Origin of the sequence: Cronobacter sp. EKM101R (genome assembly GCF_963888145.1) — a bacterium.
Taxonomy (GTDB): domain Bacteria; phylum Pseudomonadota; class Gammaproteobacteria; order Enterobacterales; family Enterobacteriaceae; genus Cronobacter; species Cronobacter turicensis.
The window spans coordinates 354,835-468,836 of the sequence record NZ_CAWPHW010000012.1; the positions used below are offsets into that span (position 1 = coordinate 354,835).

Annotated in this window: 102 protein-coding genes and 2 pseudogenes (1 of these 104 running past the window's edge); 48 read left to right on the plus strand and 56 right to left on the minus strand. The window is 58.8% G+C overall.

The window, feature by feature from the left end:
* From AACV31_RS10205 to AACV31_RS10220, 4 genes are all read left to right on the plus strand, one after another.
* Positions 1 to 513 (plus strand): FCD domain-containing protein (locus AACV31_RS10205; protein ID WP_166337083.1); only part of this gene is annotated, 513 nt, incomplete at its 5' end.
* A gap of 108 nt (positions 514 to 621) precedes the next feature.
* Complete coding sequence (locus tag AACV31_RS10210; protein ID WP_007761080.1) at positions 622 to 801, plus strand: hypothetical protein; 180 nt, start codon at positions 622 to 624, stop codon at positions 799 to 801.
* Positions 802 to 1,012: 211 nt separating this feature from the next.
* The gene (locus AACV31_RS10215; RefSeq protein ID WP_165153914.1) at positions 1,013 to 2,947 is read left to right on the plus strand and encodes a methyl-accepting chemotaxis protein; all 1,935 of its coding nucleotides are present in this window, start codon (positions 1,013 to 1,015) and stop codon (positions 2,945 to 2,947) included.
* 113 nt (positions 2,948 to 3,060) lie between these two features.
* Positions 3,061 to 4,047, plus strand: coding sequence for an SDR family oxidoreductase (locus AACV31_RS10220; RefSeq protein WP_041923531.1), 987 nt, complete (start codon positions 3,061 to 3,063; stop codon positions 4,045 to 4,047).
* A gap of 1 nt (position 4,048) precedes the next feature.
* Here the strand turns inward: AACV31_RS10220 and AACV31_RS10225 are convergent, their stop codons facing one another.
* Positions 4,049 to 5,656 carry an alpha-amylase family protein gene (locus tag AACV31_RS10225; protein ID WP_165153915.1) on the minus strand — a complete coding sequence of 536 codons (1,608 nt, stop codon included), beginning with the start codon at positions 5,654 to 5,656 and terminating at the stop codon, positions 4,049 to 4,051.
* Between the two features lie 236 nt (positions 5,657 to 5,892).
* On the opposite strand from AACV31_RS10225, the pseudogene AACV31_RS23175 reads away from it, so the two are divergent.
* Together AACV31_RS23175 and AACV31_RS10235 are read left to right on the plus strand one after the other, a co-directional pair.
* Positions 5,893 to 6,030: pseudogene (locus AACV31_RS23175) on the plus strand (type II toxin-antitoxin system RelE/ParE family toxin); the annotation flags it as partial.
* Positions 6,030 to 6,317 carry a HigA family addiction module antitoxin gene (locus AACV31_RS10235; RefSeq protein WP_015741227.1) on the plus strand — a complete coding sequence of 96 codons (288 nt, stop codon included), beginning with the start codon at positions 6,030 to 6,032 and terminating at the stop codon, positions 6,315 to 6,317. The pseudogene AACV31_RS23175 and the gene AACV31_RS10235, both read left to right, overlap by 1 nt.
* A 60-nt stretch (positions 6,318 to 6,377) precedes the next feature.
* Here the strand turns inward: AACV31_RS10235 and pqqU are convergent, their stop codons facing one another.
* On the minus strand, positions 6,378 to 8,495 hold the full coding sequence (pqqU, locus tag AACV31_RS10240; RefSeq protein ID WP_165153917.1) for a TonB-dependent receptor PqqU: 2,118 nt from the start codon (positions 8,493 to 8,495) through the stop codon (positions 6,378 to 6,380).
* Between the two features lie 276 nt (positions 8,496 to 8,771).
* On the opposite strand from pqqU, the gene yncE reads away from it, so the two are divergent.
* Positions 8,772 to 9,830, plus strand: a complete 1,059-nt coding sequence (gene yncE, locus AACV31_RS10245; RefSeq protein ID WP_165153919.1) for a 7-bladed beta-propeller protein YncE — start codon at positions 8,772 to 8,774, stop codon at positions 9,828 to 9,830.
* Positions 9,831 to 9,861: 31 nt separating this feature from the next.
* Here the strand turns inward: yncE and AACV31_RS10250 are convergent, their stop codons facing one another.
* The 6 genes from AACV31_RS10250 to ansP all read right to left on the minus strand — a co-directional run bounded on the left by AACV31_RS10250 (position 9,862) and on the right by ansP (position 16,255).
* Positions 9,862 to 10,728, minus strand: coding sequence for an ABC transporter permease (locus AACV31_RS10250; protein WP_105538852.1), 867 nt, complete (start codon positions 10,726 to 10,728; stop codon positions 9,862 to 9,864).
* Complete coding sequence (locus tag AACV31_RS10255) at positions 10,688 to 11,530, minus strand: ABC transporter ATP-binding protein (RefSeq protein ID WP_165153921.1); 843 nt, start codon at positions 11,528 to 11,530, stop codon at positions 10,688 to 10,690. Before AACV31_RS10255 ends, AACV31_RS10250 begins: the two co-directional genes overlap by 41 nt.
* Positions 11,531 to 11,541: 11 nt before the next feature.
* A complete protein-coding gene (locus tag AACV31_RS10260) occupies positions 11,542 to 12,426 on the minus strand; it encodes a TauD/TfdA dioxygenase family protein (RefSeq protein ID WP_165153924.1) in 885 nt (294 codons plus the stop codon).
* Between the two features lie 28 nt (positions 12,427 to 12,454).
* Entirely contained in the window at positions 12,455 to 13,453 is a 999-nt protein-coding gene (locus AACV31_RS10265; RefSeq protein ID WP_165153926.1) for an ABC transporter substrate-binding protein, read from the minus strand.
* Positions 13,454 to 13,627: 174 nt separating this feature from the next.
* A complete protein-coding gene (locus AACV31_RS10270; RefSeq protein ID WP_075198335.1) occupies positions 13,628 to 14,674 on the minus strand; it encodes a DUF1176 domain-containing protein in 1,047 nt (348 codons plus the stop codon).
* A gap of 123 nt (positions 14,675 to 14,797) precedes the next feature.
* A complete protein-coding gene (gene ansP, locus AACV31_RS10275) occupies positions 14,798 to 16,255 on the minus strand; it encodes an L-asparagine permease (RefSeq protein ID WP_105538857.1) in 1,458 nt (485 codons plus the stop codon).
* Positions 16,256 to 16,610: 355 nt separating this feature from the next.
* Between ansP and ampC the strand changes: the two genes are divergently transcribed.
* A complete protein-coding gene (ampC, locus tag AACV31_RS10280) occupies positions 16,611 to 17,738 on the plus strand; it encodes a class C beta-lactamase (RefSeq protein WP_165153928.1) in 1,128 nt (375 codons plus the stop codon).
* Between the two features lie 51 nt (positions 17,739 to 17,789).
* Here ampC and nfsB read toward each other — a convergent pair whose 3' ends face one another.
* Positions 17,790 to 18,434, minus strand: a complete 645-nt coding sequence (gene nfsB / locus AACV31_RS10285; protein ID WP_165153930.1) for an oxygen-insensitive NAD(P)H nitroreductase — start codon at positions 18,432 to 18,434, stop codon at positions 17,790 to 17,792.
* 258 nt (positions 18,435 to 18,692) lie between these two features.
* Here nfsB and pptA point away from each other — a divergent pair, with 258 nt between their 5' ends.
* Positions 18,693 to 18,923 carry a tautomerase PptA gene (gene pptA, locus AACV31_RS10290; protein ID WP_075198331.1) on the plus strand — a complete coding sequence of 77 codons (231 nt, stop codon included), beginning with the start codon at positions 18,693 to 18,695 and terminating at the stop codon, positions 18,921 to 18,923.
* A 46-nt stretch (positions 18,924 to 18,969) separates the two neighbouring features.
* Here the strand turns inward: pptA and AACV31_RS10295 are convergent, their stop codons facing one another.
* Both AACV31_RS10295 and AACV31_RS10300 read right to left on the minus strand, forming a co-directional pair.
* On the minus strand, positions 18,970 to 19,875 hold the full coding sequence (locus AACV31_RS10295) for a manganese catalase family protein (protein WP_041923542.1): 906 nt from the start codon (positions 19,873 to 19,875) through the stop codon (positions 18,970 to 18,972).
* 74 nt (positions 19,876 to 19,949) lie between these two features.
* The gene (locus tag AACV31_RS10300) at positions 19,950 to 20,459 is read right to left on the minus strand and encodes a ferritin-like domain-containing protein (RefSeq protein ID WP_015741240.1); all 510 of its coding nucleotides are present in this window, start codon (positions 20,457 to 20,459) and stop codon (positions 19,950 to 19,952) included.
* 483 nt (positions 20,460 to 20,942) lie between these two features.
* Between AACV31_RS10300 and AACV31_RS10305 the strand changes: the two genes are divergently transcribed.
* Positions 20,943 to 21,764: an arylamine N-acetyltransferase family protein gene (locus tag AACV31_RS10305; RefSeq protein ID WP_165153932.1), complete on the plus strand. Its 822-nt coding sequence runs from the start codon at positions 20,943 to 20,945 to the stop codon at positions 21,762 to 21,764.
* Here AACV31_RS10305 and AACV31_RS10310 read toward each other — a convergent pair.
* Positions 21,761 to 22,675 carry an AraC family transcriptional regulator gene (locus tag AACV31_RS10310; protein WP_165153934.1) on the minus strand — a complete coding sequence of 305 codons (915 nt, stop codon included), beginning with the start codon at positions 22,673 to 22,675 and terminating at the stop codon, positions 21,761 to 21,763. The two genes, AACV31_RS10305 and AACV31_RS10310, sit on opposite strands and share 4 nt — an antisense overlap.
* A 119-nt stretch (positions 22,676 to 22,794) precedes the next feature.
* Between AACV31_RS10310 and AACV31_RS10315 the strand changes: the two genes are divergently transcribed.
* On the plus strand, positions 22,795 to 23,331 hold the full coding sequence (locus tag AACV31_RS10315) for a carboxymuconolactone decarboxylase family protein (RefSeq protein WP_165153936.1): 537 nt from the start codon (positions 22,795 to 22,797) through the stop codon (positions 23,329 to 23,331).
* 161 nt (positions 23,332 to 23,492) lie between these two features.
* On the plus strand, positions 23,493 to 24,578 hold the full coding sequence (locus tag AACV31_RS10320) for an NAD(P)-dependent alcohol dehydrogenase (protein ID WP_075197893.1): 1,086 nt from the start codon (positions 23,493 to 23,495) through the stop codon (positions 24,576 to 24,578).
* A 50-nt stretch (positions 24,579 to 24,628) separates the two neighbouring features.
* Here AACV31_RS10320 and AACV31_RS10325 read toward each other — a convergent pair whose 3' ends face one another.
* Complete coding sequence (locus AACV31_RS10325) at positions 24,629 to 25,393, minus strand: SDR family NAD(P)-dependent oxidoreductase (protein ID WP_165153938.1); 765 nt, start codon at positions 25,391 to 25,393, stop codon at positions 24,629 to 24,631.
* Positions 25,394 to 25,850: 457 nt separating this feature from the next.
* On the opposite strand from AACV31_RS10325, the gene AACV31_RS10330 reads away from it, so the two are divergent.
* On the plus strand, positions 25,851 to 26,225 hold the full coding sequence (locus AACV31_RS10330) for a TfoX/Sxy family protein (protein WP_165153941.1): 375 nt from the start codon (positions 25,851 to 25,853) through the stop codon (positions 26,223 to 26,225).
* Between the two features lie 201 nt (positions 26,226 to 26,426).
* On the opposite strand, the gene AACV31_RS10335 is transcribed toward AACV31_RS10330, so the two are convergent.
* From AACV31_RS10335 to AACV31_RS10355, 5 genes are all read right to left on the minus strand, one after another.
* A complete protein-coding gene (locus AACV31_RS10335; RefSeq protein ID WP_165153943.1) occupies positions 26,427 to 27,020 on the minus strand; it encodes a flavin reductase family protein in 594 nt (197 codons plus the stop codon).
* Positions 27,021 to 27,083: 63 nt separating this feature from the next.
* On the minus strand, positions 27,084 to 27,848 hold the full coding sequence (locus AACV31_RS10340) for a hypothetical protein (protein ID WP_075197889.1): 765 nt from the start codon (positions 27,846 to 27,848) through the stop codon (positions 27,084 to 27,086).
* 1 nt (position 27,849) lies between these two features.
* A complete protein-coding gene (locus AACV31_RS10345; protein WP_007761142.1) occupies positions 27,850 to 28,047 on the minus strand; it encodes a hypothetical protein in 198 nt (65 codons plus the stop codon).
* Positions 28,048 to 28,157: 110 nt separating this feature from the next.
* Positions 28,158 to 29,159 carry an alpha/beta fold hydrolase gene (locus AACV31_RS10350; protein WP_165153946.1) on the minus strand — a complete coding sequence of 334 codons (1,002 nt, stop codon included), beginning with the start codon at positions 29,157 to 29,159 and terminating at the stop codon, positions 28,158 to 28,160.
* Positions 29,160 to 29,300: 141 nt separating this feature from the next.
* A complete protein-coding gene (locus AACV31_RS10355) occupies positions 29,301 to 30,038 on the minus strand; it encodes an SDR family oxidoreductase (protein ID WP_105538868.1) in 738 nt (245 codons plus the stop codon).
* A 185-nt stretch (positions 30,039 to 30,223) separates the two neighbouring features.
* Between AACV31_RS10355 and AACV31_RS10360 the strand changes: the two genes are divergently transcribed.
* The 6 genes from AACV31_RS10360 (at position 30,224) to AACV31_RS10385 (ending at position 40,609) form a co-directional block, all read left to right on the plus strand.
* Entirely contained in the window at positions 30,224 to 31,159 is a 936-nt protein-coding gene (locus AACV31_RS10360; RefSeq protein WP_161588808.1) for an AraC family transcriptional regulator, read from the plus strand.
* A gap of 424 nt (positions 31,160 to 31,583) precedes the next feature.
* Positions 31,584 to 33,800 (plus strand): type VI secretion system Vgr family protein, encoded by a 2,217-nt coding sequence (locus AACV31_RS10365; RefSeq protein ID WP_165153948.1) that lies wholly within the window; start codon positions 31,584 to 31,586, stop codon positions 33,798 to 33,800.
* 12 nt (positions 33,801 to 33,812) lie between these two features.
* A complete protein-coding gene (locus tag AACV31_RS10370) occupies positions 33,813 to 35,372 on the plus strand; it encodes a hypothetical protein (protein ID WP_165153951.1) in 1,560 nt (519 codons plus the stop codon).
* The gene (locus tag AACV31_RS10375; protein ID WP_165153954.1) at positions 35,369 to 35,536 is read left to right on the plus strand and encodes a hypothetical protein; all 168 of its coding nucleotides are present in this window, start codon (positions 35,369 to 35,371) and stop codon (positions 35,534 to 35,536) included. Before AACV31_RS10370 ends, AACV31_RS10375 begins: the two co-directional genes overlap by 4 nt.
* 10 nt (positions 35,537 to 35,546) lie before the next feature.
* Entirely contained in the window at positions 35,547 to 39,677 is a 4,131-nt protein-coding gene (locus AACV31_RS10380; protein WP_165153956.1) for an RHS repeat-associated core domain-containing protein, read from the plus strand.
* A 14-nt stretch (positions 39,678 to 39,691) separates the two neighbouring features.
* Positions 39,692 to 40,609 (plus strand): hypothetical protein, encoded by a 918-nt coding sequence (locus AACV31_RS10385; protein ID WP_165153958.1) that lies wholly within the window; start codon positions 39,692 to 39,694, stop codon positions 40,607 to 40,609.
* A 295-nt stretch (positions 40,610 to 40,904) separates the two neighbouring features.
* Here AACV31_RS10385 and AACV31_RS10390 read toward each other — a convergent pair whose 3' ends face one another.
* Positions 40,905 to 41,876, minus strand: a complete 972-nt coding sequence (locus AACV31_RS10390; RefSeq protein WP_165153960.1) for a UV damage endonuclease UvsE — start codon at positions 41,874 to 41,876, stop codon at positions 40,905 to 40,907.
* Positions 41,877 to 42,023: 147 nt separating this feature from the next.
* On the opposite strand from AACV31_RS10390, the gene AACV31_RS10395 reads away from it, so the two are divergent.
* From AACV31_RS10395 to AACV31_RS10420, 6 genes are all read left to right on the plus strand, one after another.
* A complete protein-coding gene (locus AACV31_RS10395; RefSeq protein WP_165153962.1) occupies positions 42,024 to 42,365 on the plus strand; it encodes a hypothetical protein in 342 nt (113 codons plus the stop codon).
* Positions 42,366 to 42,392: 27 nt separating this feature from the next.
* Positions 42,393 to 43,604 (plus strand): MFS transporter, encoded by a 1,212-nt coding sequence (locus AACV31_RS10400; RefSeq protein WP_165153964.1) that lies wholly within the window; start codon positions 42,393 to 42,395, stop codon positions 43,602 to 43,604.
* A gap of 184 nt (positions 43,605 to 43,788) precedes the next feature.
* Entirely contained in the window at positions 43,789 to 45,003 is a 1,215-nt protein-coding gene (locus tag AACV31_RS10405) for an EAL and HDOD domain-containing protein (protein WP_075197897.1), read from the plus strand.
* Positions 45,004 to 45,173: 170 nt separating this feature from the next.
* Positions 45,174 to 45,599 carry a DUF2231 domain-containing protein gene (locus AACV31_RS10410; protein WP_165153966.1) on the plus strand — a complete coding sequence of 142 codons (426 nt, stop codon included), beginning with the start codon at positions 45,174 to 45,176 and terminating at the stop codon, positions 45,597 to 45,599.
* Between the two features lie 12 nt (positions 45,600 to 45,611).
* Positions 45,612 to 46,913 (plus strand): PQQ-dependent sugar dehydrogenase, encoded by a 1,302-nt coding sequence (locus AACV31_RS10415; protein ID WP_165153967.1) that lies wholly within the window; start codon positions 45,612 to 45,614, stop codon positions 46,911 to 46,913.
* Positions 46,914 to 47,007: 94 nt separating this feature from the next.
* Positions 47,008 to 47,367: a hypothetical protein gene (locus AACV31_RS10420; RefSeq protein ID WP_007761198.1), complete on the plus strand. Its 360-nt coding sequence runs from the start codon at positions 47,008 to 47,010 to the stop codon at positions 47,365 to 47,367.
* 52 nt (positions 47,368 to 47,419) lie between these two features.
* On the opposite strand, the gene AACV31_RS10425 is transcribed toward AACV31_RS10420, so the two are convergent.
* Positions 47,420 to 47,989, minus strand: a complete 570-nt coding sequence (locus AACV31_RS10425; RefSeq protein WP_165153968.1) for a C40 family peptidase — start codon at positions 47,987 to 47,989, stop codon at positions 47,420 to 47,422.
* Between the two features lie 355 nt (positions 47,990 to 48,344).
* Here AACV31_RS10425 and AACV31_RS23180 point away from each other — a divergent pair.
* Positions 48,345 to 48,512: pseudogene (locus AACV31_RS23180) on the plus strand (alpha/beta fold hydrolase); the annotation flags it as partial.
* A 493-nt stretch (positions 48,513 to 49,005) separates the two neighbouring features.
* Here the strand turns inward: AACV31_RS23180 and AACV31_RS10430 are convergent.
* A complete protein-coding gene (locus tag AACV31_RS10430; protein ID WP_165153969.1) occupies positions 49,006 to 49,908 on the minus strand; it encodes a LysR family transcriptional regulator in 903 nt (300 codons plus the stop codon).
* Positions 49,909 to 50,011: 103 nt separating this feature from the next.
* On the opposite strand from AACV31_RS10430, the gene AACV31_RS10435 reads away from it, so the two are divergent.
* On the plus strand, positions 50,012 to 51,232 hold the full coding sequence (locus AACV31_RS10435) for an MFS transporter (protein WP_165153970.1): 1,221 nt from the start codon (positions 50,012 to 50,014) through the stop codon (positions 51,230 to 51,232).
* Here AACV31_RS10435 and AACV31_RS10440 read toward each other — a convergent pair.
* From AACV31_RS10440 to AACV31_RS10450, 3 genes are read right to left on the minus strand one after another with little or no spacing between them, the layout of a single operon-like run.
* Positions 51,192 to 51,524, minus strand: a complete 333-nt coding sequence (locus AACV31_RS10440; protein ID WP_007761205.1) for a DUF1493 family protein — start codon at positions 51,522 to 51,524, stop codon at positions 51,192 to 51,194. The two genes, AACV31_RS10435 and AACV31_RS10440, sit on opposite strands and share 41 nt — an antisense overlap.
* Positions 51,525 to 51,538: 14 nt before the next feature.
* Complete coding sequence (locus AACV31_RS10445) at positions 51,539 to 52,051, minus strand: GrpB family protein (RefSeq protein WP_165153971.1); 513 nt, start codon at positions 52,049 to 52,051, stop codon at positions 51,539 to 51,541.
* A gap of 19 nt (positions 52,052 to 52,070) precedes the next feature.
* Positions 52,071 to 52,760, minus strand: coding sequence for a B3/B4 domain-containing protein (locus AACV31_RS10450; protein ID WP_165153972.1), 690 nt, complete (start codon positions 52,758 to 52,760; stop codon positions 52,071 to 52,073).
* A gap of 43 nt (positions 52,761 to 52,803) precedes the next feature.
* On the opposite strand from AACV31_RS10450, the gene AACV31_RS10455 reads away from it, so the two are divergent.
* Positions 52,804 to 53,403 carry an XRE family transcriptional regulator gene (locus tag AACV31_RS10455; protein ID WP_165153974.1) on the plus strand — a complete coding sequence of 200 codons (600 nt, stop codon included), beginning with the start codon at positions 52,804 to 52,806 and terminating at the stop codon, positions 53,401 to 53,403.
* A gap of 26 nt (positions 53,404 to 53,429) precedes the next feature.
* On the opposite strand, the gene AACV31_RS10460 is transcribed toward AACV31_RS10455, so the two are convergent.
* From AACV31_RS10460 to opgC, 5 genes are read right to left on the minus strand one after another with little or no spacing between them, the layout of a single operon-like run.
* Positions 53,430 to 53,843 carry an ATP-binding protein gene (locus AACV31_RS10460; protein WP_165153976.1) on the minus strand — a complete coding sequence of 138 codons (414 nt, stop codon included), beginning with the start codon at positions 53,841 to 53,843 and terminating at the stop codon, positions 53,430 to 53,432.
* 4 nt (positions 53,844 to 53,847) lie between these two features.
* Positions 53,848 to 54,189, minus strand: a complete 342-nt coding sequence (locus AACV31_RS10465) for an STAS domain-containing protein (RefSeq protein ID WP_007761229.1) — start codon at positions 54,187 to 54,189, stop codon at positions 53,848 to 53,850.
* Positions 54,179 to 55,399: a PP2C family protein-serine/threonine phosphatase gene (locus AACV31_RS10470; RefSeq protein ID WP_165153978.1), complete on the minus strand. Its 1,221-nt coding sequence runs from the start codon at positions 55,397 to 55,399 to the stop codon at positions 54,179 to 54,181. Before AACV31_RS10470 ends, AACV31_RS10465 begins: the two co-directional genes overlap by 11 nt.
* Positions 55,400 to 55,408: 9 nt before the next feature.
* The gene (locus AACV31_RS10475; RefSeq protein WP_165153980.1) at positions 55,409 to 56,323 is read right to left on the minus strand and encodes a hypothetical protein; all 915 of its coding nucleotides are present in this window, start codon (positions 56,321 to 56,323) and stop codon (positions 55,409 to 55,411) included.
* A gap of 14 nt (positions 56,324 to 56,337) precedes the next feature.
* Positions 56,338 to 57,558 carry an OpgC domain-containing protein gene (opgC, locus tag AACV31_RS10480; protein ID WP_165153982.1) on the minus strand — a complete coding sequence of 407 codons (1,221 nt, stop codon included), beginning with the start codon at positions 57,556 to 57,558 and terminating at the stop codon, positions 56,338 to 56,340.
* 327 nt (positions 57,559 to 57,885) lie between these two features.
* On the opposite strand from opgC, the gene AACV31_RS10485 reads away from it, so the two are divergent.
* From AACV31_RS10485 to AACV31_RS10520, 8 genes are all read left to right on the plus strand, one after another.
* Positions 57,886 to 59,700: a glycosyltransferase family 2 protein gene (locus AACV31_RS10485; protein WP_015741274.1), complete on the plus strand. Its 1,815-nt coding sequence runs from the start codon at positions 57,886 to 57,888 to the stop codon at positions 59,698 to 59,700.
* Complete coding sequence (locus AACV31_RS10490; protein WP_165153984.1) at positions 59,697 to 61,037, plus strand: DUF3131 domain-containing protein; 1,341 nt, start codon at positions 59,697 to 59,699, stop codon at positions 61,035 to 61,037. The genes AACV31_RS10485 and AACV31_RS10490 overlap by 4 nt, the downstream gene beginning before the upstream one ends.
* Positions 61,034 to 62,584 carry a DUF3131 domain-containing protein gene (locus AACV31_RS10495; RefSeq protein ID WP_165153986.1) on the plus strand — a complete coding sequence of 517 codons (1,551 nt, stop codon included), beginning with the start codon at positions 61,034 to 61,036 and terminating at the stop codon, positions 62,582 to 62,584. The genes AACV31_RS10490 and AACV31_RS10495 overlap by 4 nt, the downstream gene beginning before the upstream one ends.
* Positions 62,569 to 63,966: a DUF3131 domain-containing protein gene (locus tag AACV31_RS10500; protein WP_007761256.1), complete on the plus strand. Its 1,398-nt coding sequence runs from the start codon at positions 62,569 to 62,571 to the stop codon at positions 63,964 to 63,966. The genes AACV31_RS10495 and AACV31_RS10500 overlap by 16 nt, the downstream gene beginning before the upstream one ends.
* Positions 63,963 to 64,400 (plus strand): globin, encoded by a 438-nt coding sequence (locus AACV31_RS10505; RefSeq protein WP_015741278.1) that lies wholly within the window; start codon positions 63,963 to 63,965, stop codon positions 64,398 to 64,400. The genes AACV31_RS10500 and AACV31_RS10505 overlap by 4 nt, the downstream gene beginning before the upstream one ends.
* Positions 64,397 to 67,081 (plus strand): hybrid sensor histidine kinase/response regulator, encoded by a 2,685-nt coding sequence (locus AACV31_RS10510; RefSeq protein ID WP_165153988.1) that lies wholly within the window; start codon positions 64,397 to 64,399, stop codon positions 67,079 to 67,081. The genes AACV31_RS10505 and AACV31_RS10510 overlap by 4 nt, the downstream gene beginning before the upstream one ends.
* A complete protein-coding gene (locus AACV31_RS10515; protein WP_165153990.1) occupies positions 67,078 to 69,285 on the plus strand; it encodes a glycoside hydrolase family 2 protein in 2,208 nt (735 codons plus the stop codon). Before AACV31_RS10510 ends, AACV31_RS10515 begins: the two co-directional genes overlap by 4 nt.
* 145 nt (positions 69,286 to 69,430) lie before the next feature.
* Complete coding sequence (locus AACV31_RS10520) at positions 69,431 to 71,071, plus strand: alpha,alpha-trehalase (RefSeq protein WP_032806507.1); 1,641 nt, start codon at positions 69,431 to 69,433, stop codon at positions 71,069 to 71,071.
* 65 nt (positions 71,072 to 71,136) lie between these two features.
* On the opposite strand, the gene AACV31_RS10525 is transcribed toward AACV31_RS10520, so the two are convergent.
* The 10 genes from AACV31_RS10525 to sad all read right to left on the minus strand — a co-directional run bounded on the left by AACV31_RS10525 (position 71,137) and on the right by sad (position 84,011).
* On the minus strand, positions 71,137 to 73,116 hold the full coding sequence (locus AACV31_RS10525; protein ID WP_165153992.1) for an autotransporter outer membrane beta-barrel domain-containing protein: 1,980 nt from the start codon (positions 73,114 to 73,116) through the stop codon (positions 71,137 to 71,139).
* 269 nt (positions 73,117 to 73,385) lie between these two features.
* Entirely contained in the window at positions 73,386 to 74,837 is a 1,452-nt protein-coding gene (locus tag AACV31_RS10530; protein WP_165153994.1) for a tagaturonate reductase, read from the minus strand.
* Positions 74,838 to 74,954: 117 nt separating this feature from the next.
* The gene (locus tag AACV31_RS10535) at positions 74,955 to 75,482 is read right to left on the minus strand and encodes a GNAT family N-acetyltransferase (protein ID WP_165153996.1); all 528 of its coding nucleotides are present in this window, start codon (positions 75,480 to 75,482) and stop codon (positions 74,955 to 74,957) included.
* Positions 75,483 to 75,569: 87 nt separating this feature from the next.
* Positions 75,570 to 76,541, minus strand: coding sequence for a sensor domain-containing diguanylate cyclase (locus AACV31_RS10540; RefSeq protein WP_165153998.1), 972 nt, complete (start codon positions 76,539 to 76,541; stop codon positions 75,570 to 75,572).
* A 69-nt stretch (positions 76,542 to 76,610) separates the two neighbouring features.
* Positions 76,611 to 77,603, minus strand: a complete 993-nt coding sequence (locus AACV31_RS10545) for a GGDEF domain-containing protein (RefSeq protein ID WP_165154336.1) — start codon at positions 77,601 to 77,603, stop codon at positions 76,611 to 76,613.
* A gap of 224 nt (positions 77,604 to 77,827) precedes the next feature.
* Positions 77,828 to 79,270 carry a GGDEF domain-containing protein gene (locus AACV31_RS10550; RefSeq protein ID WP_165154000.1) on the minus strand — a complete coding sequence of 481 codons (1,443 nt, stop codon included), beginning with the start codon at positions 79,268 to 79,270 and terminating at the stop codon, positions 77,828 to 77,830.
* A gap of 131 nt (positions 79,271 to 79,401) precedes the next feature.
* Positions 79,402 to 79,749 (minus strand): DUF4186 domain-containing protein, encoded by a 348-nt coding sequence (locus AACV31_RS10555; protein WP_007761281.1) that lies wholly within the window; start codon positions 79,747 to 79,749, stop codon positions 79,402 to 79,404.
* Positions 79,750 to 79,758: 9 nt separating this feature from the next.
* Positions 79,759 to 80,685, minus strand: coding sequence for a glutaminase B (gene glsB, locus AACV31_RS10560; protein WP_105538347.1), 927 nt, complete (start codon positions 80,683 to 80,685; stop codon positions 79,759 to 79,761).
* Between the two features lie 51 nt (positions 80,686 to 80,736).
* Entirely contained in the window at positions 80,737 to 82,326 is a 1,590-nt protein-coding gene (locus tag AACV31_RS10565; RefSeq protein WP_165154002.1) for a methyl-accepting chemotaxis protein, read from the minus strand.
* 296 nt (positions 82,327 to 82,622) lie between these two features.
* The gene (sad, locus tag AACV31_RS10570; RefSeq protein ID WP_165154004.1) at positions 82,623 to 84,011 is read right to left on the minus strand and encodes a succinate-semialdehyde dehydrogenase; all 1,389 of its coding nucleotides are present in this window, start codon (positions 84,009 to 84,011) and stop codon (positions 82,623 to 82,625) included.
* 141 nt (positions 84,012 to 84,152) lie between these two features.
* On the opposite strand from sad, the gene ptrR reads away from it, so the two are divergent.
* Complete coding sequence (gene ptrR / locus AACV31_RS10575; protein ID WP_165154006.1) at positions 84,153 to 85,028, plus strand: putrescine utilization regulator PtrR; 876 nt, start codon at positions 84,153 to 84,155, stop codon at positions 85,026 to 85,028.
* Here ptrR and AACV31_RS10580 read toward each other — a convergent pair.
* Positions 84,985 to 85,461, minus strand: coding sequence for a GNAT family N-acetyltransferase (locus AACV31_RS10580; RefSeq protein ID WP_165154008.1), 477 nt, complete (start codon positions 85,459 to 85,461; stop codon positions 84,985 to 84,987). The genes ptrR and AACV31_RS10580 overlap by 44 nt on opposite strands.
* A gap of 169 nt (positions 85,462 to 85,630) precedes the next feature.
* On the opposite strand from AACV31_RS10580, the gene AACV31_RS10585 reads away from it, so the two are divergent.
* Positions 85,631 to 86,575, plus strand: coding sequence for an L-lactate dehydrogenase (locus AACV31_RS10585; RefSeq protein ID WP_007761316.1), 945 nt, complete (start codon positions 85,631 to 85,633; stop codon positions 86,573 to 86,575).
* Positions 86,576 to 86,610: 35 nt separating this feature from the next.
* Here the strand turns inward: AACV31_RS10585 and AACV31_RS10590 are convergent, their stop codons facing one another.
* Positions 86,611 to 87,408 (minus strand): PhzF family phenazine biosynthesis protein, encoded by a 798-nt coding sequence (locus tag AACV31_RS10590; protein ID WP_165154010.1) that lies wholly within the window; start codon positions 87,406 to 87,408, stop codon positions 86,611 to 86,613.
* 209 nt (positions 87,409 to 87,617) lie between these two features.
* On the opposite strand from AACV31_RS10590, the gene AACV31_RS10595 reads away from it, so the two are divergent.
* From AACV31_RS10595 to marB, 4 genes are all read left to right on the plus strand, one after another.
* Positions 87,618 to 88,817, plus strand: coding sequence for a sugar transporter (locus AACV31_RS10595; protein WP_007761325.1), 1,200 nt, complete (start codon positions 87,618 to 87,620; stop codon positions 88,815 to 88,817).
* A 245-nt stretch (positions 88,818 to 89,062) separates the two neighbouring features.
* A complete protein-coding gene (marR, locus tag AACV31_RS10600) occupies positions 89,063 to 89,497 on the plus strand; it encodes a multiple antibiotic resistance transcriptional regulator MarR (protein WP_032807371.1) in 435 nt (144 codons plus the stop codon).
* A gap of 18 nt (positions 89,498 to 89,515) precedes the next feature.
* Complete coding sequence (gene marA / locus AACV31_RS10605; RefSeq protein ID WP_004384918.1) at positions 89,516 to 89,890, plus strand: MDR efflux pump AcrAB transcriptional activator MarA; 375 nt, start codon at positions 89,516 to 89,518, stop codon at positions 89,888 to 89,890.
* Positions 89,891 to 89,958: 68 nt separating this feature from the next.
* The gene (gene marB / locus AACV31_RS10610; protein ID WP_165154012.1) at positions 89,959 to 90,171 is read left to right on the plus strand and encodes a multiple antibiotic resistance protein MarB; all 213 of its coding nucleotides are present in this window, start codon (positions 89,959 to 89,961) and stop codon (positions 90,169 to 90,171) included.
* Positions 90,172 to 90,196: 25 nt separating this feature from the next.
* Here marB and eamA read toward each other — a convergent pair whose 3' ends face one another.
* Positions 90,197 to 91,093, minus strand: coding sequence for an O-acetylserine/cysteine exporter (gene eamA / locus AACV31_RS10615; RefSeq protein ID WP_007761335.1), 897 nt, complete (start codon positions 91,091 to 91,093; stop codon positions 90,197 to 90,199).
* Between the two features lie 208 nt (positions 91,094 to 91,301).
* Here eamA and ydeE point away from each other — a divergent pair, with 208 nt between their 5' ends.
* Positions 91,302 to 92,495, plus strand: coding sequence for an efflux MFS transporter YdeE (gene ydeE / locus AACV31_RS10620; RefSeq protein WP_165154014.1), 1,194 nt, complete (start codon positions 91,302 to 91,304; stop codon positions 92,493 to 92,495).
* A 38-nt stretch (positions 92,496 to 92,533) separates the two neighbouring features.
* Here the strand turns inward: ydeE and AACV31_RS10625 are convergent, their stop codons facing one another.
* The 13 genes from AACV31_RS10625 to AACV31_RS10685 all read right to left on the minus strand — a co-directional run bounded on the left by AACV31_RS10625 (position 92,534) and on the right by AACV31_RS10685 (position 108,684).
* Positions 92,534 to 92,944 (minus strand): hypothetical protein, encoded by a 411-nt coding sequence (locus tag AACV31_RS10625; protein ID WP_185155276.1) that lies wholly within the window; start codon positions 92,942 to 92,944, stop codon positions 92,534 to 92,536.
* A 6-nt stretch (positions 92,945 to 92,950) separates the two neighbouring features.
* Positions 92,951 to 93,742 carry a hypothetical protein gene (locus tag AACV31_RS10630; RefSeq protein WP_165154016.1) on the minus strand — a complete coding sequence of 264 codons (792 nt, stop codon included), beginning with the start codon at positions 93,740 to 93,742 and terminating at the stop codon, positions 92,951 to 92,953.
* Between the two features lie 149 nt (positions 93,743 to 93,891).
* A complete protein-coding gene (gene urtE / locus AACV31_RS10635; RefSeq protein WP_165154018.1) occupies positions 93,892 to 94,590 on the minus strand; it encodes an urea ABC transporter ATP-binding subunit UrtE in 699 nt (232 codons plus the stop codon).
* Positions 94,591 to 94,599: 9 nt separating this feature from the next.
* On the minus strand, positions 94,600 to 95,397 hold the full coding sequence (gene urtD, locus AACV31_RS10640) for an urea ABC transporter ATP-binding protein UrtD (RefSeq protein WP_165154020.1): 798 nt from the start codon (positions 95,395 to 95,397) through the stop codon (positions 94,600 to 94,602).
* Positions 95,397 to 96,470: an urea ABC transporter permease subunit UrtC gene (gene urtC / locus AACV31_RS10645; RefSeq protein WP_165154022.1), complete on the minus strand. Its 1,074-nt coding sequence runs from the start codon at positions 96,468 to 96,470 to the stop codon at positions 95,397 to 95,399. Before urtC ends, urtD begins: the two co-directional genes overlap by 1 nt.
* Entirely contained in the window at positions 96,467 to 98,032 is a 1,566-nt protein-coding gene (urtB, locus tag AACV31_RS10650; RefSeq protein WP_165154024.1) for an urea ABC transporter permease subunit UrtB, read from the minus strand. The genes urtC and urtB overlap by 4 nt, the downstream gene beginning before the upstream one ends.
* Before the next feature lie 236 nt (positions 98,033 to 98,268).
* The gene (gene urtA, locus AACV31_RS10655; protein WP_007761357.1) at positions 98,269 to 99,540 is read right to left on the minus strand and encodes an urea ABC transporter substrate-binding protein; all 1,272 of its coding nucleotides are present in this window, start codon (positions 99,538 to 99,540) and stop codon (positions 98,269 to 98,271) included.
* 36 nt (positions 99,541 to 99,576) lie between these two features.
* Complete coding sequence (locus AACV31_RS10660) at positions 99,577 to 100,278, minus strand: GntR family transcriptional regulator (RefSeq protein WP_165154026.1); 702 nt, start codon at positions 100,276 to 100,278, stop codon at positions 99,577 to 99,579.
* Positions 100,279 to 100,416: 138 nt separating this feature from the next.
* The gene (gene uca / locus AACV31_RS10665) at positions 100,417 to 104,025 is read right to left on the minus strand and encodes an urea carboxylase (RefSeq protein WP_165154028.1); all 3,609 of its coding nucleotides are present in this window, start codon (positions 104,023 to 104,025) and stop codon (positions 100,417 to 100,419) included.
* Positions 104,026 to 104,035: 10 nt separating this feature from the next.
* On the minus strand, positions 104,036 to 105,850 hold the full coding sequence (gene atzF, locus AACV31_RS10670; protein ID WP_165154030.1) for an allophanate hydrolase: 1,815 nt from the start codon (positions 105,848 to 105,850) through the stop codon (positions 104,036 to 104,038).
* A gap of 467 nt (positions 105,851 to 106,317) precedes the next feature.
* A complete protein-coding gene (locus AACV31_RS10675; protein ID WP_032806515.1) occupies positions 106,318 to 107,421 on the minus strand; it encodes a cobalamin-independent methionine synthase II family protein in 1,104 nt (367 codons plus the stop codon).
* A gap of 207 nt (positions 107,422 to 107,628) precedes the next feature.
* Positions 107,629 to 108,402, minus strand: coding sequence for an OBAP family protein (locus tag AACV31_RS10680; RefSeq protein ID WP_165154032.1), 774 nt, complete (start codon positions 108,400 to 108,402; stop codon positions 107,629 to 107,631).
* Between the two features lie 111 nt (positions 108,403 to 108,513).
* Entirely contained in the window at positions 108,514 to 108,684 is a 171-nt protein-coding gene (locus AACV31_RS10685) for a general stress protein (protein WP_004386224.1), read from the minus strand.
* A gap of 313 nt (positions 108,685 to 108,997) precedes the next feature.
* Between AACV31_RS10685 and AACV31_RS10690 the strand changes: the two genes are divergently transcribed.
* From AACV31_RS10690 to mgtS, 4 genes are all read left to right on the plus strand, one after another.
* The gene (locus AACV31_RS10690) at positions 108,998 to 109,162 is read left to right on the plus strand and encodes a hypothetical protein (RefSeq protein ID WP_007671379.1); all 165 of its coding nucleotides are present in this window, start codon (positions 108,998 to 109,000) and stop codon (positions 109,160 to 109,162) included.
* A gap of 80 nt (positions 109,163 to 109,242) precedes the next feature.
* Positions 109,243 to 110,154, plus strand: coding sequence for a bestrophin family protein (locus AACV31_RS10695; RefSeq protein WP_161577801.1), 912 nt, complete (start codon positions 109,243 to 109,245; stop codon positions 110,152 to 110,154).
* A gap of 166 nt (positions 110,155 to 110,320) precedes the next feature.
* Positions 110,321 to 111,124 carry a MerR family transcriptional regulator gene (locus AACV31_RS10700; protein WP_075199456.1) on the plus strand — a complete coding sequence of 268 codons (804 nt, stop codon included), beginning with the start codon at positions 110,321 to 110,323 and terminating at the stop codon, positions 111,122 to 111,124.
* Between the two features lie 95 nt (positions 111,125 to 111,219).
* The gene (gene mgtS, locus AACV31_RS10705; protein ID WP_146378559.1) at positions 111,220 to 111,315 is read left to right on the plus strand and encodes a protein MgtS; all 96 of its coding nucleotides are present in this window, start codon (positions 111,220 to 111,222) and stop codon (positions 111,313 to 111,315) included.
* A 131-nt stretch (positions 111,316 to 111,446) separates the two neighbouring features.
* Here mgtS and dcp read toward each other — a convergent pair whose 3' ends face one another.
* Positions 111,447 to 113,492, minus strand: coding sequence for a peptidyl-dipeptidase Dcp (gene dcp, locus AACV31_RS10710; RefSeq protein WP_165154034.1), 2,046 nt, complete (start codon positions 113,490 to 113,492; stop codon positions 111,447 to 111,449).
* A gap of 159 nt (positions 113,493 to 113,651) precedes the next feature.
* Here dcp and ydfG point away from each other — a divergent pair, with 159 nt between their 5' ends.
* On the plus strand, positions 113,652 to 114,002 hold the 5' portion of the coding sequence (gene ydfG, locus AACV31_RS10715) for a bifunctional NADP-dependent 3-hydroxy acid dehydrogenase/3-hydroxypropionate dehydrogenase YdfG (RefSeq protein WP_007761382.1). It continues 396 nt past the right edge of the window; 351 of the gene's 747 nt are visible here — the first part of the coding sequence; it begins with the start codon at positions 113,652 to 113,654; its stop codon lies off the right edge, out of view.

Genomic DNA, 114,002 nt, shown 5'->3' on the forward strand with positions numbered 1-114,002 from the left:
GCGGTACGCGAAGCGCTGCTGCGACTGGTCTCTTCCGGCGCGCTGAACGCCACCCCGGCGCAGGCCTTTCTGGTGCCGGAAATCAGCGAGGCGCGTTACGACGAAGTCACGAAGATCCGCAAAAATCTGGAGGGGATGGCGGCGGAAGCGGCGGCGCAGAATATCACCCCGGCGCGTATGGCTCATCTGCGTGAACTGTGCGACGCGTTTCGCGAAGCCAAAATGTCCGGCAGCGTCGAGCAGGCCTTGCAGGCCAACCGGGCGTTTCGTTTTCAGCTCTACAGCTGGGCAGAGATGCCGACGCTGGTGTCGCTGATTGAGCAACTCTGGATGCGCATTGGTCCATGCTTTAACTATCTCTATCCGCAGTCAGACGATTTTGTGCGCGGACATCATAATTATGACGATCTGCTGGAAGCGCTTGAGGCAGGCGATGGCGCAGCAGCCGCCCGCGCGATACACAAAGCGATTAATGACGGCGCGTTGATACTGAAGAAACAATATTTCGGCTAAACCGCACACCGGCAAAACATTGCCGGAATGCGTATTTCCTTTTTCGTCTCCCCTGCGCTTTACTGACAGGGCAGCACAACGCTGCGCACCGCCGAGGAGGCGATCATCATGCAGAACCCTGTACGCCGTCATGCGTCGCGCTCACGCATTCGTCGCATACTCCGCACCTGGCTCCAGCCGCAGCCGCCCGAGGCGCGCGCGCTGATGCTGGAATCCTTTATCCCTTACGGACATCTCTATGGTCTCGATTTCGGCAATGTCGATCCGGGCCTGCATCGCCCGCGCTAACCGATACCGGCGCGGTATCCGGCTGCGTTACTGGAATGAGTTATGCACGCGCCTGATGGCCTTTGTCACGACAGCTTCCCGCGAGGCTGTCGGGTAAAAGGCCATTTTTATTGCCGTTTTTTTCCACATTTTGCTAAAAAAATCGACGGGTTAGCCGATAACCTCCTGGGGCTTTTTAACAAGGCCCGATTATCGTAAAACAGGAGGCAGGATGGCTGTACTGGTAAACCGATTACGGAACGTTCGCATAACCCGCAAGCTCGCCGCCGGATTTGGCGTGGTGCTGCTGCTGGTGGCGCTGGCGACAGCGCTTTCTGTGGCGCGTTTTATGGCCATCCACGACGTTTCCGTCAAAAGCAATCTTATCTACGACATCAATATCGATGTCTTTCAGGCCAAAATTAACCGGCTCAAATATTTCTATACCGGCGATGACGACGCCCGCGTGCTGATGAGTCGCTATGTCGATGACGCGCTCGCGAAAACCGGTGAAGCCAGCGCGCTCGACTGGCCGGCTAACGAACGCGCGATCGTCGCCGATATCCAGCGTTATCTGGAAAGTTTTCGGGGCAGCGTAACCACCATGAGCGACGCCACGGCAACGCTCAGCCAGCTTCGCAGCCAGCTCGACGCGCTGGCAGGCCAGGATGAAACCGCGCGCTATACCCAGCTTATCCGCACGCCGGTGGCCGACACCGAACTCTCCTTTGCGATTTACGATCTCCTGTTCGCCATCAGCGACCTTCGCGATTACGCTTATGCGCTGCGCTTTACCGGCACAGCGCAGGCAAGCGAGGCGCTCCAGCGCCGTTTCAGCGCGGTGGAAGGGCAATATCAGGCGCTCGTAAGCCGTCTTTCGCCGGAGCTGTTGCCGCCGTTCGCGGGCCTCTGGCAGGACACGGTGCGCTATCAGACGCTGAGCCGTGACTACTACACCGCCTGGGAATCGCTCAAAGGCGCGGAAAACGCGGTGAAAACCGCAGGCGATCGCAGCAGCAGCGCGATTAAACAGATGGTGGCGTTCACCAAAGCGCAGAATGACGACCTGGCGTCAGGCTCCTCAACGCTTGCCCTGATCCTGGGAACGCTTGCGATTTTACTGGGCGTTATCGTCGCCTGGGCCATCAGCCGTCAGATAATCCGCCCGTTGATGATGAACCTGGCGTTCGCCGAGCGTATCGCCGACGGCGATTTAACCGCGCAGATTGAAACCGATCGCCATGACGAGTTCGGCAGGCTTACCGGCGCGATGGCGCGCGTGAACGCCAGGCTTCGTGAGATGACCGGCGAGCTGCGCGTAAGCGTCGGGCGTCTGACCCATACGGCGGGCGAAATTGCCTCCGGCAACAGCGCGCTGTCGGCGCGTACCGAACAGCAGACCACGGCGGTAGTGCAGACGGCGGCCAGCATGGATCAGCTCACCGCGACCGTGAAAAACAATGCCGATAACGCCCGCCACGCCAGCCAGATCGCCGCGCAGGCGTCGCAGACTGCCGAACGTGGCGGCGAGGTGGTGCGCGACGTTGTGCAAACCATGCAGGATATCTCCGCCAGCTCGCGCAAAATCGCCGACATTACCGAGGTGATTAACAGTATTTCATTCCAGACCAATATCCTCGCGCTGAACGCGGCGGTGGAAGCGGCGCGCGCGGGCGAACACGGCCGCGGCTTCGCGGTGGTCGCCTCGGAAGTGCGCAGTCTGTCCCAGCGCAGCGCGCAGGCGGCGAAAGATATCGCGGTCTTGATTGATGACTCGGTTAATCGCATCAAAACCGGCAGCACGCTGGCGACCCGCGCCGGTGAGACGATGAATGACGTAGTGAGTTCGGTCACCCGCGTGAACGATATTATGGAAGAGATTTCGTCGGCCTCGCAGGAGCAGAGCCGCGGCATTGAGCAAATCGCCCGCGCGGTCGGCGAGCTGGACGCCACCACGCAGCAGAACGCCGCGCTGGTCAGCGCGTCTTCCACCGCCGCAAGCGATCTTGACGCCCAGGCGGCGCGTCTGCGCCAGCTGGCGGGCGCGTTTCGCCTGAATGCGCAGCCCGCTGCGCTGCGCCCGAACGTCGCGCCAGGCCGTCCGGCAGCGCCGGCGCCAGCCGCCGCGCGTAAACCCGTCACGGAAGAGGGCTGGACGACCTTCTGACGTTTCGCCTTCGCCTTTCGCACTTTCTTCTCTCGCGCCCGGCTTGCCGGGCGCCCACTTTTCCCGCGCTGTACTAAGCTTTCGTTACCCTTAACGCAAATCAGGATAACGACATGACAAAAAACGCCTTTGTTGCTGTCGTGACCGGCGGCAGTTCAGGAGTCGGGCGCGCGACAGCCAGTTACTTTGCGGCCTCTGGCTATGATGTGGCGATCATTGCCCGTGGAGAGCAGGGCGTGGCGGAGGCCACGGAAGATTTAAAGCGTTACGGCGGGCGGGTGCTTGGCATCTGTGCCGACGTGGCGGACCCGCAGCAGGTCAGTAATGCGGCGCAACGTATTGAAGAAGAGCTGGGGCCGATGTCGGTCTGGGTGAACTGCGCCATGACGACCGTGCTCGCGCCCGTAGAGGATATCAGTTTTGACGAATTCCGCCGCGTCACGGAAGTCACTTATCTCGGCGCGGTGAACGGCACCCGCAGCGCGCTGCGCTATATGCAGCTGCGCGACAGCGGCACCATCATCCAGGTGGGTTCAGCGCTCGCGTGGCGCTCTATCCCGTTGCAGTCGGCCTATTGCGGCGCGAAAGCGGCGATCCGCGCGTTTACCGATTCCCTGCGCTGCGAACTGCTGCATCAGAAAAGCGGCGTGCGGGTCTCAATGGTGCAGTTACCCGCCATTAACACCACGCAGTTCAACTGGGCGCGCAATAAGTTTCATCACCGGATGCAGCCGATTGAGCCTATCTACCAGCCGGAAGTCGCCGCCAAAGCCATTTATGACGCCGCCGTGGCGCGCCGTCCGCCGCGCGAAGTGTGGCTGGGCAAAAATACGGTGATGTCGATTATCGGCAATATGTTTTTCCCGGGGCTGCTGGACCGCTACGTAACGAAAACCTGGGAAGGGCAGCTGACCGACGAAGCTGAACCAACACAACGCCCCGATTACCTGTTTCAGCCGCTGGAGAACGGCCATCAGGCGCATGGACGCTTCGACAGCCACGCGAAGAACAAGGCGGTGGCCGTCGATTCACGTGTGATGGGCGTGGCGGCGGTGGCGGTGGCCGGGCTGCTGTTAAAAAGCCTGTTCCGCCGCCGATAACTTACCGTACCCGCAGCCAGCGGTAGCCGTAACCGTTGATGCGAAGCTCGCAGGCGACTGGCGGATAATCATCATCATCCGCCAGTATTTCGCGGGCGTCCTCCAGATCCAGTTCGCCTAAATCCACCGTCACCGCCTCATGGCTCAGGTTCGTCAGCATCAGCGTGGCGACGTTATGGTTCTGATAGCGCACCGCGAACACGCTCTTTTCCCGCACCGTGAACGGGTGAAAATGCTGATAGCAGATTTCCGGCAGGGTGCGCCAGACCGCGATAATCTGCCGGATGCGGTGGAGCAGCGAGCCGTCGCGCGCCTCCTGTTCTTCCACGTTAATTGCCTGATAGCGAAACGGACCGTCGGCAATGAGCGGCTCTACAAATCGTGCCGGATCGCAGGCGGAAAACCCCGCGCCCGGCCCCGCGTGCCACTGCATCGGCGTGCGCACCGATTCGCGCTCCGGTTGTGAGAGCAGATCCCCCATGCCGATCTCCGCGCCATAACGCACCACCGGCGTGCCGGGCAGCGAAAAGAGCAGGGCATGCGCCATCGCCTGCTGGCGCTCGTTGCCGTCGAGCATCGGCGCCAGACGGCGGCGAATGCCGCGCCCGTAAATCCGCATGTCCGGATCGGGGGCGTATTTCTCCATCACGAAGTCGTAATCTTCCGGCTCCAGATCTTCAAGGTCCAGCTCGTCATGGTTGCGCAGCCAGAAACAGTACCCACCGTTCGCGGGCGGCATCGGCAGTTCGTTAAGCGCTTTGACCAGCGGCGCCGCCTCTTCGCGCGCCAGCGCCAGAATCGTGTTTTTGTTGATCCAGAAATTCAGCAGCGTGGTCAGGCGCTCGCCGCCGCCGAAGAAATCCTGAAATTCCGAGACGTTTACGTCCACTTCGCCGAGCAGGATCATATCCGGGTGATCTTCCGTCAGCAGGTCATAGAAGTGGTTAAACAGCCGGTAGCCGCTCTCCCGGTCGCCCGGCAGGCTGGCCTGCTCCACCATGTGCGAAGCGGCGTCGACGCGAAAGCCCGCGACGCCTTTCTCCGCCCAGAAGCGCAACACGCGATCTACAGCCCCAATGACATCCGGATGACGCAGATTGAGATCCGGCTCGTGATGGTAGAAAAGGTGGCGATAGTAGCGCTGCGCCTTGTCATCCCGTCGCCAGATGTGCGGCTCAACGGTCGGAAACATCGGCGCGGGCTCGTCCGGCCCTGGCGTGTCGCGCCACAGATAGTAATCGTGAAACGGGTTGTCGCGCCCTTTGCGCGCCTCCTGAAACCAGTCGTGCGTATCGGAGGTGTGCTGCGCCACCAGTTCGATGATCACCCGGATATCGCGGTTGCCCGCTTCGGCTATCAGCCACTCCACGTCCTCCAGTGTGCCAATCCGCGGATCCGGTTCGGTGTGATTCTCGACGTCATAACCATTATCGCGTCGCGGTGAAAGATAAAACGGGGTCAGCCAGATGGCGGTCGCGCCAAGCGATTCAACATAGTCGAGTTTTTCAACAATGCCGCGCAGGTCTCCCCAGCCGTCGGCGTTGCTGTCAAAAAAGCGGGTGGGATCAATCTGGTAAATGACGGCGTTCTGGTGCCACAGACGGCTCATAAGCGGATTCCTTTTGGCGGTTAAACGGAATTCGTCGAGTGTTAAGTATAGGCGCGACGGCATGGCTTGTGCCCGGCATCGTGCCCGAACCTTCACGCACCGGAAAATGACTGAGCGGAAGTAAGAATAACCCTATGAAAATGCGAACGATACCGAAGCATTTAACCGCCATCTACGATCAGGCTTCTGATGTAAGCTCGTACTGATATGTGCTGCGCAGTGGAAAAACGTAAGCCGTGCCGGGCTTTTTCCTGCACCCCCTGACGGGGAACCGCAAAGGCATATGGGCTGTGACCGTCAGCGGAAACTGGCGCATCACGTTTGAGTTTCGGGATGGCGATGTCTTTATCGTGAATTATGAGGACTACCACTGATGGCAACGATGTTTAACCCACCACACCCTGGCAGGCTGGTGCAGGAGTCAATGGAAGCGCTCGGCCTCAGCGCCCGCGCGCTGGCCAAAGCGCTGGACGTCGCGCCGTCGACGGTGCAGCGGCTGCTGGTCGGTAAATCTGACGTTTCGCCGGAAATGGCGCTGCGTCTCTCTGCGGTACTCGGCAGCTCGGCGCATGTCTGGCTGGGGTTGCAGAACGAATACGATCTCTGGCAGGCGCGCCAGTCTGTTGATTTCTCGCATCTGCAACGGTTGCAGAGGGCATAAAAAAACGGGCTGTGAAGCCCGTTTTTTGCATTACGCCATCGCTGAAAGCTCGCGCCAGCGTTACTCGAAGCGGTAGCTGAGGCTTGCGCCGACGCCGTAATTACGGCCCGGCGCCGGTTCGTAGTAGCGGCCGTTGGATTCGTTAACGATGACCGATCCGACATACGATTTATCGAACAGGTTATCGACGCGGCCAAATACATCCAGCAGCCAGTTGCCGCGCTGGAATTTATAGCCGGTGTTTAGGCCAACGGTGGTATACGACGGCGCTTTGGCGCTGTTGGCGTCATCGGCCATGATGCTGCCCATATAACGCACATCGCCGCCCGCGTACCAGCCGGTTTCCGGCTCGTAACCGAGCGAGGTATACAGCATATTGCGCGCGATGCCGGGCATCCGGTTGCCGTTGCAGTCGCCGGTGCGGCAGACGTTGGTGCGGTAGGTGGCGTCAAGGTATGTCCATGCCGCTTTCACTTTCCACGCGTCGCCGAACTGCTGGTCAAGCGCCAGTTCGACGCCCTGACGACGGGTTTTTCCGGCGTTTTTATAGCTGCTGCGCCCGCTGCCGACGCTCTGATCCACCACGATTTCGTTATCGGTATCGGTCTGGAACAGCGCGGCGGTCAGCAGACCATTGCCGATACGCGTTTTGCTGCCGATCTCGACCGTATCGCTGGTGGAAGGTTTGAGCGCAAAGTTCAGGCCGCTCTGACCACCAGAACGGTAAGAGAGCTCGTTGATGGTCGGCGTTTCAAAGCCGCGGCCATAGGAGGCATACACATTCCAGGCGTCGGTCAGCGCATATTTCAGCGATCCTGCTGGCAGCCACTTGTGATAATTCGCCTCGCCGCTGTCGTCGCCATTGCCTGGCACTACGTAAAAATCGTTCGAATCGAACCAGATATTGCTGTAGCGCACGCCCGCGTCGAGGCTCAGTCTGTCGGTAAGCTGCCACGAGGTTTGCAGGTACGGATCGACGTTCCACATCAGGTTGCGCTCGTTGCGGCGCAGATTGCCTTTCTCGCCATACTGCGGCGCGCCGTTCACCAGCCGGAAGTTTTCATAGCCCTTGCGGTCTTCGCTCATATTTTCGTAATCAAGACCGAGCGTAAAGCTCACCGGCAGGCTGAGCAGCGCGTCGCGGTGCGTCCAGCGGCTGTCGATGCCCTGATAGTGGCGGGTGAGGTCGATAACGCCGCCAGGGTTGGTAGGGGCGGTCTGGAAGCCCTGTTTGAACGACTGAAACTGCGTGGTTTCGCGCTCGCCCGCGTACGCCATGACGCTGATGTCGTCATTTGCCGTGAGCGCGCGCTCGTAGCGCAGTCCCGCCTGGGTCTGTTTCGTGGTTTTACGGGTGTTGAATTCATCGCCGCGCGGCGACTGGCGCGGGTTTTCACGCCATTCGTCGCGGGTCAGACCGCCCGGATCGTTGGCTTTGATGTCGACGCTGTTAAAGAGCAGCGTCAGTTTGCTGGCCTCGTCGAGGCGCACGCCGAGCTTCGCATTGGCGAGATTTTTACGCGCGCCGCTGTGATCACGATAGCCGTGGGTGGTAAAGCGGGTGGTGGAGACGGTGTAATCGACATCGCCCGCTTGGGTGCCGTCGCCGGTCGCGCCCGACGCTTTCAGGCCGTAGCGCACGCTGCCATAGCTGCCGTAATACGTGCCCGCTTCAATCTTCGGCGGTTGCGCGCCGGTTTCGGTTTTAACATTTATCACGCCGCCGGAGGCGTTGCCGTAAAGCGCCGAGAATGGGCCGCGCAGCACGTCGATACTCTCAACGCTATTAAGATCGAAATTCGAGGTGTAGCCCTGGCCGTCCGGCATCGTCGCCGGAATACCATCAACATACATCCGGATGCCGCGCACGCCGTAGGTGGAACGCGAGCCGAAACCGCGCATGGAGAGCTGTAAATCCTGGGCGAAGTTCTGCCGGTTCTGGATTTGCAGGCCCGGCACGCTGCCCAGGTTTTCAGAGAGGTTAACCTGCGGCGCGGCGTGGCGCAGATCGTCGCCGTTCACGACGCTGACAGACGCGGGCGTATCGAGCTCAGAGATCCCGCCGGGGGCGGCGGTGACTAACATGGTTTGTTCATCGGCAGCGGCGGCCTGGGCGTGTGTGAACGCGACCGGCAGCAAAAAAGCGAAGGGCGCATAGACAGCGCGGGAGATTTTCATGCGGTATACAAAGTCCCGGAAGTAACAAAAATAATAAATTCTGTGACGTAATCTTAAACGTTATGTAAATTTTTGAAAAATTTAACGGCACGTTGCGTTAACTCTGGCAAGTGTAGCGGCCTCCTGTCATTTCGCGAGCCGTAAAAAGGCTTCCCTTCGCGAAAATAATGATTATTATTCTCATCCATAATAAAACGCCACGGCCAGACCGGGCGACGTTTTGCTTTTGGTTCCAGTGTGATGCAACCCATTCTGTATGTTTAAAAGGGAGTTCTTATGCCGTTACGTCACCTTTCCATGCCGCGCGCCCTGCTTGGCGCGCTGTTCATCGCCGGTACCTTTGCGACCTTCACGACAGAGGCGGCTGATGAGATGCTGCGCAAGCCGGTCGGCAAAGGCGCGTATGAAATGGCTTACAGCCCGGCGGAGCAGGCGCTGTTTGTCGCCACTTCCCAGAGCCGCAAGCTGGATAAAGGCGGCGTGATTTACCGCCTCGACCCGACGACGCTTGATGTCACTCAGGTGATTCATAACGATCTCAAACCGTTCGGCGCCGCTATCAATACCAAAACCAACACGCTGTGGTTCGGCAATACCGTTAATGGCGCGGTGACGGCGGTAGATGCGAAAACGGGCGACGTGAAAGGGCGCCTGGTGCTTGACGGGCGCGTGCGTTCAGAAAGCGTGAAGCCGTTGCAGCCGCGTGAGCTGGTGGTCGATGAAAACACTAATACCGTGTATATCGGCGGCATTGGCGACGAGAGCGAGATCTGGGTGGTGGATGGCGAGACGGTGAAACCGCGCGCCAGCATTACGGGGCTCGGTAAATACAGCGCGGGGCTGGCGCTCGACGCCGCCGCGAAACGTCTGTATACCACTAACGCCGACGGCGAATTTATTACCATCGATACCGCGACCCAGAAAATCCTGTCGCGCAAGAAACTGGCCGACGACGGTAAAGAGCACTTCTTTATCAACCTGAGCCTGGATACCGCTAACCATCGCGCGTTTGTGGCGGATTCGAAGCAGCCGCAGCTGCGTATTGTTGACACCCGTACCGGCGAGGTTATCAAAACTGTTGAAGCGCCGAAGGCGCTCGCCGTATTGTTTAACCCGGCGCGCAACGAAGTCTATCTGACGCACCGCGAGGCGGGCAGCGTGAGTGTGATTGACGCGAAAGGTTACACTGTCACCAAAACCTTCCAGACGCCCGTTCACCCGAACAGCCTGGCACTCTCGGCGGACGGCAAAACGCTGTTTGTTACCGTGAAGCAGGCTTCCAGCCGCCAGCAGGAAGCCACCAGTCCGGATGACGTCATCCGCATCGCGCTGTAAAAAAAGCCCCGCGTCTGCGGGGCTTCTTTTTTTAACGTTGCATGCCCCAGCGCCGCACGGTCGCTTTTTCCAGCGTGGTGAACACCAGTCCCTCCACCAGCAGCCCGATGATAATGACGGTTGCCAGACCGGCGAACACCCTGTCCGTAAACAACTCGTTGCGGTTCTGGAAAATATACCAGCCCAGCCCGCCGTCGCCGCTCGACGCGCCAAACACCAGTTCGGCGGCGATGAGCGTGCGCCAGGCGAACGCCCAGCCGATTTTCAGCCCGGAGATAATGGACGGCAGCGCCGCCGGGATCAAAATGTTGAGCACCAGACGCGGGCCGCTCAGCCCGTAGTTTCGCCCGGCCATCCGTAAGGTTTCCGGCACGCTCTGAAACCCCGACCAGGTATTGAGCGCAATCGGCCACATCACCGAGTGGACCAGCACAAAAATCAGGCTTCCCTGACCGAGCCCGAACCAGAGCAGCGCCAGCGGCAGCAGAGCAATCGCGGGCAGCGGGTTGAGCATCGCGGTCAGTGTGCTGAGCAGATCCCGCCCGAGCCGTGTTGAAATCGCCAGCGCACTGAACACCAGCGCCAGCACACTGCCAATGGCGTAGCCTTTTAACAGCGTGCCGAGCGAGTTGAGGATTTTCGCCGGCAACTCGCCGCTGTGCATGTCTTCGCTGAAGGCGCGCAGCGTTTGCAGAAACCCCGGCAGCATCAGATCGTTATTCTGGATACGCGCCACACCTTCCCAGAGGGCGAGCAGCAAAATGACCAGCAGCGTTTTGCGTACCCAGGCCTGGTTCCACAGTCGGGTGTTTAGCGGCAGCGGCGTGTCCAGCGGCAGCGCGCCGGGCAGCGCGGTTTCACGCTGATACTCGGGACGGACGGGGGGCAGTGGCGCCATAGCGGGTCTCCTTCACCGGTTGACTGGTATGAACGGGGAACAGCAGGTCGTGAATGTGGCGTGCGGCCTGCGCAAACGCCGGGCTGGCGGCGTCATCCATCCCAAACTGATGACAGTTGATCTCCGCGCGTACCTGGCCCGGATGCGGTGAAAGCACCAGAATGCGGCTGCCGACCATCAGCGCTTCTTCAATGGAATGGGTCACGAACAGCAAGGTAAAACCGGCGTCCTCCCAGAGTTCCAGCAGCTCTTCCTGCATGTGCCGGCGCGTGAGCGCATCCAGCGCCGCGAACGGTTCATCCATCAGCAGGATTTTCGGCTTCATCGCCAGCGCGCGGGCAATCGCCACGCGCTGTTTCATGCCGCCGGAGAGCATGTGCGGCAGCGCGTCGGCAAAGGCGGCAAGCCCCACTTTGTCGAGAAAGTGCAACGCCCGCTCGCGCGCGTCGGCTTTGCTGGCCTGACGGCTCGCCATCAGCGGGAACATGACGTTTTCCAGCACAGTTTTCCAGGGCGGCAGCTGGTCAAATTCCTGAAACACCATCATGCGCTCCGGGCCAGGCTTCGTGACAACGTCACCTTCAAGGCGAATGGTGCCGCTGACGGGCGTCAGAAAGCCGCCAATGGCTTTCAGCAGGCTCGATTTGCCGCAGCCCGACGGGCCAAGCAAGATAAACCGGTCGCCGCGCCAGACGTCAAAAGAGACCTCATGCGCCGCGCGTACTCGGCTGTCACGGGTGCGGTACTCCAGGCTCAGCGCGTCGAGACGCAGCAGCGGGCCGTCGGTCTGTACATTCAGCATGGCTGTCTCCGTTAAAAGGGCGCATCGCCTTCGATAGTGGTGCGGTACAGCTTGCGGCGCAGGTGCGCCGGGCAGCCGGTCGCGAGATGAATCAGCGAACGGTTATCCCAGAACACCATATCGCCGGGTTGCCACTGATGGCGGTAGATATGTTCCGGGCGCACACTATGGGCCCAGAGCGCCTCCAGAATGTCGCGACTCTCCGTCTCCGGCAGCCCTTCGATATGCGTGGTGAATCCTTCGCTGACGAACAACGCCTTGCGCCCGGTTTCGGGGTGGGTACGCACCACCGGATGCGACACCGCCTGCACCTCGGCAAGCTGCTGTTCCGTCAGTTGCGGTCGCCAGTGGCTGCCGAATTTGGGGCGGCTGTAAGTGGCCGTGTAAGAGTGCACCGCTTTTTTGCCCTCTATAGCGCGCCGCAGTTCGGCGGGCAGCGTTTCATACGCCAGTTCCATATCGGCGAACAGCGTGTCGCCGCCTTCCTCCGGCAGCTCCTGCGCATAGAGCATGGAGCCGAGACTTGGCAGCGTTTTATAGGAGAGATCGGAGTGCCAGAATTTACCGGCGTCGCCAAGACCAATTGGCTGACCGTTCTCAATAATGTTTGAAACGATGAGAATTTCCGGGTGGTCAGGCAACAGGAACTGCTTCAGCACATGGATTTGCAGCGGCCCGAAGCGGCGGCTGAAATCGATCTGCTGACGCGGCGTGAGCTTCTGGTCGCGAAAGACCACCACGTGATGGTCGAGGTGCGCCTGATGAATGCGCGCGAAGTCGGCGTTATTAACGGGCTGGCGCAGATCCAGCCCGGTGATTTCCGCGCCGAGACGCGCGAAGGGCGTAAGGGTAAAAGGCTGCGCGGCAACCGGCGTGGCGTTGAGGGTCGTGGTCATCTGTTTTTCCTTTATCGTCGCAGGTGAATTAACTGCCGGGATTTTCCCAGGCCTCGTTAAAGAAATAATCTTTCCAGCTGTCGGCTTTATTTTTTAATACGCCAAGCTCATGCAGCTTTTCGGCATAAATAAAGGTGCGTTGCGGCGAGACGGTGAATTCAATTTCCGGGTCATTCACGATTTTTTCGACCAGCGCTTGCGGCAGGCGTGATTTTTCGGTGCGGATATAGGCCGCGGCGGCCGCTTTTTTATCGGCGTTAATTATTTTCGCCGCTTCGCTTAAGGCGCGGTAAAACGCACGGTAGGTTTTCGGGTTGTCGTCGTGAAATTTCTGGGTGGTGTAGAGCACGTTGAAAGTGGCAGGGCCGCCCAGCACGTCGTAGGAGCTCAGGATCTTGTGGACATTGCTGTGCTCCAGCGCCTGGTACTGAAACGGCGGGCTGGAGAAGTGCGCGGTGATTTCCGACTTCCCGGCGATAAGCGCCGCGCTGGCGTCCGGGTGCGGCAGGCTCACGCTGAGTTTATCAAAGCGCTTATAGTCGCCGTTGCCGTAAAGCCGCGCGGTTTCGATTTGCAGCGTGCGGGACTGAAAGCCCACGCCCGCCGCCGGTACGGCGATGCGGTCTTTATCGGTGAGATCGCGAACGCTTTTTACGGCGGGATTGTTGCTCAGCAGATAATTAGGCATCGAGCCGAGCGACGCGATGGCTTTGACGTTCTGGCGGCCTTTGGTGCGATCCCAGAGCGTAAGGAGCGGCGGCACGCCCGCCGAGGCGACGTCCAGCGCGCCGGAGAGCAGCGCCTCGTTCATGGCGGTGGCGCCGGAGAGTGTGCGCCACTCCACCTTAATATCGAGCCCCTCTTTTTTGCCTTCTTTTTCGATAAGCTGCTGGTCGCGCACCACATCCAGCAGTAAATAACCGATGCCGAACTGCTGCGCGATACTGATATTGCCTTCAGCCTGCGCCAGTCCGGCAGCCGTCATTAACGTCAGGCCCAGCCAGGCGCGCCCGGTAAATTTTTTCATGACTATCCCGCTAAAAATAAAAGTGAAGGGTGATATATCGTTCTGGCTTTTATCGTGCAGGGGCGGGATTAAAAATGAAAAGTGTTTATTGGAATAACTTAGCGCGAATAAATAAATGCTTTTTTTAGCGAAGCTTTGCCGGAAATAAAAAAAGCGGGCCGCAGCCCGCTCTGATTATTTCGCCGGAATAACCTCGGTGACCAGCGTTGGCATCTCCCAGGCGCCGCCTGAATGCACCAGCCGGCACTCGCCGGTATTCTCGTCGTTGCTCTGTACGAACGCTTCGCCGTTCCAGGTCCAGCTGGCGATGCTCATGCAGTCGCCGATGCCGCGCCCGCGCTGTACGGAGGTGATAACGCCTTTGTCATAATCGCTGCCGATAAGCGTCACCAGCGTCGGCTTGCCTTTCAGCGATTCATCAATGACCCAGTAGCCATTGCCTTCGTTATAGGCGGCGCGCCAGCAGGTGGCGGAAACCAGCGCTTTGCCGTTGCCGAGCGGCGTGACGGTAACCGGCTCATTACGCAGCATTTCATCGGTGAGCCCGTCGCAGCTGTCGCCGTCGAGTTTCGTGGCTTCCAGGCGCGGCAGCAGCGTGGCGAGCGCCGCGCCGGTGAGCGTGGTGGGTTGCGCGTCGCTGACGGCGGCGGCATGGATAACCGGGGCGGGGACCGGCGCCGGTACGGAGCTTTCAGCTTTATCGCCCTTTTTTATGATGGCGCCGGGCGTACCGATACGTCCCTGAACGTCGTCCATTTTCAGCAGCACGGCGCTGGCGCCCGCTGCGGAGAGCGCAAAGCGGCGATTGTCAGAGTGAAACACCACGCCGCCTTTACCTTTCACGGCTTTCAGTACGGCGGCGGTCTGCGCCTCATCAAGCTGCCAGGTTTCTTCTTTGCGGTTTTCGGTCAGCGTGCCGAGAGTTTTACCATCGATTTCAAGGCGCATCGGCCCCTGCGACGGTTTGTCGTCGTCATTCATATCGCCAAGGCGGATCTGGCCGGTGACCGGCGCGTCCGGCCCGGCCTTGCGCGTCAGCAGCAGCGAGCCGCCGGTGCCTTCATCCGCTTCATACGCATCCACGCGGCAGGTGCCGGTGTTATCGCAGACCATGCTCCAGTCTTTATGGTTGAAGTAAGGCGGCTTTGGCGTCGCGGCGGCGACGCTTAGCGCGACGCAGAGCGGCGCCAGGGCCAGCGCCCGGAGAGTTGCAGATTTCATAACGGTTCCTTGTAGACGTAGTGCAGCGCCATAGCGTGAAGGGCGGCGGCGTTTCGGACAAGCTACCAGTAATAGTACGCATAAAAAAAGGAGCCTTTCGGCTCCTTTTTCACAGCAAAGCGATTACTCCTGATGCGGTTGCGGCGCGGTGCTGTGGATCTCCGCCACGCGCTTACGCACGCCAAACCAGCCCGCAATGAGCAGGAGCGCGAGAACCGGGATGGAGGCCACGGTAAAGGTGCCGTTCGGGTAGTCGAACGCCATCAGTACGACGACGGCGGCCAGGAACAGCAGCGTCAGCCAGGAGGTGAACGGCGCGCCCGGCAGCTTGAAGGAGACATCGTCCGCTTTGCCTTCTTTGATGGCTTTACGCAGACGCATCTGGCAGACCACGATAAACGCCCATGAAGAGATGATGCCGATAGATGCAACGTTGAGGACAATCTCAAACACTTGCGACGGCACCAGATAGTTCAGGAACACGCCGACGATATAGACGCACACGGTCACCAGAATGCCCGCGAACGGCACCTGGGATTTGCTCATCTTCGACATAAACTTCGGCGCGGAGCCGCCCATCGACATGGAGCGCAGGATACGGCCGGTGGAATAGAGGCCGGAGTTCAGGCTGGAGAGCGCCGCGGTCAGCACCACCATGTTCATGATGTCGCCGATATACGGCACGCCAAGCTTCGAGAAGAAGGTAACGAACGGGCTCTGGCCCGCCTGGTAGGCGTTCCACGGCAGCAGCAATACCAGCAGCACCACGGAACCGACGTAGAACAAACCGATACGCCAGATAACGCTGTTAATCGCCTTCGGCACCATCGTCTGGGGGTCTTTACATTCACCCGCGGCGGTACCGACCAGCTCGATAGACGCAAAGGCGAAGATCACGCCCTGAACCAGCACCAGCGCAGGCAGCAGGCCATGCGGGAACAGGCCGCCGTTATCGGTTATCAGATGGAAACCGGTGGCGTTGCCGTCCAGCGGTTTACCGGTGCCGAGAAACACCACGCCGACCACCAGAAACACCACGATGGCCAGCACTTTGATAAGCGCAAACCAGAACTCCATTTCGGCGAACCATTTCACGCCAATCAGGTTCATGGTGCCGACAATCGCCAGCGCGCCCAGCGCGAAGACCCACTGCGGCACATCGCCGAACGCGCCCCAGTAGTGCATATAGAGCGCCACGGCGGTGATATCGACAATACCGGTCATCGCCCAGTTAACGAAATACATCCAGCCTGCCACGTAGGAGGCTTTCTCGCCGAGAAACTCACGGGCGTAAGAAACAAAATTGCCGCTCGACGGGCGGTGGAGAACCAGCTCGCCCAACGCACGAAGGATAAAGAACGAGAAAATACCGCACACCAGATAGACCAGCGCCAGCGACGGTCCGGCCGCCTGAAGACGCGCGCCCGCGCCTAAAAACAGACCGGTGCCGATAGCGCCGCCGATGGCTATCATCTGCACCTGGCGGTTGCCCATCGCTTTGTGATAACCCTCTTCATGAGAGTTCAACCAGCGTCGTTTCGCGGCGCGATGCTCAGCCGCGTTTTGCTTCGTTGTTTTCATTGGTTTTCCTGTAATCCTGTCTGAACCTGAACGAGCCAAAATAACCGACCGCCGTAAACCAACCAAACGTTTGCCTGTGCTGGTTTTTTGTACGGTAAATGTTCATCTTTCCTGTGATTATGTTGTACGGATAAGACAAAACATGGCGCAGCATCCTAACCTCAAACTTCGGGCTACGCAAAGCCTACCAGTGAGGGTGTGAGCCAGAACGGATTAGCCCGCAAAACACTCAGGGTTGTTGTCTATAACGCGCGCAAAATCCAACGCTTTACATGCGGCGGCCTGGCGCCTTGTCTTGTCATCCGAAACCCTGATAATGACCTTTTTCTGTGCAAGCATGTGGCGAGGAGAGCCGATGAAACGCAAAGTCAGCGTGCTGTTAATGATGATAGTGCTCGGGAGCGCCGCGCAGGCCGCGCCCGTTTCGCGCCCGGATGCGGTGGTTAACCCGCTGATGGCGCGCTACCAGATCCCGGGTATGGCGGTGGCGGTTTCGGTGAATGGCGAGACCCATCTCTGGCATTACGGCGTGGCGTCGAAAGCGACGCGCAAACCGGTGGATGAAAAGACGCTTTTTGAAATCGGCTCGCTCAGTAAGACCTTTACCGCGACGCTGGCAAGCGCGGCGCAACAGGAGGGCAAACTCGATTTCAGCGCGCCCGCCAGCCAGTATCTGCCAGCACTCCGCGGCAGCGCGTTCGACCGCGTGACGCTGCGTAATCTCGCCACGCACACCTCGGGGATGCCGCTGTTTGTACCGGATGACGTGAAAAACACCGCGCAGCTGATGGCGTGGTATCGCGCCTGGCAGCCCGCGCAGCCGGTGGGGACTGAGCGCGTCTACTCGAATCTCGGGATTGGGATGCTCGGGATGATCACCGCGAAGGCGCTCGATAAGCCGTTCAGCGAGGCGATGGAGCAGGGGCTGCTCGCGGATTTCGGCATGACGCACACCTTTATCAACGTGCCGGCTGCCGCGATGAACGACTACGCGCAGGGCTACAATAAAGACGATAAACCGGTGCGGGTCACGCCCGGCCCGCTGGATGCCGAATCCTACGGGCTGAAATCCAGTAGCGCCGATCTGCTGCGGTATCTGCAAATTCAGCTTGGCGAACATGATGTTGCTCCGCGCTGGCGGCAGGCGATTAACGCCACGCACAACGGCTACTACCGCACCGGCGAATTCACGCAGGGGATGATGTGGGAATATTATCCGTGGCCGTCGCCGCTCTCACGACTTGTGGAAGGCAACAGCAGCCAGCGCATCATGAAAGGGCTGACGGCGACCGCTATCGTGCCGCCGGAGCCTGCGCCGCAGGCGGCGTGGTATAACAAAACCGGCTCGACGAATGGGTTTTCCACCTACGCGGTGTTTATTCCGGAAAAACGCATCGCGCTGATTATGCTCGCCAACAAGTGGTTCCCGAATGACGACCGCGTCAAAGCGGCATATGACATTATTCAGGAACTCGATAAGTAGCGCCGTATAAAAAAGGCCGCCCGTGGGCGGCCTGTTCATGAAATCACGCTGTCAGAGCTGCGTGATCACCACATCCTGATCCAGACGGGATTTCGGCAGGGTGGCGTTGAAATCCGCATCGCTGCGATAACCAACTGTCGCCACCACCACGCTGCGCAAACCTTTTTCTTTCAGGCCCAGCAGCTCGTCCATTTTCTCCGGATGGAAGCCTTCGATAGGGGTCGCGTCAAGGCCCATCGCGGCCGCGCCCAGCAGCAGGAAACCAAGCGCCAGATAAGCCTGACGGGTCATCCATTCGCGCTGTTGTTCAGGCGTCTGGCTGTTCAGGCCCACAAAAAAGCGGCGGCCTTTGTCATTACCGGCGCGCGCTTCGTCGCTGTCGTAACGGCCATCCTGCTGCTCTTTTTCCAGCAGTTGCAGCAGATGCGCTTCGTTCAGCTCTTCTTTAATGGTGAAGACCACGGTCATGGCGGCGTTCTTCGCCTTCACCTGGTTGGCGTCCATCAGGGCCGGCAGGATCTGCTGTTTGCCTTCCTCGGTGGTGACGGCAAAGAAGTGCCACGGCTGGGAGTTGACGGAAGAGGGGCTAAAGCGCAGCAGATCCAGCAGTTCCTGTTGTTGTTCGGCCGTCAGCTTGCGGCTGTGGTCATAGGCTTTGCTGGTATGGCGCGTACGGATAATCTCATTAAGGTTCATAAACGTTTTCCCGGTTGAATGCCGCGCCGTTCGTGACGGTCGCGGGCAGGTTACACCATTGTTATCTTCATTAAGGGCAGGATAGTAGCCTAAACCAGACGGCAGAAAAACCTGCCGCCAGCGGCAAGCCGCGTTGAGGGCAAAAAATGCAAAAATCGTGACAATGTCACGTAAGGGACATTTTGCAGCGTTAAAAAACGTGAAGTCCGCGAGGGGATTCAGGCATGATGAAAGGCCGTTCACGTTTAAGGAACCGTTATGCCGCATATTGATGTGAAGTTCTTTCCGCGCGATCTCAGCGATGCGCAACAGCAGGCCCTTGCCGACGAGCTGACCGAGGTCATCGTAAAGCATCTGCAAAGCAAAGAGAGTTCGGTGTCGGTGGCGCTTAATGAAGTGCAGCCGGAGCAGTGGAAAAGCGACGTGTGGGACAGAGAGATAGCGCCGCAGCTCGACACGCTGGCGCGCAAGCCTGGCTATGAGATGTAAGCCATAAAAAAACCCTGCCGTAGCAGGGTTTGTTGTTTAAGCGCGGTTATTTTTTCTCAACCGGCTTTTTCGACTGGCGTTCTACCGGGGGCACGGATGCGCCCATTTCCGCGCCGGTCACCGGGTTGATGCCCGGATCGGACTGTAAACGCTGTGCCATGGTCAGTACGCTCGCCTGCTGTTCCGGCGAAAGCTGGATATCAATCATACCGTCGCCTCCATTGACTGCTGGCTGCGGATCGGCGACGTACTCGAAGTTCTCGTCGCTGTTCCAGCTACCGCGCAGGTCGTCACCTTTGGACATGTTGTAATAAACATTCGCATATTGTTCCACCGGCGGCAGTTTGCCCGGCGGGAAGTTATTACGAATAGAGTAGAGCGCTTTTTCAAACGACAGCATATGCGCGACTTCACGGGTCATCAGGAAGCCCAGCGCATCTTTCACGCCCGGATCGTCCGTCAGGTTAATCAGTCGCTCATAGATGATCTTGGCGCGCGCTTCGGCGGCGATGTTTGAGCGCAGATCCGCCGTCACTTCGCCGATTGTATCAATGTACGCCGCAGTCCATGGTACGCCTGCGGAGTTAGTCAGCGGCGGCCCGCCTCCGTAGAGGACCTGGGTCAGATGGCTGTCATTGCCCGCGCCGGTAATAGAGCGGTAAATTTCGCCTTCGGCTTCAGTGGCTTCCGCCAGGTCGCCTTTTGCGCCTTTGTTGAGCATCCCCACAAGGGAACCGATAATTTCCAGATGGCTCAGTTCTTCTGTGGCGATGTCCATCAGCATTTCTTTACGTGCCGGATCTTCATCACCCAGGCCTTGGGTGAAGTAGCGGGTGGCGGCGGCAAGTTCGCCCTGCGGCCCACCAAATTGCTCCAGCAATAAATTTGCCAGGCCCGGATTCGGTGCCGCGACGCGGACCGTATATTGCAATTGTTTTACATGTCGGAACATCAGGTTCTCCTGTTTTACACGACAACGCTCAATTTGTGCCTGCCAGCAAAAAGACAGGCAAATTAATCAAGAATTTATTTTTTCGCTTCAACGCCAGGGGCGGCGGCGCGATTAAGGAATTGCTGAGTGACATCCGGTAAATGGTTCAGACACCATTCGGCCATCGCAATTTCCTGCTCAAGGATTTGTTTAAATACCACTACGCCCTGTTCGTCACCCACGGCTTTTGCCGCAGCAATCAGCGAGGTGTAGCAGGCAATTTCAAACTGTTCGAAGACATAGCCGCTGATAGCGCCTTTAACCACTTCGTCAGAGGCAAACATGCCGCCAACGGCCTGGCCCATCGCGGACATCTTGCTCATGGTGTCTTTTACAACAGAGGTCGATACGTTATTTCTTTCAATAACAGAATTAATCAGTTGTTGCTGGTGGCGCGTCTCTTCCAGATGCTGCTCAAGACGGGATTTCAGGTCAGGATAGTGCTCAATACGGGAGGCCATTGACTCCAGCATCTGTTCCGCTTGTTTCTCCATCGCATGAGCGTCACGCAGCCAGTCATGATAATTTTCTTCGTATGTCGTCATAAATCACCTCTTCCGAAATATACAGTTACCTGTAAAGAAATATTTATGCGTCCTCTACAGAATTTATAAATTTGATACGCACTAAAAAGCGTAGCAGATATTTTCGAAAGGGGGCGGCAATCCGGGATATTCTGTTTTTTGAGAGTAATCCTAAGTTAAATTAACTGGATAATAATTATTCACTTGCATCGTAAATATGTACGCCCAGCCGCGTGTTGTATAACTTCAACAAATAAATAATTGCAATTGAATTTTATTTTTACATTGCCTTTACATAAAGGGAAATAAAGGAAAATCATTCCACTAAGCGAAGCGGTAAAAAGCGCTGCGGGTTTTATCGTTGACGTGGTAATAGCCTCAACGTGCGGGAATAGCTCTCGCGCATACGGTTATGATTCAACGACCTGAACACGCCGTGCCACATCGCTTCATGGTAAAGCAGCTATTATCAGACAGGCTAAGGACGCAGAATAAGGAACCCTCATGGCATTCAGACGACAGGATTATTACAGCCGTATCGGCTACACCGGCGAGTCGCGCCCGACGCTTGAGACGCTGAACGCGCTACACAGGCATCACACCTCCGCCATTCCCTTTGAAAATCTCGATGTGCTGTTAGGGCGTGAGATCCTGCTCGATGACGACGCGATTTTCATCAAGCTGGTGGAGGCGGGGCGCGGTGGCTACTGTTTTGAGCAAAATGCGCTCTTCGCCCGGGCGCTGGCGGAATGCGGGTTTGCCGTGGAGGCGCTTGCCGCGCGGGTATTGATAGCCGATCCCAATGACATGCCGCCGCGCACCCACCGGCTGGTGCAGGTCATGCTTGATGATGAACCGTGGATTGCCGATGTCGGCTTTGGCGGCGCGACGCTCAGCGCGCCGATCCCGCTCGCGCATGGCGCTGAGATAACCGGCCCCGAAGGACGGTTTCGTATTGAGAGCCAGCAGAGCGAATTCTTGCTGTTGAAAGAAGAGGGCGACGACTGGCACGCGCTTTACCGCTTTGACCAGGCGCGTCAGTACCCCGCAGATTACCTGATGGCCAATCACTTTATCGCCCACTGGCCCGATTCCCATTTCCGCCATCATCTGCTGGCGGCACTGCATCCGCCAGGCCAGAAACCGTTAAAACTGCTCAATCAATATCTTACTGTGGATGGCGATCGCCAGACGCTGGCGGATGATGACGCGGTGTATGACTGCCTGCAACGGGATTTCGGGATGCGCTTCGACCACCCGAAACACGGCGTCACCCGCGAGGCATTCTGCGCGATGATGGCGCGGCTGCGTCGCGATAACCCCTAAATGCGGGCGTGCTGCTGGCGAAACTGACCGGGCGTAACGCCCCAGGCGCTTTTAAACGCTTTGCTGAACGCGGCCTGGGTCAGATAGCCGCACGCCTCGGCCACCCGCCCGATAGCGCGTTGTTCGCGCTCCAGCAGCCGGGCCGCGCGCGCCATGCGCACCTGGTTCAGCCAGCTTTGCGGGGTAAGCGGGTAACGGCTTGCGAAGTGTCTCGCAAAGGTGGACCGGGAGAGAAAGCAGCGCGCCGCCATGCTCTCCAGCGTCCACGGCTGCTCGGGGTTCGCCAGCACCGCGCTGACGGCGGGCGCCAGCCGTTGATCCGCAAGCAGCGGCAGCATGCCCGGCGCGCCGTTCTCCTCGCTTAACAGCGCGCGCAGCACCAGTGTCAGTAAGGTTGAGGAAAGTTCGCGCACGATTGCCGCCGCGCCCGGGCGCTCGCTCAGGCTCTCATCCGACAACATCGTTAACAACGCCGCCAGCGAGCGGCAGTCATCCCGCGCACCTGTGGCGATCCGTTGCACCGCAGGCTGCCCGCTGAACAGCAGCGCGCCGCTGACGCCGGTACGAAATTCACCGCACAGCATGACCAGCGGCGCATCGTCGCCTTCGGTGACGACCTCGGTGATGACCGCATTCTCGTGCCGCTGCACGGGCGCGCTGGCGCCGTCCTGCTTATGGCTTTCCAGACGGTGCGGCGCGCCATGCGGCAGCAGAAAAATATCGCCCGCCTGCGCAGTGATAGCCTCGCCATTGAGCACCAGACGCGCGTTGCCGGAGAGGATCGCATGCCACGGGATATGACCAGCCGGGCTTTGCGCATGATCCGACGCCCAGCGCCCGGCGAAACGGCAGTGTAAATCAATGGAGCTTTCCGGCGCGAGGAGGGCGATAAGCTGGCTGAGGCTGTCCATAGAACTCCTGAGACGATAAGACAAAAATCCGGGACGCCGGACGGCAGATAACGCCGGGCGTCATGCGTACTATGCACGGAACGCCCGCAGACGGGCATTCATTCATGAAGGAGTGCATTATGAGCCGTTTACAGACCATTGCGACAGACACCGCCACCGGTAAAACCGCCCAGCTGTTTGATACGCTGAAAAGCGCGATGGGTAAAGTCCCGAATGCGTATGCCACGATTGGCAGCAACGCCCCGGAGATGCTCTCACAGGCGCTGCAACATAATATGGCGCTGAAAAAAGGCGCGCTGAGCGCCCGCGAGCTGGAAGCCATTAATCTGGTGGTGAGCGAGACCACTGGCTGTGATTACTGCCTTGCCGCGCATACTCTGATGGCGAAAAAAGCGGGCTACAGCGCCGAAGAGACGCGAGCGTTGCGTGCCGGACAATTCGCGCAGGATTCGCATATCGACGCGCTGCTGCGCTTTGTGAAAACCGTCATCACGACCCGCGGCACGCTGCCGGAAAGCGACGTGACTGCGCTGCGCGCTGCCGGTTTCGACGACCGTCAGGTCATTGAGATCCTGAGCGCCATCAGCGCCATCCTGTTTACCAATATGGTGAACCGGGTGAATGACACCGTGGTGGATTTTCCGAAAGCAGAATAATCCGCAGACGGCGGGGGAGGGGAGCGGTAATAACGATATCAATGCGTTAGCGCGTCGCTCTCCCGCAATGCTCTAAACCGTCTTTGCCCGGCGCCTGGCAAAAGTCACCGATGCGCAGTATAAGAAGTAAACACCGCTGATACGCGTAACCGGAGATGATAATGACTATGAAAGTGCTGGGCTATGCCGCGCAGAGCGCCGAAGCGCCGCTGGCTCCCTTTGAGTTTACCCGCCGCGCCCCGCGCCCTGATGATGTGGTGCTGGAGATTCTCTACTGCGGCGTTTGCCATTCCGATCTCCATCAGGCGCGCAACGACTGGGGCTTTAGCCAGTATCCCATCGTGCCGGGCCATGAAATCATTGGCCGCGTCACGGCGGTCGGCAGCGACGTGAAAAAATTCAAACCCGGCGATCTCGCGGGCATCGGCTGTATGGTCGATTCGTGTCGCAGTTGTCCTCCCTGTCGCGAAGGGCTTGAACAATACTGTCTCGAAGGCTGCATCCAGACCTATAACGGCATTGATCGTCACGACGGCGAACTGACGTTCGGCGGCTATTCGCAAATCATCCTCGCCTCGCAGGATTTCGTGCTGCGTCTCCCGGAAGGGTTAGATCTCAAAGGCGCCGCGCCGCTGCTCTGCGCCGGGATCACCACCTGGTCGCCGCTGCGCCACTGGAATGTCGGCAAAGGCAGCCGTGTCGCGGTGGTTGGTCTTGGCGGTCTCGGGCATATGGCTATCAAGCTTGCCCATGCGCTCGGTGCGGATGTCACGCTGTTCACCCGCTCACCGGGTAAAGAAGAGGACGCCCGCCGCCTCGGCGCGCATCATGTGGTGCTCTCTGAAGAACAAAGTCAGATGCAGCAGGTCGCCGGACATTTCGATTTGATCATCGACACGGTGCCTTATGCGCATGATATCAACCCGTATCTGTCCACGCTTAAAATCGACGGCACATTGGTCTTTGTCGGCCTGCTCGGAGAAGTGCAGCCCGCAGTCAATACGGTACCGATGATTATGGGGCGGCGCAGCGTGGCGGGTTCATGCATTGGCGGGATCGCGGAGACGCAGGAGATGCTCGACTTCTGCGCGAAACACAATATTTCCGCCGATGTGGAAGTTATCAACATTCAGGAAATCAATGAAGCGTGGGAAAGGATGCTGAAAAGCGACGTGAAATATCGCTTTGTCATCGATATGGCGTCGCTCCAGCAGGGCGCGCGTCTGGCGCCAGTGACGGCCGCTTAACGTTACTGCTGTAATACAAAAGCAACAGCGGGCCTGATGGCCCGCTTTTTTTACGCCTGTTTCGGCTGGCCGTTCGACGCCGTCAGGCCGCCATCCACCGGCAGATTCACGCCAGTGATATAACGGGCATCGTCGCTCGCGAGAAACGCAATCGCATCGGCGATATCTTCCGGCTCGCCCGCGCGTTGCAGCGGGATACGCTCGTAGAACTTTTGCAGCAGCGCTTCATCCTGCTTCATATCTTCCGTGAGCTCGGTAAAGGTAAAGCCCGGACAGATAGCATTCACGCGCACGCCGTCAGCGCCGTAATCCATCGCCAGCGATCGGGTAAAGTTCGTGACCGCGCCTTTCGCCGCGTTATAGACGCTCATCCCCCAGTCGCCGCCAAGCCCCGAGACGGAAGAAATATTAATCACGTTGCCTTTGGTCTTCAGCAGGCCCGGCATAAATGCGTGCAGACAATAGAAAACGCCGTTGAGATCGGTGCCCATCAGCGTTTCCCAGTCCTCAAGCGAAATCTCATGAATTTTGCCCTGCACAATCACGCCGGCGTTATTCACTAACACATCAACGCGACCAAACTCATCCGCGACGCGCTGAGCAAGCGCCTGCACCTGTGCCGCATCGGAGACGTCGCAGGGCACTACCAGATGTTTGCCTTGCGCAAGCGTCGCCGCCACTTTATCGAGTTTCTCTTTGGTCCGGCCAACCAGCACGACGCTTGCGCCTTCACGGGCAAAACGACGTGCCGCCGCCGCGCCAATCCCTGATCCTGCACCCGTCACGACCACGACTTTTTCTTGAAAACGGTTCATACATCCTCCTTTCCAGTGTCTGGCACAATGCTGTGCTTAATCATCAAGTCCTTGTTAACTCTGGCATTCATTGCGCGCTTCGCAAGTCGATGCTGTCAGAATCCACGTAACTGCCTGTTTTCGTTCAAATAAAAAGTCATTAAAAAATGTGACGTAACCCAAACTTTCGCGCTGCAAATTAACCGGGGTCAGAAGAGTGGGGCTTTAGCTTTGCGTATCAAAGGCTTACTCATTTATCATAAAGATATTATTGTGCGGCTCCGCTTACCTGTGGATAACATGTGCAAAGTGAACAAAAAATATCCTGAGTGGTGATCCCATTCGATCCCGCTGCATGCAGAGCCATCAACCCTGTCACTTTTAAGGATCCTTTTGAGATTAAGTTGATCTTAATTTCGATCCCGACCTTTTTAAGCTGGCGTTAATTTCCATGCCCTGAGCCGGGCGGAGGAGAGCAATGAGCGTTTCCCGTGAATATGTGACTTTCCTGTTAGATCAGCTGGCGCCCCTCGGTGCGGTTGACACCCGCCGCATGTTTGGCTGTGTGGCGCTGTTTCAGGCGGGGCTGATGTTTGCGCTGGTGGACGGCGATGCGCAGGTGTATATCAAAGCGGACGCGCAGAACCGCGAGCTGTTTATCGCGCAGGGGTTCCTTCCTTTTACCTATCTCACTACGCGCCGTAGCGGCGGCCAAAAGGCAGTGGCGCTTGGTTATTACCACATATCAGAGGAGCTGGTGGAGGATAGCGCGGAATTATTACGCTGGGCGCGCGAAGGGCTTGCCGCCGCGAGGCGTGCGCCAGAGAAAAAACCGCGTAAAACTTCGCGATAAAATGGCGTACCGCCCTAAGCGAACGATAATTGGCTACTTTAGTTACAACATACTTAAAACGATCCAAATATTGTGCTGTAACGTCAGCGCCGCCTCAATAGCTTCGCAAGGTAAAAAAGGCAGCAAACAGCAGGGGCGGCGCGTGGAAAACAGGCATAAAAAAAGCCAGACACGCTGGCTTTAAAGGGGAAAGAAGGGCGTTTAAATCTCGCTGCCGGGGCGGGCGAACGCCTCGCCGATGGCGTAGAAATGCCCGCCCGCCACGTGATGAAGACTACGCAGCTCCGGCGGCGCCTCTTCGAAATGCCAGCGGCCATCGTGAAATACGCGGGTATCGGCCCAGGCGGCAGTCACCTGGCCGATAAACAAATCATATCGCTGCTGATTATGCGGCTCGGGAATCAGTTCGCAGGCGAGCCACGCCGAACAGCCCGCTACGAGCGGCGCCTCAACGCCCTCCATCCGAAACAGCGCCGCACCGGCGAGTTTCAGTTTTTCAGGTTCGTTATGCAGGCTCAGCGTGCCTAACTCATACGTCATTTCACGCTGCGCGACGGTCGGCACCTGCAACACAAAAGTGCCGCTGCGCTCCAGCAATTCACGGGTGCGGGCGATTTTATCGATAACCACCGTCACTTTCGGCGGCGAGAAATCGAGCCCGCAGGCCCAGGCCGCCGCCATGACGTTTTCCACGCCGTCATGGCGGGCAGAAACCAGCACCGTCGGTCCGTGGTTGATTAACCGGTACGCTTTATCGAGCGGCACCGGTGCCATAAAGGAGTGACTGTCATTCATACGCATAACCCTGTGTTGACGTAAGCGGGCAGGGTAACACACCCGCCCGCAAGGCGTTTTGCGCTACGTGTCGCGCATACCGAGCGCGAGAGACTGCGCCGGATCGAACAGCGACAGGCTCTCAATCTGGTTCAGCAGAATGACTTTGCGATAAGCGAGCGCCGATTTCTCCCCGGCCTGAAGGGTGATGTCGTGGCTGTCATACCAGGCGCTGTAGTTATGCTCGACGCGCAAATCCAGCGTTTCACGGTCGCGGTAGCCGCTCAGCATCGGGATTAAGACCAGATTGCTGATGTCGCTGCGGGTGCTGTCGAAGGTCGCGCTGTGGATCATCCCGATGTAAACGCGCTGGGATTTCATCGTTATCCAGATGAGTTCGCCCTCTTCCATACATTCATAAAGCAGCCCTTCGATGCCGTTCGCGCGCGACAGCGTGCGGTAGAGCGAGCGACGCCCGCTGTTGTCGAGCTTTGCCGTCGGCGACCAGTTCGCGCGGTAGAGACAAAAGAGAATGGCAAAACCCAGCATCAGCACAACCGGCGCCTGGATGCCGAGAAAGCTCCAGTTCATAAACGCCATCTGGTAGTGATAGTCGTCGCTGCCGGACCATGCCGGGAACGCGTTCAGCAGCGTGGAGACTCCAAGCAGCCCCAGCCATAACAGACCGGTCGCGATAATGCCCTGCAACACGAAAATACAGCCGTAGAGTGCCACCAGGAAATAGACATCCCACCCTGAGGTGCGCATAAATTTAAAACGGGTGGAGAGGTCGCGGCTGGTATACCAGTAGCCGCACACCATCAGCACCATAAATATCGCCGTTCCCATCTTAAGCCCTCTTCAGCATTTCAACATGACGGGCGAAATCTTCCTGTACGGCGAGACACGCAACGTTAACCGAGGCGTTGCCGTCCTCATCGATGATAATGCGTTCTCCTTCGTCAATGGCGTCCTGGATATGCGCCGGATGAACGGCATGAACCAGCTTTTCCGGGCTGGTAAAAAGCGAGCGTAATATTCTTAGCATGTAAAACCTCCCGGCCAACAGTATAGAAAGCCTGGTGGATGCAGGGAGAAAGAAAGGGGTTTTACGGTTTTATCTGATGAAAAAGGCCCGCCTGCGCAGCGGGCAGTTGATTATTTCAGCGTATTCAGACCCTCCAGCAGCGCTTTATGGAGTCGCTCCGGCGCCTGGATTTGCGGGGCATGGCCGAGATCGTCAAAGGTCACGAGCGTCGCGCGTGGAATGGCGCGCGCCGCCGCTTTGCCAAGCGCCGGATAGTCGCCAAGCGTCTTTTGCACCTCTGGCGGCGCGGCGTCTTTGCCCGGCGCGGTCGTGTCTTGATTGCCAATCAACAGCAGCGTCGGCATTTTCAGCTGCCCGAATTCATAGACCACCGGCTGGGTGTAGATCATGTCGTAGAGCAGCGCGGAGTTCCACGCCACTTTCTCTTTGCCCGCGCCCTGATACATGCCAGCCAGCATCGTGACCCAGCGATCATATTCCGGTTTCCACTGCCCGGCGTAATAGGTGCTCTGTTCATAGTGCCGAATACTCTGCGCGCTGGTTTTCAGCTCGCGCTGATACCACGCCTCCACCGACTGCGCCGGCACGCCTTTGGCTTTCCAGTCCTCAAGGCCTATCGGGTTAATCATCACCAGCTGTTCTGTTTCATCCGGGTACATGAGCGCGTAGCGCGCAGCCAGCATCCCGCCGGTTGAGTGGCCAATAAGGGTTGCCTTTTTCACGCCGAGTTTTTGCAGCAGCGCGTGGGTATTCTGCGCCAGTTGCTGAAAGCTGTACTGGTAGCGCTCGGGTTTAGTGGATTTACAAAAGCCAATCTGATCCGGCGCGATAACGCGATACCCGGCGTCGCGCAGCGTGCGAAGCGTCGTATCCCAGGTCCCGGCGCAGAAATTTTTGCCGTGCATCAGCACCACGGTGCGGCCGTTGGGTTTATCCGGTTTAACGTCGATATACGCCATCTGCATCGGCTGGCGCTGGGAGTCAAAATTAAAGCGCGCGACCGGCCAGCCGTAATCGAAACCTTCAAGTTCCGGGCCATAAGCGGGCGTTTCAGCAAGCGCAGGGACGGCGAGGGCGCAAAGCAGCGCCGCGCAGGAAAGGCGTAAAGACACAGGCGGTTCTCCGTAACGGTTTTATCAGCACTCGTTTTTGACTATAGCCAACGGGCGCGCCGCGCCGGGTAAACGGGCCTGTAAAAAAACGCAAAGAACGTGCGCAGGCAAAAAGCCGGGGCGAACCCCGGCCTGAAACGATTAATACGGGCTGGCGGTCGGACGCACCACGATTTCGCTCACGTCGACGTTATCGGGCTGTTCGATGGCGTAGGCAATGGCGCGCGCAATGGCATCGGCGGGCAGCGCGATGCGGCGAAAATCGTCCATCGCCACACGGGCGGTTTCATCGGTGATATGCGTCGCCAGTTCAGATTCCACCACGCCGGGGCTGATTAACGTCACGCGGATCGTTTCATTCTCCTGGCGCAGCCCGTCGGTAATGGCGCGCACCGCATATTTGGTGGCGCAGTAAACGGCGGCCGTCGGGGAAACACGATACGCGCCGATGGAGGCGATATTAATAATCTGCCCACGGTTTCGTGCCTGCATCACCGGCAACACGGCGGCGATGCCGTGCAGCACGCCGCGCACGTTGACATCGAGCATCTGATTCCACTCGTCCACTTTAAGAGAGGCCAGCGGCGAGAGCGGCATCACGCCCGCGTTATTGATAAAGGCGTCAATCTGGCCATATTTATCCAGCCCGGCCTGCACAAAGGCCTCCATGCTGTCGAGTTTCGTCACGTCCAGCGCCGCGTAATCTATCTGCGCGCCGTTAAAGCGCAATTCTTCGCACAGCGCCGCGAGGCGGTCAGTGCGGCGCGCGCCAATCAGTAAACGGTAGCCTTGGGCGGCCAGCAGGCGCGCCGTCGCTTCGCCGATACCGCTGCTGGCGCCGGTGAGCAGGATAACTTTGCGTTCTTCGGTCATCGTCATGGTGCTTACTCCTTCACAGGAAGGCCCGGCGGGCTGCCGGTGCCGTATGTCTAAAGCCTACGCCCGTGAGGCATCCTTCAGTAGCGCCATTCCTCTCGCTGTATTGCCTGATCCTATTAACCCTGGTGAAGCTTTGCGCGCAACGTGCCACAATCATTGCTGGAAAATATAACGGAGATGCCGCGATGACGATGCCGCCCGTCCAGCGTGAAACGATAGCGCTGCTGGAACAGCTGGCCCCGCAGGAGGGCTATACCCGATCACAGCTCGATGCCGTGCGTTTTATGCGCTCCAACCGCGCGCTGGCACGTACGCCGGTGCTGTATGAGCCATGTATTGTTATCGTCTGCCAGGGCTGCAAGCGCGGTTATCTCGCCGATAAGATCTACACCTACAATGCCAGTCACTATCTGGTGCTCTCGGTGCCGTTGCCGTTCTCAACCGAAACCGACGCCACACCGCAGGAGCCGCTGCTGGCCGTGGCGGTGCGGCTGGAGATGACCGTGATTGCCGAACTGGTGCTGGCGCTTGATGGCGAACGGGGGGCGGACGCCGCGCCGCCGGAAGGTATTCTCTCAACGCCGCTGGACGCGCCGCTTGCCGATACCACGCTGCGGCTGCTGCGCGCGTTAAGCCACCCGCAGGAGGCGCAGATCCTGGGCCCGGCCATTGTCAAAGAGCTCTACTACCGCGTCCTGATTGGCGAGCAGGGCGGCGCCATCCGCGCGGCGCTGGCGAGTTTTGGCAAGTTCAGCCGCATCTCCCGCGTGCTGCAACGCATTCACGCCGACTACGCCGGGCGGCTGGATGTCGCGACGCTTGCCGCCGAAGCGGGCATGAGCGCGCCTGCTTTCCATGCGCATTTCAAAGCGGTGACCCGCAATTCGCCGGTGCAGTACATCAAAGCCGTGCGGCTACACCAGGCGCGTCTGCTGATGATCCGCGATAATCTCAGCGCCGCCACGGCGGCGCTGCGCGTCGGCTATGAAAGTCCGTCGCAGTTTAACCGGGAGTTTCGCCGTCTGTTTGGTCGCACGCCGGGGGCGGAAACCCGTGAAATGAAACAGTCTTTTGCGCTGCTGCCGCCGACCCAGTTCGAGGCGATGACGGCGAATCATTAACGGCCAATGGATATTTCCGCCGGTATTTTCAGACGCGGGTTTTTGACGGAAATATTTCATTTAAGGCCAGCGCCAGTCGCAGAATATATTTAGCGCGCCGGTTTAAAAGACGCGAAATGCATTAATTACTCGCGTTACCGGTTTTATTCTTTTGGCTTTCATTTAATCCGCCGCACCCTGTGACGCGCCTCTCGCTTTGCGCGCAGGCCGCGCCGAATGGGAATATTCCCACTTGGCGACGGCGCGCTTGCCGATAATATGAGGATATCTTCTTCGCCCGATATCGATTATTCCATGCAAGTTCTCTCCTTTTTTCTTTTGAAAAGAGGAGACGCGCTGGCGTGCCATTACGGGAATATCACCATGCGATTAACCAAATTTTGTCATGCGGACATTCTGATGGATAACATCAAGGGGCGTCGTCATGGTTAACCGTATTACCGCGACATCACCGGGCGCGCCCGGCTCGCTGTTATTCTGGGCGCTGAAAGGCGAAGAAAAACTCTCAACGCCGTTTCGCTTTGACGTCGATCTGCTAAGCGACGATTTCACGATTAACCGCCAGCAACTGCTCGGCCAGCCGATGACCGTCACGATCCCGACCCAGACGCTGAACCCGCGCTATCTGACCGGCAACATTACCTGCGTCACGGTGCGCAGCGAGGAGCTCGACAGCAAGCGCTATGCCGTTTATCAGCTGACGCTGGAGCCCGATTTCTGGCCGATGACGCGCGATCGTAATTTCCGCATTTTCCAGCAGCAGCGCGTGCCGGATATCGTCAAGACCCTCTTTTCTGAACACAACGTCAACGTCGAAGACCAGCTTACCCGCAACTATCGCCAGTGGGATTACTGCGTGCAGTACGCCGAAAGCAGCTTCGATTTCATCAGCCGCCTGCTGGAGCTTGAAGGCATCAGCTATCTGTTTCGCCACGACAAAGAAGGCCACACTCTGGTGCTCATGGACGACTACACCCGCGCCAAACCGTTCCCCGGTTACGACGTTATCGCCTGGCACGCCACCAGCGGCGGCGGCGTGGTGAAAGAAGAGGGCGTCAGCCAGCTCACCGCAAGCCATGTGGTGACGCCTGGTCTCTACAGCACCGACGACTACGATTTCCGCAAACCGCACGCCTGGATGTTGCAGACGATGCAAAACCCGGTGTCGCCCAGCCCCGGCAAAATAGACGTGTACGACTGGCCGGGGCGTTTTGTAGAGCACGGCGACGGCGAAGCCTACGCGCGCATCCGCCAGCAGGCCTGGCAGGCGCAGCAGCAGCAAACCCGCGGCTCCGGCACCGCCAGCGGCATCGCGCCGGGGCATACCTTTCGGCTTATCAAAGCGCCGCATGTGGCGGATAACGCCGACTGGCTGGTTGTCGGCGCGCAGTATGAATTTGAAGAAAACCCCTATACCTCCGGCGGGCTGGGCGAAGGCCGCCAGCGGATCGATTTCACGGTGATCCCGGCGCAAACGCCGTTTCGCCCGGCGCTCGTCACGCCATGGCCGCGCACCTATGGCCCGCAAACCGCCCGCGTGGTGGGGCCGAAGGGGGAATCTATCTGGACCGATCGCTATGGCCGCGTGAAGGTAAAATTCCACTGGGACCGGTTCAGCCAGGGCGATGAAAACAGCTCCTGCTGGGTACGCGTCTCCAGCGCCTGGGCAGGCCAGGGCTTTGGCGGCATACAGATCCCGCGCGTGGGCGATGAAGTGGTGGTCGATTTCATCAACGGCGAGCCGGACCGGCCGATTATCATCGGGCGCGTCTATAACGAGGCGCGGATGCCGCCGTGGGAGCTGCCCGCCGCCGCCACGCAGATGGGTTTTATGAGCCGATCCAAAGACGGATCGCCCGACAACGCCAACGCCCTGCGTTTTGAGGATAAACCGGGCCAGGAGCAGTTCTGGCTGCACGCCGAGCGCAATATGGATACCGAAGTGGAGCAGGATGAAAGCCACTCGGTCGGCAGCAACCGCACCAAAACCGTCGGTAAAGATGAAACCAGCCATATTAAGCAAAACCGTACCCGCACCGTGGATGGCAACGAAACGGTGACGGTAGGCCAGAATCGCACCAAAACCATTCAGGGCAGTGAAACCACGACGGTCAACCAGCACCGCACCGAAACCGTCAAAGGCAATGAAACCCTGAGCGTTGAACAGAACCGCGATGAAACCATCACCGGCAACCACACGGCGACGGTGAAAAGCAACCAGACCGGCATTGTCGACGGCAATCAGATACTGACGGTGAATCAGGATCGCACGCGCACCGTCAACGGCAATGAAAAGGTGCAGGTGCAGCAGAACCGCACCGTCGCGGTCACGGGCAACCAGACGCTGAACGTCACCGGCAACCGCGACGTGACGGTCAGCAGCAATGAAAACCGCGTGGTCAGCCAGAAACAGGTGGTATCCATTGGTGCCGGACGCACGCTGACCATCACCGGCGGCGATACGCGATTTACCGAAGGCAGCGTGGCCGACAGCGCCACCACCACCTTTCAGATAAACGTCGGCGAGAGCGGCATTCTTATCAGCAACGGCAGCATCGAAATAACCGCAGGCGGCGCCAGCATTACCATTAATGCCGCAGGCGTCATGGTCAACGGTAAGAAAATCGAACTTAACGCCTGACAGGACGCCCCCATGACTGCAAAAAACCCGACCGAACACGCCATCAGCAAACTGGAGCTTAGCTGGCTCGATCAGACGGAAGATCCCGGTATAAAACTGATCGTCTGGCGGGTGCCGGCGAACGGCGAACGTTTACTGAACGCATTTTTCGCGCTGCAACAGCACCCGGAGGGGCGGAGCGTGCCGGATCTCTTCGTGACGCTCGATACGCCTTTCGATACCGGCTATGGCTACAGCCAGGCGCTGGCGCGCGATTTTCTCGAAAGCCTGGAGGCGACGCCGGACGCGCGGCCCTGGGACGGCGAGCATTTTTTGCCGTGTTACCACGCCGGGGCGCTCTGCGCGCTGCTGGAAGATTTCGCGCGCGCGCATCAGGACGACTTTCGCCATGCGGTTGTGATCCTTAACCCCTGCGCGGTGAGCGATATCGCCGCGTTCAACCGCTGGCTGACGCAGTGGCTTGCCGCGCCAGCGCAGCGTGTGCGTCTGCTGCTCACCGACACCACCGAACAGCCGCTCTGGCAGCCGCTGGTTAAGGCACATGCGTCACAGGTGCGGCTACTGGTCGATGAGCCCGACGGGATGCAGGTAATGCAGCAGACCGCCCGCCAGCAGAGCGATCCGGACATCGATCGCCTGCTGTTTCGGCGTTATCTCGCCGACGCCATGCTATTGCTCGAAAGAGGCAGCGCCGCGCAGGTGGCGAGCCGGGTGGCCCTTGCCATGCCCATCGCGCAGCGTCGCGGCTGGGCCGATCAGGAGGCCGTGCTGCATCACCTGACGGCGGGCGCCTGGCTTAAAGAGAAAAACACGCCGCAGGCCGTCGCGCATTACCAACAGGCGCAGACCGCCGCGACCCGCGTCGCCGATAACCCGGCGCGCGGCCAGCTCGCCGTACAGGGGGCGTTTGGCGAGGCGGGCGCGTGGTTTGCCGATAAAAACTATACCGAGGCGGCGAAACATTACCGCCGTGCCGCCACGCTGGCGCGCGCGATCCCTCACCCGCTGTTTGAGCTGGAAGGCCATCGGATGGCCGGTTTCGCGCTCTGGCAGGCGGGGCATCGCACCGTGGCGATGGACGATTACGCCGCGGCGCTGCGTGCCGCGAAGGCCATAGCGCCCGAAGAGAGGGCGCAGACCACGCTGCCGCTGGTTTTCGGCGATCTGCTGCGTATGCACGATAAACGCCGCAGCGAGGCGCTGGAGACCGCCGCCACGCGTTACCAGCAGACGTGTCAGCAGTTAATTCTGGAAGCGGAAGCGGCCGTCAGCCAGCACGCCGCGCCTGGCGCGGAGGCGGTTAACGCGGCGGACCGCCGCCTGCAACTGCGTCTCGAAGCCGCGTTTCTGGCGCTGCGCCAGCAGCGTGAAGCGCTGATAGAACAGGGCGACGACAGCGTTCGCCAGACGGTTCGCCTCGCCCGCGACATGCTCCACCCTCACTGGAACGGCCTGCCGGATGTCGCGCACCCGTTCGACGCCCCGCCGGGCGAGTGGCAGTCCCTTCCCGCCTGGAGCGAAAACGCGCCCGCGGCCCCGATATCTGAATCAGCAGGAAGCGCCAACGCATGAGACAACGCAACGATCGTTCAAAAAACAACAGCCATTTTGCGATGAAAGCGGGCATCATCGTCGCCGTGACGCTGCTCGCCATCCTGTTTTTAAGCGTCTCTGACAGCGCGCTCGCGACAGAGATCCGGACCTTCCTGCGTGCCCTGCTGCGCGCGCTGTTCTGACGCTAACCCGATGCACTCCGGCGCCCACTTCGACCCGCAGCTCGGCCTGGATATTCATCTTTATCCGTGGCCGTTGCCGACGCCGCATATCGGCCTGGTGTTTGACGTGTTCGACTACCTGCCGTTTATCGGCACGACGGTACATGTGAACGGCATCCGTCGCGCCAGCGCAGGCACCGGGGGCATCGCTATCCATATCCCTACCGGCGGGGCGTGGGTGCCGCCGCTGCGCATGCCAGGTGGCCCGCAGCTTGATGATGAGCTCTTTATGGGCAGTAAAACCGTGGCGGTGGACGGCGAGCCGTTCTCGCGCATCGGGATGCCGGTACTGAGCTGCAATATTGTCGGCATGATGCCGCCGTTCCGGCCAAAGCGCGCCGCCAAACCGAAGCTGCCATCGCTGACGCTGCCGCTCACATTCAACCTGGCGCTGCCGAATAATGTCATCGTCGGCGGGCCGCCGACCGTTAACCTGATGGCGCTGCTGATGCGCGCGGGCTTAAGCGGGCTCGGCAAAGGGCTTAAGAAGCTGAAGGCGACGCCGCAGTGGCGGCTCTTTATGCGCCGCTTTGCGACGTTTCGCCAGAAACTGTTTCGCAATATGGATCCCGGTTTTCTCAAATGCCGGGTACTGCGCGCCGAGCCGGTAGATATCCGCGACGGCAGCGTGCATCTGGAGCATCGCGATTTCCTGTTGCCGGGGCGGCTGCCGCTCGACTGGGGGCGTTTCTACTCCTCGGCGGATATCGACCAGGAAGGGTTGTGCGGCTTCGGTTGGCTGACGCCTGCCGATACCACGCTTGAGGTACTGCGCGACGAAGGCGTGGCGCTGCTCACCCAGCCGGAAGGCGTAACGCTGTTCGCCGGGCTGCCTGCGTCGCCGGGCCGCGAACACGCGGTGTTCGGCCTGCCTGACGGCAGCCGTCTCTGGTATGAGGAACAGGGCGGCGAGCGCTGCTGGCAGGTCTCTCAGGAGAGCGCGCTTATCTGGCGTTTTGCCGGCGGGCGCGACGGCCTGCTCAACGTGACCGCTATCGCCGATCGCCACCACAACCGCTGGCAGTTTGAGCGCGACGGCGGGCAGTTAACGCGCCTGTGTGAACACAGCGCCGACGGCGCCACGGGCCGCGAAATCCTGGTGACCTGCCATCACGGCAGGTTGCAGACGATGCAGTTGCGCATCGCGCAAGGCGGCGAAGTCACGCCGCTCACCCGCTATGAGTATGACGACACGGGCCAGCTCTGCGCGGAGATCGACGCGCTGTCGCATCCGCGCCGTTTTCATTACCGGCAACGGCGGATGGTCAGCCACGTCGATCGCAACGGGCAGGGGTTTCATTACGCGTATGACGACGCCTGGCGCGTGGTGCACGCGTGGGGCGACGGCGGCGTCTGGGATTATCATTTCGAGTATCACACGCTGCTAAATGAAGTGGCGGTCACCGATTCGCTCGGCCATGTGTCGCGCATTACCTTTGATGAGAACGGCCTGCCGGTGTCGGAGATTGACCCCCTCGGCGGCAACACCGTGTTTCGCTATGACGATGTGGGCCGCACGGTGGAAGTGACGGAGCCCGACGGCCGCCAGCATCGCTGGGAGTATGACGAGCAGGGGCGTATGACGGCGGAGCATTTGCCAGGCGGCGGCGTGGTGCGCGCCACGTTTAACGACGATGGCCAGCCGCTGTGCGTCACGGATGAAAGCGGGGCGCAGTGGGTCTCTTCGTATGACGCGGCGGGCAACCTCACCGAAGGGTGCGACCCGACCGGCGTTTGTGCGCATTACATTTACGATACGCTCGGGCAACTGCGCGAAGCCGACGTGCCGGGCCGCGGGCTCACGCGCTACGACTATGACCATTACGGGTTTCTTGCGGTCATCCAGGAAGCGGGCGCGGGCGAGACCCGGCTGCACCATTCGCCGCGCGGCACGCTTCTCGACAAACGCGACGCCAGCGGCGACATCACCCGGTATTTCTGGGATATGAAAGACCGCCTTGCCGCCATGCAGACCTCCGTCGGCCAGGAGATCCGCATCGAGTACAATCGCGAAGATGAGCCGGTGCGTTATACCGATGAAGCGGGCCGGGAAACGCGCTTTGACTATAACGCCACGGGAATGGTCACCGCCTGCCACACGGCGGACGGCGCGCAGACGGGCTATGAATACGATCCCGAAGACCGCCTTCATGCCGTTATCAACCAGAACGGCGAACGCTGGACGCTTTCGCGCGACGCGCTGGGGCGCGTGGTGACAGAAACCGACTACTGGGGCCAGGCGACGCGCTACCAGTGGGATAGAGGCGACCAGCTGGTCAGCCGCCTTGATCCGCTGGGGCGTGAAGTGCGCTACGGCTATGACCGCGCGGGCCGCGTGCGTGAGCGGCGCTCAGGCGACACCTTAACCGCCCGCTACCATTATGACGACGGCGGCCGCCTGACACTCTGCGAAAACCCCTGGCGGCGTCTCGCCTGGCGCTATGACCGCGCAGGCCGTGTGTTGTGCGAAGATCAGGACGGTTTCCAGCTCCGTTACGGCTATACCGCGCGCGGCCTGCCGGATTATCGCGAGAGCGACGCCGGGCACCGTGTGGGTTATGCGTGGAACGAAAATGACCGGCTCATTCGGGTGCAGCTCAACGACGACGCGCCCATTGAGCTGCGTTATGACGAGACGGGCAGACTCGCGAACGAGCAGCTCTCGCCGTCCATCCTGCGCGCAATGCAGTATGACGCGCAGGGACGGCTGACGGCGCAGGAAGTGACCCAGGGCGATCTGCCGCTCTTCGCGAGCGGTTTCGCCTACGATCGTGCCGGTAACATGACGCTGCGCCAGGACAGTCAGTGGGGCGATGACCGCTACCGTTACGATCCGGTGGGCCGCCTGGTCGCGCACAGCGAACCCGACGGCGCGCTGCGTCAGTTTGTGCATGATGCCGCAGGCAACCATCTGCCAACACGCATTCAGGCGGTGGATGATTCACCGGGCGGCTGGTTTCGTGAAGGCGTTCACGAGGGCGTGCGTTACGTCTTCGACCGCGCAGGCGAACTGCGCCAGCGCCGTCATCTGCAAACCGGCGAGGCGAAAGAGGATTTTCTGTGGGATGAGAACCGCCAGCTTATCGCGGTGCGTAAGGGCGAACGTCAGGTGCGCTACGGCTATGACGCGCTCGGGCGGCGCGTTTTCAAAGAGACGCCGGAAGAGACGCGCTGGTTTTACTGGCAGGGCGACGCGCTGGCTGGCGAAACGGTCACACGCACGGCCGCGCCGCTTGCCCCATTAAGCCTCTTCGACACCGGCGGGCGCATCAAACGCGAGCAGGCGCAGGCAACGCTTTTTCATCAGATGCGTGAATATGTCTATTACCCCGGCACCTTCCGCCCGCTGGCGCTCCTGACGCAGGAGGCAGGCGTGCGCGAGAGCTGGCACTATCACTGCGATCCGAACGGCGCGCCGGTGCGCATCACGTCGGTTGAGGGGGAGATAGTCTGGTCAGAACGCGCCGGCGCATGGGGTGAAAAAGGCCCGGTTTACGCCAGCCGCATCGATAACCCGCTGCGCTTCCAGGGCCAGTATTTCGACCCCGAAACGGGTTTACATTACAACCGCTATCGTTACTATGATCCGGCTATCGCGGCCTATATCAGCCAGGACCCGATAGGGATGCTGGGCGGGGGCAATCCTTATCGCTACGCACCTAATGCGTTGATGTGGATTGATCCGTTGGGGTTGATTCGCGGTCCGGTTTCCTTACCCGACGAACCAGGTATTTATATCATTCATGCCGGCGGAAAATCTTATGTAGGCTCGGCAGGCATTAAACAACAAGGTATGCTTTCACGTGTATCAAGCCCTGAACACGCCCACGCGCAAAGGTTGCTTTCTCAACCTGATGTTAAGATTCAGTATGTTCGTGTTCGCCTCAGTGATTCTCTCACTGAAAGTGAAAGGAATAATATTTTACGATATTTTGAACAGCGTGAGTTTGATAAAGAAGTCAAGCGAGTAGGGATAACCAATATGCTTAATGATCCTCATTCGAGGATTCAGGCTGAAGGAAAAAGATCTTATGCGCTGTCATTAATTTCGAAAAATAAAGTTCGTGCTTCAAGCAGACGTACCACTTGTAAAAAAAGTTAGGACGAGGGAGCAAAATGCAACAGAGTAAACTTAGCGCTATCACGTATTATTATTTACCCGATAAGAATGAGGGGTATTATTGCGTGGGGAATAAAGGCGCCTGCCAGCATTTCGCTGAAGAGGGCGCAAAAATTATTCCCTGGTCTAAAGACCCTGAATTTGATGATGGCGTCGTCTCTCTTCGTCTGGTGCTTACCGACAAAAATGTGAAATCGCTGAAGGGTAAGCCACCTCAGTGGCTGTCAGGCTTATCTAATCTGACGTTTCTACAAATGCCGCTTGAATTAATGGTGAATATAGAGCCGGGTGATCTTCCCGTCGGGCTTAAAAGTTTAATGTTAGTTCACTCTGAAACAAGTGTTTATTCCGGTCCCATTGCATGGCGTGTGCTTGCTGAATCGACTGCATTAGAGGCGTTAACATTACAAAATGATTTCGGTTCAGAATCGTGCGCTGCTTTTACTTATGCCAGTGACTTTCAGATGCTGAATTTATCGTTACTGTCTTATGATTCTGCTAAAAACGGGAAGCTTGTCACGCTGATTGATAACAATAAATGTTTCGAGTTAATCAGTATTGATAACATAACCACAGATGAAATAAGTTCAAACGCGGTAAGGAATGCCACCGGGCTAAGTTTGATCGGCGTAGATAAATCCATAGATCTTCATTCACTCGAAGGCCTGAGCAATCTGGAAGCTATTTTCATCAATGGCGCAAAATGCGAAATTGATTGTAGCGTTTTTGATAAAATGCCAAAAATCAAAGAAGTGGAAGTTATTAATAGCAAGAAAATGGCGAATCCCGCTGCGCTGTTAGCTAACCGAAACATTAAAAACCTCGTGGTGGTGAATTGTGGAAATCCTTTTAAAAAGGCCAGGAGCGAGGTGAACCCTTCTGACTACGACATTCTTGATATATATTTTTCATGAATTTTTTGTAGGGTGATTGCTTATCGTACAATTATCCTTCATTGAGAATTTGCCCTCCGCGGGTGCGCTTCGCTTACCCGCGCTACACGGTATATTTGTTATGTCATTTCCGTAGGGTGGGTAAGCGAAGCGCACCCACCGATCAGGTTAAAACCGCGGGTGCACTTCGCTTACCCGCGCTACACGGTATATTTGTTATGTCGTTTCCGTAGGGTGGGTAAGCCTGCGCACCCACCATCAGGCCAAACCGGCGGGTGCGCTTCGCTGACCCGCCCTACAAATACACCGGCCAGGTTTAATCCCATACCACCCCTTTTAAAAGCGCATAATCATAAAGCCGGTCGCGGGCGATATTTTTCATCTTCACTTCGCACATAATGTCGAAATCGGTAAACGAGAGCGCCCAGTCGTTCAGCGTGCTGTTGAAATAATAATCGGAATGCGCGCGCAGTTTGGTTTTCGGGACGCCGAGTTGCGACTGCTCAGGAAATCCCTGTTCAGGGATAAGCCCTTCCTGAGAGATGGAATAATGCAGAACCGGCCGCACGCCGCGCCATGAGGCTTTTATTTGCGCGATGCGCGGATCGTCCGGTGTAATAAACGCATTCTCTTTTACCCAGTAGTGGTGAATATCCAGCACTATCGGGCACAGCGCCTGCGCCTGGAGTACATCATCCAGCGAGCAGGATATTTCGTCGTTTTCCACCGTCAGCATCCGCTGCGCCTGCGGGCTTAACCGGCTAAACGCCTCATGAAAACCCGCGAAACCGCGTTTGCCGTTCATATGAATATTGATTTTAAAATCCTGAAACTGCTGGCCGTACCCCATCATTACCGCGCAGAGGGCGTGATATTCCACATCCTCAAGCGCGCGATCGACAACGTCAGGATTATCTGACGCTAAAACCGAATACTGGCCGGGATGAAAGGAGAGGCGAATATCATGCGCGCGCGCAAATTCACCACAGCGGGTAAATAACGGCGCCAGCTCGGTGAAAAATTCCTGATAGACCGGGCCTGCCTCCGGCACGGTATAGAGCGGCAGGAGATCGCTGCCGATGCGCATCATCCTTAAAGCGGGGGGTAGCTGCGCAAGCTGCTCCAGCGTCAGATAAAGGTTATTGAGATTCGTCTGCGCGAGCTGAGATAACAGCGCCAGACGCGGCGCATGATCGAGACTTAAAAAGCGGGTGCGGGTGGTCGATTTAAACGGGAATTCCTGTTTGAGCCCTGAATCTAAAAACTTACATGCGAAACCTAATTTCATGCACCCTCCGGTTGTCTGTGATTTCAGTGTAGCAGGCTGTAAACCGGGCGTTTCGTCAGGCTGTAGAGCCTGAGTTTAAGCAAAACCGTTATACTGTCCGTTTGCGGCGGACATGCCGCGTTTTCACGGACTTATCAGAAACGACTTATGAAATTACTTTCCTGGCGCGTTGTTCTTCCGGTTATCGCCTGCGCGGCGCTGGCGTACTGGTGGCTGACGCCGCACTTCAACGATGAAGATAAAGCGTATTACGCCTCGGTGTTTTGTACGGTGCAGAACCAGCATCAACGCCCTGATGACTGGGCGGCGGCGATGGAAAACGTGATTGAAGGCAGCAACAACGATTACGCGCTGCAACGCCAGCACTATTCCGCCGCGCTTGGTCGTGAGGTCATCAGCACCTGGCAGGGGCTGGATGACGCGAAACGCGCTGCGCTTATCGCCGCGCCGCAAACCTGCGGCGAACAACTTGCTCACCTGATGCGCTGATCATGCGCCAACGGGCGGCTACACTCAGTGGAGGATATTTACTTCGCTGAGGTCGCCTTGCTGTCCGGACATAAATTTCTCGCCCTGAGCGGGTTTTCGCTTATTGCCGCCGCCTACGGACTGGCGCGTTTCTCCTGGGGATTACAGTTACCTGATGTTATCCGGGATATCCCGATGTCCCCGACGCGGGTCGGCGCGCTCTCGGCGGCGTCGTTCGCGGCCTATGGCGTGGCGAGCGTGGCGTCATCCTTTTGCACTGCCCGCACCGGGCCGAGGCTGCCTGCGCTGCTCGCGGGCCTGTTCGCGATTATTGGGTTGATCGTGCTCGCCCAGGCGACAGAGCCGCTCTGGCTGGCGATAGGGGTGATCTGCGCCGGGATTAGCTCCGGGCTGGTCTCGCCGCCGATGGCCGAAGCGGTCAACCGCGAGGTGACACCGGCGCAGCGCCCTGGCGTTAATACGGTTATCAATGCCGGAACGGGCGGGGGCATCATTTTATCCGCGCTGGCCGTGCTGCTGATGCCGGGGCAATGGCGTGAGATCTGGCTGGTCTTCGCCGCACTCGCGCTTATTCCGACGCTGATTGCCTGGCGCGCTATGCCCGCCGGGGCGGTGGGTGAACGCCTCTCGCTGAAAACCCAACTGGCGGCGCTACGGCGGCCCGCACTGCGCCCACCGCTGATTATCGCCCTGTTAAGCGGCGTGGTGAGCGCGGCGTACTGGTCCTTCGGGCCGCTGATGTTTCAGTCGCAGGCGGGAATGGAAGGCCGCGATATCACGCTGCTCTGGCTTGTCACCGGCGTGGCGGGTTGCTTTGGCGTATTGACGGGCGTGCTGATTGCCCGCGTTGGCATTAATCACGCGCACCGCCTGATGCAATTGCTTACCGTGGCCGCGTTCGGCCTGCTGGCGCTCTGCGTCTCACACCCCTGGCTGTGCTGGGGCGTGGCGGCGCTCTATGGTTTTGCCTATATCACGCTCTCCGGCGTACTGCTGGTCAGCGGGGTGGCGGCGACAGGAGAGTTTCCGGCGGCGGGCCTCGGCGCGGTATTTCTGCTGCTGGCGACCGGCCAGATGGCGGGCTCCGCGCTCTTTGGCGCGCTGCTGGACACATTAAGCGCCGTACCTGCGCTCGGCATTTTCGGGGCGCTGGCGTTACTCGCGCTCTGTTTACCCGCTGAGCAAACGCCAGCGCGTAACCCGGATATATGCTCAAGAAAGCGAGCCGCACGCCGATAAACATCTTATAAAGCCGCGCCTTAATGGCGCACAGGGCGTAAGCGTTATACCTCGGGAGCTTACGCATGGCTTGCGGTTCTGCCGGCGGAGTGCCGGAAGAGTGTATTCAGGAATGTTTTAGTGCCGGTCGAACAAGCAGCGCATCGCTGTAATGGACGTCGAAAAAACGAAACCGGAGGTTGAAATGTATTCCTTCATAGCGCGGCAGCCTATCTTTGACGCGTCGCTGAACACGGTGGCTTACGAGTTACTCTACCGGGACGGGCTGACCAACGCCTTTCCGTCTGTTACCGCCGAGTTCGCCACCAGCCAGCTGCTTGCCGATCATTTTCTGGTCACGCCGTTACAGCGCTTGTCCGGGAGACATACGTCATTTATCAATTTTCCGTATGAAATGATCGTCAACGGGCTGGCGCAGTCACTGCCGCGTCAGAATGTCGTGATAGAGATTCTTGAGAACAGCGTGCCGGATAACGCGCTGTTTACTACCGTGCGCGAGATGTACGAGCAGGGCTACTGCTTCGCGCTGGATGATTTCACGCTGGAGAGCGAGTGGAGCCGTTTTTTACCCTATATCAGCGTCATTAAGTTTGATATTCAGTCCACAAGCGTTGAACAGATCAAAGCGTTCCTGAAAGCGCACCCGAATCTGCGCTGTAAACTGCTGGCTGAAAAAGTCGAGCAGCGCGAGGAGTTTGATCAGTATCTGCAGCTGGGCTTTCATCTTTTCCAGGGCTATTTCTACAGCAAGCCGGAACTCATCAAGACGAAAAAGCTTCCTGAACAAAAAGTCTTTATCCTGGAGCTTATCCGCGAGGTGAACGCGGCCCGCCCGGATATGGCGAAGATCGAAAAACTGATCAGCCGCGATGTGGCGATCACCTATAAGCTGATGCGCTACGTCAATAACATCAAGTATCAGCATAACTATCACGCGAATGCCGAATCGCTGCCGTTTCGCAGCATTTTCGCGTTTCTTGGGCTCTATGAACTGAAAAGGTTCATTACGATCCTCGCGGTCACGCACATTAGCGATACCTCGGTGAGCGAGCTGTATAACGTCAGTCTGGTGTACGGGCGCTTTTGCGAACTGGCGGCGCACCGCATCGGCGGCGTGAGCGAGGATGACGCATTTATCACCGGGCTGTTCTCGCGCCTCGATGCGATTATGGATATCCCGATGGAGACGTTGCTTGAGCAGATTTACGTCTCGAAGGAAGTCAAAAAAGCGTTGCTTAACCGGGAAGGCGTGCCGGGCGCGCTGGTTCGGCTGTGCGAGGCGTTCGAGTGCGCCGACTGGCCGGAGGTGGTGAATGTGGCGCATGAGCTGAATCTTACCGAGCGGGATATCATCGATATGACGCATGAAGCGGTGAAATGGGGTGATGCCATCATCTGATATTTTTGACGCAGGCGGCCCGGCTGGCGCCGCCTGCGCGCCATCTGGCTAAAACACGGTTTCGATTATTCCGTCATTCTCGCGCATCTTGACTACGCTTTTACAGGCACGCTGACGTGCGGCGCCTGGGCGCTGCCGTCGCTGGTTCTGGATGACTTCAGGAGACGGACATGCACCCGCACACGACCGCACGATCCCCGGCAGCCGCCGTGGCGCTTTATGAACTGCTCAATCCCATTCCTTTAGGCTTCTTCACGGCCGCCTGGATTTTCGACATCCTCTATATGAAAAGCTACGTGCAGATGTGGACCGATGCCGCCAGCTGGCTTATCGCTATCGGCCTTGTGATCGCCATTATTCCGCGCTTAATCAGCCTCGGGCAGATCTTGCCGGGACGTCGCCATCTGCATGGCCCGGCGCAGCGGCTGCACTTCTGGCTGAATCTGGTGGCGATCGTGCTGGCGATATTCAATGCCTTTATTCACAGCCGTGATGCTTACGCCGTGGTGCCTGCGGGCGTCATTCTCTCAACGCTGGTTGTGGCGCTGATGCTGCTGGCCAACGTTCAACTCGCGTTACGCCAACGCGCTGCTTAAGGAGAAGCCCGCATGAACAACATTCATCGTCTCGCGCTGGCCGTCTCGCTGGGCGTTCTGCTTAGCGGCTGTGATAACAGCGCCACGCTCGATCCGCAAAAACAGGTCGGGCCCAATCCGGAACTCCCGCAAGCGAAAAACTTCCTGCTGCCGCCGATGCAGGTGCCGGAAGGCGTGGCGTGGAAAGAGGGCGAAATGCCGAAAGTGGCGCAGGGTCTGAAGATTGAAAAAATCGCCGATGGGCTGATGCACCCGCGTCAGGTTTATGTGCTGCCCAATAACGATATCCTGATTGCCGAATCCAACGGCACGCCGAAACCGACCACGCGCCCTAAACAGTTGATCATGGGCGTGGTGCAAAAGGCATCGGGCAAGGGCGGGCCGGGCGGCAATCGCATCACGCTGCTGCGTAACGTTAACGGTAAATGGGAAAAGCATACCTTTATTGAAAACCTTAACGCGCCGTTTGGCATTCAGCTCACCGGCAATACGCTGTGGGTGGCGAACGCCGACAGCCTGGTGAAATTCCCGTATCAGGAAGGGCAAACGGCGATCCGCACGCCGGGCGAGGAAGTGACTGAACTGCCGGGCGGGCCGATTAACCATCACTGGACCAAATCGCTGCTGGCAAGCCCGGACGGCAGCAAGCTCTATGTGGGCGTCGGGTCTAACAGCAATATCACGGAAAACGGCATCGGCGCGGAATATCGCCGCGCGGCGGTGCTCGAAGTGGACGCCGCCACCGGCGCCAGCCGTATCTATGCGAGCGGCCTGCGCAACCCGACCGGCCTCCAGTGGGAGCCTGAGAGCGGCAAGCTGTGGGCGATTGTTAACGAGCGCGATGAAATCGGCTCCGATCTGGTGCCCGATTATATGACGTCGGTACAGGAGAAGGGCTTCTACGGCTGGCCGTACAGCTATTTTGGCAACCACGTCGATAAACGCGCTGAACCACAGCGCCCGGATCTGGTGGCAAAAGCGATCAAGCCGGATTACGCGCTCGGCTCGCACGTGGCGCCGCTTGGCCTGCATTTTTACACCGGCGATAACATGCCGCAGTATCGCGGCGGGGCGTTTGTGAGCGAACACGGCAGCTGGAACCGCTCGCCGCTCAACGGCTATCAGGTGGTGTGGGTGAAATTTGAAAACGGTAAACCGGTCGGGATGCCGCAGCCGGTCGTGACCGGTTTCCTGACGGACGATCAGAAACAGGTGCGCGGGTTGCCAGTCGGCGTGACGCAGGATAACAGCGGCGCGCTGCTGATTGCCGACGACGCCGGTAACGCTATCTGGCGCGTCAGCGCAGCGAAGTAAAAACAGGCCGCCGTCGGGCGGCCTTTTTCCCTTCCGAAGAGGGCGCATTTACGCCTGCTATACTTTTAATTCATTCATCAGCAAGGAGTTCACGATGCCGGAATCCACCCAACGCGACGGGATGCCCTATTTTCTGTTTCTCTGCGACGGCCGCGTGCTGGCGCAAAACATTGACGGCCGGATTATCGACCTGGGCGAAGCCCGCGACGAGAATGGCACGTTCGCCTGGCGGCTTGATGGCAACGATGAGCATGGCGAAGGCCTGAAGAGCGCCTCCGCGGTGCTGGACGATATCGCCGCACATCTGGAGTTTCTGTTTATCGACGGGCAATTTACCAGCCTGCCGGATGTCTCTGGCGACTACGCAGGCAGGCTTGATGACGCGCCCGCTAAAGAGATTGTGCTTAATGAACTGAGTGACAAAGGCGGCGACGATAACCCGCCAGCGGTATAAGGCCCGCGCAGGGCAGGGGACAGCGAGGCCACAGAAGACGGTGGCCTCAGGATTACCCGCGGTTGCTGGCGAGATCGGGAGTGGAATTATGATTCATCGTCACCACCTGACTGATATTATCCGGCAGTCGACGCGCTTCTAAATATACGGTTTGCCAGTAAGGATTATCTAATGAGGAGCGGGTGACGCCTTTACTGGTTGAGGCATGAATAAATTCGCCGTCAGAGTCATAAAAGCCGACATGCAGCGCGCCCTTAATACGGAAGAACACCAGATCGCCCGGACGCAGCTTATTTTTATCAACGCCTTTCCCCATCTGAATTAATTCCCGCGTAGTGACGCGCGCCATCGGCAGATTAAATCTGTCATGCAGGGTACGCCAGACAAAACCCGAGCAGTCGATCCCGTCACGCTCTGTGCCGCCCCACTGATAAGGCGTGTCGCGCCAGGTGTTCATCTGGTCATGAAGGGCGGCGATAACGGGGATCAAATCCGGCCGGTGTTGGTTTGCGGTGGTATCAGGGAGCGGAGCGTTGGTTTTCGGTTCTGGCGACTGGTGAGCGCATCCTGTCAGGTAAACACAAAATAAAAGGGCGAATAAAGGTTTGGCGCGGAAATCCATATCGTCTCACTGACAAGCGGTTTTATATATTGGGTGCCGGAATTTTTACTAAAAACGTGGCTCATCGCCAGCGCTTTCTCATCCTTTACACTTATTGACATTAAGCGGCAATAATATTTCTCGCGAGAGGTATTTTGGCGTAGGTATTCATATTCAGAAACAACTTAACCCGAAATAAAGGCTTTACAGTAGGTTATTACGCTAATTATGGCTTAATAAATAACACGCCGTAATTATCCCCGAACATAATTAAGTCACCCTGGATGCCTGTGTCCAGTATGACGTCTGCGGGTGCGCTGCGCTTACCCGCGCTACGTGTGTCGTCAGCAGATGTTAAAAGTATCGCGGTCGGTTGCTGAAAAGAGCGAAAGCGATCAATCCGCGCATACAGTCAGAATTGTATGCACGCTCAGGACATGCGCCGTTTACAGAAGACGCCGCGCGGGTTAACGCGCAACTGGCACAATTCGCTGATAACGCCGTAGCGCGGGTAAGCGAAGTGCACCTGCGGAAAATAATATAAAAACGGTGCGCTACGTGAAATCTGAGAAAAGTTGTGAGGCTCAGGCCAGCAGATTTCGCGTAGCGCACCGGGAGAGATTGAGAGGTTTATGTCTTAAGCGGGCGCAGACATGCAGGGCAGGCAACAGTAGCGTCAGGCGGCCAGGGCGATACGCGTGGTTCCGATGCCAGATTCAATTTAACATAATATACATTATGCGTACTAAAGGAGGCTCCCGGCGATGTTCAGTAAATTCTGGCTGAAATCCCTCGCGCCGCTATAAGGTTCTACAGGTGCGCATGACGCCTGAACACAACCGCGTTCCATATCCAGAGACGTTGATGGCGAGACCGAAACGCCGGACATAACGTGGAGAGAAAACTTATTCCGTTAACAACCGGATGCTCGCAGCAATCGGACCCGGCGCCATGCGCCGCTGCCTGCGAGCGGCCTTGATACTTCGCATGTCACGTTGAATTAATTGCCCTCTGCGGGTGCGCTTTGCTTACCCGCGCTACGGGTTCAATCGCTGATGCACGAAATCGATAAACGCTCTTGTTTTCGCGGGCAAAAAACGCCGGTTTGAATACACCGCGAATAGTTGCAACGGCGCTGCCGCTTGTTCAAACTCAACTTCGATGAGCTGTCCATCACGAATGTAAGGCTGGCAGGCTTGTTTCGCCAGAATGGCAAAGCCGACGCCGGCGATGGCCGCGCGTCCCGCCATCTCTCCGCTATTGACGCGATAATGCCCTTTAACCTTTATCGTCTCGAACTCCCCTTTTCTGTTCACAAACTGCCAGGGAGCGCCTTTCAGCGCGCTTACCGTTGTAATACAAGGCAGTTCTTCAAACTGCCGTATTTCAGAAGGCGTACCATAGCGCTGGATCACCGAGGGCGCGGCGACAATGGTGCAAGGAATGGTCATCAGATGTCGGGCGATATAATCACTGTCATCCATCTGCCCTCGGGTGATAATGATGGCTACATCAAGATCGTCCCGCAGGGATTCAAAACCTGACAAATTGGTGATGCAACTGATTTCCAGGTCAGGGTTTTGGCAGGCGAAATCGGCAATAGCAGACCCGAGTAATGCCGGGCCTGATTCATTTGGAATACAGATACGCAGCGGTCCCTTGAGTTGCATTTGACGCAACATTAATTCTGTCTCCGTTTGCTCAAGCGCCTCCAGTAATGGCTTCGCCCGGCTATAAAGCAGGTGTCCCGCCTGAGTCAGTTTCATGTGTCGGGTGCTGCGTTCAATGAGTTGCAGATTCAGCTTTTCTTCTAACTGAGCCATGCAGCGGCTGATATTGGATGTCGGCATTTGAAGAAGTTTCGATGCCCCGACGAAACTCTCTTTTTCTACTACCGCAATGAACACATTCAGGGTTTTAAAATCCAGAACCGGGCGCATCGATTATCCCATATATGATAATAATGATTACCATTTCTACCATATAATAATCAGCATTGATAGCAGTTACAATCAGGTATCTTTTATCGTCGGGTTGCTTGCTATGCCACAGAATACACCAATCTTTAATCATAACTCTTTAATGCGGATAGCCCTTGTCGTGGCTTTTATCCAGTTCACAAATGCTCTGGAATATATGGCGTTAACGCCCGTTTTTACCTTTATGGCTGACGAATTTTCGGTTCCTGTATCGTTTTCGGGCTATGTCTCTGGCATTTACACGCTGGGTGCGGTTATTTCTGGAATAGCGGCGTTTTATTGGGTTGAGCGGTTTAATAAAAAGCAATTCTTGTTCAGGAATATGCTGCTGCTGGGAGTGCTTACGTTTTTGTGCACGGTAACCACATATTTTTATACGCTGCTGGCAATACGATTTTGCGCTGGCCTGGTGGGTGGTACGACAATGGGCGTCGGCATGAGTATTTTGATAAATTATGCTCCTGCACAATCACGCGGAAAAATGCTGGCAACGGTAATTGCCTCATTTTCGATGGTAAGCATTGTCGGCATGCCAGCGGTCATGTTTTTATGTACGCATTATGACTGGCGGACTTCATTGTGGTTAATCAGTGTGTTATGTCTGGTTTGCTTACCGCTGATCATATTTATCCTTCCCCGTGATGCGGTTTCATCGGGCGTAAAGGCCAAACTCTCTTTTGATACGCTAACCTTATTTTTCGCTTCCTGTAATGCACTGGTGCAGTTCAGTCCCATGCTTATTATACCCATTCTGACGCCGCTAATGATTCACTCTATGGGAGCGCAGGAAAGCCTGTTGCCGTTATTATTTTTAAGTGGAGGCGTTGCAGGTTATATCTCTACAAAAATAACAGGCATCCTCACGTCGCGTATATCTGCCGTGGCGCTGTCATCCCTTTCAACGCTGTTACTGGTAGCGAGTTTGCTCATTCCTGTGATGGGCTATCAGAACGTATTTGTCTTTATTATCCTGTTTCTTGGCGCCTCATACAGCCGACTGGTTTGCGCATCAGCTGTGGTGGTCCACTATCCTGCGGATGCGCAACGGGCCAGTTTTTCTTCACTTCAGACAGCACTGATGTATCTGATAACCTCACTCGCCTTCTTTCTGTCTTCCTTATTACTTCCTGACCACGCCATAAGCCCGCATGACCTGAACAGGCTACTGGTGATAAGTGCGTTAAGCGCCGCGGGATTTCCGGTAATGGTCGTCATACTGCAGAAGAAACTGGCTAAACGCGCTGTCAGTCATAAAGCCAGCGCCCGGCCCGCGCGGAGTCAATAAGCATGCCGATCGTGAAAAACGGCACCTGGGGGATTTCGCGTTTGCGCAATGGATTGAGCATGACGCTCAGCGGCGGATCGGGCGGATAATAAGTGGTAATGGAGAAATTGCCGCGCGCCACGCCAAACGTCGTAAAGAAATCCTCCATCAGCGCCAGCGCTTCGTCATCGTCCAGTTGCAGATCAAAATCCAGATCGGTCTGTTCGGTCAGTTCAGGTTTCCCGAACAGGTAAAAGCCGTCGTGCTTGCGAACGTGTGCAAAGACTCGCGCTTTCAGGCTGTCGGTTGTCATCATTTCCTCAGCGCTTATCGCTGCGCCAGCGCCTGGCGTTCAACCCGCGCGATAAAATCGTTCTTCAGTTGGCTGTAAATGTCGGACTGAAAGCCGCTGTCGCGGGCGGCGGCGAATTTGACCTGCGCATATTCCTGCATAACAACATCGTGACGGCGCAGATAATCGCGAAACGCCAGGTGGCGCGTCACGTGCTCGCTTGCGGCGACGAACGCGTGGAGATGATGTGTGCGCACAACGTCGCCTTTGATGAAATAACGCCTGCCCGGAATACCATATTCACCGCGCGGCGTGTAGCCCAGCGCCCGCATCGCGTCATTACGGGCGTCAAGCTCAGCAAGACCGGTAACTTCAATCAGCATGTCGATAACCGGTTTGGCCGCAAGCCCCGGCACCGACGTACTGCCAATATGATGAACGGCCAGCGCAACGTCGCCGAGCGCTTCGCGCACCCTTTTCTCTTCCTCAGAAAATTGCGCAGGCCATGCCGGATTGTAGGGTTCCAGCGTAATCTGTCGTCCGGCCATCCTGTTCTCCTTTATTGATTCAGGCTGGCTGAATCGTTTCTGTGGTGATTTCGGCACCCGGCATCATCGCGGTTAAACCGTCAGCGAGTTCGCGGGCGGCGGCTTCTGCGGCCTCCACCGGCATTTCGGGTAAGCATTCCAGAATAAACCACATCGCCTGCGCCTGCGAATCCAGCCGTGTGCGCACGCCCTGACGCCAGTTCCAGCGGCGACAAGTGACGCCCGCATCGTCGCGCCAGACGGGTTCGCCGGGATCCGGCGATTCATTCACCGGTTCGCCGTCTTTAAAGGTATCGAATACTTCGCTGCCGCAGGCGATCACCAGCCGCGGCTCGCCCTGGTACGCCGCGCGGTTCTCCCCGCCGATCGGCACGGCGTATTTGATACTCACGGCGTTATAGAGATCAACGACCGGATCGAGCGACGCCATGGTGCCGTCACGCGCAACCCGTTTGCGCAGCGCCTGCGCGGAACACGGCGTGCGTTTTGGCTTCGCGCCGAACGCCTGAAAAACGGCGTCCCAGGCGGCAAGATGGGCCTGCGCCCATGGAAAATCGTTCTCTTGCACGTGGCGGCACGCGACTTCCAGCGCCCTTCTTCCGACGGTTTCATCAGCCAGCGGCGCGGCGATGACATTAATGCTAATGGCGCGGAAACCCGGCGCGAGCTGCGCGATTTCCGGGGCAATTGACGGTCTTAAGGGTTTCATCGGATAATCCTGTAATGACTATTTTATTTCATGGTAATGACCAGTGACCCAAAAAGTCAATATAATGACTGAACCAGGCGCCGATATTGACTCGCTCAGCGTGGCCCTGGCGCAGCGGCTGAAAAGCTGGCGCAAAGAACACAATGTCACACTGGACACGCTTTCGCGTCGCGCGGGCGTCAGTAAAGGCATGCTGGTCGAGCTTGAAAAGGCCGCCGCTAACCCGAGCATTGCGATCCTCTGTAAGATTGCCGCCGCGCTGGGTCTGTCGGTCGCGGATTTACTGGATGTGGCGAGTCAGCCCGCGGCGCGCCTGATTGCGGCCTCGCAAATCCCGGTGCTGTGGACGGGGGATTATGGCGGTAAGGCACGTCTGCTGGCCGGAACCAGCGGGCCGAATATGGTGGAACTGTGGCGCTGGGAGATGCGCCCGGGCGAGCGGTTTACCTCGCCGGGACACCCTCAGGGCACGGCGGAGCTGCTGCACGTTGAGCAAGGCATTCTCACGCTTTCCGTCAATGACGAACGTTTGCACATTAACGCGGGTGCCTCCGCTATCGCCCGCACTGACGCGCCGCACGGTTACGCCAATGAACAGCAAACGACGCTAATCTTCACCATGACGGTCTACGAACCGCATTAACAGGCACTATTACGTGACAACGTCACCTAAAACCGCTTACTCAGCGTCAGGCGGTTAACGGTTCCCGCGTCATACTCCACTTCATCGACACAGGCGAAAATCAGCATCAACCCTCGCCCGCCTTCACTCATCAGCGCCGTGTCGTCGTCCTGCGCGCAATCGCGCGCGGCATCCAGTTTTCCATCGGGAATAGCATTACCGTTATCGGTGAACGTCACGCATGCGCCCGCGTCGTCGTGCTGAAACTCAACGGTAAATTCACGCGTCGGCGTCTCTTCCAGCGCATGGCGGATGACGTTTGCCGCCGCTTCGCACACCGCTAAATCGAACGCGAAACGCCAGTCGTCATCCACCGGCAGCGACGCCATAAAGTGCGCCAGCGCGTCGGCGAGCGGGCCCAGCGCATCGAGCCGCGCGGGAAGCGTCAGGACGGCGCTCATCGGCTCATCCTTTTTGCAACCGGGCCAGCGCAGCGGCGCGGTCCGGGCAGAGGATAAACACCCTGTCCATGCGGGTCAGCTTAAACATATTCATGATGTTGCTGTTCAGCGAACAGAGCGCCATTTCCCCTTTGCCGTTCATCTGTTTAAAGAGCGCAATCAGGGTGCCGAGGCAGCTACTGTCGATAAAATCCACGCGCGAGAAATCGATAATCAACCCGCCCGTAGTCCGGCTTATCTCTTCACTTACGCCCTGGCGAAACGCGGCGGCGACCGAGGCGTCAAGCCGTCTCACCACCGGCGTTATCACGTTCACGCCATCAAGATGTTCAGTTTCAAGATTCATCGCGCACTCCCTTAAGGCTTCGTTCAATAATTAACAGCGATACGTCGTCGGCCATCGCCACCTGATCGCCCTGCTTTCTGGCGCGCCAGTCAGCCAGCTTCTCGTGCAGCGCGGGGAAAATGGCGTCCAGCGGGCTGGAAACGTGACGTTGTAACCACTGTTCCAGCCGCTCGTGACCAAACTGCTCCTGCTGTGGGTTCTCACACTCCGTGATGCCGTCGCTGTAGAGGCATAACCGGTCGCCGGGGCGCAGCGTAAACGAAGCCTCTTCCCAGCTTAAGCTTTCCAGTAAGCCCACCGGCGCCCCGCCGCTGCCGACACGGGTAATAGAACCGTCTGGGTGTGTGATAAACGGCGTCGGATGCCCGGCCTGACAGAGTTTCCCCTCGCCGGTTTCGATGTCGATAACGCCGTATATCATCGTGAAGTAACTGACGATTTCCGTATCGTCATGGCAGAAACGCTCGTTCAGAATGCGGATAACCTCATGCGGCGCGGTCACGCCGTCGCCGTCGAACAGAAACCGCTCTACCGCGCGTCCGTGCAGGAACTGGCGCGCCACGGCAAGCGACATCATCGCCGCGCCCACGCCGTGGCCCGCCACATCCACGCAATAAAAACCAAGATGACGGTCGAGCGGGAAAAGATTAAAGATATCGCCAGAGACATATGCCGATGGCACAAACAGCCAGTCGGCGAAGAAGCTGTCGTACTGCATGCGCCGCCCTGGCAGCACCGAACGCTGTAACTGCGCCGCAGCCTGGAGATCGCTTTCGATTTGCGTCAGCGCCTCGCGCAGCCGCGCGTTACGGGCCGCGAGCGTCGCTTCCAGCTCCAGAATTCGCTCGCCCGCATGCAGTCTGGCGCGCAGCTCGCTCTGGTTGACGGGCTTACTGAGAAAATCATCGGCGCCCGCCTGAAAGCCGAGCGCCAGATCGTCCACACTCTCACGCGCGGTTAATAAAATCAGGTAGATGTAGTGTTCCTGGAAGCGCGCGCGGATCTCCTGGCAGAGCGTCAGGCCATCCATCACAGGCATCTCCCAGTCGCTCAGCACCATATTGACCGGCTGTGTGGCCAGCACGTCCAGCGCCGCGACGCCGTTAACGGCTTCCAGCACCTCGTAGCCCCACTTTCCCAGCATGCTGCCGATCAGCCGCCGGTAAACGGTAGAGTCATCAACAATCAAAATCCGCTGTCTGTCCGGCATCGAAGCTCCTCAGAGGGGTAAATACCAGATAAGGCTGACGGTGCCCTCGCGGAACTTGCCGTTGCCGCTTGCATGGCCCGGATACCGCGTGCCGCTGTAGTTGGCATACTGAAGCGAGAACGTGCCCGGTTTATAGCCTGCATAGCCGAAGCTGTAGCTGTAGTCGCCGTTCCACGGCTGCTGCTGGCTGCTGTCCGGATACCAGAACGCGGTGGCGCGCACGAAGAAATGTTGTTTCAGGGTATAGCCGCAACCGCCCAGCACCACATTCTTATTGCTGCGGATGTCATTACTGTTGAGATCGTAATAGCGCGGCACCCACGTATAGCCCACCTGGCAGATAATCGAATCGTCTTTGTTAATCAGCAGATGTTTCTCCAGCGGTTTCGGCAGCGAGAATTTATACGCCGCCGTCACGCCGCCCTGTTCAAAATAGCTGTGACGTTTGTTGCCCGATGGCCAGATGTGGTTATCGCCATAGTTGCTGTAGACGAGGCTGAAGGTGTTGGCGTGCCAGTCATCGTAGCCAAAGCTGTAACGGAAATCCGTGGTATAGCGGTTTAAGTCGCGCACCGGCGCGCGCAGCGTGACGTTGGCGAAGAGATAACTCCACGGCGAATATTGCAGGCTCAGGTTGAGCGTCTGGTTAATTTTGTTGGTCTGCGACGCCGTATCGCTACTGTTCGGGATCGTGACGTATTGCTCTTTCAGCCCGCTGTTAAAGCTCAGCGCGCCGGAAAATTTCTTATCGTTACCCGAAAACAGCCGTCCCCAGCGGCTCGTGAACACGCCTGCCTGGATAGGTTCGGATTCGTTATCGGCGCTGGCCCCGCTCTGCGCGCTCGCAGGCGTCTGTGCGGCAAAACCCGGCTGCGCCGCCAGCGCGAGCGTTGCCAGACCGAAGCAGTGATATATCCTCGTCATACCCGTGTCGTTCCTTAATTGGGGATCCAGCGTCCGGCGACATCATATTTCGCCATCAGCCAGAGAATGCCCAGCGCCACGCTGTGAACCAGCGTATTCACAAGCCAGGCCTGATGCCATAAATCGAAATGCACGACCTGACTGACCAGCAGCACCACATAGACATGCAGAATAAAGGTGTAAAGCGAGTGCTGGCCGAGCGGGATCAGAAACCAGCCGGTCAGGCGGTAGAGCGGCGTCCAGCACCAGGTCAGCAGCAGATAGACCGTGACCATCAGACAGAAATCATTCAGCACCCGCAGCGGCCCGAGGCCGTTTTTGGCCGCCCAGGTGTGGTAAATCATGTTGAAATCCGCCGGTGAAATCACATGCATCAGCAGGCCTGGCGGCATAAAGGGGTTGGTATGGTTCTGGGCGATAAACATCATGACCAGCGCGCAGATAACCATAAAGGTGACCGTCACCTTGCCGGGACCGGTGCGAGCGAGCGACAACAGCTCCTCTTTGTACCAGCCGCAGGACATCCCCAGCACGTAGATGAACTGCCATGCCATCAGCGGGAACGCAAACTCAAACTCGCTGGCGGTCAGACGAAACGGCGTCACCTGATACAGGCCATAAACCAGCGCCGACCCGGCAATCAGCCACAACGTTTTACGATAATGCAGCAGCGCCAGAAAAAACGGGCTCATTAACAGGAGAAAGACGTAGAGACCCAGAATTTGCGTCTGGTGTGGGCCAATTTGCAAAAACAAAATAATGTTGAACCAGGTTTCTTTAATTTGCGGCGTAGTCGGAAACAGCGACCAGCTATTCCCGGAGAAACGATCGACAAAATGGGTTATTTCAAACGTATTAATAAGAGGTATTTTTGATAGCAGCAGTACGCTCAGGATAATAATGATATTAACCAGATAGATCTTCCACGCGCGCCGCCAGAGGGTCCAGCCGACGGTCAGTAAAACAGCCTTTTGCAGGCGCTGACGATTGAGCATGCCGAGCATAAATCCCGCCAGGATCACAAAGCCTTCGGCCCCTGTCGTTAATCCGAATCGCTCCCACGTCAATATATTAAATATCGACATCACTTCCGTATGGGCGACCACCATCATCACGAGCGCGATGCCACGCATCAGGTCGATACGCAGATCGCGCCGGTCGGCCGCTACGTAGCGCCAGGAGACGCGCGCGCGCGGCATGTCGCGGGTTGAAGCTACGCTTGCAGAATCGCTCATCGGCATGGTTTCTTATCGGCTGGGGCCGCCTGTTCCCGGCGGCGCAATATATTCTGAGTATTATCAGGAAAGTGTATACGGCAATAAGCGGCTGTCAGCGTTTCGCGGAAAATATATTTTCCCCGGCGGGTAAACGAAAAGACGAAGCGGCGCAAATTCTCATGTGAATTTATCCTGCTGGAAAGTTTAGCGCGGGCATCTACAATCACTTCATAAACTTAAAACGAATGCACTGCTATGCCAGAGATATTTCGCTGACGGTGAATAGTTGCCTTTGATAATTATTTCCCGCCACTGTCTTTGTTGTGTCTGGATGATGATGCCGCTATGGGTTTTTATTTCTCCCGTTTTGAAGACCGTAAACCGCCGGAGCCGTTAAAAACGCCCCGCGTGGTGAAGATTCTCTGGCAGGTAATGTCCGTCGCGGCATTAGTGCTGGGCGCGAATTATATTCGCTGGCGCTGGATGGAATCGCTGAACATGGATGCGCTGTGGTACGCCCTGCCGCTGGTCATTGCGGAAACCTGCGCCTGGATTGGCACGGTGCTGTTCACTATCAACCTGTGGCGTGAAGACGATCCGCCCCAGCAACCCGCGCCGCTGGATATTAACGACTGCCTGAATGCGCAAGACCAGGCCGAGCCGCGACCGGTGCGCGTCGACCTTTTCATCGCCACCTATTCCGAAGATGTCGAGCTGGTGCGGCTCTCCATTCAGGATGCGCTGAAGATGCGCTATCCCGGCCCGCTCGATTACCGTATTCACGTGCTGGATGACGGGCGCAGGCCCGCGATGCGCGCGGTCTGCGAGGAAGAAGGCGTCAATTACATTACTCGCGAAACCAATATCGGCTTTAAGGCGGGCAACCTGCGTAACGGCCTTGAGCAGACCGACGGCGATTTTATCGTGATTTGCGACGCCGACACCCGCGTCTTTCCTACGCTGCTTGAGCATACGCTCGGTTATTTCCGCGACCCGGATGTCGCCTGGGTGCAGACGCCGCAATGGTTTTTCGATTTACCCGAAGGCGAGCGGCTGCCGCGCTGGCTGTCGCGTAAGGCGGGTAAACCGGGCTACGCGCTCGGCTGGCTGTCGGAGAAAATCGTCGGCCCGGTGACTATCGGGCGCGATCCGTTCTTTAACGATCCGCGCATGTTTTATGATGTGATCCTGCGCCGCCGCAACTGGGCGAACGCGGCATTCTGCTGCGGCGCGGCCTCGGTGCACCGCCGTGAAGCGATTATGCAGGCGGCGCTGCGCAGTTATGTCTGGACGGTGGAAGAAGAGATTGACCGCCACACGCGCGATATCAGCGACCCGTCGATGCGTGAAGCGCTCCAGGACGCCATGCGCCCGCATGTGCTCTATGACACCGAGCTGACGCCTTATAAATTCCACGTTTCAGAAGATATCTACACCTCCATCGTGCTGCATGGCGACAGCGCGCGCCGCTGGCGCTCGGTGATGCATCCGCGTATCGAATCGAAAATGCTCTCGCCGCAGGATATGCTCACCTGGATTATCCAGCGCTTTAAATATGCCGCGGGCTCCCTCGATATTCTCTTTCACGACAATATCTTCAGCCGCCGCCGCTTTAAGCTCTCGCTGCCCCAGACGCTGATGTACGCCACAACGTTCTGGTCTTATCTGGCCTGCGTCTGGAATACGGTGTTTTTGATCTCGCCGCTGATTTATCTCTTCACCGGCATCCCTCCCGTCTCCGCCTGGTCGACGCCCTTCTATCTGCACTTTTTGCCCTTTTTTATTGTCTCGGAGCTGGCGTTTATGTTCGGTACCTGGGGGATTTCGGCGTGGGATGGCCGCGCCTCGTATCTGGCGTTTTTCTCAATGAACCTGAAAGCGCTCGATACCGTGCTGCGCGGCGAACAGATTAAGTTTCACGTGACGCCTAAAGAGCGTCAGACCGGGCGGTTTCTCTACCTGGTGAAGCCGCAGATAGCCATTGTGGCGCTCACGTTAATCGGGCTTATCTGGGGCGGCATTCAGGTGGCGCGCGGCGCGGTGGATGACCCTTCCGGCTATGTGATTAATATCTTCTGGGGCGCGGTGAATATCGCCGCCATGCTGCCCATGATCATGGCCGCCATGTGGCAACCGGCGGATGAGGAGAGCGGCGCATGAAAGTGACCGACGCCCTGCTGAGCGCGCGCAGCTATATCACCATTCTGGTGGGGTTTCTGATTGGCTTTGCGGTAGTGGTCTGGGTTGAACGCCAGATGCCGACGCGCGTAGAGAGCAGCAGCGGCATTACGTTAAGCGCAGATTTCCCGCCGCTGCCCGATGCCCGCCCGCTCACCTTTGATGAAGCCATCTGGGCGCGCGTGGCCTGGCAATATTTCGTCAATAACACGCGCCCCGACGGGCTGGTCAATGCCCAGGACGGCGCGCCGTGGTTCAGCCTCTGGAGCACCGGCAGTTATCTGCTGGCGACCGTTTCTGCCTACCGGCTGGATGTCATTACCCGCGATGAATTTGACGAGCGCGTGGCGCAGGCGCTGTTTGCGCTGGGCGAGTTGCCGTTGACGCCGAACGGCCTGCCCGCCGCTTACTACCGTGGCGATAAACAGGAGATTCTGGGCAAGCCTGAAAGCAGCGCGGTCGGCGCCGGACGGCTGCTGATGGCGCTCCAGGTGTTGCTGTGGCACTACCCGCAACATGCGCCTGCCGTCCAGGCGCTGCTGGCGCGCTGGGATCTCGACGCGCTGTTTGTGCAGGCGAAAAATACCAGCGCCGCGCTTGCGGTACGCCACTGGGTGATCCCGACCGACGAGCCGCGCGACAGCTTTGGTTACCGCACCTACGCCAGCCACACCCTGCGCCTGATTAACACCACGGCCGGGCTTGCCGTCACGCAGCCGCCGGAAGGCCAGAGCATGATCGATATCGACGGGATCATGGTGCCGGATGAAGGGCTGCGCACCCCGTGGGGCAAACAGCCGTCGCTGGTGAGCCTCCCCTGGCTGTTGACCGGCCTTGAGCTGGGCTTTGACGCCCAAAGCGGTGAAGTGGCGTGGCGCATCATGCAGATCCAGCAACGCCGTCACAGCCTGCGGGTGCGCAAGCCGCCTATCAGTACCGATTACGCCGAACAGGCACCTGATTACGCCGCCGCGATTCCAGAGCGCCAGCCGCAGCGCGAACCGGGCGAGACCGCGTACGACAAAACCGCGCCGGAGCGTACGGCCATTACCTCGACCCGCTCGGCCTTTGCCTGGTATGCGCTGTTTCGCAACGGCTGGAGCGAAGCGTTGCGCCAGCAGGTGCAGCCGCTCCTGGTGCCGGGAAAAGGCTGGCAGCGCGGTCTGAATTTAAATAACAGCGTGAATACTGTGATTGATGCCGACACCAACGCGGTGGTACTGGAGAGCCTTGCCTATATCACGGGTGGGCAACTGCTCTGTCTGGGATGCCAGTACACGCCTTCCACCGCCACTGCTTCTGCGGGAGTTACGCCATGAGTCTGAAATCTTTGCCCCTGTTTATTCGCTTCTGCGCCTGCCTCTTTTTGCTGCTGGGCTGCACGGTGACGGCGCAGGGCCGGGGCGAACTGCCCGCGAACGACTATCCGGCGCGTCATGGCGAGCTGACCGATCGCGAAATGAAAATGGCGAAAAACGCCTGGCAATATTTCGTGGTCAACTATCAGCCGACGACCGGGCTGGTCAACGCCGTCAACCAATATCCCTCCACCACCATGTGGGATACCGGATCCTATATCGGCGCGATGGTGGCCGCCCGTGAACTGGGGATTATTGATAAAGCGGAATTCGATCGCCGCATGCTTAAACTGCTCGGCACGCTGAATAAACTCGATCTCTTCCGCAGCCAGGTGCCCAACAAAGCCTATAACACCATCACCGCGCAGAAAGTGAACTACCTGAACAAACCGGGCGAAATCGGCTTTTCGGCGCTGGATATCGGCCGCATGCTGATCTGGCTTAAAAACGTCAAAGAGCGCTACCCGGAGTATGGCAACAGCGTCGATAACATCGTGCTGGGCTGGGATTTCACCAACGTCATAGATCCCTGCGGCACCATGTATGGCGCTTATCTGGAAAATAACCAGCCCAAATATGTCCAGGAGGGCCGACTGGGGTATGAGGAGTATGGCGCGGCGGGCTATCAGCTCTGGGGCTTTAATACCTGTCAGGCGAGCCGCCCGGAGCCTTACGCGCTGGCGGATATCTACTGTGTGCTGGTGCCGTATGACTCCCGCGACCCGCGCCGTACCAGCCAGCATAACTACGTCGTGACCGAGTCATACCTGCTCTACGGGCTGGAGATGGGCTGGGATACCGCTAAAGATCGCGAAGACAGTCCGAACAACTATTCGCACCCGTGGATGAAAAACTTCGCCGACCGCGTTTATCAGGCGCAGGAGAACCGCTACACCATCACCGGCGTGCTCACCGCCCGCTCCGAGCATCAGCTCGATAAGTCGCCGTACTTCGTTTACGACACCGTCTTTAGCGATGGCTTTAACTGGAACACCATCACCGACAAAGGCCAGTACGTGCCACAGGTCGCGGCGGTATCGCTCAAGGCGGCGCTCGGCATGTGGGTGCTGTGGGATTCGCCTTACACTGACCGTCTTTTCACAACCATTGAGAACGCCAACGATCCGAAGCAGGGCTTTTACGAAGGCATCTATGAGAATGGCGACGGGCCAATCAACGCGTTTACCGGCAACAATAACGGCATCATGCTCGAAGCGTTGCTCTATAAAAAACAGGGCAAGCTGCTGCGCTTTAATACCGACGATCCGAAAAATAAAAATTACGCGCCGTCTCTGTGGGAGAAAAAGCTGGTCGATCTCTTCGAGGATAACAATAGCCGCCGTAACCGTCCGTTCCTCAACATGACGCCGGGCATCCAGAACTGGTGCCAGCAGAGCGGCACGGCGATACGCAGCAAGCCGACCTGTCAGGCCTGCCAGTGCGCGACCTGTAAAGAGGACGAACCTGTGAAACTGCCACCGGTCACCGCGACATGCTTAAAACAGTAAGCCGCCTGCTACTTATCCTCGCCGTGCTGGGCGCGGTGATTGCCTGGCTTCTGCTACGTGATGACCGCGCGGGATGGCGCTGGCTCTCGCACGGGGGCTGGCACACCTCGGCGCGCATCAGCGCGCTGACCCCGCAGGAGCGCGAATGGGCCGCCATCGCCTGGCGTTATTTTGAAAATAACACCCAGGAGGCGACGGGCCTCGTGAACGGCAGCGATAAACGCCCTGTCGCCTCGCTCTGGCAGATAGGCGACTCCCTGATTGCGTTAACCGCCGCGCGCGAGCTGGCGCTGGTGGATGAAAAAACGTTCGACGACCGGCTAACCCGCATTCTCGGCACGCTGAACCGTCTGCCGCTCACCGCCCGTCAGACGCCGAACCGGCTCTATTCCACCTGGTCGCCCACCATGGTGGATTTTACCGGCAAACCGGGCGTCATGGGCTGGTCGGCGCGCGATATGGCGCGTCTGATGCTGGCGCTGCGCCTGGTGGCGCAATATCACCCACAGTACAGCGAATATCTGGAACGCGTGGTGATGCGCTGGAATTTCTGCCCGGTCATCGATAAAGACGGCACGCTTTACGCCGCCCAGATGCAAAACGGGCAACTGGCCCCGCGCGATGAAATCCGTCTGGGCGAAAGCGAATACGCCGCCGCGGGCTTCAGCCTGTGGGGATTCCAGCCCGCGAAAGCCTGGGGCCCGCCGTCGCAGAACGTTATTTTATACGACCGCGCATTGCCGGTGGACGCCCGCGACCCGCGCACGACCTGGCAGCCATCGCTTATCACCACCCTCCCGTACACGCTGCCGGGGCTGGAGTTTGGTTGGGAAGTGCCGGGCGTCGATCGTGAGAAAATCGACAACCTGCGCGAGCGCGCGAAGCTGGTTTATCTCTCGCAGGAGAGCCGCTGGCAGCAGGAAAACATTCTCACCGCTCGCGCCGATTTCAATCTCGCCAATGCGCCGTGGCACGCCGCCGATACCATCTGGGCCAACGGCTACCCCTGGAACACGCTTGGCGACGACGGCAAAGAGTATCCACGCCTCGCGCAGGTCTCTACCAAGGCGGTGTTTTCGCTCTGGGTCTTGTGGGATACCCCTTACACCGACGCGCTGATGCAGACAACCCGACTGATGTATGACGAAAAACGCGGCTGGTATGAAGGCCGCGTCGAGGCGACCGGCGACTATAACCGGGCGCTGACGCTCTCGACCAACGCGACGGTACTGGAAGCGCTGTTTTATAAAGCCAACGGCGGACCGCTGCTGACAAGCGACGCCCCCGCCCCCGGCAGCTACTTCAGCCGCCGCCTGAGCGATGTGTTCAACCCCCTGCGCCAGTGTCTGCCTGGCGAAAGCCGCCCGGAGGTTCGCCCATGATGCTCTATCGGGATCTGTTTGATGAAAGCTACAGCCGTCTGTTTCCCGACGACGACAAACAGCCATTTTTTGAACGCTTTTTTACCCGCTTCATTCATATGACGCCGGAAACCGAGCACCACTTCGCGGCCGTCGAGCCGCGGCTGCTGCGTAATTTCGTCTATAAAAGCTTTTTCGCGATGCTGATGGTCGACGGCGTGCTGATGGTGCCCGATTTTCTGGAACGGCTGGCGCGCCAGCAGGAGAGCAACGGCGTACGCCTGCCGCCCAACTTTTTCGCGCACTGGCGACGCGCGATCCTCGACACCGTGGCGGAGCTTGATCCTGACTGCGATGAAGAGGTACTGACCGCCTGGGCGATGACGATAGCGCCGGGGCTTGAGTATATGCGCCGCCAGGCAGAGCTGAACTATCAGCCCGGGGCGCCGTTATGAACCGCGCCGCCTTCGCGGACGCGCTTGATGCGCTGCCCGCCGCCCTGCTGTTTTACGATAAAAACGAGCGGCTGGTCGCCTGGAATGCTCAGGTCAGCCGCTTTTATCCAGGCATCGGGCCGCATCTTGTACCGGGCGCGGCCTTAAGCGAGCTGGCGGTGGAATTTATCAATACAGGTTTTCAGACCGACAGCCGCAGCCGCGACACGCTTATCGCCTCGCTGCTCGCCAACTGCCGCCACGATGGCCACTGTGAAGTGCGCCAGCTACACGAACGGCGGCTCTTTATCCAGCATCAGCGAACCGCCGATGGCGGCATCATCAGCCTGCATACTGACATCACCGCGCTCGATACCGTTCAGAGCTCGCGCCAGCTGCTGCATGACGATTTCCTGCTGGCCGCCGAATCGATTCATATCGGCATCTGGGACTGGCAGGTCACTACCGATGTCCTGCACCTGAACGACGCGTTTCTGAATCTGCTGGGCGAGCCGCGCGGCCAGCTGCAACATACCAGCCGTTTTTTACTGTCGTTGATCCACCCGGAAGATCGGGATCTGCTGAAAAACGCCATGCAGCGCGCCAGCGAACATCAGATGCCGGTCTTTGAATGCGAGATCCGCGTGCAGCACCGCAGCGGCAAGTGGCTCTGGATGCTGCTCTCCGGGCAGATCATCGCGCTGACGGTGACCGGCGAAATCGAGCGGTTGATAGGCACCCTTCAGGACATCACCCGCCGTAAAGAGGCAGAGCTGATTTCACGCGATGCGGCCAATGCCGCGCGCGCCGCGAATGAGGCCAAAAGCGCGTTTCTCGCCAATATGAGCCATGAGATCCGCACGCCCATGAACGGCATTCTCGGCATGACGCAGCTCTGCCTGGATACCGAGCTGAACGGCGAGCAACGCGAATACCTGTCGCTGGTGATGAGCTCGGCGCAGTCGCTGCTGCATATCATCGACGACATTCTCGATTTTTCGAAAATCGAGGCGGGCAAAATTGTGCTGCATGAGGAGTACGTGGCGCTGCGGCCGTTTATTCAGTCGCTGGTGCGCCCGTTGATGCCGCTCGCGAGCGAAAAACAGATAGAGCTGCTGGTCGAGGTGGATGAACGCGTGCCGGAGATGATGCGCGTCGATGTGGTGCGCCTGCGCCAGGTACTGACCAACCTGCTCAGCAATGCGCTCAAATTTACGCCGCAGGGCGAAATTCTGCTCGCCGTCGCCCCGGCCGCGCAGGACGGCGAATGGCGCTTTCGGGTACGCGACAGCGGTATCGGCATTCCGCCGGAAAAACAGCAGGTGATCTTTGAGGCCTTTAGCCAGGCGGACACGTCCACCACACGCCGCTACGGCGGCACGGGGCTTGGACTCACGATCTCCGCGCGACTGGTGGCGATGATGGGCGGCCAGCTGACGGTGGCGAGCGAGGCGAATCAGGGCAGCGAATTTAGCTTTACCCTGCCGCTGCACAGCGCCGAACAGGCGACGCCGGAAGTCCAGCCGCTGACGCACTTCAACGGCGAGCGGGTGCTGGTGGTCGATGACAACGCCACGAACCGCCGTCTGATGCAGGCGATGCTCAATCAGCTCGGCTTAAACCCGGTTTGCGTCTCCGGCGCCGCCGGGGCGCTGGCGCTGCTGGAAAACGACAGCGATTTCCCGGTGATCGTTCTCGACGCCCAGATGCCGGAAATGGACGGCATTTCGCTGGCGCTGGAGATCTCCGTCCTCCCGCAGGCCTCGCGCAGCAAAATCATTATGCTCAGCTCGATGAGCCGCGATCTCGATCTCTCGACGCTACGCCGTACCGGGATCGCCTGGTACCTCAATAAACCGGTCGATCAGCAGGAGCTGGCGCGCGCCCTTGGCGAGGCATTGCGCCCGGATCCGGCCAAACCCGCGCCGGTGAAAACGGCGGCCTCCGTGGTCGCGGAACTGGCGCACAGCGCGCCGATGCGCATTCTGCTGGCCGAAGATAACCCCGTGAATCAGCTACTGGCGGTGCGCCTGCTGGAGAAACTCGGCCATGAGTGCGTCACGGTTGATAACGGGCTGCTGGCGCTGGAGGCGTGGCGCCGTGGCGGCTGGGATATTCTGTTGATGGATTTGCAGATGCCGGTCATGGATGGCGAGGCGGCGATCCGCGCGTTGCGTCAGGAAGAGGCGCTGCGCGGCGGGCATCAGATAGCGATTGTGATGACCGCTCACGCCATGCAGGGCGACAAAGAGCGTTGTCTCGCGATGGGCTTTGATGGCTATCTCTCAAAACCGGTGGCCCTGGTCTCGCTTGCCGACGAACTGTCGCGCTTCGCCCCGCAAAGCGCCCCGCCGCCGCCCGAAGGCCTGCCGGACAGCGCGCAGCTGCTGGCCGCCTTTGACGGCGATATGGGGCTGTTAAAAGAGCTGCTTGGGCTGTTTGCGGAAGGCTTTGACGAGCTGGCGGCGCTGCTCGATGCCGCCCTTGCCGCAGGCGACGGCGATCAGGCTCACCGGCTGGCGCATAAGCTGCGCGGCGAAGCGGCGACGTTCGGCTTTACCGGGCTGACCGAGCTTTTACTGGAGATAGAAAGCCAGGAGCCTGGCGCGCCGTCGGCGCGGCGCGAGCCATGGCGTCAGGCGCTCGGGACGCAGCAGCGCCGCGTGCGTGAATTCCTGATTCAACTGCTGGAGGGCTCATGAAACGTCTGGCCTGTGCGTTATTGATGCTGACAAGCGGCGCGGTCATCGCCAATCCGGCGCCGTCGGTGCCGGTGCCTGCCAACTGGTCGCTCGCGGGCAACTGGCGCGCCCATGACGGCAATGATGCCGCGTTTATGGGGCAACAAGGGCCGGTGCGCGACTGGCGCACGTTAAAGGTGCCGTCAAACTGGTATACCGCAGGCTGGGATCATCAGGGCGTGCTCTGGTATCGCCATGAATTCACCCTGCCGCCGTTACCGCAGGACACCATGGCGACGCTGGTGTTTGACGGCGTCGACTACTACGCCGACGCCTGGCTCAACCAACAGCCGCTCGGCAGGCATGAAGGCTACTTCCAGCGTTTCGCGTATGACATTACCGATAAGTTACAACGTCACAATAAGCTGGCGGTGCGCGTCGACAGCCCCTTTGAAGATCCGAAGACTATCTGGCCGCTGCACAAAACGATGGTGAAAGGCGTACTGAATCAGCACGATACCCGCCCCGGCGGCGCGTGGTCGCCGCGCGGCCAGGACGCTAACTCCGGCGGGATCTGGGCGCCGGTGCGGCTGCATTTAAGCCGCGGCGTCACGGTCGATAACCTTATCCTGCGCCCCGACTGGCAACACGGGCTAGATAAACCGCAGCTGCGTGTCGAGCTGGTCTATCGCGCTCCTACGGCGCGCGAGGCTGAGTTAACCCTGCGCGCCCGCCCGGCGAATTTTGCAGGCGCGCACTTTACGCAGAAGCAGAAAGTGCGTCTGGAGGCGACCGGCGCCACGCCGCAGCGCCTGACGTTCACGTTGCCGATGGAAAACGCGCAGCTCTGGTGGCCCAATGGCTACGGCTTTCCGCACCTTTATCGCGTCAGCGCCACGTTCAGCGATGACCAGGGCGAGATGGAGCGCATCACAAGCCGCACCGGCCTGCGTCAGATTATCGAGCAGCCGGATAACCGGGGCTGGATGCTGAACGGCAAGCGGATTTTTATCAAGGGCAGCAACTATATCGGCTCGCCGTGGCTGAGCGAAATGGATGAGAAAAAATACCGCCGCGATATCAGTCTGGCGCTGAAAATGAACGCCAACGCCATTCGCGTGCACGGTCACGTGGCGGGCCGCCCGCTCTATCGCATGGCCGACGAAATGGGGTTAATGATCTGGCAGGACGTGCCGCTCCAGTGGGGCTATAACGACAGCGCCGAATTCGCCGATAACGCCGCGCGTCAGAGTCTGGAGATGACCGAGCAGATCGGTAACTCGCCTGCGATTATCGCCTGGGGTGGTCATAATGAGCCGCCGTGGAACTCGCCGTGGATGGAAAAGCGCTTCCCGGACTGGCATAAAGATCTCAACCGCGTGCTGACGGAACGCGTGGCCGACGCGCTCGCAAAGGATAGCAGCCGCATCGTGCATCGTTTCTCGGCGGTGGAAGAACACTACTGGCAGGGCTGGTATTTCGGCGTAATGACAGATGTGCTGCAACCAGCAAAGACTGGCATCATCACCGAGTTCGGCGCGCAGGCGCTGCCGAAACTCTCCACGCTCAAAACGATTATCCCCGCCGACAAACTCTGGCCCGCCACGACAAAAGCGGACGATCCGGACTGGACCGTCTGGAAATACCATAACTTCCAGCCGTTCCAGACCTTTGGGTTTGCGAAGATCCCACGTGGTGAGAATATGGAAGAATTCATCCATAACACCCAGAAATACCAGGCCGATCTGGTGGGTATGGCGGCGGAAAGCTATCGTCGCCAGCGGTATCAACCGGTGACCGCCCTGTTCCACTTTATGTTTGTCGAAACCTGGCCGTCAATTAACTGGGGCGTGGTGGATTATCTGCGCCAGCCAAAAGCCGGTTACTACGCGCTGCAACGCGCGTATCAGCCGCTTCTGCCGTCTATCGAGCCGGTAACCCTAAACTGGCGCGCCGGTGCCCCCGGAGTGGTTAATTTGTGGGCGATAAATGATAGTTTTTCAGCCTGCGACGGGTGTACACTGCGCTGGCGCGTGAAAACGCCCGGCAATACCGGGCAGCAAGAGAGCAAACCGATGACCCTCCCGCCTGACAGTGGCCGCCAGGTTGCCCGGTTGACGTTCACTCCCTCCGCCCCTGGCGCGCTGCGCATTGAGTACGAAATCCTTGATGCGCAAGGCAAAATGGTGGGTCGTAACTTTTACGAGACCACTATTGCGCCCTGAGGCGTTACGCATACTGTACGGATAACTGGACGCCTTGCGGCGTTCAGTCTCTTCTTAAACTCTTTACCGTCCGGTTAAAGAGCGATAACGATTTGCTAAACTTACAGAATCTGAAACGAAAGCCGCTCTGGAGGTACGTATTAGCATGTTTCAACAGACAACACGCTTACCTTTTACAGAGGAGTTAGCTGAAAAGGCGCGCATGGACCCTGAATCGGGTGAACTCATCCCGGAGACCCGCGATGTCGAGCCGCAGCCTGAATCCATTGAGGGGATGCCCTCCCCGGACGCGCTGACGCCGGCAGACCGCTATTTAGAGCTGTTTGAGCATGTTCAGGCCTCCCGTATTTTTGCGGACAGTAAAACGTTCCCGGACTGCGCGCCGAAAGTATCGCCGCTGACCATTCTGATGAACTATCGTCAGGCGAAACGCCTGCCGGGCTTCGACCTGCGCCGTTTTGTCGAAGAACACTTTTACTTTCCGGTTATCAATACTAATCCGTATGTCTCGGACCCTAACCGGACGCTGACTGAACATATCGACAGCCTGTGGCCAATCCTGACGCGCCAGCCCCATGAGCATCTGGAGAACTCCTCGTTGCTGCCCCTGCCCCAGGCCTATATCGTGCCGGGCGGGCGCTTTACGGAGACCTATTACTGGGACTCCTATTTCACGATGCTCGGCCTTGCCGAAAGCGGCCGCCACGATATGTTGCGCTGTATGGCGGATAACTTCGCCTGGATGATTGAGAACTACGGGCATATCCCGAACGGCAACCGTACCTATTATCTGAGCCGTTCGCAGCCGCCGGTGTTCGCGCTGATGGTCGAACTGTTCGAAGAGGACGGCGTGCGCGGCGCGCGGCGCTATCTCGATCATCTGCTGATGGAATACGCGTTCTGGATGGATGGCGCGGAAAACCTCGAACCCGGTCAGGCCTTCCGCCACGTGGTGAAAATGGCGGACGGCACGCTGCTGAACCGCTACTGGGATGACCGCGATACGCCGCGAGACGAATCCTGGCGCGAGGATGTGGAAACCGCGAAGCTTTCCGGGCGACCGGCGAATGAAGTCTATCGCGACCTGCGTGCGGGCGCGGCTTCCGGCTGGGACTACTCTTCCCGCTGGCTGCGCGACGCCGACCGGCTCGCGAGCATTCGCACCACGCACTTTTTGCCGGTGGATCTCAACGCGTTTATCTACAAGCTGGAAACCGCCATCGCCAATATCGCGCAGCTTAAAGGCGATCCGGTGACCGCGACGGTATTTCGTAAAAAGGCCATTGACCGCCGCGAAGCGGTTAACCGCTACCTGTGGGATAACGAGATGGGCTCGTTCCGCGATTACGACTGGCGTCGCGGTCAGCTGGCGTCCTTCTCCGCCGCCTGCGTGGTGCCGCTCTACGTCGGCCTTGCCAGCTATGCGCAGGCGGAACGCATCGCGGTGAACCTGCGTGAACGCCTGCTCTCGCCGGGCGGTATTCTGACCACGGAAGTGGAAACGGAACAGCAGTGGGATAAACCGAACGGCTGGGCGCCGTTGCAGTGGATGGCCATTCAGGGCCTGAAAAACTATGGCGACGATGCGCTGGCGGATATTATCGCCAATAACTGGTTGCGTACGGTGAAACGATTCTACAACGAGAACCACAAACTCATTGAGAAGTACCATATCGCCGATTATTCGCCGCGCCCTGGTGGCGGTGGCGAATACCCGTTGCAGGACGGCTTCGGCTGGACTAACGGCGTAACGCGCCGCCTGATTTCGCTGTATGGCGAGCCGTAACCGGCTTATTGGGTAAAAAACAGAGGGCAGCCCGACGGCTGCCCTTTTTTATGGCGTGAATCGACTCAGAACGACGCGCTGACGCCGATGTTATAGCGCGTCTGCTCGCCGCTGCTAAGCCCGGCGGTTTGCGACAGCGCCGCAAACGCCGACACGTTGCTGCTCAGCGCGACGCTGGCCCCTGCGGTGATATCCATCCAGTTTTTGTCATCTTCCGCGCCGTCGCGGCTGAAGGTGAGCGACGTGGACTTCAGCCCGCCCTGTCCGCGCCAAACGGAATCGCCGAACTGATGCTTGTAATCGACCTGCGCGTAAGGTTTCACCATGCCGAGATCGGCATCCAGACGCCAGCCGACGCTGCCGATTTGCGAATGGAAGTTCTGATCGCGAAAGCGCATCGCGGTGCTGTCGTCGCCCGCTTCGCTGTAACCATCCACATGGCTGTAATCCCACGCGTACTGCACCACCGGCCCGGTCGTCAGCGCGCGGGTCACCGGCAGATCCAGCCCGGCGGTCAGGCGCGCGCCCCAGAGTTTAGCGTCGGTTTCACCCGTCTCGACGCGCGTCAGCGGCCCGAGCTCCACGCGGCGCTGAATATTGCGGTATTCGCCCTTCAGCCAGTGGACGTCGGCATTAACCCATCCCGGCCCGAAATCGACCGCGGTAAAAAGCGCCGCCTGATAACCGCGCGCGTCAAAGCTCAGGTTATCGGTCGGGCGCTGGTCATCGAGCGAGCCTGCAATCAGCGCGCCGACCAGCCAGTTTTCCGTCACCCGGTAATCCGCGCCGATCGTCAGATTATTGGTATTGGCGCTGCCGTCGCCGGTCTCGTTCTTCGTGTAGCGGGCATATTCGCCGCTGTAGCCGCCAAAGACGCCAGCGCTGCCCTGTTCCGCCTGTTCGCTACGGCGTTGCTGATAACGGCTGTCGAGCGTGGCGCGGCTGTTCTGCACCTGCGCGGCTGTCGCCTTGTTAAGCAGCGCGACCTGTGACGGCGCGGCGAGGATCGACTGGATATAATCCGCCATCAGGCGGTGCACCTGCGGGCTTGGATGCAGGTGATCGGCAAACAGCCACGCCTGACTGGCGTTAAACCCGGCGCTCGATGAGGTACAGTCAGCGGAGGAAAGCCCCGGCGGACAGGCCATACCCGCAGTATTGGTAATACCGAACTGCGCCGGGTTTGCGAGAATTTCATTGAAGATTTTGTTGATGTCGGCGCGCACGATATTGCCGCCGCCGTTCGCAACCAGAGCCTGCTCTTCGGTGGTGTTATAGAGCTGGCTTAACGCCGAGACCTGTTCGGCGGCTGTCTCATAGGCGGCGTAAAGCGCATCGCCAAGGGCCTGTTGCAGCGCCGGAAGCGGGCTCACTTCTCCCGCCGCCGCGTAGAATGCGTTGCGGATCGCCTCCTGACGCGCGGCGAGCGTCGGGGTTTGCGCGCTCCCGAGCGAGGCGAACGCGGCCTGTAACGCGGCGCTGTTACCGGCGGTTCCCAGCTGAATCACGGTTTCGACTAACGTTGGCGTGGCGGAGACATCCGGCACCGTCGGCACAATCACCGTACCGGCGCCCGCGTTTAAGAGCGTGCGCACCTGTGAGGCCGCCGCCGTGGCGCTGCCGGTCACGATGGACTGCGCCTGTAGCGGTTGCAATACCGCGGCGCCGAGGTCGTTGCCGCCGACATAGTGAATATACAGCCCGTCGCCATCCGCCCGGCCATTGGTCTGGCTTAGATAGCGCTGCACCTGATCCTGCGTGTTGTCTGCGCCTAGCGTTGGCACCGCAACACCGCCGCCTGCGGCGTAGTTATTGCCGCCCTGGTCAGACGGCGAAAGCGTGAGGCCATATTTTTTCGCGAGGATTTCGTCATACAGCGAATTGCTGCTGCTGTCGAAGGTGTAGCGGCCATTGTTGCCGGTATCGCTCAGGCTATCGCCAAAGACATAGAGGTTATCCCAGGCGGCGGCGGGCGCGGCAACGCCACAGGCTAAGCCCAGAGCCAGCCCTACCCGCAGAGAAAGACCAGAGAGTGGAAAAGACATACGCGCTCCTGCGTTTCAGAGGTCAATATCGAAAGAAAGTCATGCGTTATAGAGTGTAGAGCGTTTCTGCAAGCGCACCCGGATAACGCCTGGAATTGAGAGTCTGCGCGAAGAATGTGACGGTTTGCCCTTTTCATTTTGCCGGACGGCACAGAGAGCTGACGCTTACGTTCAGGTTTTTAAAATCAATAAAAGAATGTTGTAACTAAAATGAATGATCTATGAAAAACCCGGCAGCCGCCGGGTTCGGTTTTGACATTATTCGCGTATCAGCACAGCGGTGCGACGGCGTGACGCATCCCCTGGGTAAGGATAGCGTCGAGATCGCGCGTCACCTGCTCCGCCAGCCCCGGTACGGTGGTCAGATCCTGCTCCCAGTGCTCGCTATCTCCCAGCACCGCGTCCACCAGCTCGCGCAGCGTAATGGTGTTATCGCCGAGTTTCGTCCAGAGCTGCTGATAGCGCTCCAGCCAGTGAGCGTCATCCTGCAGCGGATAGCGTTCGCCATTGCGCTCGCCGCGATAAAACGCGATAAGCGACGCCAGCGCAAACGTCAGACGCGGCGGCAGCGTGCCCTTCTGCGCCTGCCCCGCCAGCAGCTGCGGCAAAATACGGGTGCGGAATTTGGTCATGCCGTTGAGCGCGATAGAGAGCAGTTGATGTTTGATATACGGGTTGCGGAAACGGCTCACCACCGCATCGGCAAAGGATTCCAGCTCGTCGCGCGGCAGATCCAGCACCGGGATAATCTCGTTATGGATGGCCTTCTCAACGAACGCGCAAATCTGCGCGTCATCCATCGCCTCGCCCACCGTATTGAGCCCGGCCTGGAAAGCGACCGGCACCAGCGCGGTATGCGCGCCATTCAGAATCGCCACCTTACGCGCTTTATACGGCTTGATGTCATCGACAATCAGCACGTTGAGCGGGAGTTTATCGAGACGCAGCTCGCGGGCGAGCCACTGCGGCCCCTGTATCACAAACAGGTAGAAATGTTCGGCGGTATCCAGAAACGCGTCGTGATAGCCGAGGCTCTCCTCAAGCTGCGCCACTTCATCGCGCGGATAGCCGGTAACGATACGGTCAACCAGCGTCGAGCAAAAAGTATTGGCGCTCTCAAGCCAGGCGGTAAAGGCGGCAGGCAGCGCCCATTCGCGGGCATAGCGCAGCACCAGCTCACGCAGCGCCTCGCCGTTATAGTCGATAAGCTCGCACGGAATAAGCACCCAGCCTTTATCCTGCGCGCCGTTAAAGTGGCTGAAACGCTCGAACAGCAGGCGTGTGAGTTTCGCCGGGTAACTTACCGCCGGAGCGTCTTCGAATTTATCGCCCGCATGATAGCTAATGCCCGCCTCGGTGGTATTGGAGAACACAAAACGGATATCCGGGTTATGCGCGAGCTTCAGGAACTCGTCGTACTGACCGTAAACGGCAATCTCACGATTCACGGAGCGAATAAGTCGCGACTCGCTCACCGCCTCGCCCTTCTCATTCAGACCGCGAATAATCGTGGTATACAGACCCTCCTGCGTGCTGAGCGACGGCGGGAAATCGCTGGCGATAGGACGCACCACGACCACCCCGGCGTTCAGATCGGTATGTTCATTGAGAAGATCAATCTGCCAGTCGACAAAAGCCCGCAGGAAGTTCCCTTCACCGAACTGGATGATGCGCTCCGGATAGAGCGCGCCGGGAAAATCACGACGATTCAATGTTTTCACAATGGGTTCCTTGATGGATTAACAGCAGAACGCTGACTGAAACTGCCCTCCACGCTATCAGAACAACCATTAATGAAACCCCGTTTCGATCAAACTGAGCTGATTTATTAAAAAATTTTATAGCTGCTTAAAAAAAAGAGTTGTGCCGCAGGGACTGCCGTCCGGCAACAGGGCGTAATTCGGGATCACGCCAGCCTTTTCCCATTGATGGCGTGAATAAAATCGTTCGGCATCGCTGCCGGTGGAGGTATCCAGCACCAGCACCGTTTTACCGGCTTTACGCGCCTCGCTTTCCAGCGTTTCCATCAGCGCCTGGGCGATACCGGCGCGACGCGCGCGGCGATGGACCAGCAGTTTCGAGACATCCGCGCGGTGCGGCTGGTTTTCCGGCTGGCTCAGGATCAGTTGTACGGTGCCGACAGGCTTACCTTCTTCATCGAACGCCGCCAGCACAAGGCGATCATCACGGGCCGCGCTTTGCGCGACATCAAGCCAGAACGCGCGCGCTTTCTCGGGGCTGAATGGCAGCATGAAACTGACGGACGCGCCGCCTTCCACGCAGTCGGTCAGCACATCGCTCAGGGAATCAAGATGGGTGGGGATCTCCGCCGCGCTGAGGCGACGAACGGTATACGCCAGGGTCATTGGTACTCCGCCATGGGGATTTATCAAAGGGTTATCAGATATTCCCTATCATGGCGGAGAAAGGCCGCAACGCGTCAGAGGAAAATCTTATCCTGCGGCGCGCTTGTGGGTGGTTTTCATCTGGTACATCTCGTTATCGGCCCCTTTCAGCAGCCCGGCAAGATCGCGATGCTTGTCTTCATCAAACTGCACCACGCCCCAGGAAAGGCCGAGCCGCCACGGTTTGCCGCTCTCGCGGTTAAAGGCGTCGGTCTGCTCGACCAGATACTGCATCGCAATCCACGCGCCTTTATCGTCGGTATCGTTAAACAGCACCACAAATTCATCGCCGCCGAGCCGCGCCAGGAGATCGCTGTCGCGGAACGCGTTTTTCATCAGCATCGCCATCGCGTTTAACGCTTCATCCCCGGCCGCGTGCCCCCAGGTATCGTTAATCTCTTTGAAATGGTCGAGATCGATAAAGCCGAGCGACATCGGCTCGCTGCGACGCCGGTGGGTAGAGAAGGCGTACCCGGCAAGCGAGGTAAAGCCGCGACGGTTCAGCAGCCCGGTGAGATCGTCGATGGTCGCCACACTCAGCACCATAAACTCATCTTCGACAATCGCCGCCAGATCGCGCAGCAGCAGCGTGTCAGCCTCGCTGAATTCGCGTGGTTCGGTGTCGATAATGCACAGCGAACCCGCCGTGGCGCCATCGGGCAGTTGCACCGGGCAACCGGCATAAAAACGAATATGCGGCGGGCCGTTTACCAGCGCATTATCGTGAAACCGTTCATCGCTCAGCGCATCCGTGATAATCAGCGGCGCGTTGTTTAAAATCGTATGGCCGCAGAACGAGACGTTGCGGGGAATAGGCTTGGGCTCGACGCCATCGCAGGAGGCGAACCAGAGCTGCTCCTGATCGACGAGACTGATCAACGCCACCGGGGCGTTAAAAAGGCGCTTCGCAAGCCGGGTAAGACGGTCAAAACGCTCTGTCGGCGCCGCATCAAGCAGGCCAGAATCATGCAGGGACTGAAGACGCGCCTGCTCATTAACCGGGATATCGGGTGTTTTCATTGCGCAACCTGTAAGCACTGTTTAATTGAAGCATAGCGTATCCGGCATCAGGCAAAGAGACCGCCGCCGTCAAAGCGCGTAAATACGATTTTTACCTTCGCGCTTGGCGCTGTAAAGCGCGTCGTCCGCCGCTTTCAGCCACTGCGCCGCGCCGCGCATGTCCGCCGTGGCGCGCGCGATACCAATACTGAGCGTGCAGCGCAACGCGCTGTCCGGGAAAACGTTCATCTGCGCGGCCTGCGCCATGATGCGATCGGCTATCGCACAGGCGCGGCCAAAGGAAGTATCAGGCAGCAGCACCACAAATTCATCGCCGCCAAAGCGCGCCACCGTATCGCCCGCCCGCGTCGCCTCGCGCAGGATCTCAGAAAACGTCACCAGCAGCTGATCTCCCGCCTCATGACCATAGCGATCGTTCGCGGCTTTAAAATCATCAATATCAATAAACATAAGCGCCGCGGGCTGTTCATGTTTGTGAAAACGTTGCAGCGCCGCATCAATGTCGTGTTCAAGCCTGCGCCGGTTAGCAATATTGAGCAGCGGATCGGTATTGGCGTAACGCTCAAGCTCACGGGTTTTCTCCCTCAGGTGCGCGGAGAGCGCATGGCTTACCATACTGAGCGCCAGCACATAAATGGAGATCAGCGGCAGCGTGGCGTAAAGCGTGCGGGAAGAGACGGCCAGGTGCACCGGCAACCCGAGCGCAAACCAGGTGGCGCCGAACATTAGCGTCATGACGCCCGCCGCCTGGCGCATCAGCGGGAAACCGCCCGCCGCGAGCCTGTCGGAGAGCAAAATGGTGGCGATCGCAACAGAAGTGAGCGGCGAGAGCGCCGTCTGGGCTATCCAGAACCCCCCCGCCGCCGCGTCCGCCAGCAGGTTTTGCAGTTCGGTGCGCGCGGGGTGACGGCTGCGGCGCGCGCGGTAACGCGCGGCCCAGGGCCAGAGAAACGCGTTCGCGGCCAGCAGCGCCTGCGCCCATAACGGGCGCTGAAGCTCCAGTAATAGCGCGAACAGCGGGATGAAGCAGAGCGTGGTGCCCAGCTGGCGCATAAAAAACATGCGCCTGACGAACCTGAGCGCGGAGGAATGCTGATGACGGTTTAGCTGCTCAGATGCGCTCTTCATACCAGTATCCGGTGACGAAACCCAGCCATCTTAGTAACCCAGGATCCTGGCGGCAAGTACTTTAAAGCGCTCGCGGAAACAATCGCTCACATTCTGAAAAGAAACGGCAGTTCAATATGTTATTCACGCGACATGGTCACGGGATCGTTACGATAACGTTATGACAAATGTTGCGCCAGACGCAGCGTCGGCTGATGCTCATCGTGTACCGATGTCCGGTTGCGCCCCTCTCGTTTGGACTGATACAGCAAACTGTCCGCCTCGCGCATCAGGCGCGTAAACGTGTCGCTTACGCGATCCTGCGGCGCGGCTTCATAGCCAAGGCCGATACTGACGCTGAAAGAAAGCGTCTGCCCTTCACAGACAACGGGCTCACCGGCCACCTGCTGGCGAATGGTCTCGGCCAGTTGGCAGGCGCGGTCGAGCGTCATATCCGGGCAAACCACCACGAACTCTTCGCCGCCCATACGCGCCACGCGCCCGGCGTCGCCCGTCAGCTCGCGTAGTTTCTCCCCGAAGGTCGCCAGCACCGCATCGCCGCACTCATGACCATAGTTATCATTAATGCTTTTGAAATGATCGAGATCCATCAGCATCACGCACAGCGGCCGCCCGGCGAGCGCTGGATTGTTATCATCGCGCGCCAGCGCCTCGAAAAGCCCTGAGCGGGAATAAACGCCGGTGAGATGGTCGTAATTGGCGCGCCGGGAGATCTGCGCCAGCAGCGAGTTAATGGCGCTGACGCTCACCGCCACAATCGCCGGGCAGATAGCGATGGTCGCCACGCCCAGGCGCGTCGAAAACATCTGGCTGCCGACAGAAAGCTTCGCGGAGCTGATTTCAATGATCCCATAGCTCACGAGAATAATTTGCAGCACGCCGGTGCAGAGCGTTAAGAAACAGGTGACGTTGAGCGGGTAGCGCACCGCACACCAGATAAGCGCCGCGACCGGAAACGCCAGACAGCCCGCGCCGCCAATCACTACCGAGGCCGCAAGCGACGCCACCAGTGCCAGCAGCGGCCAGAGGGCTTCCGGCTTCACGCGCGCAGGCCACGACGGGCGCGCCAGCGTTAAGATCCACGGCATCAGGAGGACGCCCGTCGAGAACTGCTCGCTAAACCAGTCGCACAGGAGCGGCAGAAAGCCCTGATCGTTAATCCTGAGGCTCCCCATCGCGCCAAAAAAGCCGCAGAGTAGCGCCGCCAGCAGACAATAGTTAAAGAGCCGCAGCGCGTTAACGGGCCTTGCGAATGCGGGTCCGCGCCGTTTATCACGCACCAGCAGCAGCGCCACGGTGATGATAAACACCATATTGGAGAAGTTAATAAGCAGCGAAGCCGCGCCCCAGTTGGTGGTCATCGCATCATAGGCCAGCATCGCCACATAGCAGATGGCGTAATACCCAGTGCGATTCAGGAACGGGTAACGCGCGAAGACCGCCGCCATAACCGCGTTCAGCGGCCAGAACAGCGACAGCGGCTCAATCAGGCGCATCATCGCGCCCACGAAATAAAACAGCGTGGTCAGAAGAAAAAGGAGGGATGCGTTGAGCAACATGTTTTCTTCGCGAAAACCAGCCAACTTCGCCTGGTTAAACATAATCTATCGCTTACGGCTGCGGGCGGCGGCTGAGAGACGGCGCCGGGATAACGGAATGGCAATAAGCTTAACACGTTTTAAACACAAATTTGGCGGTGTTTGAGCGCGCGGGTGGAAAATCACGCCGTCGTTTAGCGGTTCATCTCCTGCACCAGCCAGCGATGGATAACAGCAACGATATAGGCCTGCTGCGCGGCGCTGAGCGCGACGCCCGCAGGCAGATTATGCCATTTCGCAAGACACCCCCGGCAACAGGTGGCGGTAGCGTGCTGGGCGATAAAAACCGGATGCCCGCGCATCGGCGTCTGCTTGCCATCATTAGCGGGCTCGGCGGGCGCCAGCCGTTTCGCGATAAAGTCCGCGGCGTGCTGGTCAATCACCTCCGGGCCTTTATCCATGCAATATTGCCGCTCTTTCACGCCGAGATGAAAACGGCGGCGAAAGGCGGAGCGATTCAGTCGCGCAAACAGCGCATCCATACGGCCTCCTCAGAAAATTGAACGGCCAATCTCGCGCGCAAGAATTTCCAGCGCCGCGATGCCTGCCAGTGAATTTCCGGCGTGATCGAGCGCCGGACTCCAGACCGCGATAGACATCTCATGCGGCACCACGGCGATAATCCCCCCGCCGACGCCCGATTTCCCCGGCATCCCCACGCGCCAGGCAAATTCGCCGGAGCTTTCATACATCCCGCTCGTCGCCATCAGCGCATTAACCTGACGGGCCTGCACCGGGCTTATCACCGGCGTATCGAGATGCGGCGCCCGTCCCTGATTCGCCAGAAACAGAAAGGCGCGCGCCAGCTCCGCGCAGCTCATCTTCAGCGCGCAGTAGTGAAAATAGTTTTGCAGCACCGTGATGACATCGTTATGGAAATTGCCGAAGGATTTCATCAGATACGCGATGGCGGCGTTACGGGCCGAGTGTTCAAACTCAGAGCGCGCCACGGCGGTGTCGTAGGTGATATCCGGCGCGCCGCAAAGGCTGCGCACCACTTCCAGCATCCGCTGTTTCGGGGCGCTGAGACGGCTTTGCAGCATATCGCAGACCACCAGCGCGCCCGCGTTAATAAACGGGTTGCGCGGTTTGCCCTGCTCCAGCTCCAGCTGCACCAGCGAGTTAAAGGGCTGCCCGGAGGGGTCTTTCCCTACCCGCTCCCAGATCTCGCGATCGTCATAGCGGCCCATGGCGAGGACCAGGCTCAGGACTTTAGAGATCGACTGAATGGAGAAGCGCTCGTCGGCGTCGCCTGCGCTGAAGCAGTCGCCCGCCACGGTGCAGACGGCGATGCCAAGCCGGTCGGCGGGCACATCGGCCAGCGCCGGAATATAGTCAGCCACCTTGCCCTGTACCGCGAGCGGGCGCACCTGTTCAAGAATTGAAGCCAGTAATTCGTTATTAAGCGTGTGGGTCACCAGAGACTCCCGGCGCGAAGGACGATCGTTCGGGCCGGGAGTATAGCAATCTCAGGCAGGGAGACGAAAGCGCGAGACGGCATCCGTGAGGCGACGCGACTCATCGCGCAGGCGCAGCGACGCGTGCGTGGTGTGCTGCACCAGCGATCCGGTTTCCCCCGCCACCTGGTTGAGCGCGCCGATGCGCTGCGTCACCTGATGAATGCTGTCGCCCTGATTCATGGTCGCCACGGCGATCTCCCCGAGCAGGCCCGTCAGATGACTGACCAGCGCCATCACCCGCCCCAGATTTTCTTCGAGCTTCGACACCGCCTCCGAACCCTTCTCGATACCCTGTAAAGAGTGATGGATGAGCTCCTGAATGGTCTGGGTCGAATGGCTGCTCTTACGCGCCAGCAGCCCGACCTCTTTCGCCACCACGGCGAAACCGCGTCCGTGATTCCCGGCGTGCGCCGCTTCAATGGCGGCGTTCAGCGCGAGAATATTGGTCTGGAAGGCGACGCTGTCGATCATCGCCACGATCCCGCGCATTTCGGAGGAGCGCGACACAATATCCTGCATCGAGTGGTTCACCGTCTGCATCATTTCATCGCCGCCGGCGGCAATACCGCGCGCTTCATCGGCGCGGGCGTTCGCCACGCGGGCATATTCGCTGTTCTCTTCCACATGCGCTTCGAGCGTTTCAATATGCGCGGTCACTTTGCGCAGCTCCTCCGCCTGCAGCGCCGAATGGCTGAAAAGCTGCTCGTTGCCCACGGCCAGCTCGCCGATATTCGCGACAATTGCAGACGTCGCCTCGCGCACCTCGTTGACCAGCTGTTGCAGCCCGCCCTGCATCTGGCCGATGCTCTGGCTCAGTTCAGCCATCTCCCGGTTCACCAGCCTGCCCGCGGGCAGCGGCGCGCAGAGATCGCCCGCCGCCAGCCGGTTGATATGCGCGATAAGCCGCGTGAGCGGGCGGATAACCCAGACGGCCATACTGCGCCACACCAGCAGCGCGATAATCAGCAGTACGCCAAGCGCCATGATAAAGAGCCGTTGCGCCTGCTCCAGCCCACCCAGCAGCGTGCGGCTGTCGCGATCCGCACGCTGCGCATTCGCGCTCTGGTAGCGGGCGAAGTTGTCGTTAAAATCGGCCTGGAACGCCTGCACCGGCACCGCGAAAAAGGCGTCAATGCTATTGGTGGTGACCAGCCCGTCCGCCTGCTCTTTCAGCGCGCCGTAGAAATTCTGGTAGCTCGCTTTCAGCGGATCGTCTTTTGCAGGGTTAAGCGTGTTGTAGCGCTCAAACGCGGTATGGGAACGTTTCAGCGCGGCCTGCGCCTCATCCATCAGGCTGTTCCAGCTCCCCACCGAGCCGGTTTCTTTATCCTGCATAAAGTAGATGCCTGCGCGGTTCAGCAAATCGCTTGCCATCAGGAGCGTAACGCGAGCGTCATCCATCGCCGACTGTTGCTGACGTTGCGCCTCGCGGTGCTGGACCTGCTGTTGCGTGTCGCCAAGGAGTGACGAGAGCATTACCGTTGAGAGAATTTGCAGTGCGGAAAAAAGCGTAATAACACACAGAATACCGGCCATCAGCCCGAAGCGAGTGCGCGGTACGACGCGCCGGATGGCGCGGTAAATTTTAGTTAGGTTCATGTTTTTCTTCGTTAAACAGCGAAAACCACCGCGAGTCTACAAAGCAAAAATGACAGAACCATGTCACGGATATGACAAAGGGCCGCGCAGGCGGCCCCTGAGTAAGTGAAGCGCTCCCGCCAGGCAGACGGAACCACTGCCCCGTAGGGCGGGTAAGCAAAGCGCACCGCCAGGCAGACGGAACCACTGCCCCGTAGGTGGGTAAGCACTCGTAGGGTGGGTAAGCAAAGCGCACCCGCCGATCAGACTGACCCACTACGCGCCGTGCGGGATAACGCTTTTATTCGCCGTAGCGTTTAGCGACGGTTTTTCCAGACGGTCTGGATGTTGCAGAACTCATGCAGGCCAAAGTGCGACAATTCGCGGCCAAAACCGCTCTTCTTCACGCCGCCGAACGCCACGCGGGCGTCGCTCGCGCAGTAGCCGTTAATAAAGACGCCGCCGCACTCCAGACGCGCCGCGAAATCATTGGCGCGGTCGTCATCGGCGGTCCAGACCGTGGCGCACAGACCAAATTCGCTCTCGTTCGCCAGCTCCAGCGCCTGTTCGGCGTCTCGCGCCACGCTGATAGTCGCCACCGGCCCGAACAGCTCCTGGCGAAACGCGGTCATCTCGCGCGTCACGTTGCCCAGCACTGTCGGCGCGTAGTAATTCGCCGCACCGGCTACCTTCTCACCGCCCAGCAGCAGCGTCGCGCCTTCGCTGAGCGTCGCCGTCACCTGCCCATGCAGCTCGTCGCGCAGATCGTAGCGCGCCATCGGGCCGAGGAAAGTGGATTCGTCAGTAGGCGCCCCCATTTTCAGCTGCTGCGCGGCGGCGACGAATTTTTCGCTAAAGGCATCGGCGATGCTGGCTTCGACGATAAAACGCTTGGAGGCGGCGCAGACTTGTCCGGTGTTCTGGTAGCGTCCGGCCACCGCCGCTTTCACGGCCTCGTCGAGATCGGCGTCCGCCAGCACGATAAAGGGATCGGAGCCGCCCAGCTCCAGCACGCATTTTTTCAGCGCTGCGCCCGCCTGCGCGCCGATAGCGGCACCCGCGCGCACGCTGCCGGTGACGGTGACGGCGGCGATACGCGGATCGTTAATCGCCTGGCTGACGCCGTCGTTGGTCGCGTTAATGACCTCGAACACGCCATCCGGCACGCCCGCCTCTTCAAAAATCTCATTAATCAGCAGCGCGCAGCCCATCACGTTCGGCGCGTGTTTGAGCAGATAGGTGTTGCCTGCGAGCAGAATGGGCACCGCGCCGCGCATCACCTGCCACAGCGGGAAGTTCCACGGCATTACGGCGAGGATTGGCCCGAGCGGGCGGTATTCAATCACGGCCTGCTGGTTTTCCACCTGGGTCGGTTCTGTCGCGAGCATCGCCGGGCCGTGTTCGGCATACCAGTCGCACAGCGCGGCGGATTTCGCCACTTCGCCGCGCGCCTGAAGAATAGGTTTACCCATTTCGGCGGTGATCATCTGCGCCAGCGCTTCACTGCGCGCGCGCAGCGCGTCACCGATCTTACGCAGCGTCTGCGCGCGCTCATCCATACTGGCGGCGCGCCAGCGGCGAAAGCCTTGGCTTACGCGGGTTATCGACAGTTCAACCTCTTCAGCGCTCGCCAGCGGGTATGCCGCCAGGGTTTCGCCGGTGGCCGGGTTTACGGAAATCGCATGGGTTGCAGGGGAAATGCTCATCAATGGGCCTCTCTCTTATGAGTGGTTATGGGCGACGATTTTTCACAGCACATCGTCAACGCTATTGCCATAGCCTGGCCTGCTCTGGTATTTCTGAAAAGTGAATAATAATGACGATTCCATTCACCCGGAGAGAATGCGATGGATTTAACCCAGCTTGAGATGTTTAACGCCGTGGCCGAAACCGGCAGCATCACGGCCGCCGCCCAGCGTGTCCACCGGGTGCCGTCAAACCTGACCACCCGCATCCGCCAGCTCGAAGACGATTTAGGCGTGGATCTGTTTATCCGTGAGAACCAGCGCCTCAGGCTTGCGCCCGCCGGGCACAGTTTTCTCGCCTACAGCAAACGTATTCTGGCGCTGGTGCAGGAGGCGCGCGAAGTGGTCTCCGGCGACGAGCCGCAGGGGATTTTCTCACTCGGATCGCTTGAGAGCACCGCGGCGGTGCGCATCCCCGCCGTGCTCGCTACCTTTAACCAGCGCTACCCGAAAATTCAGTTCGATCTGGCGACCGGCCCGTCAGGCACCATGATTGACGGCGTGCTGGCGGGCGAACTCAGCGCGGCGTTTGTCGACGGTCCGGTCCTGCATCCGAATCTGGAAGGGATGCCGGTCTACCAGGAAGAGATGATGCTGGTGGCGCACGCGAATCATCCGACCGTGACGCGCGCGCAGGAGATCAACGGCGCCAGCATTTACGCCTTTCGCGCGAACTGCTCCTACCGGCGGCATTTCGAGAGCTGGTTTAAAGAGGACCAGGCGATGCCGGGCAAGATCCACGAGATGGAGTCTTACCACGGTATGCTGGCGTGCGTGGTGGCCGGGGCGGGTGTGGCGATGATCCCGCGCAGCATGCTGGAGAGTATGCCGGGCAGCCATCAGGTGCAGGCGTGGCCGCTGGCCGATAAATGGCGCTACATTGATACCTGGCTTATCTGGCGGCGCGGCGCGAAAACCCGCCAGATTGAGGCTTTTACAGCACTGCTGCCGCCGTGTCCGGCACCCGCTTTTGCATAAACAGGCTCAGCGGATCGGGCTGGTAAGGCGCAAACGGCCCGGTCTGCGTATAGCCGCAGCGCTCATAAAGTTTCACCGCCGCCTGCTGGTGAATGCCGGTTTCCAGCTGCAACGTGTGGCAACCGCGTGACTGCGCGGCGGCTTCCAGCGCCGCCATCAGTTTTTCGCCCAGCCGCTGCCCGCGGTGGCGCTCATCAATATACACCCGTTTGATTTCCCCGCAGCCGTCGCCGGTCAGCATGACCGCCCCGCAACCGACGGCCACGTCCTGATGGCGGATCACCATAAAAATCATGGCGTCATCCGGGAGTCCGGCGAGGTCCACCAGATGGTTACTTTCTGCGGGATACAGCGTGCTCTGGTAAGCGTCCAGCGCGGCGATCAGCGCCCGGCTTTCTGCGCTGCCTGGCGTTTCGATGGATATCGGGTACATAGCGGCTCCTCCGTGTTTTTTACTAGCTTTACCGGCTGCGCGCCGCGCATGCAACCGGGTTGTCAGAGGATTGTCTTATGATATGCCCTTTAATACGCAAAGGGGATTTCCCGGCACCGGGTTGTGCAGGTACTCTGTGCGGCGAAATGGGTTAACAAGGAATGACGCCATGAATAACAGAGCACGAAAAGTGATGATTATCGGCGCGGGCAACGTCGGCACCGCCGCCGCCTGGGCCCTGCTGAACCAGAATATCGGCGAGGAGCTGATTCTGGTGGATCTCGACGCCGCGCGCGTTGAAGGACACTGTCAGGATCTGCGCGACGCCGCCGCGTATATGCCGGGGATGATTACCATCTCCACCCGCCAGGCAAAGGAGTGCGCGGATGTCGATATCGCGGTGATAACTGTCTCCGGCGGCGCGCTGAAACCGGGCCAGACGCGGCTGGACGAGCTGACCAATACCGCGCGCATCGTCGGCCAGATTGTTCCGCAGATGATGGCGGGCGGCTTTAACGGCATTTTCCTCGTGGCGACTAACCCGTGCGATATCATCACCTGGCAGGTATGGAAACTCTCCGGCCTGCCGCGCAATCAGGTGATCGGCACCGGCGTCTGGCTCGACACCACCCGCCTGCGCCGCACGCTGGCGGAAGCGCTGGAGATCGGCCCGCAAAGCATCGACGCCTTTATTCTGGGCGAACATGGCGACACCCAGTTCCCGGTCTGGTCGCACTCCTCGGTGTATGGCTCGCCGGTGGCGCAGGTTTATGAGCGCAAAACGGGTAAGCCGCTCGACACCGCGGCGCTCGCCGACAGAGTGCGCAAACTGGGCTTTGAAATTTACGCCCGTAAAGGCTGTACGGAATATGGTATCGCGGGCACTATCGCGGAGATCTGCCGCAATATCTTCACTGGCAGCCACCGGGCGCTGGCGGTATCGTGCATTCTTGATGGCGAATATGGCGTAGACAATGTGGCCATTGGCGTCCCGGCGGTGCTGGCGCAAAACGGTGTGCAGCAAATTATTGAACTGCAACTGGAAGGCGAAGAGCAGGCCAAATTTCAGCATTCCGTGGCGGTGATTAAAGCGAACATCGCCCGCCTGCCCTGAAAATAATAATGGCGCCCGCAACGGGCGCCGAATCATCAGCGCAGCAATACCTGGCCGATAAGATAGGTGACCGCCTGCCCGCCAATCAGCACGCGATCGCCCTGCCATTCACAGCGTAAATCGCCGCCCCGCGCCGACACCTGGCGCGCCATCATTGACGTTTTGCCAAGCTTTGCGCCCCAGAACGGGATCAGCATACTGTGCGCCGAGCCGGTCACCGGATCTTCCGCCACGCTTTCGCCGGGGCAGAAAAAGCGGCTGACGAAATCATACGGGCCGCCAGGCGTGCCGGGCGCGGTCACGCAAACCTGCTTGCCGAGCGGCAGCAGCGCCTGGATATCCGGCGTCAGCGCCTCCACCTGCGCCTGGGTTGGGAGTTCCACCAGATAGTCGCGGAAAAGCGCGACCGACACCGCGGCGTCAATCCCCAGCGCGCTCAGCAGCAGCGCGGGCGCCTCCACCGGCTGCGCCTGCCACGCCGGGAAGTTCAGCGTCAGCCAGTCGCCGCTGCGCGTAACGGACACCTCCCCGACAAAGCGCGTCGAGAAACGGATTTCGCTGTGCGGGTAATCGAGATGCTCGAAAATCACATGCGCGGCGGCAATCGTGGCGTGGCCGCAGAGGTTGATTTCATAGCGCGTGGTAAACCAGCGCAGTTCGAAACCGTCGTCGGTGCGCACGAAAAAGGCGGTCTCCGACTGGTTATGCTGCTGCGCCATCGAAAGCAGCGTCTCATCCGGCAGCCATTCGCTTAACGGACAGACCGCCGCCGCATTGCCGCCGTAGGTTTTCTCAGCAAACGCGTCCACCAGATAAAAATCAATTGGTTGCATTGTTATTTCCGCCCTGTTCTCTGTGGCCTCTTTTTTTCAGACTATCACGCGTGCTGAAAACCGTGACGACATTTGCTTTGCTGCCGTTTCGCCTGTTTCACAAAGGGCGTAAAAATGAGATTTGCGTCACAAAATAGTTGTATCCCGACAGGCGAACGTTTTAAGATCGCTTGCTTCTTATTCACTTCTGACCAGCGCGAATCTTTTTTATGACGATGAATACAGTCTCTCGCAAAACGGCGTGGCTGCGGGTAGTTACGCTTGCGGTCGCGGCATTTATTTTTAATACCACCGAGTTTGTGCCGGTGGGTCTGCTCTCCGATATCGCCGCGAGTTTCCATATGGAATCCGCGCAGGCGGGCATCATGCTGACCATCTACGCCTGGGTGGTGGCGCTGATGTCGCTGCCGTTTATGCTGCTGACAAGCCAGGTGGAGCGCCGCAAGCTCCTGATTGCGCTGTTTGTCGTCTTCGTCGCCAGCCACATGCTGTCCTTTATGGCGTGGAGCTTTGAGGTGCTGGTGATTAGCCGTATCGGCATCGCCTTCGCCCATGCGATTTTCTGGTCGATTACCGCCTCGCTGGCCATTCGCCTGGCGCCGCCTGGCAAACGCGCCCAGGCGCTGAGCCTGATTGCGACCGGCACCGCGCTGGCGTCCGTACTCGGTCTCCCTATCGGGCGCATCGTCGGGCAATATTTCGGCTGGCGCACCACGTTTTTCGCCATTGGCATCGGCGCGCTGATTACGCTCGCCTGCCTGGTGAAACTGCTGCCGAAAATCCCGAGCGAACACTCCGGCTCGCTCGCGAGCCTGCCGGCGCTGTTCCGCCGCCCGGCCTTGCTGTGCATTTACGTGCTGACCGCCGTGGTGGTGACCGCGCACTTCACCGCTTATAGCTATATTGAGCCGTTTGTGCAGAACGTCGCGGGCATGAGTGAAAACTTCGCCACCTTCCTGCTGCTGGTGCTCGGCACCGCCGGGATTATCGGCAGCGTGATTTTCGGCAAGCTCGGCAACCTGCACGCGTCCGGGCTTATCAGCAGCGCCATCGGCGTGCTGGTTATCTGCCTGCTGCTGTTGCTGCCGGCGTCGCACAGCGCTGTTAACCTGACGGTTCTCTGTGCCTTCTGGGGCATCGCGATTATGCTTATCGGCCTTGGGATGCAGGTGAAAGTGCTGGCGCTGGCGCCGGACGCCACCGATGTCGCGATGTCGCTTTTCTCCGGCATCTTTAACATCGGTATCGGCGCGGGCGCGCTGGTGGGCAATCAGGTGAGCCTGCAGCTTTCTATGTCTTCCATCGGTTATATGGGCGCTATCCCGGCGCTCGCCGCGTTTGTCTGGGCGATTGTGATTTTCCGGCGCTGGCCGGTTCAGCTCCCGGAGGAGCAGCCGCACCACGGTTAACCTTAACGCCGCCTTTTCAGGCGGCGTTTTTACCTCTTTTTACCGGTTTTGCCTGCGCTGCATTACACCTTCCTGCCATTAACAGGCGACAGCTATCGCACTGATAGACAACGCCTACCTTTTGATTTCGAAGGATTTTTGACGCGTTTTAGCAGATCGTGTGATCTCAAAAATCATTCGGTTGACTTATGTTTGCCTGGGCAATAATATCTCGCGTGACTAATCTACTTGCCTGGGCAACTATGTTGGAAAATAACAGCGATCTGTTTAACGAGATTATTCCTTTAGGACGGCTGATTCATTTGGTGAATCAGAAAAAGGATCGCCTGCTCAATGAGTACCTCGCCCCGCTCGATATCACCGCGGCGCAGTTTAAGGTGCTCTGTTCCATTCGCTGTCCTGGCCGCATCACGCCGGGGGAGCTGAAAAAAGTGCTCTCAGTGGATTTAGGCGCCCTGACGCGCATGCTGGATCGTCTGGTGTGCAAGGGCTGGGTGGCGCGGTTGCCCAACCCGAATGATAAACGGGGCGTACTGGTTGTGCTCACGGAAGAAGGCGCGGCGCTGTGTGAACAGGGCCACCAGCTGGTAGGACAAAACCTGCATCAAGAATTAACAAAAAACCTGACGGCAGACGAAGTGGCGACCCTCGAATACCTGCTTAAAAGGGTGCTGCCGTAACAGCAAAGAGGTAAGACGATGTCCAGACGCAACAATGATGCCATTACTATTCATAGCATTTTGGACTGGATTGAAGATAACCTGGAATCCCCCCTTTCTCTTGAGAAAGTGTCGGCGCGTTCGGGTTACTCGAAATGGCACCTGCAACGTATGTTCAAAAAAGAGACCGGTCACTCGCTGGGCCAGTATATCCGCAACCGGAAACTGACTGAGATTGCGCTCAAGCTCAAAGAGAGCGATGAACCGATTCTTTATCTGGCCGAGCGCTATGGGTTTGAATCCCAGCAGACGCTGACCCGCACGTTTAAGAACTATTTCTCCGTGCCGCCGCATAAATATCGCGTGACGCGGATGCCGGGCGAAGGCAAGTACCTTCATCCGCTGAATCACTGAGCAGCAAAGAACGCCGACGGCGGCACTCCGCCGTTACACCTCTCCTTTGGGAGATAACCGAGGATATGATGAAATCCATAACGTGCGCCGCAGCGCTGTTGCTGGCGCTGACCTCCGGCTACGCGCTGGCAGGCAGCTCCAAAACCGACGCGTGCGCCGGGGACCACAGCACGATGATGGTGCCGATTGAGCATCACGAGTCGCTGGATCTCAGCCATCGCAGCGCGGGCAGCGATAAATCAGACGAGCTGGGTGTGCCGTACTACAACCAGTCGCGTTAAAAAAACCGGGCTCAGCCCGGTTTTTTCATGCGCTGCGCACCGCCCGCCGTACCCGCCAGCCAAACACATTGATATACAGCCCCGCCATCACCAGCAGCGCGCCGATAATCTGTAACACCGAAAGCCGCTCATCGAGCAGCAGCGCAGCGCTGGCAAGCCCTACCACCGGCACCAGCAGCGACAGCGGCGCCACGCGCCAGGTCTCGTAACGCCCAAGCAGCGTCCCCCAGATGCCGTAGCCCAAAATCGTCGCGATAAACGCCAGATAGACCAGTGAAAGCACCGTCACGCTATCGATATTCACCAGGCTCTGCACCACGGCATCCACGCCGTCGAACATCAGGCTCGCCGCAAAAAACGGCAGCACCGGGATCAGCGCGCTCCACACCACCAGCGACATCACCGCCGGCGGCGTCGGCAGTTGCATGATTTTTTTATTGAAGATATTGCCGCAGGCCCAGCTCAGCGCCGCGGCGAGCGTCAACATAAAGCCGGTCAGCGCCACATGCTGGCCGTTAAGGCTGCCCTCAATCAGCACCAGCATCCCGCCGATGGCGAGCGCAATGCCGGTCAGCTGTTTGGCCTGGAGACGTTCGCGAAACGCAAACACGCCGAGCACGATCGTGAAAAACGCCTGCGCCTGAAGCACCAGCGAAGCGAGCCCCGCGGGCATCCCGAACTTAATAGCGGTGAAGAGAAACGCGAACTGCCCGAAGCTAATCGTCAGTCCGTAGCCCAGCAGCAGGCGAAACGGGACTTTCGGGCGGGCAATAAATAACAGCGCGGGAAAGGCGACCAGCAAAAAACGCAGTCCTGCCAGCAACAGCGGCGGCATGGCGTGTAACCCGACTTTGATTACGACGAAATTCAACCCCCAGGCCAGCACGACCAGTAGTGCCAGCAGCCCGTCTTTACGCGTCATCCCCTGCCCCTGTTATTTATTAAAATTATGTTAATGCTTCACCATACCGGAATCTTCCGGTGAGAGACAGATCACTAATTTATGGGGGGAAAGTAAAGCACTTCTGAACCCCTGGCAGGGTGTACAGCGCCCAAATGGCGTGTTATTGCTGTAAAAGAGACCTGAATCAGGCGCTCGCTCCCGCTCACCCCATAAAAAAGATAAGAAAATGTTATCAAAGAAAACGCGTTCCACCGTCGCGCTGCTGGGCTCGTCGTTAATGCTGACCATCGGCCGCGGCGCCACGCTGCCGTTTATGGCGATTTATCTCGCGAAACGCTTCGCGATGTCGGTCGATGAAATCGGCGTCGCGCTCACCAGCGCCATGACCGCAGGCGTCTTTTTCAGCCTGGCGTTCAGCGTGCTCGCTGACCGCTTCGACAAAAAGCGCTACATGCTCATCGCTATCGCGGTGTTTGTGGCGGGTTTTGTGGCGATCCCGCTGGCGCATAACGCCCTGTTGGTGATCCTCTTTTTCGCCATCATCAACTGCGCGTATTCCGTGTTTTCTACCGTTCTGAAGAGTTATTTCGCCGACACGCTGGGCGTGGCGGCCAAAGCGCGTATTTTCTCGCTCAACTACACCTTTCTGAATATCGGCTGGACGGTCGGCCCGCCGGTCGGCACGCTGCTGATGGTGTATGGCCTGAATATGCCGTTCTGGCTCTCAGCGGTGACCTCCGGCATGACCTTTATGGTGATAAGCGTTTTTGTACAGCGCGTGGCACCCGCCCATGAGCAGGCCGATTCGCCCGCAGGCCCGCCGCCGCTCTCGCTGCTGTGGCGCGATCAGCGTCTGCTGTGGTTTACGGGATCGGCGTTTCTCGGCTCACTGGTGGCAGGTTCCTTTGCCATCTGCATCTCACAATATGTGCTGACCTTCTCCGACAGCGCGCTGGCGCAGCAGATTGTCGCGGTAGTGCTGCCGGTCAACGCCGTTCTTGTGGTTTCGCTGCAATATCTGGTGGGCCGAAAACTGCGCGCCGAGAACTTAAGCCGCCTGATGCTCTTCGGCACCGTCTGCTTTATTCTCGGCCTCGGCGGTTTCCTGATGTCAGGCACCAATCTCTGGATGTGGGGCGCGGCGGCGGCGGTCTTTACGCTTGGCGAAATCATCTACGCGCCTGGCGAATATATGCTGATCGACAACATCGCCCCGCCGGGCCTGAAAGCGGGCTACTTTTCCGTACAGTCGCTCGGCTGGCTGGGCGCGGCGTTCAACCCGATGTACAGCGGCTTTGTACTGACCACGCTGCCTTCCTGGTCGCTGTTCGCGTCGCTCATGGTCTTCGCCGCCACGGCGTATCTGATGATGGTGAAAGGCATGCGCGTTAAAACCGTCGGCGTGATGCAGCCAGAGTGAATGGAATGCGGGCCGGGGGAATACGCCGCCCGCATTTTTTAAAACGGAGAGATTTTTAGTAATACAGTGACTCTGCGATAGGCTACATACTTTATGAAAAGCATCAGCCCACAGCCGAGAAGCCAGTAAAAGCTTAACAGTACGCAGAGCATGAAATGTGTTGAGCCACCGAAACCAAAAAGCAGCGTCGGTATTAAAAACATCAGAAAGAAATGCCCCTTAATTAAGTGAAGCGGTAATAAATCCATTACAACAAATGCCGGGAACATGCCATACCACAAGGCTAAATTAAGCGAAGCCGCTACCCGAACGCTATAAGCGCCGTAAAATACCTGATAAAAAGAGTAATAGATCGCTTCGTGCAGTATGAGCACGAAAACCATTGAGAAGAGTACCATCAGGGGGCGGAAAATTATCTCACAGAAGAATCGCCTGAAATCGTTATCCATGATCTTTTATCCTTTCTTGTTATAACGCTTTAAATCTGCTTCTTCGATGGGTTCAGCAAGTACCTCACTTTTAACAGGAAAAGTATTTTCATATACTCGCACACGAGGATAATCCTGATTGTTAGTCAAGACGTTATAAGTGAATCGCTTACTGGCATAAAGCGCGCCGCGTAGGACAAAGAAATTATCATAGGTATTGGAGCCATCATAACGACTGGTAAACGTTCCGTCCGCCCAACGCCTTGCGATCTCCAGCGTTTGCTCCACAGAATGCGTAGCCCGATAGGTGTCGACGGCATAAGGAATCTGTCCGACCGCGTCAGCCCAATACGGTAAGCCATTAATGAGTACCAAAAGATATCCGTCAGCACCTTGCGCACTGGCTTTCCAGTCTCCCGGCATTCCCGAAGCGAATGATAATGAAGGTCGATCTGTTTCAGCGAAATCGACGATATCCTGCCAGCTGAAATGCTTATAGGCGTTCTGAACTTCTTGCTCATGATTAAAATATATCAACGGATGATAATTATCCGCCAGGGGTTCAAACCATTGCCAGGCATAGCGATCGTATAGTGATTTCGCTGTAAGTATCTCAAACATTTCGCCATCTTTTAAGCCGAGCGCAAACAAAATATCGCCGTTAGATCGTGTGATAATTTTACAGGAAGGGATGCAAACTGTTTCGACGTGATTTTCCGTAACTGGCCGGGTATGTGAATAGTAGACAAGATGTGTTTCGCCATTATCCGTCTGGAAATCGTAGGCTCGCCCATTGATAATGTGTTGAGATTTTTTCATGACCATTCCTTTTGTTGCGGCAATCTCAACACTTTACGCCAGTCATACTCACAATGAGTAAATCTATTATTTTTATCGGAAAATATTTATCTCAGTGTCTGTTATCTAAAAATAAAGGCCAGCCTCCCGCCAGCCTTTCATCACCGCCATTAAATCGCCACCAACCCCCGCACACCGTCAGCTTCCATCTCTGCGCCGAGACCGCGCTGGACGATAGCGCCGCGCGACATCACCAGATAGTTATCCGCCAGTCCGGCGGCGAAATCGTAAAACTGCTCCACCAGCAGAATAGTCATATCGCCGCGCGCGGCCAGCGCCTGGATAACCGCGCCTATCTCTTTGATAACCGACGGCTGAATGCCCTCGGTAGGTTCGTCGAGGATCAGTAACTGCGGACGGCTGGCGAGCGCCCGCCCGATGGCGAGCTGCTGTTGCTGCCCGCCGGAGAGATCGCCGCCACGCCGCTGGCGCATCGATTTCAGCACCGGAAACAGCGTGTAGATCTCCTCGGGCACGCTTCTGGCGTCGGCGCCGCGAAAGCGCGACAGCCCCATCAGCAGGTTTTCCTCCACCGTCAGTCGCGGGAAAATCTCGCGCCCCTGCGGCACATACGCGATGCCCGCCGCCACGCGCTGGTGCGGTTTATACCGGGTGATGACGTCGCCCTGCCAGGTCACCGAACCGGTTTTCGCCGGGATCAGCCCCATCAGGCATTTCAGCAGCGTGCTTTTGCCGACGCCGTTGCGCCCGAGCAGACAGGTCACTTCGCCAGGGCGCGCCTCAAGCGACACGCCGCGCAGAATATGGCTGCCGCCGTAGTATTGATGCAGTTCGTTTACGTTTAACATCGCTGTTCCTTAACGCCCGAGATAGACGTCGATCACCTGCTCGTTGGCCTGAACGTCCGCCAGCGACCCTTCCGCCAGCACCTGGCCCTGATGCAGTACCGTCACTTTGTCGGCGATGGTTTCCACAAAGCCCATATCGTGCTCCACCACCATCAGGGAATGTTTGCCCGCCAGCGCGCGAAACAGCTCGGCGGCATAGTCGGTTTCCGCGTCGGTCATGCCCGCCGCAGGCTCGTCGAGCAGCAGCAGATGCGGCTCCTGCACCAGCAGCATGCCGATTTCCAGAAACTGCTTCTGGCCGTGCGAGAGCGCACCGGCCAGACGCTGGCGCTCAGCCCCTAAGCGCAGCGTCGCCAGCATCGCGTCGATGCGGTCCGCCTGCTCGCTGTTCAGCCGCGCGCGCAGCGTCCCGCGTACCGTTTTATCGCCCTTTTGCGCCAGCTCCAGATTCTCAAACACCGTCAGCGCCTCAAACACCGTCGGCTTCTGGAACTTGCGCCCGATGCCGCGCCGGGCGATCTCCACCGGATCAAGACGCGTGAGGTCGGTTTGCTGATCGTAAATCGCCCGCCCGCTCTGAGGCCGGGTTTTGCCGGTTATGACATCCATCAGCGTGGTTTTGCCCGCGCCATTGGGGCCGATAATGCAGCGCAGTTCGCCGACGCCGGTGGAGAGCGTCAGATCGTTGAGCGCCTGAAAGCCGTCGAAACTGACGTTGATTTTCTCCAGTTGCAGCACCGGATCGGTCTGCGCGCGAAAGCGATCGGTCTCATACTGCCGGGTATAGAGCGTATCCGTAGCGTGCATTATTTCTCTCCTCTGCGCAGAAGCCCCGCCACGCCGCGCGGCAAAAACAGGGTGATGAGGATAAATATCAGCCCTAAAAAGAGCTGCCAGTACTCCGGCATCACCACGGTGAAGAGACTTTTAGCCCCGTTAACCAGCAGCGCCCCGAAAACCGGCCCCACCAGCGTGCCGCGTCCGCCGAGCGCCACCCAGATGGCGGCTTCGATGGAGTTGGTCGGCGACATCTCGCCCGGGTTAATGATGCCGACCTGCGGTACATAGAGCGCGCCGGCAAGGCCGCACATCACGGCCGAAATCGTCCAGACCAGCAGCTTGAAGCCGCGCGGATCGTAGCCGCAGAACATCAGGCGGCTTTCGGCGTCGCGCACCGCCGTCAGCACCCGGCCAAACTTGCTGCGCGCGAGCCACAGCCCGACGGCGAGGCAGGCCAGCAGCAAGCCGAGCGTGGCGATAAAGAGCGCGATGCGGGTGCCGGTCGCGGTGAGCGAAAACCCGAGCAGCGTGGTAAAGCCGGTAAAGCCGTTGTTGCCGCCAAAGCCGGTTTCATTGCGAAAAAAGAGCAGCATCCCGGCGAAGGTCAGCGCCTGGGTAATGATGGAGAAATAGACGCCCTTGATTTTCGAGCGGAACGCAAAGAAGCCGAAGACCAGCGCCAGCAGCCCCGGCACCAGCACCACCAGCAGCAGCGCCCAGATAAAATTCGAGGTGCCCCACCAGTACCACGGCAGCTCGCTCCAGGAGAGAAACGACATAAACGCGGGCAGCCCGTCGCCTGCCGCCTGGCGCATCAGGTACATGCCCATCGCGTAGCCGCCGAGCGCGAAGAAAATCCCGTGGCCGAGCGACAGCAGCCCGGCGTAGCCCCAGACCAGATCCAGCGCCACGGCGACAATCGCGTAGCAGAGGATTTTGCCCATCAGCGTCAGCGTCCAGGTCGAGACCGCCAGCGGGTGGCTTGCGGGTAACAGCGTGAGAAACGGCAGCGCGAAGAGCGCCGCCAGCGCCAGCCCGCCTGCGATACGGCTCAGGCGCGGCGCTTTTTGAACCAGCGTTAAGGCGATCGGCTGCGTCATTCCACGGCCCTCCCTTTGAGTGCGAACAACCCCTGCGGGCGTTTCTGGATAAACAGGATAACCATCACCAGGATGGCGATTTTGCCAAGCACCGCACCGACCTGCGGTTCGAGGAGTTTATTGAAAATACCCAGACCGAACGCCGCCGCCACGCTGCCCGCCAGCTGTCCAACGCCGCCCAGCACCACCACTAAGAAGGAATCGATGATGTAGCCCTGGCCGAGCTCCGGCCCGACATTGCCAAGCTGGGAGAGCGCCACGCCGCCGAGGCCCGCGATACCAGAGCCGAGTCCGAAGGCCAGCATATCGACGCGTCCGGTCGGTACGCCGCAGCAGGCCGCCATCGCGCGGTTCTGCGTGACCGCGCGTACGTTCATGCCAAGCCGGGTTTTAGTCAGCACAAGCCAGGTAAAAAACAGCACCAGCAGCACAAAGCCCATCACCACCAGACGGTTCCACGGCAGGATCAGGTTTGGCAGCACCTGGACGCCGCCGGAGAGCCAGGCCGGGTTCGCCACCTCGACGTTTTGCGCGCCAAACGCCATGCGCACCAGCTGGATAAGCATCAGACTGATCCCCCAGGTGGCGAGCAGCGTCTCCAGCGGGCGGCCATAGAGATGGCGAATAATGGCGCGCTCAAGCGTCATCCCCGCGCAGGCCGTGACCATAAACGCTACCGGCAGCGCTAACACCGGATAGAACGCCAGCCACTGCGGCGCGAAGGCCGCCAGCGCGTTCTGCACGCACCAGGTGGCGTAAGCGCCAAGCATCAGCATTTCGCCGTGAGCCATATTGATGACGCCGAGCAGGCCATAGGTAATCGCCAGCCCCAGCGCGGCCAGCAGCAGAATCGAGCCGAGCGACAGCCCCATAAACGCCTGGCCGAGCAGCTCACCCACCTTCAGGCGGCTGTCAATGGCGCGAACGCTGGCGGTGGCGGCCTCACGCACGCGGGCGTCAGGCTCGCTGGCGGCGTCGGTAAAAGGCTGCAGCCGCGCGCGCGTTTGCGGCTCGCCGGATTCGCCAAGCCGCGTGACGGCGTTCAGGCGCACGGCGGCATCGGGGCTTGTCAGCTGAAGCGTGGCGAGCGCAGTGGAGAGTGCCTCGCGCACGGTAGCTTCTTTTTCGACGGCCAGGCGCTGGGACAGTAATGGCGCCATGAGCGGGTCGCCGTCGCGCTGTAAAGACCGGGCGGCATCAAGGCGCTCCGTGACGTTGTCACTCACCAGACGATGGGTCGCCAGCGCCGCGGCGGCCAGATTGCGCAGGCGGTTGGTCAGCCGCAGCGGTTTCACCGCCCCTTCCGGCGTGGCGGCGCGACCGAGCGCGGTCAGGCCATCGGGACGCTGTGCGAACGGATGCTTTTGCGTATCGACGACCAGATTTTCCTGGCCGAGCGCCACCAGCAGCGGCAGACGCGCGGCGTCCGGGGCTGTCGCCCAGGTTTGCAGCAGCGTCGCCTGTTGGCTGCGGCTGGCGGCCGCGAAGTCGTCGGCGTCACCGGCGCGGGCGAGCCACGGCGTCAGCAAGGCGGCGATCATCAGCCAGCGGAATAATGTCATGGGTATCTCCTTTGCAACCGTTATGCCTCGGTGGTGTCGGGCGGCATTTTTGCGGGTGCGCTTCGCTTACCCGCCCTACAAAGAACATGCAACGGTGTCGGGCGGCATTTATGGCGGGTGCGCAAGCTTACCCGCCCTACAAGGAATAAACGTGTTTTGTAGGGCGGGTAAGCTTGCGCACCCGCCGTTTCAACCGTTCAACCGCGCAACCTGAACCACGCCTGGCTCAACGCCCCTTAATTGCTGGCGGTTTTCACCGGCGTATCGGCTTTTTTGTCGTTCCCGGCGATATACGGGCTCCACGGCTGCGCACGCACGGGCGCTTCGGTCTGCCACACCACGTTGAACTGACCATTGCCCTCGATTTCGCCAATCATCACCGGCTTATGCAGATGGTGGTTGGTGTTGTCCATTGTCAGCGTAAAGCCGGACGGCGCCTTGAACGATTGCCCTGCCATCGCCGCGCGCACTTTATCGACATCCGTCGTGCCCGCCTTCTCTACCGCCTGCGCCCACATATGAATGCCGACATAGGTCGCTTCCATCGGATCGTTGGTGACCACCGTACCGGCGTTCGGCAGCTTGTGCGCTTTGGCGTAAGCGCGGTAATCCGCGACGAATTTCTGGTTCACCGGGTTATCGACCGACTCGAAGTAGTTCCATGCGGCCAGGTTGCCCACCAGCGGTTTGGCATCGATACCGCGCAGTTCCTCTTCGCCCACCGAGAACGCCACCACCGGCACGTCGGTCGCCTTCAGCCCCTGGTTCGCCAGCTCTTTATAGAACGGCACGTTGGAATCGCCGTTAATGGTGGAAACGACGGCGGTTTTACCGCCTGCGGAGAATTTCTTGATATTGGCGACAATGGTCTGGTAGTCGCTGTAGCCAAACGGGGTGTAGACCTCTTCGATGTCTTTGTCCTGCACGCCTTTAGCATGCAGGAACGCGCGCAGGATTTTGTTGGTGGTGCGCGGGTAAACATAATCGGTGCCGAGCAGGAAGAAGCGCTTCGCGCCGCCGCCGTCTTCGCTCATCAAATATTCCACTGCCGGGATCGCCTGCTGATTGGGCGCGGCGCCCGTATAGAAGACGTTCGGCGACATCTCTTCGCCTTCGTACTGCACCGGGTAGAAGAGCAGCCCGTTGAGTTCTTCAAAGACCGGCAGCACGGATTTGCGCGAGACCGACGTCCAGCAGCCAAAGACGGCGGCGACCTTATCCTGGCTCAGCAACTGGCGGGCTTTCTCGGCGAACAGCGGCCAGTTGGAAGCCGGATCGACCACCACCGGCTCCAGCTTTTTACCGAGAACGCCGCCTTTGGCGTTGATCTCATCAATGGTCATCAGCGCCACGTCTTTGAGCGGCGTTTCGGAAATCGCCATCGTGCCGGAGAGCGAGTGCATGATGCCCACTTTAATGGTGTCGGCGGCCTGGGCGCTGAAGGCGAACCCCATGCTGATGACCGAGGCGGAAAGGGCGAAAGCTTTTAACAGAGTACGACGATGCATAAGGGTGACTCCTGATAATGGATGCTGTGTGTACGGTTAATCTGGCGTTCCACGCCGCGCCTGTTGCAGGGCGTGAAGCGTAATCTTGCGAACCTCTTTCTGGCTTTGGGCAATATGGTCGTGCAGTCGGGTCCTGGCCTCCTTCAGGTTGCGTTCAAAAATGGCGAGCAGGATCTGGCCGTGCTCGGCGTAGGTCGCGCTGATGCGTGACGCCTGGGTGAAATCCATGCGTCGCACAATGCGGATTTTTTCCGTGACCTCGCGATGCACGCGCGCCATCTCAGGGTTGCCCGCGGTGCCGACGAGCGTCATGTGAAACGCCTCATCGTGCGGCGCGACATCGCCGCCTTCGGCAAGCGGCGGCGACGCTATCCAGAATTCGCGCAGCTCGCACAGCGGCAGCGGCGTGACGTGCGCCGGCAAGGCGCAGAGCCGCGCGACGGCTTCCGTTTCCAGCACAATGCGCAGATCGTAGAGCGCCTCCAGGTGGTCGAAGTCGATCTGCCGGACCTGCCAGCCGCTACGCGGCTGAACGTCGAGATAGCCTTCTTGTTCAAGCCGGTGCAGCGCCTGGCGTACCGGCGTGCGGCTTGCGCCCATGCGTGCGGCGACGTCGTTTTCGCTGAAGCGATCGCCGGGCAGCAGCCGGAAATCGAAGATCTCCTGTTTCATCAGCCGGTAGATGCGATCGCCCTGCGCCTCCGGGGGCGCCTCGCGTTGTCGGGCGGTGAATGGCATAGCGCCTCCTTGTTGCGTTTTTCCGTTACCCGGTTTGACGTGGCGGGTGCGCTTCGCTTACCCGCCCTACGTAGCAATTGTTCCGTCTGACTGGCGGGTAAGCGTCAGCGCACCCGCCGCCAGGCATAACAAGCCCGCTCAACCCAGCCACAAAAGGGCATCGCCGGGCGCGACGGGCCGCCCCTGCTGGCAACGAATGCGCGCCACCACACCGTCTACCGGGGCATGCACCATCAGCTCCATCTTCATCGCCTCCACCACGATCAACGGCTCGCCCTGCTTCACCCGCTGGCCTGGCTCAACCAGGATCTTCCAGATGTTGCCGTTGAGATCGGCGCTCACCAGCCGCCCCTCGCTTTCTGTCTCGTCTTCAGCGTCAGGCTCATACGCGTCGCTTTCCGGCTCCTGGGTGTGCCAGTGCGCCACTTCGGCGCTGAAGGCGGCCTGCTGACGCTCGCGGAACGCGGCAATGTCCTGTTCGTTGGCCGCTAAAAAGGCGCGGTAGGCCGCAAAATCGAATTCGCTCTCTTCAATACGAATCGACGCGCGGCCCTCGCGGAAGGCGTCGCGCAGATCGTGCAGCTCTGCTTCGCTCACCGGGTAAAAGCGCACCTGATCGAAAAATTTCAGCAACCACGGCTCATCGCCGAACTGCGGGTTTTTAAGGAATTTGTTCCAGACGGGCAGCGTGCGCCCCACCAGCTGATAGCCGCCGGGCGAATCCATGCCGTAGATGCACATATACATCCCGCCGATACCGACGGTGCCTTCGGCAGTCCAGGTACGCGCCGGGTTATATTTGGAACTCAGCAGACGGTGGCGCGGATCCACCGGCACCGCGCACGGCGCGCCGAGATAGACGTCCCCCAGCCCGAGGATCAGGTAGCTCGCGTCGAATACGATGTTTTTCACCTCGTCGCGGTGCGACAGCCCGTTCGCGCGACAGATAAAATCGACGTTATTCGGCAGCCACGGCGCCTGGGCGCGCACGGTTTGCTGATACCGCTCCACCGCGCCAAGCGTCGCGCTGTCCTCAAAGGCCATCGGCAGCCAGACGATCCGGGACGGGATCTTCAGCGATTCCACATCGCCGAGCTGCTTCTCAAGGTTCATCAGCAGCGTCAGCAAGGGCCGCTGCCCGAGGCGCTGGCTGTCGTAACGCACCTGCAACGACCGCACGCCGGGCGAAAGCTCCTCGATGCCCGCGACGCCGCTCTCGCGGATCGCGTTCATCAGCAGATGCACCCGCAGGCGCAGCGCCAGATCCAGTACGTTGTCGCCATATTCGATGAGAATGTAGCTGTCGCCCGCCTGCCGCCACACCACAGCGGGCAGCCCGTTTTGCGCTGGCAGCTGCGCGAGGATCGCCGCACTCCCGGTCGCGCCTGGCAGCAGCGACGGCGTCTCGTCCGGGCGGGCGCTGACCGCGCGCAGATGGTTGCAAGCCACCTCCTGCGCCAGCTCCAGCGACTGCGCGTGTTCGATGCTTATCGGATGAAAACGAATGCGGTCGCCGGGCTTCACCTGGCCGACTTTCCACAGCTCCGCGCGGGCAATGGTGACCGGACAGACAAAACCGCCGAGGCTCGGCCCGTCGCGGGTGAGGATCACCGGGAAATCGCCGGTAAAGTTAATCGCCCCGATGGCGTATTCGCAGTCGTGGATGTTAGACGGATGCAGGCCCGCCTCGCCGCCGTCGGCGCGGCTCCACTCCGGTTTCGGGCCCACCAGCCGCACGCCGAGCCGGTTGGAGTTGTAATGCACCTGCCACTCGGCGGCGAAGAACGCATCCATCGACGCGGGGGTGAAGAAATCGGGCGCGCCGTGCGGGCCATAAAGCACGCCGATATCCCACACCTCGCCATAGCGCGGGATAAGCCCCGGCTCCGGCGTCTGAGGCGGCGAGATGGGCGCAGGCGTGGTGCAGGCGGCGAGCGCCGGGCGCGAAATCGCCAGCACGTCGCCGGGGCGCAGCGTGCGTCCGGCGTGGCCGCCGAACTGCCCGAGCGCGAAGGTGGAACGGCTGCCGAGATATTGCGGCACATCGATGCCGTTACGCACCGCCAGATAACTGCGACAGCCTGTACGGGCACGGCCCAGCGTCAGCGTCTGTCCGGCGCGGGCGGTGACCGGCTGCCAGTACGCGACTGGCTCGCCATCAAGTTCAGCGTCGCAGTCCGCGCCGGTGAGCGCGAATATGGCGTCGCTGTGAAAGCGCAGCGTCGGTCCCTGGAGCGTGAACTCAAGCCCGGCGGCCTCCGGCGCGTTCCCGACGATGCGGTTCGCCAGCCGGAAGGCGTAATCGTCCATCGGCCCGGACGGCGGCACGCCGATATCCCAGTAGCCAGGGCGGCCCGGATAATCCTGCACGCTGCTCCAGGTGCCCGGCTCCAGCACTTCAATGGCGTGGGCGCGGTAGCTCACTTCATCCAGCAGCCGCGTCCACATGGTGGCGTTTTCAAACGCCTCAAGACGGATAATCTGGCGCAGATAATCGAGATTGGTGGCGATGCCGTGCAGGCGCGTGGCGTCCAGCGCCAGGCGCAGTGTCGCCAGCGCCTGCGGGCGGTCGTCGCCGTGGACGATGATTTTGGCGATCATCGGATCGTAAAACGCGCTCACCTCCGCGCCGGTGCTGACCCAGCCGTCCACCCGCACGCCGTCGGGAAAGTACACATCGGTAAGCTGCCCCGGCGACGGCTGGAAATGTTTCAGCGGATCTTCGGCATAGAGGCGCACTTCAATGGCGGCCCCCTGCGGCGTCTGCGCCAGCCGCGCCCTGTCCAGCGGCTCGCCCGCGGCGATGTTTATCATGCATGCAATCAGATCCAGCCCCGTCACGGCCTCGGTTACCGGGTGCTCCACCTGCAAACGGGTGTTGACCTCCAGAAACCAGAAACGATCGCTCCCGGCGTCATAGATAAACTCCACGGTGCCGGCGCTGCGGTAATTGACCGATTCGCCAAGCGCCACCGCGGCGGCGTGCAGCGCTTCGCGGGTCGCCTGCGGCAGCCCCGGCGCAGGCGTCTCTTCCACCACTTTTTGATTGCGGCGCTGGAGCGAACAGTCGCGCTCGCCGAGCGCCGCCACGTAGCCTTCGCCATCGCCGAGAATCTGAACTTCCAGATGACGGGCGCGGCTGATGAATTTCTCGATGAACACGCCGTCGTCGCTGAAAAACTGCTGGCCCTGGCGCCTCACGCTCTCCCAGGCCTGCGCCAGCGAAGGCGCGTCGTCGCAGCGCGTCAGCCCGATGCCGCCGCCGCCCGCGGTGGTTTTCAGCATCACCGGGTAACCAATCTCCTCTGCCGCCTGGGTTGCTTCCTCAAGCGAGCGCAGCAGCCCGCTGCCCGGCGTCATCGGCACGCCCGCCTGTGCCGCCAGCGTACGGGCGCGGTGCTTCAGGCCAAAATCGCCAATCTGCTGCGGCGTCGGGCCGATAAACACCAGCCCCGCGGCTTCGCACGCCGCAGCGAATTCAGCCCGCTCGGAAAGAAAGCCGTAGCCGGGGAAGATAGCCTGCGCCCCGCTCGCTTTGGCCGCTGCGAGAATTTTATCGACGTTAAGGTAGGTGTCGCGCGCCGCGTCGCCGTCGAGCGCAATGGCGATATCGGCGTCGAGCACGTGCTGCGCGTTACGATCCGGCCCGGAATAAACCGCGACGCTGGCAATGCCCATTTTCTTCAGGGTACGAATGGCGCGACAGGCGATCTCGCCACGGTTAGCGATAAGCACTTTGCTGAACATGGTTTTCTCCTCAGGCGCTCTGGTGGCGGGCAAGCCAGGCTTTCCAGCCGCCCCATTCGGTGATGTCCGTGGCGCTCGCAAGCGCCTGCGGTTCGCAGATAAAGCCTTTTACGGCACGGCCGTCGGCAAGCGTCAGCGTGCCGATACCGAGCGGCGCCGGGATCTCTGCGACAAACTCACCAAAGCGTGCCAGCGGGATATCCCACAGCTCCACCGCGATGGGTTGCCCGGCGCTGGCGCGCGCCAGCCCCGGCTTTGGCGGCGTGGTGTTGGCGAGCGCATAGAGGCGATAGTCCGCCGCCGTGGTGGTTTCTTCGATAAACACGGCGTTGCGGGTCGTAAGCTGATGATTGAGCGGCATGCCGCGCAGGTGCGCGCCAACGACCGCGAGGCGCACATGGTGCGGCGACGGCGCAAAGGGTTCGGCCACCGGCAGCGCTTTAGAGGTCGCGCCGAGCGGCAGCGGCACTGCCTGCTGCCAGCGCGCGCCGAAATGCGCCAGCGCGGCGTCATGCCAGGCGGGCGCGATAAGCGTGATGCCCGCTGGCAGGCCATCGGCGCGGAAATCGCCGGGCAGCGCCAGCGCGCAGAGATCCGCCAGGTTGGTGAAATTGGTGTAGTAGCCGAAGTGCGAGTTGTAGCGCACCGGCTCCGCGTTCATTTCTTCAAGCGTATGAATGGTCGGCGAGGTCGGGACGACCAGCGCGTCCACGGTCTCCAGCACCTGCGCAATCTGGCGGGCGAGCGCGGCGCGGGTGTATTCCGCCTGCCAGGCGTCGCAGGCCGTATATTTCAGGCCGCCCTCCACGATGCCGCGCACGGTCGGGTCCATCACCTCCGGCGGCTGGTTGAGCATCTCGCCCACCGCCACGGTGCGTTCCGCCACCCACGCGCCCTGATAGAGCTGCTCCGCAAGCTGGCGAAACGGCGTGAAATCGACCGGCACCAGCGTGACGCCGAGCGCCTCAAGGCGCGTCAGGCTCTGGCGGTACGCCGCCTCGCTGCGGGTGTCGCCATAAAATTCAGGCGCGTCGGGCACGGCAAAACGCGGTTGAGCGGGCAGTCGCGCGGGCGCGGTGCGCGGGTTGGTGCGCGAGTAGGCATCGGTGGCGTCATAACCGCCCGCAAGGCATGCCACCTGGAGGGCATCGGCGGCGCTAAGCGCGAAGATGGAGACGCAGTCGTTCAGGCGGCACGCGGGCACTACGCCGTGATTCGACAGCCAGCCTTTGGTGGGTTTGAGGCCGACAATGTTATTAAAACCGGCCGGGACGCGCCCGGAGCCCGCGGTGTCGGTGCCGAGCGCGAAAGCGACCAGCCCGCGCGCCACGGTTGAGGCCGAACCGGCGCTGGAGCCGCCGCTGACATACGCCGGGTTAAAGGTATTGGGCACCGCGCCGTACGGCGACCGGGTGCCGACCAGCCCTGTCGCGAACTGATCCAGATTGGTTTTACCCAGCACGATAGCGCCTGCGGCTTTGAGTTTCGCCACCACGGTGGCGTCCTCCTGCGGCGTGTACGCAAACGCCGGGCACGCGGCGGTGGTGGGCAGCCCGGCGACGTCGATATTGTCTTTCACCGCAAACGGCACGCCGAAGAGAGGAAAATCCGCAAGGCTTTTGCCCGCCGTCAACGCGGCGAGCAGCGGCGCGATTTGCGCCTCAAGATGCGCCGCGCTGGCGCGGGTGATCCACGCCGGATCGTTATTCTCTTCATCAGTAAAAGCCGCGGAATAAATTTCCGTAATGCGCGTCGGATCGTCCTGATATTCCCTGCGCCACTCAGCAAGCGTCAGAGGCGTAAACAGCGGTGAACTCGGTGACATAACTGGCATCCCATCTGGTATACAAGATGGGAGTTATTTAGCAAAGGGAATGCCAGTTTTTAAAATTCCTTATATTTCAATCTATTGAAAATATTTTATTGAATATGGAGAGTGAGTTTAATTAACAGGACGGGGTTTTCGATAATAACCACGATCGCGATGGTGCAACGGTGCGTCATAAATGTGCAATGAGGGGGAAATAATTAAAGATGATGATGAAAGAGAGCAGGCATCATTTTTTGCGATGGTTTCAGTGGGCGGGTTTTAATGGTGGGGTAGGAATGGTGGGTGCGCTACGCTTACCCACCCTACGATGAGGATGGCGTTTTGTTGGGCGGGTACCGCCACAGGATGAGGGTGAATTTCTGTAGGGCGGGTAAGCAAAGCGCACCCGCCACAGGATGACGGTGAATTTTTGTAGGGCGGGTAAGCAAAGCGCACCCGCCGTTTACATCAAAAACCCCGCCTTACCACACTTCGCTGGCAACCTTCGTCACGAGGCGCACTTTTTCCCACTGCTCGGCTGGCGTAATGCTGTTGCCCTCTTCGGTCGAGGCAAAACCGCACTGCGGGCTTAAGCAGATCTGGCTGATATCGACATATTTCGCCGCCTCTTCCAGCCGCGCTTTAATCAGCTCCGGGTTCTCCAGCTCGCCGTTTTTGGTGGTGATTAGCCCCAGCACCACCTGCTGTTTGCCCGGACGGATAAAGCGCAGCGGCGCGAAGTCGCCGGAACGATCGTTATCATATTCCAGGAAAAACGCATCAATGTTGACGGTGCCGAACAGCACTTCGGCCACCGGCTCATAGCCGCCTTCGGCTATCCAGCTGGAACGGAAATTACCGCGGCAGACATGCAGCCCGATGGTTAAATCCTCCGGCTTGCCTTCCAGCGCCTGGTTCAGCACGCGGGCATAAATGCGCGCCAGCTCGTCCGGATCGTCGCCGCGCTCACGGATTTGACGACGCTGCTCGTCAGAGCACAGGTACGCCCAGACGGTATCATCCAGTTGCAGGTAGCGGCAGCCTGCGTCGTAAAAGGCGCGGATGGCGTCGCGCCAGGTCGTGGCGAGATCGTCGAAATAGTCTTTCAGATCCGGATAGACGTTACGGTCGATGGCCGCTGCGCCGCCGCGAAAATGCAGCACGCTCGGGCTCGGGATGGTCATTTTCGGCTCAGCATTGCCGCTGACGCTTTTCAGGAAGCGGAAATCTTCAAGCATCGGGTGGTCGCCAAACGCCACTTTGCCGGTCACGCGCACGCTCTGCGCTTTGGTCTGAATGCCGTTGAACTGAATCCCCTGATTCACTTCCACCAGCTCCACGCCCTGCAGCGCGCCGAAGAAATCGAGATGCCACCAGGCGCGGCGGAATTCGCCGTCGGTCACCACATGCAGGCCGCAGGCGCACTGCTGCTCGACCGCATGGCGAATGGCGTCATTTTCGATGTTGCGCAGATGCGCAGCATCTATCTCCCCTGCCGCAAACTGCTGGCGGGCCTGCTTAATGGCATCCGGGCGTAAAAAGCTGCCGACGATATCGGCTCGAAACGGGGCATGTTGACGTTGCATGGGATTCTCCTCGTAGCCTGCCGTGATGGTCACGTCAGGTGATAGTTCAAAATTTGAATTTTTGGCCGTCTGGATGGCTATATGTCCAGAGAGTCGCACGTCGCCCTGCCTCTGGCAAACGAGGAAATTTCATGGGTGTTGAAAAAAATTCATGCAGGAATAAAAAATCCCCACCGGGGTGGGGAAAACGAAAGGCACAAACAAGGGTTATTTTTTCTCAGACGCGGTATTGCTGTCTACAACGCCAGGAATGTCTTTGATGTCGCCTTTGAACTGCCCCTTCAGGGCATCGACGCCGCTCTGCGGCTTCGCGATTTTTTCAAGATCGGCGCGCGAGCGGCGGATCTCTTCAGTATTCACGCCCAGCTTTTTATCCCGCTCGGACACCATCTCCGGCTTCGCCTCGCCGTCGCGGTTAAACGACCAGGCGAGCATCGGCGGGCCGAGCGGCAGCGCGTCGCCTTTATCACCCAGTCCGCCGGTATGCCAGACGTGCCAGGTTTTGCCATAGCTGTTCATTTTATCCTGCATCAGGCGGTGCTCCACCGGCGCCGGAATACCCGGTGCGATAAGCTGCCCGCTGAGGATTTCGCCGTTGTGTGGATGCCAGTACTGTTTTTCCTGCTCCGGCAGTTCATTAAAGAGTTTTTCAGAGATGATATATTCTAAGCCATTCATTCTGGCATCTTTAGAATTACCGTCAAATAAGACGCACTGAGCGAAATCCTGATTAACCTGATGGCAATAATGATGCGCTTCCATCTGTTTTTCCGGGATCTCTTTCATCGGATGAAAGCCTACCAGATATATATCAAATCCTTTTAACGGGGCGTTGCTTTGCAATACCGCCGAGCCGGTTTCCAGTAAATTGGTCGTCGTGCTTTTATCAGCACCCGGCGGCGTATCTTTTTCTGCCTGCGCTAAAAAGGCGACAGAAAGAAGCGGCAGCAACGTTATTTTTAATGCGCGTTGTAATTTCATAATGTAATTAAATAAATAAGAGGTATTTACGTCATGCGCAACGACCTCCGGTATGAGCATTAACCCATACCGGAGAGACGTTATGTCGGGCGCATGCGGCCCGCCGGTCCGTCAGGAAGACGAACGGCTGCTGCTTTTGCCGCCTTTACGGCCAGCTTCTGCTGCGCGCTCGCGGTCATTTTTAAAATTCCCGCCGCTGTTCTGACCGCCTTTACGGCCGGCTTCAGAAGCGCGTTCACGATCCTCAGCAAAATTACCTGAACCACCACGATGTTGAGCCATAATATTCTCCTCGGATAAGCAGAGATAATTTAAACCGCGTCCTCACAGTGCGAACGCAGAAGTAACTATAGGCAGGCATCCCCGTTTCGCAAGTCACATTAGCCACCAGCAAGTATTTTGCCGTTACGTTCTGTACGATATATCCCGTGTTGCGCTTTTATCTCCTGAATAGCAAAGGATTTTCTGTTCCAGCGCCTTCGCTTAATAAGAAAAATCTTAAAAGAAAGCGTTAATTATTTTAGTGCCGCTGTCAGGACTATTATTTATCTGCGAAGTGTCGTTCGTTGATTTAATTTCCGCCGAGGAGTGATTAATGAAACAGAAATGGTACTGCTGCCCCACCATGAAGTTAAAAGACCGGTTTATGGTGCTCATTATGGGACAGGATGTGTTTCTGCTGTTCCGTAAAGGCGGTTCGCTGAGAAAATCCCGCGACTGGCTGGCACGTGAAAAGGCCAATTTTATTCCTTTAGGGTAAGACGCTGCGTTTTTCTGGTTGCAGACGAAAGCGCTATCTCGTTTAATATGTAGCGCTTTTGTTAACCCCTTGTGAGTATCATGATTGTTCGTCCCCCACAGCACTGGTTTGCCCGACTTTTTGTCTGGCATGGCTCCGTATTAGCCAAAATCTCTACGCGTCTACTCCTTAATTTCCTGCTTTCAGTGACGGTAATTTTCTTCTTACCGTGGTATGAGGCGCTGGGAATAAAGCTCACCACCGCGCCATTCAGTATTCTCGGCGTGGCGATTGCGATTTTTCTCGGCTTTCGTAATAGCACCTGTTTCGCGCGTTTTAATGAGGCGCGTCAGATATGGGGCCAGTTGGTTATCCACTGTCGCTCGCTGCTGCGCACCGCTCGCACCCTGATGCCTGATAATGCCCAGGAGCTGCACCATCTGGTGAATTTAGAAGTGGCGTTCTGCCACTGCCTGCGCCTGACGCTGCGCCGCAAAAAGCTCGATAACGTGCTTGACCGCTATCTCACCCGTAGCGAAATGGCGCGCGTGATGCACAGTAATTCGCCCTGTAATACGATTTTACTTATTATGGGCGAATGGCTCGCCGCGCGGCGCAACGGACTTTCCGATATTCTGTTCCAGACGCTCGACCAGCATATTAACCAGCTTTCGGCAGTACTGGCGGGCTGCGAGCGCATCGCCAATACCCCGCCGCCTTTCGCGTATTCACTGATGCTGCACCGCACGGTTTATTGCTTCTGCATTATGTTGCCTTTCGCGCTGGTGACCGATCTGCATTTTATGACGCCATTTTTGTCAGTATTTATTTCGTACACGTTTATTGCGCTGGATACGCTGGCGGAGGAGCTGGAAGATCCGTTTGGCACCGAAGATAACGATCTGCCGCTGGACGCGCTTTGTAATAATATTGAAATAGACTTGCGTGAAATGAATGACGAGCCGCAGAAACCGGTGAAATTATTGCCGAACCGGCATTATCAGCTCACCTAATGAATATTCATATTCACTACGAATAATGAATAATGCGCAGTAAATGATTAGCAGGGTAGACGAAGTATGTTAGCGTAGACCCTGTTCTCTTCTTCCTTTCGTTTCTTCTGCTGAAAGGGCCACTCCTCTCCTGTTTTGTATAGCAGCTGGCATTTAAGGATTCGCCATGTCTCATTTCACGATCGAAATGCTCTCCGATCAGTGCGGAGTTAGCATGCCTAATTTACGCGCGTGGCAGCGGTCAGGATTACTGCAGCCCATGCGCGACGACAGCGGTCGACGCTATTTTGACTACAGCCATCTGATGCGCATTCACGCCATCCTGAAATGGCTCGATCGCGGCCTGCCGCTGGATGAAATCTCCCGTATCCTGAAGGGTGAAAAAAGCGCGCTGGTGAGCCAGTGGGAAGTGTGGCAGGAACAACTGCTCGCGACGCTTGAGAAAACCAGCATGGAGAAAGGCCGCGCGCTCCTGCGTAAAATGGGTCGCGAACTGCCCGCCGCGATGCTGCTCGATAAAGTCGTCCAGCCGCTACGCCTGTGGCTGAACCACGGCCATACCAGCGCGCAGCTGACCCGTCGCGCGCGCTTTGACACGCTGATTATTGAGTACGCCACCTTTCTGATGCAGGCGCTGCGCAAGCGTCCGGCGTCCGGGCTGGTGGTGATGGCGATGAACAGCCACGATCCGCTGAACGTCTGGCTGGAGGCGATTCGCTTCTCCGGCGAAGGGTTTCGCATTGATGTGATGCATCAGCCGGTGCCGTTGCCCGATCTCACGCAGTTCGCCGCCGATCACTATCTGGTGTATAGCGATGTGCCGCTGACCCCCGCCCAGCTTGCGCTCTGGCAACAATGGCAGCTTGACGGTATGCCGCTGTTCAGCGCCGGGGCTGGTTTCGCGGCCGCGCCTGAACTGCCGGATGCGGCCAATCTTCCTGACGAGCCGCTCCGCGAAGAAGCGCGCTGAGCGCGTCTGTCGCAAAACGGTTATCGGACTGTCGTCTTAACGTCACACGTGAAGGTCTTTCATAAAGGATGGTGTGACTCAGGGCGGGAGTGGCGATGCCGGGTGCCGCGGATCTTTTTATCTGTATGCCGGGAATTGTATTACTGGCGGGGTTTCTTGCCGCGTATTGCAGCAACAAATGGGATGACTGAACGTCAGAAAAAAAATACCGCCAGACGAGTCTGACGGTAAGGCTTGCATGGATTGTTATTGTCCTGCGCTCAACAACACGCTTATTTCTGCATCATGCCACGCGCAGGTTCAACGTCACCTAAACGTGGGCTTATTCGCTTAACCCGCGGTTTTTCAGCATCGGCTCAATGCGCGGAGCATGGCCGCGCCACGCGAGCCACAACGCTTCGAGATCGCTGCTGTTGCCGCGGGAAAGAATCGCCTCGCGAAAGCGCGCGCCGTTTTGCGCCGTTAACCCGCCCTGCTCCACAAACCATTGATAGCCGTCGTCGGCAAGCATCTGCGTCCAGAGATAGGCGTAATAGCCCGCCGCATAGCCGCCGCCAAAAATATGGGCGAAATAACTGCTTCTGTAGCGCGGCGGTACGGCCCGCAGCGCGATGTTTTCCAGCGCCAGCGCCGCAGCCTCAAACGCGGACACCTCTTCTGGCGACGATTGCGGCGTCAGACTGTGCCAGTGCTGATCAAGCAGCGCTGCGGCCAGCAGTTCGGTCATGTCGTAGCCTTTGTTAAAGCGCGCCGCGCGGAAGAGTTTTTCACGAAGCGCGTCCGGCATCGGCTCGCCGGTCTGATAATGGCGCGCAAAGTTCGCGAACACATCCGGATGGCTCGCCCAGTGTTCGTTGATTTGCGACGGGAACTCCACGAAATCGCGCGGCGTGTTGGTGCCGGAGAGCGTGGCGTAGCGCTGGCTGGCAAAGAGACCGTGCAGCGTATGGCCAAACTCATGGAACAGCGTGATAACGTCATCCCAGGAGATGAGCGCAGGCTGACCGGCGGCGGGCTTCAGGTAGTTACAGACGTTGTAAATGACCGGTTTGTGGCCTGCGAGCGTCGACTGGTCAACAAAATTCCCCATCCAGGCGCCGCCGCTTTTGCTGTCGCGCGCGAAGAAATCGCCGTAAAACAGCGCCAGACCGCTGCCGTCTTTATCGAAAATCTCCCAGACGCGGACATCCGGGTGGTAGACCGGGATATCGGTGCGCGCCTGAAAACGGAGGCCGAACAGCGTGCTGGCGGCGTGGAAGACGCCGTGGATGAGCACATTGTCGAGTTCAAAATACGGTTTGATCTGCGCGTCGTCGAGCGCGTATTTTTCGCGCCGCACCTGTTCGGCGTAAAACGCCCAGTCCCAGGCCTCGGCCTGAAAACCGCCGTTCTGGCGGTCAATCACCTGCTGAATATCCGCAAGCTCCCGATTCGCGCGCGCCGTCGCCGCCGGCACGATATCGCGCATAAAGCGCAGCGCCGCCTCTGGCGTTTTGGCCATTTGATCGGCGATGGTCCAGGAGGCGAAATCCTTAAAGCCGAGCAGCGCCGCCTGCTGCGCGCGTAACTGCGCCAGACGCAATACCAGCGCGCGGGTATCGTTGGCGTCGCCTTTTTCGGTGCGGTGCCAGCCCGCCTTAAAGAGCGCCTCGCGCGTTTCGCGACGCTCAAGCGCCTGGAGCGCAGGCTGCTGCGTGGTGTTGAGCAGCGCGATAAGCCAGCGTCCTTCCTGCCCTTTTTCACGCGCGGCCTGCGCGGCGGCGGCGATTTCCGCCTCGCTCAGCCCGGCCAGCGCCTCGCGGGACGATACCAGCAGCCCGCCCGCTTTATCCGCCGCCAGCAGACGCTGGTTAAACTGGCTGGTAAGCTGCGCGGCTTCGCGGTTAAGCGCTTTAAGCTGCGCTTTTTGCTCCGCGCCGAGCGTCGCGCCCGCGAGCATAAATTGCTGCCAGACGACCTCCACCAGCCGCCGCGACTCGTCATCCAGCCCGAGCGCGTCGCGCTGTTCATACACGGTATTGAGGCGCGCGAACAGCGTATCGTTGAAGTGAATGTCGTCGGCCAGCGCCGCAAGCTCCGTGGAAAATTCTTCATCCAGCGTTTGCAGATAATCATTGGTGTGCGCTGACGTCATCGCGAAAAAGACGTGGGTGACGCGCGTAAGCATCGCCCCGCTGCGCTCCAGCGCCAGATACGTGTTTTCAAACGTCGGCGCGGCGGGGTCGGCGGCGATCGCCTCCACCTCTTCGCGCTTCTGGCGCACCGCCTCATCAAAGGCTGGGCGATAGTCGTTATCGGTTATCGCGTCGAACGGCGGCGCCTCGTAAGGTAGCGTACTGACTGAAGAAAAAGGGGTGGTTACCGACATGAGGATCTCCCGCAAAGGCGTGATGGTAAAAACACAGCTTATGCACCCTCGCCGCAAACGGCAATGCTTAACGCCGCCTGGCATCAGGAAGTGATATTCCACAGGGCGCGTCGGGCGTGCTAAGGTAACAGCTCTGAAAAAGCCTTGAGGAACAGCGAGATGATTATTCTGGTTACCGGTGCGACGGCAGGTTTTGGCGAGGCCATTACTCGTCGTTTTGTGAAGAACGGTCATAAAGTCATCGCGACAGGCCGCCGCCAGGCGCGCCTCGACGCGCTAAAGGATGAGCTTGGCGAGAGCGTGCTGACGCTGCAACTGGACGTGCGCAACCGCGCGGCGATTGAAGAAGCCATCAGCAGCCTGCCGCTGGAGTGGCGCGATATCGACGTGCTGGTCAATAACGCCGGACTGGCGCTGGGCATGGAGCCTGCGCATAAAGCGAGCGTCGAAGACTGGGAGAATATGATAGACACCAATAATAAAGGTCTGGTGTATATGACCCGTGCAGTG

What these genes read in the sequence shown, in the direction of transcription:
- AACV31_RS10585 (WP_007761316.1), top strand. Translation starts at nt 85,631, where the DNA reads ATGAATAACAGAGCACGAAAAGTGATGATTATCGGCGCGGGCAACGTC.
- AACV31_RS10255 (WP_165153921.1), bottom strand. Translation starts at nt 11,530, where the DNA reads ATGCTGAATGTACAGACCGACGGCCCGCTGCTGCGTCTCGACGCGCTG.
- AACV31_RS10385 (WP_165153958.1), top strand. Translation starts at nt 39,692, where the DNA reads ATGCAACAGAGTAAACTTAGCGCTATCACGTATTATTATTTACCCGAT.
- pqqU (WP_165153917.1), bottom strand. Translation starts at nt 8,495, where the DNA reads ATGAAAATCTCCCGCGCTGTCTATGCGCCCTTCGCTTTTTTGCTGCCG.
- AACV31_RS10270 (WP_075198335.1), bottom strand. Translation starts at nt 14,674, where the DNA reads ATGAAATCTGCAACTCTCCGGGCGCTGGCCCTGGCGCCGCTCTGCGTC.
- ydeE (WP_165154014.1), top strand. Translation starts at nt 91,302, where the DNA reads ATGTTATCAAAGAAAACGCGTTCCACCGTCGCGCTGCTGGGCTCGTCG.
- AACV31_RS10565 (WP_165154002.1), bottom strand. Translation starts at nt 82,326, where the DNA reads ATGAACCTAACTAAAATTTACCGCGCCATCCGGCGCGTCGTACCGCGC.
- AACV31_RS10360 (WP_161588808.1), top strand. Translation starts at nt 30,224, where the DNA reads ATGACGATGCCGCCCGTCCAGCGTGAAACGATAGCGCTGCTGGAACAG.
- AACV31_RS10660 (WP_165154026.1), bottom strand. Translation starts at nt 100,278, where the DNA reads ATGCCATTCACCGCCCGACAACGCGAGGCGCCCCCGGAGGCGCAGGGC.
- AACV31_RS10390 (WP_165153960.1), bottom strand. Translation starts at nt 41,876, where the DNA reads ATGAAATTAGGTTTCGCATGTAAGTTTTTAGATTCAGGGCTCAAACAG.
- AACV31_RS10235 (WP_015741227.1), top strand. Translation starts at nt 6,030, where the DNA reads ATGGCAACGATGTTTAACCCACCACACCCTGGCAGGCTGGTGCAGGAG.
- AACV31_RS10555 (WP_007761281.1), bottom strand. Translation starts at nt 79,749, where the DNA reads ATGGATGCGCTGTTTGCGCGACTGAATCGCTCCGCCTTTCGCCGCCGT.
- AACV31_RS10415 (WP_165153967.1), top strand. Translation starts at nt 45,612, where the DNA reads ATGAACAACATTCATCGTCTCGCGCTGGCCGTCTCGCTGGGCGTTCTG.
- AACV31_RS10335 (WP_165153943.1), bottom strand. Translation starts at nt 27,020, where the DNA reads ATGAATGACAGTCACTCCTTTATGGCACCGGTGCCGCTCGATAAAGCG.
- AACV31_RS10210 (WP_007761080.1), top strand. Translation starts at nt 622, where the DNA reads ATGCAGAACCCTGTACGCCGTCATGCGTCGCGCTCACGCATTCGTCGC.
- pptA (WP_075198331.1), top strand. Translation starts at nt 18,693, where the DNA reads ATGCCGCATATTGATGTGAAGTTCTTTCCGCGCGATCTCAGCGATGCG.
- urtB (WP_165154024.1), bottom strand. Translation starts at nt 98,032, where the DNA reads ATGACATTATTCCGCTGGCTGATGATCGCCGCCTTGCTGACGCCGTGG.
- eamA (WP_007761335.1), bottom strand. Translation starts at nt 91,093, where the DNA reads ATGACGCGTAAAGACGGGCTGCTGGCACTACTGGTCGTGCTGGCCTGG.
- AACV31_RS10410 (WP_165153966.1), top strand. Translation starts at nt 45,174, where the DNA reads ATGCACCCGCACACGACCGCACGATCCCCGGCAGCCGCCGTGGCGCTT.
- AACV31_RS10425 (WP_165153968.1), bottom strand. Translation starts at nt 47,989, where the DNA reads ATGGATTTCCGCGCCAAACCTTTATTCGCCCTTTTATTTTGTGTTTAC.
- AACV31_RS10300 (WP_015741240.1), bottom strand. Translation starts at nt 20,459, where the DNA reads ATGACGACATACGAAGAAAATTATCATGACTGGCTGCGTGACGCTCAT.
- AACV31_RS10355 (WP_105538868.1), bottom strand. Translation starts at nt 30,038, where the DNA reads ATGACGATGACCGAAGAACGCAAAGTTATCCTGCTCACCGGCGCCAGC.
- AACV31_RS10380 (WP_165153956.1), top strand. Translation starts at nt 35,547, where the DNA reads ATGCACTCCGGCGCCCACTTCGACCCGCAGCTCGGCCTGGATATTCAT.
- AACV31_RS10675 (WP_032806515.1), bottom strand. Translation starts at nt 107,421, where the DNA reads ATGCAACGTCAACATGCCCCGTTTCGAGCCGATATCGTCGGCAGCTTT.
- yncE (WP_165153919.1), top strand. Translation starts at nt 8,772, where the DNA reads ATGCCGTTACGTCACCTTTCCATGCCGCGCGCCCTGCTTGGCGCGCTG.
- AACV31_RS10445 (WP_165153971.1), bottom strand. Translation starts at nt 52,051, where the DNA reads ATGGCCGGACGACAGATTACGCTGGAACCCTACAATCCGGCATGGCCT.
- AACV31_RS10630 (WP_165154016.1), bottom strand. Translation starts at nt 93,742, where the DNA reads ATGAAAAAATCTCAACACATTATCAATGGGCGAGCCTACGATTTCCAG.
- urtE (WP_165154018.1), bottom strand. Translation starts at nt 94,590, where the DNA reads ATGTTAAACGTAAACGAACTGCATCAATACTACGGCGGCAGCCATATT.
- opgC (WP_165153982.1), bottom strand. Translation starts at nt 57,558, where the DNA reads ATGAGCGATTCTGCAAGCGTAGCTTCAACCCGCGACATGCCGCGCGCG.
- AACV31_RS10440 (WP_007761205.1), bottom strand. Translation starts at nt 51,524, where the DNA reads ATGACAACCGACAGCCTGAAAGCGCGAGTCTTTGCACACGTTCGCAAG.
- AACV31_RS10510 (WP_165153988.1), top strand. Translation starts at nt 64,397, where the DNA reads ATGAACCGCGCCGCCTTCGCGGACGCGCTTGATGCGCTGCCCGCCGCC.
- AACV31_RS10365 (WP_165153948.1), top strand. Translation starts at nt 31,584, where the DNA reads ATGGTTAACCGTATTACCGCGACATCACCGGGCGCGCCCGGCTCGCTG.
- ampC (WP_165153928.1), top strand. Translation starts at nt 16,611, where the DNA reads ATGAAACGCAAAGTCAGCGTGCTGTTAATGATGATAGTGCTCGGGAGC.
- AACV31_RS10305 (WP_165153932.1), top strand. Translation starts at nt 20,943, where the DNA reads ATGGCATTCAGACGACAGGATTATTACAGCCGTATCGGCTACACCGGC.
- AACV31_RS10625 (WP_185155276.1), bottom strand. Translation starts at nt 92,944, where the DNA reads ATGGATAACGATTTCAGGCGATTCTTCTGTGAGATAATTTTCCGCCCC.
- AACV31_RS10595 (WP_007761325.1), top strand. Translation starts at nt 87,618, where the DNA reads ATGACGATGAATACAGTCTCTCGCAAAACGGCGTGGCTGCGGGTAGTT.
- AACV31_RS10590 (WP_165154010.1), bottom strand. Translation starts at nt 87,408, where the DNA reads ATGCAACCAATTGATTTTTATCTGGTGGACGCGTTTGCTGAGAAAACC.
- AACV31_RS10370 (WP_165153951.1), top strand. Translation starts at nt 33,813, where the DNA reads ATGACTGCAAAAAACCCGACCGAACACGCCATCAGCAAACTGGAGCTT.
- AACV31_RS10330 (WP_165153941.1), top strand. Translation starts at nt 25,851, where the DNA reads ATGAGCGTTTCCCGTGAATATGTGACTTTCCTGTTAGATCAGCTGGCG.
- mgtS (WP_146378559.1), top strand. Translation starts at nt 111,220, where the DNA reads ATGCCGGGTGCCGCGGATCTTTTTATCTGTATGCCGGGAATTGTATTA.
- AACV31_RS10535 (WP_165153996.1), bottom strand. Translation starts at nt 75,482, where the DNA reads ATGACCCTGGCGTATACCGTTCGTCGCCTCAGCGCGGCGGAGATCCCC.
- AACV31_RS10505 (WP_015741278.1), top strand. Translation starts at nt 63,963, where the DNA reads ATGATGCTCTATCGGGATCTGTTTGATGAAAGCTACAGCCGTCTGTTT.
- sad (WP_165154004.1), bottom strand. Translation starts at nt 84,011, where the DNA reads ATGAGCATTTCCCCTGCAACCCATGCGATTTCCGTAAACCCGGCCACC.
- AACV31_RS10685 (WP_004386224.1), bottom strand. Translation starts at nt 108,684, where the DNA reads ATGGCTCAACATCGTGGTGGTTCAGGTAATTTTGCTGAGGATCGTGAA.
- AACV31_RS10680 (WP_165154032.1), bottom strand. Translation starts at nt 108,402, where the DNA reads ATGAAATTACAACGCGCATTAAAAATAACGTTGCTGCCGCTTCTTTCT.
- AACV31_RS10320 (WP_075197893.1), top strand. Translation starts at nt 23,493, where the DNA reads ATGACTATGAAAGTGCTGGGCTATGCCGCGCAGAGCGCCGAAGCGCCG.
- AACV31_RS10520 (WP_032806507.1), top strand. Translation starts at nt 69,431, where the DNA reads ATGTTTCAACAGACAACACGCTTACCTTTTACAGAGGAGTTAGCTGAA.
- AACV31_RS10310 (WP_165153934.1), bottom strand. Translation starts at nt 22,675, where the DNA reads ATGGACAGCCTCAGCCAGCTTATCGCCCTCCTCGCGCCGGAAAGCTCC.
- nfsB (WP_165153930.1), bottom strand. Translation starts at nt 18,434, where the DNA reads ATGAACCTTAATGAGATTATCCGTACGCGCCATACCAGCAAAGCCTAT.
- marB (WP_165154012.1), top strand. Translation starts at nt 89,959, where the DNA reads ATGAAATCCATAACGTGCGCCGCAGCGCTGTTGCTGGCGCTGACCTCC.
- AACV31_RS10700 (WP_075199456.1), top strand. Translation starts at nt 110,321, where the DNA reads ATGTCTCATTTCACGATCGAAATGCTCTCCGATCAGTGCGGAGTTAGC.
- atzF (WP_165154030.1), bottom strand. Translation starts at nt 105,850, where the DNA reads ATGTCACCGAGTTCACCGCTGTTTACGCCTCTGACGCTTGCTGAGTGG.
- AACV31_RS10340 (WP_075197889.1), bottom strand. Translation starts at nt 27,848, where the DNA reads ATGGGAACGGCGATATTTATGGTGCTGATGGTGTGCGGCTACTGGTAT.
- AACV31_RS10215 (WP_165153914.1), top strand. Translation starts at nt 1,013, where the DNA reads ATGGCTGTACTGGTAAACCGATTACGGAACGTTCGCATAACCCGCAAG.
- AACV31_RS10695 (WP_161577801.1), top strand. Translation starts at nt 109,243, where the DNA reads ATGATTGTTCGTCCCCCACAGCACTGGTTTGCCCGACTTTTTGTCTGG.
- AACV31_RS10395 (WP_165153962.1), top strand. Translation starts at nt 42,024, where the DNA reads ATGAAATTACTTTCCTGGCGCGTTGTTCTTCCGGTTATCGCCTGCGCG.
- AACV31_RS10475 (WP_165153980.1), bottom strand. Translation starts at nt 56,323, where the DNA reads ATGACGAGGATATATCACTGCTTCGGTCTGGCAACGCTCGCGCTGGCG.
- uca (WP_165154028.1), bottom strand. Translation starts at nt 104,025, where the DNA reads ATGTTCAGCAAAGTGCTTATCGCTAACCGTGGCGAGATCGCCTGTCGC.
- AACV31_RS10515 (WP_165153990.1), top strand. Translation starts at nt 67,078, where the DNA reads ATGAAACGTCTGGCCTGTGCGTTATTGATGCTGACAAGCGGCGCGGTC.
- AACV31_RS10325 (WP_165153938.1), bottom strand. Translation starts at nt 25,393, where the DNA reads ATGAACCGTTTTCAAGAAAAAGTCGTGGTCGTGACGGGTGCAGGATCA.
- AACV31_RS10295 (WP_041923542.1), bottom strand. Translation starts at nt 19,875, where the DNA reads ATGTTCCGACATGTAAAACAATTGCAATATACGGTCCGCGTCGCGGCA.
- AACV31_RS10405 (WP_075197897.1), top strand. Translation starts at nt 43,789, where the DNA reads ATGTATTCCTTCATAGCGCGGCAGCCTATCTTTGACGCGTCGCTGAAC.
- AACV31_RS10485 (WP_015741274.1), top strand. Translation starts at nt 57,886, where the DNA reads ATGGGTTTTTATTTCTCCCGTTTTGAAGACCGTAAACCGCCGGAGCCG.
- urtA (WP_007761357.1), bottom strand. Translation starts at nt 99,540, where the DNA reads ATGCATCGTCGTACTCTGTTAAAAGCTTTCGCCCTTTCCGCCTCGGTC.
- ansP (WP_105538857.1), bottom strand. Translation starts at nt 16,255, where the DNA reads ATGAAAACAACGAAGCAAAACGCGGCTGAGCATCGCGCCGCGAAACGA.
- AACV31_RS10580 (WP_165154008.1), bottom strand. Translation starts at nt 85,461, where the DNA reads ATGTACCCGATATCCATCGAAACGCCAGGCAGCGCAGAAAGCCGGGCG.
- AACV31_RS10420 (WP_007761198.1), top strand. Translation starts at nt 47,008, where the DNA reads ATGCCGGAATCCACCCAACGCGACGGGATGCCCTATTTTCTGTTTCTC.
- AACV31_RS10220 (WP_041923531.1), top strand. Translation starts at nt 3,061, where the DNA reads ATGACAAAAAACGCCTTTGTTGCTGTCGTGACCGGCGGCAGTTCAGGA.
- AACV31_RS10260 (WP_165153924.1), bottom strand. Translation starts at nt 12,426, where the DNA reads ATGACCACGACCCTCAACGCCACGCCGGTTGCCGCGCAGCCTTTTACC.
- marA (WP_004384918.1), top strand. Translation starts at nt 89,516, where the DNA reads ATGTCCAGACGCAACAATGATGCCATTACTATTCATAGCATTTTGGAC.
- AACV31_RS10500 (WP_007761256.1), top strand. Translation starts at nt 62,569, where the DNA reads ATGCTTAAAACAGTAAGCCGCCTGCTACTTATCCTCGCCGTGCTGGGC.
- AACV31_RS10435 (WP_165153970.1), top strand. Translation starts at nt 50,012, where the DNA reads ATGCCACAGAATACACCAATCTTTAATCATAACTCTTTAATGCGGATA.
- ptrR (WP_165154006.1), top strand. Translation starts at nt 84,153, where the DNA reads ATGGATTTAACCCAGCTTGAGATGTTTAACGCCGTGGCCGAAACCGGC.
- AACV31_RS10345 (WP_007761142.1), bottom strand. Translation starts at nt 28,047, where the DNA reads ATGCTAAGAATATTACGCTCGCTTTTTACCAGCCCGGAAAAGCTGGTT.
- AACV31_RS10690 (WP_007671379.1), top strand. Translation starts at nt 108,998, where the DNA reads ATGAAACAGAAATGGTACTGCTGCCCCACCATGAAGTTAAAAGACCGG.
- AACV31_RS10375 (WP_165153954.1), top strand. Translation starts at nt 35,369, where the DNA reads ATGAGACAACGCAACGATCGTTCAAAAAACAACAGCCATTTTGCGATG.
- AACV31_RS10265 (WP_165153926.1), bottom strand. Translation starts at nt 13,453, where the DNA reads ATGAAAAAATTTACCGGGCGCGCCTGGCTGGGCCTGACGTTAATGACG.
- AACV31_RS10490 (WP_165153984.1), top strand. Translation starts at nt 59,697, where the DNA reads ATGAAAGTGACCGACGCCCTGCTGAGCGCGCGCAGCTATATCACCATT.
- AACV31_RS10540 (WP_165153998.1), bottom strand. Translation starts at nt 76,541, where the DNA reads ATGAAAACACCCGATATCCCGGTTAATGAGCAGGCGCGTCTTCAGTCC.
- AACV31_RS10225 (WP_165153915.1), bottom strand. Translation starts at nt 5,656, where the DNA reads ATGAGCCGTCTGTGGCACCAGAACGCCGTCATTTACCAGATTGATCCC.
- AACV31_RS10430 (WP_165153969.1), bottom strand. Translation starts at nt 49,908, where the DNA reads ATGCGCCCGGTTCTGGATTTTAAAACCCTGAATGTGTTCATTGCGGTA.
- AACV31_RS10315 (WP_165153936.1), top strand. Translation starts at nt 22,795, where the DNA reads ATGAGCCGTTTACAGACCATTGCGACAGACACCGCCACCGGTAAAACC.
- AACV31_RS10470 (WP_165153978.1), bottom strand. Translation starts at nt 55,399, where the DNA reads ATGCCGGACAGACAGCGGATTTTGATTGTTGATGACTCTACCGTTTAC.
- AACV31_RS10250 (WP_105538852.1), bottom strand. Translation starts at nt 10,728, where the DNA reads ATGGCGCCACTGCCCCCCGTCCGTCCCGAGTATCAGCGTGAAACCGCG.
- AACV31_RS10550 (WP_165154000.1), bottom strand. Translation starts at nt 79,270, where the DNA reads ATGTTTAACCAGGCGAAGTTGGCTGGTTTTCGCGAAGAAAACATGTTG.
- AACV31_RS10450 (WP_165153972.1), bottom strand. Translation starts at nt 52,760, where the DNA reads ATGAAACCCTTAAGACCGTCAATTGCCCCGGAAATCGCGCAGCTCGCG.
- AACV31_RS10525 (WP_165153992.1), bottom strand. Translation starts at nt 73,116, where the DNA reads ATGTCTTTTCCACTCTCTGGTCTTTCTCTGCGGGTAGGGCTGGCTCTG.
- AACV31_RS10545 (WP_165154336.1), bottom strand. Translation starts at nt 77,603, where the DNA reads ATGTTTTTTATGCGCCAGCTGGGCACCACGCTCTGCTTCATCCCGCTG.
- AACV31_RS10460 (WP_165153976.1), bottom strand. Translation starts at nt 53,843, where the DNA reads ATGAGCGCCGTCCTGACGCTTCCCGCGCGGCTCGATGCGCTGGGCCCG.
- AACV31_RS10465 (WP_007761229.1), bottom strand. Translation starts at nt 54,189, where the DNA reads ATGAATCTTGAAACTGAACATCTTGATGGCGTGAACGTGATAACGCCG.
- AACV31_RS10495 (WP_165153986.1), top strand. Translation starts at nt 61,034, where the DNA reads ATGAGTCTGAAATCTTTGCCCCTGTTTATTCGCTTCTGCGCCTGCCTC.
- dcp (WP_165154034.1), bottom strand. Translation starts at nt 113,492, where the DNA reads ATGTCGGTAACCACCCCTTTTTCTTCAGTCAGTACGCTACCTTACGAG.
- urtD (WP_165154020.1), bottom strand. Translation starts at nt 95,397, where the DNA reads ATGCACGCTACGGATACGCTCTATACCCGGCAGTATGAGACCGATCGC.
- urtC (WP_165154022.1), bottom strand. Translation starts at nt 96,470, where the DNA reads ATGACGCAGCCGATCGCCTTAACGCTGGTTCAAAAAGCGCCGCGCCTG.